The following is a 113559-nucleotide window of genomic DNA, read 5'->3' as shown; positions in this document are numbered from 1 at the left end:
AGCATTTTCATGGCGGTGTCCTTGTTGGCGTGCTGGGAACGTTCGTTCTGACACGCCACCACGGTGTTGGTCGGCACGTGGGTGATACGTACCGCCGAGTCGGTGGTGTTGACGTGCTGACCACCGGCACCGGAGGAGCGGTAGGTATCGATGCGCAGGTCGGACGGATTGATGTCGATCTCGACCTTGTCGTCGATCTCGGGCGACACGAATACCGCCGAGAACGAGGTATGGCGACGGGCGCCAGAGTCGAACGGGCTTTTGCGTACCAGGCGGTGCACGCCGATTTCGGTGCGCAGCCAGCCAAAGGCGTACTCGCCCTTGATGTGTACGGTGGCGCCCTTGATGCCAGCGACTTCACCCTCGGACAGCTCGACGATCTCGGCACTGAAACCGCGCTTGTCAGCCCAGCGCAGGTACATGCGCAGCAGGATGTTGGCCCAGTCCTGCGCCTCGGTACCACCCGAGCCGGCCTGAATATCCAGGTAGGCGTTGTTGGGATCCATCTCGTGGCTGAACATGCGGCGGAATTCCAGCTTTTCGAGGATGCCGCGCAGGCGCTCAATCTCGCTGGCGACATCGTCGGCCGCGCTCTGATCGTCTTCTTCAACGGCCATGTCGAGCAGGTCGCGCGAATCGGCCAGGCTGCCGGTCAGGTCGTCGATAGTGTCGACGATCAACGCCAGCGTGGCGCGCTCACGGCCCAGGTTCTGGGCGTATTCCGGCTTGTTCCAGACGTTCGGGTCTTCGAGTTCGCGGTTTACTTCAACAAGACGATCATGCTTGTGATCGTAGTCAAAGATACCCCCGAATAGTCTGGGTGCGCTCGGACAGGTCCTTGATGCTGTTCAGGATCGGGTTGATTTCCATGGCTGTCGGCACTCGCAGGTAAAACTTCGGAAAAGCCGACGAGTATACTCGACTCACTGTTCTCTGGCAGCATGCCGAGCTGTATCAATCGACCTGCGACAGACCAATGGCCATCTATAGTTAAGAGGCTGCCCGCTCAGCCGTTGAAGGATCATCGCGCACCATGTTTCGTGCCCAAAGCCTGCGTAGCCGTCTCGCCCTGTCGATCGCCCTGCTGGTGAGCCTGTTGAGCTGGCTGCTGGGCAGTCTGATCAGCCAGGATTCCGCCCAGCGCATTCGCGAGGACGTGGGCCGCGACCTGGCTGAAGCGTCGTACATGATGATCGACCGCCTCGACCGCGACATGCAGAGCCGCGCCAGCATGCTGCAGGTCATCGGTAGCCTGCGCGTGCTGCGCCAGCCGGATGACATCGATGACGTACGCCGCCTGCTCGATCACCTGCAAGGCGAATTCCCCAGCATCGCCTGGATCGGTTTTACCGACCCCCAGGGCACGGTACTGGCCTCCAGCAACCGTATTCTGGAAGGCGCCAGCGTTGCTCAGCGCCCGGTATTCCTGGAGGGCAGCAGGGGCCTGTTCATAGGGGACGTACACGAGGCTGTACTGCTGGCCAAGCTGCTGCCCAACCCGACGGGCGAGGCGATGAAGTTCGTCGATATCAGCCTGCCGGTATACGCCCCGGACGGCAGTCTGGTCGGCGTGCTGGCCTCGCACCTGTCATGGTCATGGGCAGACGAGGTACGCCAGGCGATTCTCAAACCCATCGAGGATCGTCGGCAGATCGAGTTCTTCGTGGTCGGTCGCGACCGTACCTTGCTGCTGGCCCCCACGGAAATGATCGGCCAACGCCTGCACCTTCCCGCCATGCAGGATCTGCCGGGCAAAAACACCGACTGGGCCGTGCAGCAGTGGCCAGACGGTGACCAGTACCTGACCGGCCTGGCGCTCAGCCAGGGTTACCTCGACTATCAGGGCCTGGGCTGGATGGTCGTAGCCCGTCAGGCCGTGGCGCTGGCCGACGCACCGGTACGGGCGATCCACACCACCATCGTACTCTGGGGCAGCGTTCTGGCGCTGCTGTTCGCAGCCTGTGGCTGGCTGCTGTCGGCGTACATCACCCGGCCGCTACGAACCATCGCCAATGCTGCGGATCGCCTCGCCAATGGCGAGATCACCGTAATTCCGGAAGTCGACAGCCCGCGGGAAATCGCCCAGCTCAGCCACTCCATCCGCCATCTGGTGGAAAGCCTGACGCACCAGCACGCCGAGCTCGGTGCCTTGGACAACCTTGTCCATCATGATCCTTTGACCGGCCTGCCAAACCGCGCGGCCCTGGCCAGGTACCTGCTGCACGCTCAGCAGCGCAGCCAGGGCACGACATTCGGACTGGCGGTGCTGTATCTGGATCTGGACGGTTTCAAGCCGGTCAACGATCGCCATGGCCATGCCGTGGGTGATCAGGTGCTGCGTGAATCGGCATCACGCATGCGCGGCTGCCTGCGTGCAGGGGATCTGGTGGTACGCCTGGGCGGCGACGAGTTTCTGATGATCCTGCAGGTACCGCTCGATGAAGCGGCCGGGCAGGCCCGCCAAGTGGCAGAGCGGGCGATTCAGACGCTGGGCGCCGTGATCGAATGGGAGGGTCGCGAACTGCGGGTCGGCTGTAGCATCGGTGGCGCACTATGGCCGCAGGATGATGCCGATCTGGAGCAGGTCGTGGAACTGGCTGACCAGGCCCTGTACAGAGCCAAACAGAACGGCCGAGGCCGTGCGGTGTTTCATGGCGAGCCGCAGAACAGCTCGCCTGTGTGATTCAAGTCAGGGAGCTGGTGTCGTTCACCAGACCGACCTGATCGCGGCCCGCCTGCTTGGCCATGTAAAGGCCGCGATCCGCCAGACTGACCAGCTGCAGAGAGGTCTGGCCAGCAAGTGGCACCAGCGTCGCGACACCCAGGCTGGTGGTCAACACCGAGCCCGGCTCAGGCTTGTCGTGGGCAATTCCCAGATCGGTGACCGCACGACGAACCTTCTCGGCCAGCAATCTAGCACCACCCGCCGACGTGCTAGGCAGCACCATGGCGAACTCTTCACCGCCGTAGCGGGCCGGCATATCGGTGGAGCGGCTGCAGCAGCTGCGCAGCGCCTCGGCAACACGGCGCAAGGCATCATCACCGGCGACATGGCCGTAGTTGTCGTTGAAGCTCTTGAAGAAGTCGACATCGATCATCAGCAACGACATCGGCGTCTGCTCGCGTAGGGCGCGGCGCCACTCCATTTCCAGGTACTCGTCGAAGTGCCGGCGGTTGGACAGCCCAGTCAGGCCATCGGAGTTCATAAGGCGCTGCAACACCAGATTGGTTTCCAGTAGCTGCTGCTGGCTTTCACGCAGGGCGCGGTAGGCTTCGTCGCGCTGCTGCAGCGCGGTGTAGGAGCGCGAGTGGTAGCGAATGCGCGCCACCAGTTCGATGGTGTCCGGCAGCTTGACCAGATAATCATTGGCACCCGATGCGAAAGCGGTGCTCTTGACGGTCGCATCGTCCTTGGTCGACAGCACGATGATCGGCACATCACGCAGAGAGGGCCGCGCCCGGTAGGCGCCCAGCAGGGTCAGGCCATCGACGCCGGGCATCACCAGATCTTGCAGGATCACCGTCGGGCGCAACTGTTCGGCCACAGCGACTGCCTGAGTGGGGTCGGCGCAATAATGAAAGTCGATACCCTCCTCCCCCAGCAGTTCACGGCGCACCGCCTCGCCGATCATCGCCTGATCGTCGACCAGCAGCACCATGACCGCACCTTCCTTGGGTGAGCCGAGTTCTTCCGTAGAGTGAGAGGGGGATTGCATGTTGGTCTCCAGACCCCACCCAGATCGAAGGCGAGTCTCTAAAAATTTAAACGCAGGGTAAATCTATCAGCCAAATAGCTCAACGATGCGGGGCGCAATGCGCTCCAGCGCGAGTATTTCCTTCGCGGCATCGAGCTCCGCAGCAGCCTTGGGCATGCCATACACGGCGCAACTGGCCTGGTTCTGGGCGATGGTGAGAAACCCTCGAGCGCGCATGTTCTTCAGGCCCAGCGCGCCATCCCGGCCCATGCCGGTGAGCAAGACGCCAATGGCTTCACCCGTCCAGTGCTCGACCACGCTGTCGAAGAACACGTCTATGGAGGGCCGATAAACGTGGCTGCGCGGCTCTTCGGTATAGGTCAGTTCGCCATTGCGCTGCAGACGCATATGGTTGTTGGTACCCGCCAACAGCACCACGCCTGGCTGCGGCTGCTCGCCATCGCGGGCCAGGCGCACCGGCATGGCCGACTCACTGGCCAGCCAGTCGGCCATGCCGGCAGCGAACACTTCATCGACATGCTGCACCAGCATCACCGCAGCGCTGAAGTCGCCTGGTAGCTGTTTGAGCAGCAACGCCAACGCTGCCGGGCCACCTGCCGAGGCACCGATGGCTACCAGCCGACGGGCCGCAGACCTGCCTGGCATCTGCGCTGGAACACTGCGCTTACGGATGGTGTTCTGGCCGATCAGCCAGCCAATGTTCTGGATCTTGCGCAACAAGGTAGCTGCATCCGCTGCTCTATCACCACTCAGCGAGGGCGTATTGACCGCGTCCAAGGCGCCGTAGCCCATGGCTTCAAACACGCGGTTGACGTGCTGTTCGATATCCACCGAGACGATCAGGATCGCGCAGGGACTCTGCGCCATGATTCGCCGAGTGGCCTCGACACCGTCCATGACCGGCATCAGCAGATCCATCAGTAATAGATCCGGCAGATCGACTTCGCAGTGCTGCAGCGCCTCAGCGCCGTTGCCCGCGATCCAGGCGATACGATGCTCCGGTTCCAGAGCCAGAGCCCGGCGCAAGGCCTCCACCGCCAGCGGCATATCGTTGACGATCCCTATCCTCATTCGTGCGGCTCTCCAACCAGATCGACCACGGCGTCGAGCAACGCCTCGTCATGGAAACTGGCCTTGGCAAGATAATAGTCGGCTCCGGCATCCAGGCCACGCCGGCGGTCTTCTTCGCGATCCTTGTAGGACACCACCATCACCGGCAGCGACTGCAAACGGCTGTCGCGGCGCACCAGGGTGACCAATTCGATACCGTCCATGCGCGGCATGTCGATATCGGTGATCAGCAGGTCAAAGTGCTCGGCGCGCAGGGCGTTCCAGCCATCCATGCCGTCGACCGCCACGGCCACGTCATAACCCCGTCCGAGCAGCAGCTTGCGCTCCAGCTCGCGCACGGTCAGTGAATCGTCGACCACCAGCACACGCTTGCGCTGCACACCGGCAAGCTGGCGAACGCTGCGGTCGACCCGCTCCAGGCGACCGCTGCCGAGCAGTTTGGCTACCGACATCAGCATATCCTCGACGTCGAGAATCAGCACCGGCGTACCGTCGTCCAGCAACGCGCCTGCCGACACGTCCTGCACCTTGCCCAACCGTGGATCCAGCGGCATCACCACCAGCGTGCGCTCACCGACGAAACGCTCCACCACCAGCCCGAACAAATTGTCGCGGTCGCGAATCAGCACCACCGGAATGCCGTTGTCGCTAGGCTTGCCTTCCGGGCGCTGAAGAATCTGGCTGGCCGCGATCAGACCGACATGTTGCCCCTCGCTCCAGAAATGCTGACGCCCTTCCAGCTGAACGATGTCCTCGGCCTGCAGGCGGGTCATCCGTTCGATATGGGCCAACGGCAAGGCATAGGCTTCGCCACCAACCTCGACGACCAGGCTGCGCACCACCGACAAGGTCAGCGGCACTTCCAGGTGGAAGGTCGAACCCTGTCCCTGGCGCTGCTGCATGCGTACGCCGCCGCGCAGTTGCCGCACCATGTGTTGAACCGCATCCAGGCCAACACCGCGGCCGGACACCTCGGTGACCTGATCACGCATGCTGAAACCGGGCAGGAACAGGAAGGCCAGCAGCTCCTCTTCGGTGAGTTGCTCGCCGGTCTGCTCGGTGGCGAAACCACGGCTGATCACCGCACTGCGCAGCTTGTGCAGATCGACGCCGCCACCATCGTCACTGAGCTCCAGCAGCAGCATGCCAGCGTGGTGGCGGGCGCGAATCAGTATCTGGCCTTCGGCGGTTTTGCCGCGCGCCAGGCGCACTTCGGGCAGCTCGAGGCCATGATCCAGAGCGTTGCGCAGCAAATGCGTCAGCGGTGCTTCCAAACGTTCCAGCACGTCGCGGTCGACCTGAGTGCTTTCGCCCTCGATCACCAACCGTACCTGCTTGCCGAGCGCCCGGGCCAGATCACGCAGCATGCGCTCATGGCCGGCCAGCACATCGGCGAACGGCCGCATGCGCGACGACAGCGCGGCGTCGTACAGAGACTGGGCGCGCTGGCCGCCCTGCCAGCCGAAATCGTCCAGATCGGTCATGTGCTGGGCCAGCACCTGCTGGCACTCGGTGAGCGCCTGGCGGGTTTCCACCAGCATGGCTTCGGCCTGCGCATCGATGCTGCCTTCCGGTAGCGCTTCACGGGCTACGTCGAGAGCACGGCGCGCTACGGTTTGCAGACGTTTGAGGCGCTGCAGGCCATCGCCGAGAGGCTTGATGCGCTGGAACTCGACCAGCGACTTGCTGGAGATGTCCAGCAGATGGTCGAGTCGCTCGGCACTGACTCGCAGGATGCGACTACGCCCCTCGCCCGATGCTTCGCTATTTTCGGGTCTGGTCTGCCTGGTAAGCGTGGCTGGCGGCTCCAGCGATACCTGAACAATGGGCTCCGGCTCTGGAGTAGCCGCGAACTGCGGCGGCACCACCGAGCGCGCGCTCGGCACATAACCGCCGCGCGCCAGCGTGCCAAGGCGCTCGACCAATGCGTCGACTTCGCCGCTCACACCGCTCGACTCCACTGATGGTGAGCCCAGGCTCAACAGAATGTCGGCCCCCTGCAACAGCGCATCGATATGTTCGGACTGCAGCAGCAAGCGCCCTTCCTGGGCCTCGACCAGGCAATCCTCCATTACATGGGCGACTTTCACCCCAGCGTCGAGACCGACGATGCGCGCTGCGCCCTTGAGGGAATGGGCCGCACGCATGCAGGCCTCGAGGGAATCCGCGTGACGCGGATCGCGTTCGAGCACCAGCAAACCGTTGTTGAGTACCTGGGTCTGGGCCTCGGCTTCGAGCTTGAACAGCTCCAGCAGCGAAGCGTCGCGCATCTGATCGGGCGTCATCCAAGGCTCCTGGCGATGGTTTGCTGCAATATCTGCTCATCGAGCAGAGTCACGCTGCGACCTTTCCACTGCAGAACCCCGGAGGCGAAACGCCGTGCCATCGGCACACTGCCGTTGCCTGCCTCGACCACTTGGCTGACGGCAATGGCCTCGATGCCTTCGACCTCGTCGACCGGCATGACCACCGGGCCATCCGCGAGGCTGAAGATCAGCATGCGCGGCACCACGCGGCGCTCGGTAGCCACCTCGGCGCTGTCCAGCCCGAGCATTTCCGCCAACGAAACGCAGGCCACCAGAGCGCCACGCACGTTGGTCACCCCCATCAACCCCAGTGAGCGCTGGTGCGGCAGTGAGTGGATCGCCGTACGCGTCGCCACTTCGCTCAATGCGCGGCTCGCCAGCGCCAACCAGGCCTCGCCAACGCGGAAAATCAGAATCGAGCGGCGCTCGCAGCTGTCCTCTTCTGCCCACTCATGTTCAGGCTCATCCTCATTGCGCTGCAGAGCGAACCGATCCAGCAGGCGAGTAGCCAGGGACGCGTGAACCTCGCAGTTGCGGCAGTGGATATGTTGGACCAGGCGCTCACAGGACTTGTCGCCCTGCACGCCAATGCGGTTCCAGCAATCGTCGATATCTGCCCGTTCGATATCGCTCAACGGCAGAAGACTATCGGTCATCGCGGCTCACTCCACGCCCGGCACGCTGCTGCAGGCGCTTGGCGCCGGCCAGATCTCCACGGGCCGCGAGCAGCGCCGACAGGTGAGCCAAGGCCTCGGCGTGCTTGGGCGCCAGATACAGGGTTTTGCGGTAATAGTCCTGGGCCTCATTGCTGCGCCCGGCCACATCACTGAGCAGGCCCAGCCAGTAGAACGCCTGGGCCGTTGGCCCATGAGCAGCGAGATAACGTTCGCAGGCCGCGCGGGCTTCGTCACTGCGCCCGGCGTTGGCAAGCGTGGCGATTTCGATCAAGGCAGCATCCACGGCGTCAACAGTTGGTTGCGGAGCGGCGGCAGGTATTCGGCGCACTGGCACCTTGCTGGGGCTGGCTGGGGCAACGGCTTTAGTCCGTACAGGGGTTACTGACGGAGCCCAGCTCGCCGTGGCGGTAATACGCGGTGCAGTGTCGCTGGCTCGGCGAAAGACGAAGGCCAGCGGGATGTTCAAGGCCTGCATGCCGACCTGGCTGAACAGGCTGGCCTCGGCCGGCCCGATAAACAGCGCACCGTCGTCACGCATCAGCCGTTGCAGCACGGCCGCCACGGATTGCTGGGTCGGGCGGTCGAAGTAGATCAGCAGGTTGCGACAGAACACGAAATCGTAGGGTGCTTCGCCGGCCAGCAGACCGGGGGCCAACAGGTTGCCGGCGAGCAGACGCACCTTGCGGCGCACCTCGTCCTTGAGCTGAAAGCCTTCCGGGGTCTCGACGAAGTGCCGATCACGAAAGCTCAGGTTGTCGCCACGGAATGAATTGCGCCCGTACAGCGCTCGCTGTGCACGAACCAGTATCAGCTCGCTGATGTCCATGGCGTCGATGCGAAACGTGTCGCCCGGCAGCCCGGCATCGAGCAGCGCCATGGCAATGGAATACGGCTCTTCGCCACTCGAACAGGGCAGGCTGAGTATGCGCAGTGGGCGAACACCCATGATCTGCGAGACCCGCTCACGGGCCAGTTGCGCGAGCGCGACGAAGGATTCCGGGTAGCGAAAGAACCAGGTCTCTGGCACCACCACGGCTTCGACCAGTGCTTGCTGCTCGATGGCGGAGGCCTGCAGTTGCAGCCAATAGGCCTCTTCGTCGGCACAGCCCAGGGCGGCAACCCGCTGGCGAACCGCACGTTCGATTACCACCTGGCCGACCGACTCGGCATCGAGACCGATCAGGCCATGCAACAGGCGCTCGAAACGGCCGCTCATGCGCTGGCCTCCAGGGTTGCCGCGAACAGCAGCTCTCGCACCGGCTCATCGAGCAGATCGGCCACGCGAACCCATTGCACCAGACCGTGTTCGGCCTTGAGCACCGGCCCCAGGTAGCGAGCGTTGGGCAAGCTCACTCCGGAGTCGACGAACGCCTCGGCGGGGCTGCGCAAGGTATCGCTGGCCTGTTCCAGAATCAGCCCCAGCATGCGCGCAGGCTGGCTCGCCTGCGGTTGGTAGTTGACGATCACCAGGCGCGTGCTGGTGCGAACAGTGGCTGGCTGACCGAGCGCCTGGAAAGACAGGTCGAGCACCGGCACCGGCTTGCCGCGATAGGCGAACAGCCCGGCGACCCAATCGGGCGCAGCCGGAATCTGCTTGAAGCTGCGCAGCGGCATCACCTCGACGACCTCGCGAACGTCTAGTGCGTAGCGATCCGTGCCCATGCTGAACAACAGGAACAGCTGACCAGGGCTACGCCGCCCCGGCGATGACCTGCCCGCTTCGCTCACCGGCTCAGACCTTGAAGCGGCTGACGCCGCTACGCAAACCGTTCGCCACCAGATTGAGGTCGTCGATCGATGCACTGGCCTGGCGCAGCGACTCGACGGTCTGCGACGAGGCTTCGCTGAGCTGCACCAGTGCCTGATTGATCTGCTCGGCACCGGTGGACTGCGCCTGCATGCCTTCATTGACCATCAGCACACGCGGCGCCAAGGCCTGCACTTGATGAATGATCTGCGCGAGCTGCTCGCCGACCTGGCCGACTTCGCCGATGCCGCGGCGCACTTCCTCGGAGAACTTGTCCATGCCCATCACCCCGGCGGAAACCGCCGACTGGATTTCGCGCACCATCTGCTCGATATCGTAAGTGGCGACGGCAGTCTGGTCGGCCAGGCGACGCACTTCGGTGGCGACCACCGCGAAGCCACGGCCGTACTCGCCGGCCTTCTCCGCTTCGATGGCGGCGTTGAGCGACAGCAGGTTGGTCTGGTCGGCGACTTTGACGATGGTGGTGACCACATGATTGATGTTGCCGGCCTTCTCGTTGAGGATCGCCAGCTTGGCGTTGACCAGTTCAGCGGCGCTCATCACGTGATGCATGGTGTCTTCCATGCGGGCCAGGCCCAACTGCCCTGCCCCGGCCAGGGTCGAGGTCTGTTCGGCGGCGCCGGACACCTCGGTCATGGTGCGCACCAGATCGCGAGACGTGGCGGCAATCTCCCGGGACGTGGCACCGATCTCCGTGGTGGTGGCGGCGGTTTCCGTAGCGGTGGCCTGCTGTTGCTTGGAGGTGGCGGCGATCTCGGTCACCGAGGTGGTGACCTGTACCGACGAGCGCTGCGCCTGCGCGACAAGGGTCTTGATCTCTTCGGCCATGCCGTTGAAACCGGTTTCGATGGCGCCGAATTCGTCGCGGCGCCCGAGGTTCAGGCGCGCGGTCAGGTCGCCACTGGCCAGCGCTTGCAGAGTGTGCACCACCTGCTGCACCGGACGGGTAATCGCCTGCATCAGGAAGTAGCCGCAGACGAAGGCAACAATGATCGCCAGCAGTACCGAAATAGCCATGCTCAATTCGGCACGGTCGACTGCAGAAACAATGCCTTCAGCCGAGGAGTAGGCAACGTCGCGGTTGAGTTCGATCATCGAGGTGAGCTGGGTACGCCCCACATTCCAGGTATCGGTCAGTTGCCCGGCCAACTGGGCCCTGGCTTCGACGGAACGCCCCTCGTCATATACAGCCAGCACGCTGGCCTGCTGCTGGCCGAACAATTCGCGGGTCTGCTCGAAGGCCTCGAGCGCACTACGGTCGCTGTTATCGCGGATAGTGGCCCGGTAATCGGCAAGAGACGCGACCAGCTTGTCGCTGGCGCCCTTGATCAGCTGACGGTCGGCGTCGCTGAGGGTGTGCTGCTCCCTGATGCTTACCTGCACGATGGTCTGGTGGAACAGATCCGTCCAGGCACTGCGCACTTGGGTGATGTGGAACATGCCGGGCATGGCATCGTCCAGCAGGCGCTTCGCCCCGCCATCGACCTTGAGCAGACGCTCGAAGGATGCCGCGGCCATCAACAGCATGATCGCGATGATGATCGCAAAACTTGCCTGGATACGCTGGCGAACAGTCCAGTTCTTCACATTCAACCCCATCTGCCGAGACTCTAAATGAAGCCTGCGAGCAGCGCCCACAGGTCATGCGCCGGACTCTATGGGCGTTGCGCTTACAGCGCAAGCAAGACAGGCCTATTTACTGTAGCAACAGGCGCTTGAGTGTCAGGGGGAGGAAGAAATATGCTGCCGGACGGCGTGGAACCGTCGGCAGCACGATGCGGCGGGGTTACTGCAGATCCTGGCGAACCTGGGCTTCGAGTTCGGCCTTGAGTGCGGGGTCGAGCTTCAACTGGCGGGCCAGCTCTTCCAGATAGGCGCGCTCCATGAAGTGCTCTTCGTCGACCATCAGCACGCTGGCGACGTACATTTCCGCGGCCATTTCCGGCGTGGTGGCCGAACGTGCCACATCGGCGGGATCCAGCGGTTTGTTCAGCTCCGCCTGCAGCCAGCGCTGGGTTTCGCTGTCGCTGGCCAGTTTGCTGAACTCGCCCTCGATCAGTTCGCGCTCGCGTTCGTCGACATGGCCGTCGGCCTTGGCCGCTGCCACCAGCGCCTTGAGAATACCCTGGCTATGCAGTTCCACCTGAGGAGCAGGCAGACGGTCGAGGGTCTGCGGCTCGCCCTGTGGCGCACCGGCCTGCTTGGCCTGCCAGTTGCCATAGGCCTTGTAGGCGATCACGCCCAGCGCGGCGAGGCCACCATAAGTGATCACCTTGCCACCAATCTTGCGGGCGCTCTTGTTGCCCAGCAACATGGCCAGGGCCGCACCGCCACCGGCGCCCTTGAGCATCGAGCCGATACCACCGTTGTCGCCTTTGCCGGCGCCGCCACTGCTGCCGCCCAGCAATCCACCCAGCGCTCCGCCCAGCCCCGAAGAGGACTTGCCGCCGGTTTTCTGTTGCAGCAATTCCTGCCCGGACTTCAGCAGTTGATCGAGCAAGCCGCGCGTATTCATGGAGATCTCCAATGGTTCAGGAACAGACGAATCTACTGCGAAGCCTGGCCGCCGTTGGTTACAGATTGCGTCAAGATATTGCGCGTACGGCCGCGTCGCACAGGCAGATAGACAATCGGCCTGTGGGCAACGTTCAAGATGGCGTCGGGGCTCGGTGACTGACCGTCAACGCGGAGCCAGGTGAGAGATCAACAACTGCACCGATTCCTGACCGCGGAATTCGTTAACGTCCAGCTTGTAGGCCAGCTCGACCCAGCGCACGGTCGGGTTGGGCCAGACCTCACGGTCGACGCCAAAAGCGATGCCGTCCAGTTGCAGGCTGCCGCACTCGCTCTTCAGCACCACCTTGAGGTGGCGCTCACCAACGATGCGCTGCTGCACCAATTGGAACGCACCGTGGAACAGCGGCTCGGGAAAATGCTGGCCCCAGGGCCCGGCATTACGCAGCTCGCGGGCCAGCGGCAGATTGAATTCGTCGATGCTCAGCACCCCGTCGGACAGCAGCCGCCCAGTCAGGTCGTCCTCGCAGAGCTGACGACGAACTTCTTCATCGAACGCCTTGGCGAAGGTCTCGAAGTGCTCGGCCGGCAGTGACAGGCCGGCGGCCATGGCATGCCCACCGAACTTGCTGATCAGCCCCGGATGGCGCGAGGCCACGGCATCCAGCGCGTCACGAATATGAAAGCCCGGCACCGAGCGCGCGGAGCCCTTGAACAGGCCCTCCCCGGCATCGGCGAAAGCGATGGTCGGGCGGTGATAGCGCTCTTTCAGGCGCGAGGCGAGGATGCCGATCACCCCCTGGTGCCAGTCGGCCTCGAACAGGCACAGCCCGAACGGCAGATTTTCCAGGGGCAGATCCTTGAGCTGAGCCAGCGCTTCACGCTGCATGCCCTGCTCGATGGCCTTGCGGTCCTGGTTGAACTGATCGAGCTGCACGGCCATGTCACGGGCAAGGCCTTCGTCCTCGCAGAGCAGGCATTCGATACCCAGGCTCATGTCGTCGAGACGCCCGGCTGCATTCAGGCGCGGGCCGAGAATGAAACCCAGGTCAGTCGAGGTGATGCGCCCATGTTGCTTGCCGGCGACTTCCAACAACGCGCGCAACCCAGGCCGCGCGCGGCCGGCACGGATACGAGCCAGGCCCTGGTGCACCAGAATGCGGTTGTTGGCATCCAGAGGCACCACGTCGGCCACGCTGCCCAGGGCCACCAGATCGAGCAGCTCGCCCAGGTTGGGCTCGGGACGTTCGGCGGTGAACCAGCCCAGTTCGCGCAGCCGCGCACGCAGCGCCAGCAGCACGTAGAAAATCACCCCGACGCCGGCCAGCGACTTGCTCGGGAAGGTGCAGCCGGGCTGGTTGGGATTGACGATGGCATCGGCGTCGGGCAATTCGTGGCCCGGCAGGTGATGGTCGGTGACCAGTACTTTCAGCCCGGCCGCCTTGGCCGCCGCCACACCTTCGATGCTGGAGATGCCGTTGTCCACGGTGATCAGCAGCTCTGGCTGGCGGGTCAGCGCCACGGCAACGATTTCCGGGGTCAGGCCATAGCCGTACTCGAAGCGGTTGGGCACCAGGTAATCGACATGGGCGGCGCCCAGCATGCGCAACCCGAGCATGCCGACGGTGCTCGCGGTGGCGCCATCGGCATCGAAATCGCCGACGATCAGCAAGCGCTGACGCTGGCGCAGCCCTTCGACCAGCAACGCCACCGCCGCATCGATGCCCTTGAGCTGGGTGAAGGGAATCAGCCGTGCCAGGCCTTTTTCCAGCTCCACCGCCGAGAGCACCCCACGGGCCGCGTAAAGGCGGGTCAACAACGGCGGCAGATTACCCAGGTCGGGCAGAGAAGCGGGAAGCGGGCGGGACTCGATACGCATGGACGTCGGATTCTACTCTTGCAGTGAAACAGGGGGCGCGCCAGGCCCGCAGGCGTGGCGCAGCTCGGATCAGTTGCCCAGCGTTCGCTCGCCGGCCAGCCATTCCATAGGGATTTCGTGTTGGCCGCGCTCGTCGGTCACGAACAACTCGCCATCGCTGATCATCACGCTCCAGCTCAGCGAACGGGGCAGATCCAGGGACAGATCGGCCAGCGCTTCCTGCCCCAGGGCGACAACATTGATGTTTTTCAGGGTACGCACCGGGTCGAGGCACTTGGTCTGCCACACGCGCAGGTTGCCGTACGCCACCAGGCTGAACTTCTCGGTACGGCGCGAGCACCAGGTGATGCGGTCGCTGTCCGGTTGGCCGACTTCGATCCAGTGCAGCACGCGACCGTCCAGGCTCTTTTCCCACAGCGCCGGCTCGTCGACGTCGGACAGGCCGCGCCCGAAGGCCAGATGCTCTTGATAGAACAGCGCATAGGCGATCAGCCGCGCCGCCAGACGCTCCTCGGTTTCCGAGGGATGGCGGGCCACGGTGAAGCGCAGGCTTTCATAGATGCTGCGATCGATATCGGTGAGGTTGAGATCGATCTTGTAGGTCGTGGACGGCTGGGCCATTGCGCACTTCTTGGAATTCGGGAAAGTGCGCCAGTCTATCAGGCCAGCTGGAAGCGTGGGCAGAGCGCCGCCCAAAGGGGCGCCTGCCCTGCCTCGTTAGGACTCGGCTTTCCAGTCCGGATAGCGACGCTCTGCTGGCGCCGGCGGGAAGTACTGGTACAGCCAGGTTTCGCTGAGCACCTCCTTGTTGTCGACGCGGCGCAGGTAGGCACGCATGTTCACCGGCTCGACGCTGTCGCTGGTCGGGAACCAGTCGAACTGCGCGCGGAAGCCTTCGACGTCCGGGTAAAGGGCAAGAATGCTGTAATCCTTGACCTCGCCGTGAGAGGCCTCGACGACCACCTCGACCTGGGCCTTGGCGTCCATCTTGGCCAGCGGGCCGCCACCAAAATCGATGGCAAAACGACGTGCCCACTCTTTCGGCCAATGCTCGCCCGGCGCCCAACCGAGGGTGAACCCCCCCATGCCGGAGCGGGTTGCATGTACCTGTGCCAGGGTCGGCTTGACCGGTGGCAGCGCAGCCCAGTGCAGCTTGTAGCCGAAGTTGAGTGAGGTGCCGGGCTCGATGGCCTGCTTGGGATTCCAGAAACAGACGATGTTGTCCATGGTCTCGCCAGTGGTGGGGATCTCCAGCAGATCGATGCTGCCTTCGCCCCACGGGGTGGTCGGCTCGACCCACAGGCTCGGCCGGCGGCTGTACCAGACCACAGTGTCCTGGTAGGACTTGAAGTCATGGTCGAACTGCACCAGGCCAAAGCCTTTCGGGTTGGTATCGGAAAAAGCGTTGAATTGCAGTTTTTCCGGGTTGTTCAACGGACGGCAGACCCACTCGCCGTTGCCGCGCCACATGGACAGGCGGTCGCTGTCGTGAATCGCTGTGGCGACGAAATCACACATGCGGCGCTCGTGTCCGCCGCAGGAGAACATGCTGGTCATCGGCGAGATGCCCAGTTGTTTGATGGTCTTGCGGGCATTGATGTGCGCGTCGATGTCCATCACCACGCGGTCTTCCAGGCAGTCGATATCGAAGCGGAAGGCACCGGTGGCGCTCGGCGAGTCGAGCAGCGCATAGAGGACGAAACGGGTGGCGTTCTTGTCCGGTGTTTCGAACCAGAACTCGGTGAAATCGGGGAATTCTTCCGGCGTGTCGGTGAAGGTGTCGATTGCCAGGCCACGGGCCGACAGGCCGTACTGGCCGGTATTGTCCACCGCGCGGAAATAGCTGGCGCCGAGGAAGGAGACGATATCGTACTTGGCGATGTTCGGCTGCTTGAACACCTTGAGGCCGGCGAAGCCCAGGTCACCCTTGAGCTGCGCCACGTCCACTTCGCTCTTGCCGTATTCGAACAGCTCGGGACGGAAATGCACTTCGCGGGCGAGCCGGGTCTTGGCGTCGACGGCGTGCATGCGCACCGGCTGGCGGAAGCCCATGCCGACATGGAAGAACTGCACATCCAGTTGCCCGTCCAGTTCGTTCCACAGCGAATGCGCCGGGTCGTACTGAATGGCGTTGAACTGCTGCGGCGTCAGCTCGGCGAGGGTCTTGGGCAACACCTCGGCGGTGCTCTTGTAGGCACGGCCAGCCATGCTCTTGGCGCGAGACTGCAGCTGTTTGAAATCGAAGGGCTCGGCCTTGCCGTCAGCGGTTTCGGCGAAGCTGCGCAGGCTGAACAGTCCGGCAGGAAGACCGGCACAAGCTGCCATCAACATGGAAGCTTTCAGGAGGTTACGTCTTTGCATGGGCGTACCTGATGGGTTGGGGATCTGCCCGAAGGCGATAAAAAAGACCTACAACAGATAGCCCTAGCCGCCACATGGTTCCACGGAGAATTTGCAACCGACGGTGTTTTCCACAAAGGCACAGGCGAAACGCCTAGCGCTTGGCCTCCAGCAACGCCTTGATGACCTTGCGATCACGCTTGCCATCGCGTTTGCCAAGCATGTCGAGAAAGGCGAAGGAGTCGAGGCCGTTGAGGGTGGTCTTCGGGCTGATAATCTTGCGGCGCGGATCGGCACCACGCTCAAGCAGCAGGGCCACCAACTCCGGTTCGCCGTACAGGATGGCGCCATTAAGTGCCGAGAGGCCCACCTGGTCAGGCTCATCGACCGGACAGCCGGCATCCAGGGCCTTTTTCATCTGCGACAGCGCCATCTCCTTACGGGCCTCGGCTTCGCCGTAGGCAGCGGCCATCAGCGTCAGGGTCGGCGCCTGCATGCTCGCGTTGCCGAGCACGCAACCGCGCTCGTCCATCACCTGCAAGCCATGATCCTTCTGTGCATCCTCGGCGTGGGCAAGGCCCGCCATGGCACATAGAAGCAAGACACTAAAGCGCATAACGTTTCTCCAGACTGCTGTAGCCCATCCCGACACCCTTGCTGACCTTGAGCTGCACCGCGACACGCTCCTTGAGCGCTTCGACGTGGCTGATCACACCGATCATCTTGCCGCTGGCGTTGAGGTTATCCAGCGCATCGAGGGCGACTTCCAGGGTTTCCCCGTCCAGGGTACCGAAGCCTTCATCGAGAAACAGCGAATCGATGCGCGTCTTGTGACTGACCAGATCGGACAGCGCCAGAGCCAGGGCCAGGCTGACCAGAAAGCTCTCGCCGCCAGACAAGGTGCGCGTGTCCCTGGCCACATCGCCCTGCCAGGTGTCGATCACCTCCAGCTCCAGCTCGCCCAAGGATTTGCGCGCCAGTTGGTAACGCCCGTGCAGGCGCTGCAGTTGACCGTTTGCCAGGTGCACCAGATGGCCGAGGGTCAGCCCCTGGGCGAAACGCCGGTACTTGGCGCCGTCGGCCGAGCCGATCAGGCTGTTGAGCTGCTGCCAGCTGTCGTACTCACGGCGCTGTCCCTCGATGGCCTCGAACAACGCCTGCTGATTGAGGCGGCGCTGTTCGTCGCCCTGCAACTGCCCGCGAATTTCACCCTGGCGCTGGCCGAGCTGTCTCAATGTCGCCTGCAAGGCGTGTAGTTGTTCGTCCAGATGCTCGGCACTGTGTTCGGTCTGCGGCTCCGTACGCAGCGCGGCCAGTTGCGCCTCGGCGGAAGCATGCAACGCTCGAGCTTCGGTCTGGGCTTTCTCCAGACGCTGCTTGAGCGCCTGCAGTTGTTCGCGTTGGCTTTCATCGAGCAAGGCACCCAGAAACTCGCCTTCATCGCTGAACGGGCTGCCTTCCAGTGCGGTCTGCCAATGAGCCGCAGCGCTCTGCTCGGCTTCGTTCAAGGCGAGCTGCCGCTGAGCGAAACCGTCCAGGGTGATGCGCAACTCCAGGCAGCGTCGCTCTGCACTCTGCCAGCCCGCCTGGGCCGACTCGAAGCGTGCAGCGGCCTGATTCAGCAACCCGGCAACCAGCGGTTCGCCGCCCGCTTCCTGCCAGCGTGCCTGCCACTGTTGCGCCTGTTTATCCGCATCAGCGACCTGATGCTGCAAGCCTGGCTGCTGCTGTGCCAGCGCCTGACGCCGCTGCTGTGCCTCCTGCCAGCGCCCGGCATCGGCTTTGCGATCGGCCAGCCAGGCCGCACCGTCATCGGGTAGCGCATGACTGAAGGCTGCCAATTGTGCCGTCAGCTCGGCTTCGACCTGGCCGTGCTGCTCCCGCTGCGCCCGAAGCTGTTCGTCCAGTGCCTGCGCAGCCGCCTGGGCCAGATCACGGTCACGCTCGACAGACCCCAACTGCTGCTGGGCCGCCACGTGTTTCTGGGTACTGATGTTGACATCCTGACGGGCGCGCTCGAGCTCCTGTTTGAGGCCATCGAGTTGCTTAAGGGTAGCCTCGACCTCGACGCGCTCAGCGATCTGCCGGGTTTGCGCGGCGGCGAGCGCAGGCTCGTCATCGGGCAATGGATCGAGCACCTCGCCCTGACGCTGCCAGGCAGCGGCCAGCGCATCGAGCTGACGCTGCAGCTCCTGTTCCTGTTCCCTGCTTTGCGCCACCTGGGCCTGCAACGTAGCAACCTGATTGCCCAGACTCTGCCCCTGCTCGGTCAGTGCCTCGAGCGTCTGCCGCGCCTCATCGCGCTCGCGCTGGGTCGCCGATACGTCTAGTGCCTGATAGGCGGCGATGGCCGGATGCTCGGTTGAGCCGCACAACGGGCAAGCCTCGCCAGCCTGGAGCTGAGTGCGGTAGGCCTCCAGCGCCTGGATACGCTGCTCCTGCTCAAGCAACTTGTCCTGATCGGTCAGCCGCTGTTTCACCTCGCGGTAGCGCTCGCGCAGCGCCAATAGCTCGGCCTCGCGCTCGCTCAGGCCTTGCTGCTGGCGGGCAAGACCGGTCGCAACACGCTGCTGTTGCTGCCGGAGTTGGCTACGTCGCTCGGCCAGTTGGCCAAGCTGCTCCAGTGCGCTGCCGCGGGCGTGCACCTGCTGCCAGTGATTGCGCCAGTCGGTTTCACTGCGCCCGGCCAGAGCCTTCTGCCAACGCTCGTCCACCTCGGCCACACGCTGCTCGGCATCGGCCTTGGCCTGAGAGGCAACTTGCACCGACCGGGAAAGATCGCCCAGGCTGAGTTGAAACCGCTGCAATTGATCGGCGCCAACCTGCTGCTTGACCTGCAGAGCGGCAATGGCCTGCTGTGCCTGATCGCGCGCTTCGAAGGCGTGTTGCCAGCCGCTGAGCTGGGCGCTCAGTCGTTCATGGTCGGCAGAGGCCTGCAACTGCACATCGAGGGCCCGGCATTCATCGCCCAGCCGCTGCAACGCCTCGTACTTTTCCAGGGCAATCGCAGCACTGGCCTGCGCTGCCAGCTTCAGGTTGGCGTGCAGGCCTGCACTGGCCTCGGCAAGTTCCTGACGATGCGCTCGCTGTTGATCTTCACTGGCCGCCAACGCTTGGGCAGCCTCGCGCCGGGCCTGATACGCCGGCTGCAGCCGCTGCGCGGGTTCGCTCTTGTGCAAGCGCGTGAGCTCGCTGGCCGCCTCGTGTTCGGCCTGGGTCGCGGCCTCGACCTGACTGGCGGCTGTCGTGACCTGCGCCTCGGCGCGCGCCAGATCGGTCAGCCACTGCCGCTGTCGGCTCGCTTCGGCGAACGCGCTCTGCGTCTCGCCCTCCGCGACCACCAGTTGCGCCGCCTCGTCACCAAGGGCTTGGCGCTGCTCGTCGCCAAGCAGCTCGACGCCCTCGGCACGCGCGCGCAATTGATCGAGATGGGTTTTCACATCGCGGGTCTGCTCGAACACCCGCTGGGAAATCAGCCCGTAGATGTCGGTACCGGTCAGCTCTTCCAGCAGCTCGGCGCGCTGGTTGGCGGAGGCTTCCAGAAAAGCGGCGAATCCGCCCTGGGCCAGCAGCATCGATTTGGTGAAACGGCCGAAGTCGAGGCCAGTCAGGCGCTCCACTTCGCGAGGCTTCTCGCTGAGCTTGTCGGTGATGATCTCTCCATCCAGCCGCGCCAGCTCGGCCTTGGCACCCTGCAACGCGCCATCGGATTTATCCCGCGCGCGCCGCTGACTCCAGAACGCGCGATAGCCCTGCCCCTTCACCTCGAACTCGACCTCGGCCAGGCACTCGGCCGTGTGCCGGGTCATCAGCTCATTCTCGCCACCGACCCGTTCCATGCGCGGCGTACGGTGATACAGCGCCAGGCAGATGGCATCGAGCAAGGTGGTCTTGCCCGCGCCAGTCGGCCCGGTGATGGCGAACAGGCCATTGCTGGCGAAGGGCTCGGCGGTGAAATCGATCTTCCACTCGCCCTTGAGCGAGTTGAGGTTCTTCAGACGCAGGCTGAGGATTTTCATGAACGGGGGACTGGGCTCGGGTCACGGCAGAACGGCTATTGTGGCACCGTTGCCGCAGGGGTGCAGCCAGCCCCTAGGGTCAGTTGACGTTTCAGCACGACCGCGCCTAACTCTGCGACTTTTCCCGTTTCATCTGCATGACCAGGGTGAAGCGATCAGCCGGGTGCACGGTCTCCGAGACCACCACCAGTTCGCCCTGCTCGTCGCGGTAATGACGAACGATCTTCAGCCCCGGCGCACCGACTTCGGCATTCAGGCTGCTCGCCAGCTCGGCATCGAGTAGCACGGCCTTGACCTGCTGATCGACGATCTCGATATGCCGCCCATAGCGCTTTTCGATCAATGCGGAGATCAGTTCGTCCGGGTGCTCACGGGCCAGTTCGATGGCCTCCTCGTAGCACTGCTCGGCGTACACGTCGGTCCAGCACAGCGGGGCATGGGCGTGACCCTCCTCGATGCGGATGCTCGACACGCAGAAATAGCGGCCGCCTGGCTGCAGGCCGAGGCGCTTGGCTTCGGCGATATCGGCGACGAAATGATTCACGCGCTGGATGCTGCGGATCTGGGTTTCCGCCAGGTGCACCAGGTCGGCGACCGACGCCAGCGATTGCGAGTAACCGCCGCTGGGCGAGGCCGATTCGACCCGGGTACCGACGCGCTTGCGGCGTGATACCAGGCCCTGATTGAGGAGCTGAGTGATGGCTGCTCGCACCGTGTGCCGGCTGACCCCGTAGATCTCGCACAGCTCCAGTTCCGTGGGCAGCAGAGACCCCACCGGGTAGCGCCCATTGACGATGCTTTCCGTCAGATCCCTTGCCACGACCGCATAAAGCGCCTGATTCACCGTTCACCTGCTCCCGATCCGTTGCGGTTGACAGTGTATCAGCGCAGGCGTATTTATTATGTCCGTACATATTTTAATGTACGATCAATAATAACAGTCAGGATCCTTTCCCATGTCCACCACCGTCTTCGACTCCGCCCTGTTCCGCGACATGTTCGGCACCGCCGAAATGCGCAACGTGTTTTCCGACAAAGCGCTGATCGAGCGCTATATCGAGGTAGAGGTCGCACTTGCCCGCGCCGAAGCCCGCTGCGGCGTGATCCCTGCCGAGGCCGCCGAGGTCATTGCCGCCAAGGCCAGCTACGAATCCCTCGACCTGGCATTGATGCAGCACGAAACGGAAATCGTCGGCTACCCGATCCTGCCGCTGGTCGAGCAATTGTCGAAGACCTGTGGTGACGCCGGTCGTTACGTGCACTGGGGCGCCACCACCCAAGACATCATGGACACCGCCGTGGTGCTACAGGTGCGCGCCGCCCTGGCCATCGTCGAGCGTGACATCCAGGCCGTGCGCGGCCTGCTCGCCGACCTGGCGCAGCGCTTCCGCGACACGCCAATGGCAGGCCGCACCCACCTGCAGCACGCCCTGCCGATCACCTTCGGCTACAAGTGCGCGGTATGGTTGAGCATGTTCGACCGCCATGCCGAGCGCCTGGTGGAACTGCGCCCGCGGGTCGAGATCGGCCAGTTCGCCGGTGCTGCCGGCACCCTGGCGTCGCTGGGCGACAAGGGCCTGGAGGTGCAGGAAGCGCTGATGGCGGAACTGGGGCTGGGCGTGCCGCAGGCCACCTGGCACGTCGCCCGCGACGGCCTGGCCGAGACCCTCAACTTTCTCGGGCTGGTGACCGGTTCCCTGGGCAAGGTGGCCCTGGACGTCATGATGATGATGACCAGCGAGCTGGGCGAGGTGTACGAACCCTTCGTGAAGGGTCGCGGCGCCAGCAGCACCATGCCGCAGAAGCGCAACCCGATTTCCTGTGAGCTGATGTACGCCGCCGCCAAGGGCGTGCGCCAGCAGGCCGGGCTGATGCTCGATGCCATGATCCAGGACTTCGAGCGCTCCACCGGCCCCTGGCAGGCGGAGTGGATCGCCATTCCCGAAGCCTTCGCCCTCAGTGCGGCCTCACTGGGCCAGGCCAAGTTCATGCTCGCCGGGCTGGACGTGCGCACCGAGCGCATGCGTCAGAACCTGGACATGACCCGCGGCCTGATCGTCGCCGAGGCGGTGATGATGGGGCTGGCACCGGAGCTCGGTCGCCAGGTCGCCCATGACGTGGTGTACGCCGCCTGCCGCGTGGCCAATGACGAGAACGTCAGCCTGCTCGAGGCCCTGCTGCGCGATCCAGACGTCGCCGACCACCTGCCCCGCGCCGAACTGGAACGCCTGACCGATCCCGCCAACTACCTCGGCCTGGCCGGGCCAATGGTCGACCGCGCCCTGCAGCGCCAGGGGCGCGTCGCCCGCTGATCGCCGTCCCGGGCCTGGCGACAGGCCCAAACCTCTCAAGACCATAAAGACAACAATTGAGAATTCCGACATGTCATCCACAGCCAAAAAACCGTTTTATCGCGACCTGACCTTCCAGGTCATCGCGGCCATGGTGCTCGGTATCGCCTTCGGCTTCATCGCCCCAGAGCTCGCGGCCAAGTTCAAGATTCTCGGCGACATCTTCCTCAAGTTGATCAAAACCGCCGTGGCGCCGCTGGTGTTCTTCACCGTGGTACACGGCATCGCCTCAGCGGGCGACATCAAGCGCGTGGGCAAAGTAGGCATACGCGCGCTGATCTACTTCGAGGTGGTGTCCACCCTAGCACTGGCCATCGGCCTGCTCTGGGGCAACCTGATCGAGATCGGTTCCGGCATGCACGATGCCCACCCCAGCGGTGCCACCTCGGCGGCTGCCGCGGCGGCGGTCGCCAAAGGTCACGCCCCGCAATCGACCATGGACTTCATCTATGGCATCTTCCCCGACAACTTCGTCGGCGCCTTCGCCGGTGGCCAGTTGCTGCAGGTGCTGGTGATCTCGGTACTGTTCGGCTTCGCCCTGCTGGCGCTCAATGCCGAGAAACGTGAAGTGATCGAGGACGGCCTGAACCGCATTTCCGAATGCTTCTTCGAGTTCATCAACCTGATCATGAAACTGGCCCCGCTGGGCGCCTTCGGCTCGGTGGCCTACGCGGTAGGCAGCAATGGCACCGCGGTGCTGATGTCGCTGGCTAACCTGGTGCTGATGTTCTACGCGGCGGTGTTTTTCTTCATCTTCGTAGTACTGGGAACCATCTGCCGACTTTCCGGCTTCAGCCTGTGGCGCTTCCTCAAGTACATCAAGGACGAGATCTTCATCGTCATTGGTACCGCCTCCTCGGAAAGCGCCCTGCCACGCCTGCTGCAGAAACTCGAGAAGTTCGGCTGTTCCAAGCAGAGCGTCGGCCTGGTGCTGCCCACCGGCTATGCCTTCAACCTGGACGGCACGTCGATCTACATGTCGCTGTGCGTGCTGTTCATCGCCAATGCTTATGGCGTACCGCTGAGCTGGGAGCAGCAACTGGGGATTCTCGCCATCATGTTGGTGACCTCGAAAGGCGCGGCAGCGGTTTCCGGCGGCAGCTTCGTGGTATTCGCAGCCACGGTGACGGCGATCGGTTCACTACCGGTCGAAGGCCTGGCACTGCTGTTCGGCGTGTACCGCTTCATGTCGATGGCCATCGCCACCTGCAACACCATCGGCAACAGCGTCGCCACCGTGGTGGTGTCCAAGTGGTCGGGTGAGTTCTCCGAGCAGGAAGCCAGAGAGGAATATCAGCGCGTGCTGGGCCGTAGCCCACAGGCGGCGCTTTGATACTCGCTCGCTGAAACCTGGCGGTCTCAGGGCCCCGGCTATGCGCTTCATGCGCGTAGCCGGGGCTTTTCGTTTGAACGGAGCGACGCTGACGTGCGTCGTAACAAAAACGTCCGGCTGCCCCCGCAAGGCGCGGGTAACGTGTGAGATCCGTCCTTAAGGAGAGAGATTCGCCATGATCCGTCCCGTCCACCACCTGCTCGGTGGTATCGCACTCAGTCTCGCCACCCTCAGCGCCCAGGCTGCCGACGCCCTGCCCCAGGCGCAATGGCCGTTCACCGCCGAACCCCGTGCCACCCTCGACGAGCCCTGGGCCATGACCTTCCTGCCCGACGGCACGTTGCTGGTCACCGAAAAGCGCGGCGCGCTCAAGCATGTCGACCCGAAAAGCGGCGCGACCCACGATATTGCCGGTGTGCCGGAGGTCGCCTATGGCGGCCAGGGCGGCTTCGGGGACGTGATCCTGCACCCGGATTTCGCCAATAACGGCTGGGTCTATATCAGCTACGCCGAGGCCGGTGATGGCGATACCCGTGGCGCCGCCGTGGCCCGCGCCAAGCTGCAGCTCAACGACGACGGCAGCGGTGCGCTGACCGAGCTGAGCGTGATCTGGCAGCAAACGCCGAAAGTCAGCGGCAGCGGCCACTACGGCCATCGCCTGGCCTTCGGCCCGGACGGCAAGCTGTGGATCACCTCCAGCGAGCGGCAGAAATTCACCCCGGCCCAGGACATGAAAGCCAATCTCGGCAAATTGGTGCGCCTGAACGATGACGGCAGCCTGCCTGGCGACAACCCGTTCGCCGATCAGGGCGGCGTCGCTGCCCAGGTCTGGTCGCTGGGCCATCGCAACATGCTCGGCATCGCCTTCGACGCCCAGGACAAACTATGGGTACACGAAATGGGCCCGGCTGGCGGCGATGAACTGAACCTGATCGTGCGTGGCGAAAACTACGGCTACCCGGAGGTTTCCAACGGCGATCACTACGGCGGCAAGCCAATCCCCGATCACGACACCCGCCCCGAATTCGAAGCGCCGAAGATCACCTGGAACCCGGTCATCTCGCCGGCTGGATTCGTCATCTATCAGGGCGAGAAATTTCCAGGCTGGGACGGCGCCGGGTTGATCGGCGGCCTTTCTTCCCAGGCGCTGGTACGCGTCGCCTTCGACGGCGACAACGCCCGCGAGGCCGAGCGTTACGACATGGGCGCGCGCATCCGCGAAGTGGAGCAAGGCCCGGATGGCAGTATCTGGCTGCTGGAAGATGGCAGCGGCGGTCGTCTGCTGGAGTTGCAGCCCAAGTAGCTAAACGGCGCGGCCCGCCTCCTGGGTATCGCTGCGCTCAACACCAGGCTACATGATGGTGTTCACCCATAAAAAACCGCAGCCAGGCTGCGGTTTTTTTTACCTGCCGTAGGCCTCAGTAGACGAACGTCAGCAGCACGTTGAATACCAGGGCGGCGACGAAGCCGATGGGCGCAGCCTTGAACAGCAACTGCGGGAACAGCGTTGAACGGCTTTGCTCCGAGGTGCAGGAACCGAGGATCAAGCTGCCGCCAGAAGCGAATGGCGAGATCGACGTGGCCTGGGCGCCCACCACGATGGCGATGAAGATCACCATCGGCTCGATGCCCATGGCCGAGGCAATCGGCAGCACGATGGGAAACAGCGCCGGCGTGACCACACCCAGGGTGCTGGCGAAGATCGACATGATCGCCGCGATTATGCCGAATGCCACGGGCACCAAAACCGGGGGGATGGTGCTGCCGATCCACGAGGCGAGGATATCGATGGTGCCCGCCTTGATCGCCACGGAAATCAGCATGCCCACGCCGCAGATCATGATCAGCGTGCTCCACGGCACCGAGGCCATGGCTTTGCGTTCATCACCCAGTTTCAACAGCAGGGCGATGACCGAGAAGATGCTGGCGATCAGGCCGATATCCATCTTCGAGTTGATGAAGGCAATCGTCTGGTTATCCGGCATCGCGATATTGGCGATGGGCGCGGCCAGCACGATGGCCATCATCGCCAGGGTCAGCCAGAGGGTGATGCGCTGTTCGCGATTGAGTGGGGTCGGCGCTGTCGCGACGAACGTGGACGCTTTCATTGCCTGGCCATTTTTCGACAGGAACACGAAGGCGCTGATCACCACAATCGGAATGATCAGGGTGCTGACAAAGATGCCGAAGGCGTTGATGAAGGCATCACTTTCGGACAGCCCGGCGTTGGTCATCAGGCCACGGAAGATGATGCCGCTCTGGCTGGAGACGAAGTTGGCACCACTCAGCGCACCATAGTTCACCGCCATGCCGCCGATGATCAGGCTCATACCGGTTCGTTCGCACAACAGCAGGGTGATCGGCGCCATGAACGCCAGGACCGTGTAGTAACCCGCGCCCATCGCGGCGATCACCCCGGCGGTGGCGAATACCGCGAAAGGCATCAGTTGCGGCACCGCGCGGCAGGTATAGATTAGGTGTTCGGCCAGTTTCTCAAGGGTGCCGTTGACCGTCGCGAAGCTGTAGAACAGGCACACCGAGAAGATGATGAAAAAGATCTTCAGCGGCCACATGCCGATGATTTCGGACGGGCTCAGGCCCATGCCGAAACAGCCGATCAGGTAGGAAAAGGCAATGGCGAACAGACCGATATTGATCTTGGTCTTGTAGCCGAGGGCCACGGCGATAATGATCGCCGCGACGACGAGCAGGCTCATCATGATGGAAGCTTCCTGATTGTTGTTCGAGGTTGATCAGCGGGGGATGAAGCCGAAGAGCCTGGCGGGATTATCCACCAGCACCCGTTTGCGCTCGGCCGCATCCGGCAACAGCGCTTCGATCAACGCGAACTGCTCGGCGTAGTCTGTCTGATCTTCGAACTGGGTGTTGGGCCAATCGCTGCCCCACAGGAAACGCTCGACACTCCCTGCGGCCTCACGCACCTGCGCCAGAACGGTAGCCGCCTGGGCCTGATCGGACTGGCTGCGGTAAGCAGCGGACAGCTTCAGCCATACGCGCGAATCACCCAGCAGACGCAGGAAAGCCTGATGACCGGGGTTGTGCGGGTCGATGCCACCAGTCGGCAGGCCGAAGTGGTCAATCACCACGTCCACGCCGGTGGCAACGATGGCCGGTACGATCTGCGCCAGGTCATCGATACCGCGCTGGATTTCCACCTGCCAGCCGCGGCTCGCCAAGCGCAGGAAAAGCGCCGTCCACTCGGGCCCGGTGTAATCCTCCAGCGCCTTGCCGATCAGGTTCAGGCGAATGCCTACCACGCCAGATACGGCGAGCGCGTCCAGCTGCGCTTCGCTGGCCGACGCGTCGACCACCGCCACGCCGCGCAGACGCTCGGGGTAGCGGCGCAGCGCCTCGACCATGAACGTATTGTCGGTGCCGAGAAAGCTCGGCTGGATCAGCACGCCGTGGGACAGGCCCTGACGATCCAGATGCTCGAGGTACTGTTCGACCAAGGCATCGTAATGCGGGCTATAACGGCGATTGGCGACCATCGGCAGATCTTGGCGAAAGATGTGCGCATGGGTGTCGACGCCAGTGATGGCAGGGCTGGGAGTGCTCATGAAGGAGATACCTGATCGATTGTTGTAGAGGCCGGCATCGGGGCTGGCCGTTCTTATAACGACATCCAGTCATATATATGAATAGTTGACCATATATCTGACTTGGACATTCTGTCAATCGACCCGCCGGTGGTAGAGTGGCGCCAGCCTGTGGCAACCGGACAACAACACGCTATGAACGCCTCGACCCTCGGATACGACGAACGCCTGCCGCTGTACCAGCGGCTGCGCGAGGAAATGCTGGCCAAGATCGCCGCCGGCGAATGGTCGCCCGGCGCACCGATTCCTACCGAAGCGGAACTGACCAAACTGTATGGCGTTGCCATCGGCACGGTGCGCAAGGCAGTGGACACGCTGGTCAGCGAAGGGCTGCTGCTGCGCAGCCAGGGCCGCGGCACCTTCGTGCGCCGGCCGAATTTCGACGCGTCGTTGGCGCGTTTCTTTCGTCAGGTGAATGCCAGCGGCGGTAGGGAGATTCCCAGTAGCCAGATCCTTTCGAAAGCACTGCAAAAGCCATCCAAGGAGGTTGCCAAGGCGCTCGCCCTGAAAAGCGGCGAGCAGGTGCTGCGCATGGAACGTCTGCGGGTAATCGAAGACCGCACCCTGTTTCACGAGGAAATCTGGCTGCCTGCCTCGCGCTTCATCGTGCTGCTGGACATCGACTCGAATACCTTCGGCGACCTGCTCTACCCCTTCTACGAGAAGCAATGTGGCCAGTGCATCGCCTCGGCTCGGGAAACCCTCACGGTCAGTTCGGCAAACGCCGAGATCGCCCGTACGTTATCCATCGGCCAGGGTGACGCCATCGTGGTCATCGAGCGCACCGCCCTGGGCTACGACCGTAGCCCGCTGGAATATCGCCTGTCGCGGGCGGCGGCGGATAACTTCCGTTATCAGATCGATATCTGCTGAGTACCCGCGGCGCCGCGTATGAGCAGGTGCCTCGCGAACCGTTCGTCGCCCCGAAACGCCCTTCCGACAACAGCCTGCCTGGGCCTGATCGCCGCGATATTTTCGCAGCAAAACCGGCAATTTCCGCCCCATCAAGCACTTGCCTGAGTCGCCAGCAGAGCCTCTGCCATGGGGCCTCGGGCATTTTTCGAGGGGAAAATCCGGCCCGCCCATTATTTAGATTTACGCCGTGCTGCCGAAGTGCTATCAGGTGCTGAAAGAAAGGGCGCGCAGCAGACGCGTCACTTACAACAAAAACAAATCAGGAATACGCCCATGAACAGCTTACGTCGCTTGCCGATAAACCGTCGTCTGTGGCTCATCATGGTGCTGCCGATCCTGATGCTGGTGCTGCTCGGCGCCTACATGCTCAACCAGATCAGCATCGGCCTGTACGCCGGCAAGTCGGAAAAAACCCAGCACGTGGTACAGAGTGCGGTCGGTCTGCTCAAGTACTATCAAGGGCTGGAAGCCAGCGGCAGCCTGAGCCGCGAACAGGCGCAGAAGCAGGCGATGGAAGTGATTCGCGGGTTGCGCTACGGCGGCCAGGAGTACTTCTGGATCAACGACCAGACGCCGACCATGATCATGCACCCGACCAACCCCAAGCTCGAAGGGCAGAACCTCTCCGGGCTCAAGGATCCGGACGGCAAGGCGCTGTTCAACGACATGGTCGCCATCACCAGAGCCCAGGGCGCAGGTGCGGTCAACTACCGGTGGCCCAAGCCAGGCAGCAGCGAACCGGTGCCGAAGATTTCCTACGTCGAGCTGTTCCAGCCCTGGGGCTGGATCATCGGCTCCGGCGTCTACGTCGATGATGTGCAGGCCGAATTCAAATCCCAGGCCTTGCGCGCCCTGGCCATCGGCGTACCCGCCACCCTGCTGCTGATCGCCCTGGTGGTGATGATTTCGCGCAGCATCGCCGTGCCCCTGCAGCAGGCAGTGACCGCGATGGCCAACATCGCCAGCGGTGACGGCGACCTGACCCACACCCTCGACGACCAGGGCCGCGACGAACTGGCCGCTTTGGCCGGACACTTCAACGCGTTCACCGGCAAGATGCGCCAGGTGATCCGCCAGTTACTCGACTCCGCAGGTTCCCTGGATCAGGCCGCACGCTCGCTGGGCGATATTTCCAGTGCAGCCCAGCAACACAGCCAGCAGCAGGCCCAGCAGATGGAACTGGTCGCCACCGCGGTCAACGAAGTGACCTACGGCGTCCAGGACGTGGCCAAGAACGCCGAACACGCCTCCAGCGAAGTGCATACCGCCGAGGAGCAGGCCAAGCAGGGCCAGCGCAATATCGACGCCAGCCTGAAACAGATCGACCAGTTGTCCGGCACCATCGACAAAGCCGTGACGGTGATCCAGTCCCTGGCCACGGAAAGCACGCAGATCGGTGGCGTGCTGGAAGTCATCCGCTCGATTGCCGAGCAGACCAACCTGCTGGCGCTCAACGCCGCCATCGAAGCCGCGCGTGCCGGCGAACAGGGCCGCGGATTCGCCGTGGTCGCCGACGAGGTTCGCCTGCTGGCCCAGCGCACGCAAAAATCCACCGCGGAAATCCAGGGCATGATCGAGCGTCTGCAGGGCAACTCCGAGGCCGCAGTGAAAGCCATCAGCGACAGCAGCCGGGCGTCGCAGTTGACGGTCGAACAGGCCAGCCAGGCTGGCGAAAGCCTGGTGCTGATCGCCCAATCGCTGCGCAACCTGACCGGGCTCAATGCCTCCATCGCCAGCGCCACCCTGCAGCAGTCCCATGTTGTCGACGACATCAACCAGAACGTCACCCACACCGCCGGGCTGGCCCACAGCGCCGCCGAGTCGGCCGAGCAGTCGAGCGCCGCCAGCCAGCATCTCAAGCAACTGGCCGAGCAGCTCAGCCGCTTGCTGGGGCAATTCCGCGTCTGATTAGGAGCTGAATGATCGCGCGTGTATTCGGCCCGGCAGCGGGCCGAATACCTCACGCAGCGAAACCGCCTAAGAAGCTCGTACCCCTCACCAACGCAAATGCCGCCCCTTCGTTTGCAAACGTCGGCGCCATGCACGATAGACGCCCGCTATAGCATCAATTAGCCATCATTAAACGCTTGCTTTCCCGTACAGAAACAATAGCCTCAGCGTCCTCAGGCCGCCCTTCAGCGCATGCACCTCACTCCGCTCGACGGGGGTGGCCACACCCCTCCTAAAGGTACGCTGCACATGTCTCAACCGTTAACGATCGCCCAGCGTTTGGCAATGGGATTCGGTCTGGTGCTTTCGCTGATGATTCTGATCGCGCTGGTGGGCATTCAGCGTGTTCAAGTCATCGACAGCAGCCTTAGCGAGGTCAGCGAAGGTGCCAGCCTCAAGCAACGCTACGCCATCAATTTCCGGGGCAGTGTGCACGACCGCGCGATTGCCATTCGCGATCTGGTACTGGCCCGCGACTCCGCAGCGCTGGACAGCCAATTGCGGAACATCGAGCGGCTGAATGCCTTCTACCAGGAATCCGCCGCGCCCCTCGACAGGCTGGTTGCGGCCAGCAACTCGAGCGCGGAAGAACAACGCCAGCTCACCCAGATCAAGGCCATCGAGGGCAGTACTCGCGAGCTTACCCAGCGCCTGATCAGCCTGCGCCAAACCGGTGATATCGAAGGTGCGCAAACGCTGCTATCCCGAGAGGTGGCAGCCGCTTACCTGGAATGGCTGAAGCGCATCAATACCTTCATCGACTTGCAGGAACGGGAAGTCACCACCAGCCTGGATGGCGTGCGCGAAACGGCCGGCAGTTTCGCCCTGCTGATCGTGGCGGTGACCACCGTGGCGATTCTGCTCAGCGTGATCGTTTCGATGCTGATCATCCGCCAGATGCGCTCGACCCTCGGTGCCGAGCCCTACGAAGTAGCCCAGGTCATCCAGCGCCTGGCAGGCGGCGCTCTCGACCAGAAGATCGAGACCCACTACTCGAACAGCGTGATGGGCGCGGTCAAGGACATGAGTGCGCGTCTGAGCGATACCATCAGCCAGGTGCGTAGCGCTGCCAACGAGTTGAATCAGTCGTCGGATCAGTTACGAGCCACCTCGGCCAGCAACAACCGGCAGTTGCAGGCCCAGTCCGAAGAGGCTGAACAGATGGCAGCGGCCATCAACCAGATGGCTGCAACGGTCAACGAAGTTGCCGGGTACGCCGGCACTGCTGCAGCGGCAACACGCGCCGCCGACACGGAAGTGGAGAATGGCAGCCACCTGGTGATGCAAGGTGGCCAGGCGATTCAGGAGCTGGCCAGCGTGCTCGATTCGGCCGCGGACAGGGTCGAGCAACTCGCCCACGACAGCAGCAACATCGAAACCATCATCGCGGTGATCACCGCCATTGCCGACCAGACCAACCTGCTCGCACTGAACGCCGCCATCGAAGCGGCGCGTGCCGGCGAACATGGCCGCGGCTTTGCCGTGGTGGCCGACGAAGTGCGCTCCCTGGCCAACCGCACCCAGGCCTCGACCCGAGAAATCAGCGCAATGATCGAAAAACTCCAGGCCGGCGCCAGCGGCGCCGCGCAGATCATGCAGACCAGCAGTCAGATGGCGCGCAAGACCGTCGAACAGACCGCCGCGACCGAGCAGGCGCTAGAGCGCATTCGCCAGGAGGTCGGCGCGATCAAGGACATGAGCGCGCAGATCGCCAGCGCCGCACAGCAGCAAAGCCTGGTGGCCGAGGACGTCAACCAGAACATCAGTCGCATCCACGCCAGTACGGTGGAAACCACTGCCGGCTCCACTCAGGTGTCTGCGGCCAGCCAGGAGTTGTCTTCTCTGGCACGCCGCCTGATGGAGCGGGTGAGTTTCTTCAAGGCCTGAGAGTCTGTTCATGACCTTTATGAGCATGAAGCGGCAGCTACAATTTGACGGCGGACTTTGAGCGAATTCGTAGGAGGGGCTTTAGCCCCGAGCTCTTTACGCCTAGGCAGGCACAATCGCGGCTAAAGCCCCTCCCACTAAAACACGATCGCGACCGACTGCTCTCGCCACCTAGCTGCCAAAATCGACGAACCTGGGCTAAAAGATCATAAACAGGTCTGAATCAGGCCGACTCGTCGCGCAGGTCAGCCAGCACCTGGTTGTAGAGGCCATGCAGCCGCTGCGCCTGATCCGGCTCGAAGGTCTCGCCAAGCAGACGCTGCTCGAACACCTGCTCCGGCGTCAGCTCATCAAGGGTGCTCTGCTCAGCCTGCAGGCTGGCCACCGCGGTGCCGCGAGCGCGACGAATGCGCAGCACTTCCACCGGCAAGCCTTCGCATAACGCGGCGATGCGCACCTGCAGGTCGCTGAGGTAGTCGTCGCCTTCGACCTGCACTTCCAGCCACACCGGGTGCTCGGGCGTGCCGTCGATAGCAGCATCGGCAAGCGCAGCAGGTAGCGTTTTCAGGGAACCGCGTATCGATTGCAGGGCCTGAAAGCGCGGCACGGGCAGCGCGCGCACTTCACGCAAGCCGCCCTCGCCCACGTCCACCAAGAGCACTTCCTTCTGCTGGCGGGCTTCGTCGAAACTCAGGGGAATTGGCGAGCCGCTGTAGCGGATGTGCTCGAGGCCGCCGACTTTCTGCGGCCGATGAATATGGCCGAGCGCGATGTAATCGGCGGCAGGAAAGGAAGAGGTCGGGAAGGCTTCCAGTGCGCCGACGTAGATTTCCCGCACCGACTCGCTGGCACTGGCGCCAACGGTGGTCAGGTGCCCGGTGGCAATGATCGGCAAGGCCGCGCCCAGTTCCGTACGCCGCGCCAGGGCCAGCTCATGGAGCGCCTGATAATGACCATGGATGGCTTGTTGCAGCGACAGCTGCTTGTCCACCGCGCTCTGCCCCGCCTCGCTGCGCAACACATCACGCGGGCGGATGAAGGGAATGGCACAGAGCAGCGCCGCCGGCTGGCCATCGGCGCCAGCGAGCAACAGCAACTGATCCTGCAGGTGAACGCCGACACCGGGAATCACCCGGGTGCCGAGCTGGGCCAGCAAGGTGCGGCTCTCGCCGAGCATCGCCACCGAATCATGATTGCCGCCGAGCACCACCAGTTGGCAGCCGGTGTCACGCAGGGCGACGACGAAATGGTTGTACTGCTCACGGGCATAACTGGGCGGCGAGCCGGTGTCGAAAATGTCCCCGGCGACCAGCACCACCTGCACGTCGTGCTCGCGCACCTGCTCGATCAGCCAGGTGCAGAACGCCTGGTGCTCGGCCTGGCGCGTCTTGCCCATGAAGTGCTGGCCCAGGTGCCAGTCGGAGGTGTGCAGAAGGCGCATGAATGGCCCGATCCCGTGACTGAAAAATCTGGCCACCATGCCTTTTCGGCGCTGCCAAGGCAATGGTTTCACATCAGGTAACACTCGCCGCAGGCGCCGTGCTGCCTGCGCTCAGGGGGAATTTGCGGCGAATCCACCGGCACGGGTCATTTCACGGGTCGAACCCTGGCGCAAAGACCTCGGTCGGAAAATCGTTCCCCCTCCCCTTACCGATCCCGCTGAGGAGTATCCGCCGATGAGCACCGCGTCCGCCCGCCCCCTCTCTCTGTGCGCCACTGCGCTGGCCCTGTTTGGCCTGCTGCACAGCGCCTCCACTCACGCCCAGACAATCGCCCTCGACGTGCCCTACGTGCCCACCCCCGAACCGGTGGTGGCGCGCATGCTGGAAATGGCCAATGTCGGCCCGGATGACTACGTGGTGGATCTCGGATCGGGTGACGGCCGCATCGCCATCTCGGCGGTGAAGGATCGTGGCGCCAAGGCCGCCTACGGTATCGACCTCAACCCGCAGCGCATCGAGGAAGCCGAAGCCAACGCGCAGCAGGCCGGCGTCACGGACAAAGTGGTGTTCGAGCAGGGCGACCTGTTCAAGAAGGACATTGCCGACGCAGACGTGCTGACCATGTACCTGCTGAACTCCGTCAACATGCGCTTGCGGCCGGTGATCCTCGACACCCTGGAGCCCGGCACCCGCGTGGTTTCCCACGCCTTCAGCATGGAGGACTGGGAGCCGGATCGCAGCGATATCGTCGAAGGGGCACGCATCTACCTGTGGATAGTTCCGGCCAAGATCGCCGGCAACTGGCAAATCGAGAGTGAAGGCGAAACCTTCAATGTCGACCTGCAGCAGCGCTTCCAGGAAGTCAGCGGCACCACCCAGCATCAGGAAAACCTGCGCGGCCGCCTGAATGGCACCGAGTTGCGCTTCGAGGTCGACGGCAAGCTGTACGTCGGTCAGGTCGAAGGTGATCGCATCGAACCGATTTCCGCCGAAGGCGCGGTGACCGGCTGGAGCGCACGACGGAGCTAAGTCATGAACGCACGCACAGCGACACGACAACCCGGCCTGTCGGTCATCGACGGCGTCGCCATGCTGGTCGGCGTGGTGATCGGTGTGGGCATCTTCGGCTTCCCGCCGCTAGTGGCCCAGCACGCCGACAATGCCTTCGTGTACATCGGCCTGTGGCTGGCCGGTGGCCTGGTGATGCTGGTCGGCGCGCTGTGCTATGCGGAGCTTGGCGCCAGCTACCCGGATCGCGGTGGTGAATACCACTACCTCAACCTGGCCTGGGGCCGGCAGGTCAGCCTGCTGTTCGCCTGGGCCAGGGGCACGGTGATCCAGACCGGCGCAATCGCCGTGGTGGCGTTCATCTACGGCGATTACGCCCAGCGCCTGCTGCCGCTGGGTGAATATGGCAGCGCCTGGCACGCCACGCTGGTGGTGCTGGCGCTGACCGCGCTGAATATCCTCGGCACCCACGAATCCAAACGCCTGCAGGTGCTGTTCACCGGCATCACGCTGGTGGCGCTGGTCACGGTGATTCTCGCCGGTCTGCTACTGGCCGAGCCGGTTGCGGCCGTGCCTGCGCTAGAAACACACGCCAGCGGCAACCTGGCGGGCATGCTCGGCATGGGCATGGTCTTCGTGCTGCTCACCTACGGTGGCTGGAACGAGGCGGCCTATCTCTCCGGCGAGCTGCGCAACCCGGGGCGCAACATGAGCCGCGTGCTGCTGTTCGGCACGCTGGTGGTGACCGCCGTGTACCTGCTGGCCAATCTGGTGTTCATCAACATCTTCGGCCTCGAGGGCCTGCGCCAGTCGACCGCCATCGGTGCCGACCTGATGACTATCGTCGCTGGCCCCTGGGGCGGCGTGCTGCTCAGCGTACTGATCTGCATCACCGCGATCAGCACGCTGAACGCCACCATCCTCACCGGCTCGCGGGTGTATTACGCGCTGGGGCGGGACGTGCCACAGCTGTCGATGCTCGGCGCCTGGAACGACCGCGCAGCAACCCCGGTACGGGCACTGCTGGTGCAATGCCTGATCACGCTGCCGCTGATCCTCTTCGGCGCCTTGAGCGAGAACGGCGTGCAGAGCATGGTGGCTTACACCGCGCCAGTGTTCTGGCTGTTCATGTGCCTGACCGCCCTCTCGCTGCTGCGTCTGCGCCGCCTGCAGCCGAATCGCGCACGGCCGTTCAGCGTGCCGCTGTATCCATTGATGCCGGTGTTGTTCGCCGGTAGCTGCCTGGCGCTGTTCTTCTCCAGCGCACTGTATGCAGGCGCTGGAGCGCTGCTGGGCCTAGTAGTGCTTGCTGCCGGATTGCCGCTGCTGCTGTTGCAAAGACCTGCTGAGGTGGTGCCCAGTGGTTCGAACTGAGGTGGGATCTGTGTTACACAATCCTCCCGCCTTTTAGGAGACTGCTTGCCATGCAGCCGAAACCGCCCATCGAACTGCTGATCTGTGACTGCGACGGCGTACTGATCGACAGCGAGATCATCGCCGAGCGCCACCTGCACGCAGCATTGGCCGAACACTATCCAGCCCATGAACTGGACGTAGTGCTGGCCGGCACCTTCGGGCTGCAGAGCCGTGACATTCTGGCTCGGGTCGAGGCGCACTTCGGCAAACGCCTGCCCGAGGGTTTTCTGGAAGAGCACCGCGCCCGCATCAAGGCGCTGATACGCGCTGAAGTGCAGCCGATCGAAGGCGTGCGCGATGCCCTGCTGAAGATCGATCTACCGCTGGCCGTGGCCTCCAACAGCTATGGCGACTCGGTGGCCTTCGCCCTGCAACGCTGCGAGCTGGTCGAGCGAGTCAACCGTGGCGCCTTCAGCGCTGATCAGGTCGAGCGCCCCAAACCCGCTCCGGATCTCTACCTGCTGGCAGCAGAAAGCGCTGGCGTCGACCCACGTAACTGCCTGGTCGTTGAAGACAGCGTCACCGGCGCGACTGCCGCGCTGACGGCGGGTATGCAGGTAGTCGGCTTCCTGGGCGCCAGCCACATCCCACCGGAACACGGCGAAACCCTGCGCCAGTTGGGTGTGCAGCATCTGATCGGGCGCATGAGTGAACTGCCTGAGCTGGTGCAGCGCCTGCAGAACGGCGGCGCTTGAAGCGCTAACGGAGCGTGCGCCGCGTCTTATTGCAAGGCGCTCGCCCCGGCTTAGCCGTTAAGACGCTTCCACTCGTCCACCACATCACCCATGGTGCGTGGTGCCCCGCTGCGAATCCAGGCCATGAACGGCCGGTCGAAACGGAAGGCGGCTCCGCACTGCTCACACATGAAGCGACGCACTTTCTGGGTACTTCGATAATCATCGCCAATGGGCGTATCGCGGGTAATGGTGCCGCCATGCCAGTCGAAAGCCATTGCTGCATCTCTTCGGGAAAGTCGCCGTTACAGTACTAGCCAGCCGACAAGCGCGCCAGCCAGCACCACCAGCCAGGGCGCAAGCCTGCCGAGCATCAGGGCGCCCAGTGCGACGGCCGCCAGGGCGAGATCCAGGAAGCTGAAGATGGCGCTGGTGCCGACTGGTTGGTACAGCGTGGCCAATAGCAGACCGACCACACCAGCGTTGACACCGAGCATCGCCGCCTGCACCCGCGGGCGGCTGCGCAGCCGAGCCCAGAACGGCAGTACGCCGACCAGCAGCAAGAACGAAGGCGCGAAGATCGCCAGCAGACACAGCGGACCGCCACTCCAGCCCTGCATGGCGCTGCCGAGAAAAGCCGCGAAGGTAAACAAGGGGCCGGGCACGGCCTGGGTAGCGCCATAACCGGCTAGGAACAGGTCATTGCCGATCCAGCCGTTGGCAACCACCTCCGCCTGCAGCAAGGGCAGCATCACGTGCCCACCGCCGAACACCAGCGAGCCGGTTCGGTAGAAGGCGTCCAGCAGGTTCAGGGTCTGGCTCTCCAGCAGGTGCGCCAGCACAGGCAGGCCAAGCAGCAAGGCGACGAACATAGCCAGCCAGCGGATGCCAGCCTGCGGGCTGATGTCGATGGACAGCGAATCCTCCGCGCTCCTGCTCATAGGTGCGAGCAACAGGCAGCCGGCTGCCCCGGCGAGCAGAATTACCGCAAGCTGCCCCCACACGCCCGGCACCAGCAATGCGGTGCCGGCGGCGATCACCATCAACAAGCGCCTCGGCGTATCCGGGCACAGCGTACGCATCATGCCCCACACCGCCTGGGCGACAACGGCAGCGGCAACGATCTTCAAACCATGCAGAACCCCGGCCGTCATGGCCTCGCCATGGCTGGACAGCCCCTGAGCGAACACGATCAACAACACGGCCGACGGCAGCGTGAAGCCCACCCAGGCGGCCAGCGCACCGCGGTAGCCCGCCTGCGACAAGCCGATCGCCATACCAACCTGGCTGCTGGCAGCGCCCGGCAAGAACTGACAGAGCGCAATCAGCTCCGCATAGCTGGCCTCACTCAACCAGCGGCGGCGGCTGACGAACTCCTCTCGAAAATAACCCAGATGAGCGACCGGGCCACCAAAGGACGTCAGCCCAAGGCGCAGGAAAACCAGAAAGATCGACCACGGACAGCGGTCGTTTGCGGCGTGGCGCATGCAGGTATCTCGATAACGCGCGCAGCCACCTTGGTGTGACTGCAAGAAGGGCTGCAGCACGGGTCAGTCATCGGGCTCGCCCCACAGCCGGGCGCACCAATGTGCCCGGTGAGCATGACTTTTTAAAGACCATACCAGCACTCAGCTCTTCTTCAATGAGCGGCTCAGCGCCTTGGCCATGTCCTGATCGACCTGCCGGCGCCAGTCGCGATCCTCATCGCTGCCGGGTTGCAACTTGCGTTCGATTTCTGCGTTGGCGCTGGCCTGGCACTGGCGAAAGCCGTCATCCCAGCCGGTCGCATACTGGGCATCCTCAAGATACACCGGCACATTCTTGCGAAACGCACCGAGTGCCTTGGCTGCGCTGTTACCGCTGACGCAGCCGTCCTCGTAGCCCGTTGCGAATGCCGCTGGGTATCCTTGAGAAAGCATGTAGTCCCTGGTGCTCTGGCAGGCGCTTAACAGCGGCACGAGCAGCAGCGCCAGTGACAGTCGACGCACATTGATCATGGCCATGGCCGGGATCTCACCCATTGAAGGCATTCAGCACCTTTTCCTTCAGCGCACAGTACGCCCAGGGGCTGGTGCTGCACGCGCCGCTGTTCAAGGCGCTGAGAAAGCGCGCCAGGTCGACCTGCTGCAGGTAACGCTCGGCATCCTCGAAGCGCTCCCGCCCGCCGAAACCGCCCTCGCGCATTTCGTCGATGGCCTGCTGCTTGCTCCAGCCCTGATAGACGATGCGGTACATGGCCGCGATCATCCCGGTGCGGTTCTGCCCATGTTTGCAGTGGATCAGCACCGCCCCGTCGGCCTGCGCCGAGCGGATGCTGCGCAGTGCCTGCAACACATCGGCGTCATCCATCCGGTCGGCATGCAGCGGTTGATGGATCTGGCGGATATTTGGGTCGCTCAGCCACTCGGCATCGCTGCGCTGATAGAAGTTGATCACCGTGGCGATCCTCAGGCGCTGCAACTCGCCTTGCTGAACCGCGCCGGGCAAAGCACTGCGATACAGATCGGGCTGCATCCGATAAAGATTGAAGGTTTTGTCTACCGGCGTCGCCCAGCGTGGGTTGGTAGCGCTGGCGCTACCGGGGTAAACGGCGCTCCAGGCAGGTGCCAGCGGTACGCAGACTAGAATCACCATCATCCAGCAGACAAACGACAGGTAGCGTAGTGAGGTGTAGCGAAGCTGTGGCATCGTATGATCCTGGCTGGATGAACGAGCTACAGTGTTGCGATGCCCCTGTGAGGGCTTCGTCATGGCTTCGTGAAAAAAGCGTCAATCCCTGTGAAGAGAACGTTGCATGCGCATTCTGGTGATCGAAGACAACCGTGACATCCTCGCCAATATCCTGGATTACCTGCAGCTCAAAGGCTACGCGGCTGATTGTGCCCAGGACGGATTATCTGGTTTGCACTTGGCCACTCAGGGCCATTACGACCTGATCGTATTGGACATCATGCTGCCCGGTCTGGATGGCTATCAGCTGTGCCGGCGCTTGCGCGAAGAAGCGCGCAGCAGCATCCCGATCCTGATGCTCACCGCGCGCGATGCCCTGGAAGATCGCCTGCAGGGGCTGAGCGCCGGGGCCGATGATTACCTGGTCAAGCCCTTCGCACTCTCCGAATTGGTCGCCCGCATCGAAGCCATCCTGCGGCGCTCACAGGGCAATCGCCAGCGGATGCTGGTGGTCGCCGACCTGAGCTATGACCTCGACACGCTGAACGTGACCCGTGCCGGTACATCGATAAAACTCAACCCGCTGGGCATGAAACTGCTGGCAGTGCTGATGCAGCGCTCGCCCGCCGTGGTGCGCCGCGAGGCCCTTGAAGAAGCCTTGTGGGGCGACGATTGCCCGGACAGCGACAGCTTGCGCAGCCACATCCACCAACTCCGTCAGGCGATCGACAAACCCTTTGCCACGCCGCTGCTACACACGCTGCATGGCGTGGGTTACCGCCTGGCGGCGAATCGCGATGGACACTAAACAGCCGTTCCGCCGGCGCATTCTGATCGCCTTCGTGACCATGACCATACTGGTCAGCGGCATCTTTTCCCTGAGCATCGTGGCCATCGTCCACCTGATCGAAGAACATCTGGTTTCCGAGGAGCTCGCCCTCGAACTGGGCGCCGTTCTCGAACAGGACTTGAAGAATGGCCAAGCCCCGCGCCTTGACGCGAAAACTCGCTTCTATGCCTCCGGCTATCCGCAATACGCGATCCCGAGCCGCTATGCAGACCTGCCGGAAGGCTTCAGCGAGCAGTTCGAGGGCGAGCGAGCGTTCTACATCTTCACCCAGTTCATCGGCGGTGGGCGTTATCTGCTGGTACAGGAACAGAGCGAGTTCGAAAAGCGCGAGCAGGTGCTGTTCAACGTCGTGCTGGCCGGTTTTCTGCTCTCCGTGCTCGGCGCGCTGGCGCTGGGCTGGTTCATGTCCGAACGGGTGATGAGGCCGGTGAGCAAGCTGGCCAATCAGGTACGTCACCGCGACCAGTTATTGCCGCTGGCGCCAGCCCTGGCACCAGAATACCCCGACGATGAAGTCGGCCAACTGGCGGCGGCCTTCGACAGCACCCTGGGCCGCCTGCGCCAGTCCCTGGAGCGCGAGCGTTTGTTCACCAGCGACGTCAGCCATGAGCTGCGCACGCCGCTGATGGTCATCGCCAGCTCGTGCGAGCTGCTCTCCCAAGTCGCTCTGCAGCCAGCGCAACGCAAGCAGCTGGAACGTATCGAAAGAGCCAGCGCCGAGATGCAGGATCTGGTGCAGACCTTTCTGCAACTGGCTCGGGTCAAGGGCAACGAAAGCCTCTTCGCGGGCAGCGCCAGCCTGCGCCAGATCGCCGATGAGCAGGTCGATACCTGGTCACCGCTGATGCGCGAAAAAGGCCTCGATTTTCGCCTGGACGTGGAGGCTCAGAACGATGCCGTCTACAACCCGACCTTGCTGCGTACGGTGATGGCCAATCTGCTGCGCAATGCCCTGCACTACACCGAAACAGGCTTTGTGACGTTGACCCTGCACGCCAACGGCTTTCGCGTCGAGGACAGCGGCGTGGGCATTCCAGAGCAGCACCATGAACAGATTTTCGATCCCTTCGTGCGCGGCGAACAGGCCCGTGGCGAAGGGTTGGGCCTGGGTCTCTCGCTGGTCAAACGCATCTGCGCTCACCAGGGTTGGCAGATATCGCTACATAGCCTGCCCATTGCGGGCAGCTGTTTCCAGGTGACGTTCAAGGCGCCGCTCTAACAGTTTTTTCACATCCTTTTAACGGGTTCATCAGAAGCCGCTTCATAAGATCGGGGCACAACCACCCAGGTGCCTCGCCATGTCCAAACCCAGCCCCATCGATCTCGCCTTTTCCGGCAAATACGATCAGAAACATGCTCAGGGTTATCTGCACAAACATCAGGATGGGCTGGCCCGGCGCCTCTCTAACTGGCGCGATGTTCAGGTAGGCCGCAGTGCCCTGCGCCTGGCCGGCGACCCCAACCTGATGCTGGATCTGCCCTGTGGCGCGGGCCGCTTCTGGCCAATGCTCGCCGAGCACCCGAACCGGGTGATCCTGGCAGCCGACAACTCTGCCGACATGCTCGCCACCGCCCTCGCCGCCCAGCCGCCTGAAGTGCTCGCACGGGTGAAAACCTTCAAAACCTCAGCCTTCGATATTGGCCTGGGCGACAACTCGGTCGACTGCGTGTTCTGCATTCGTCTGCTGCATCACGTCCAATCGGCCGAGCATCGCATTGCCGCCCTGCGCGAATTTCACCGGGTCACCCGGGATACCGTAATCCTCTCCTTGTGGGTCGACGGTAACTACAAGGCCTGGCGTCGCCGCCGCCTGGAACAGCGCCGTGGCGTTGGCGAGAATCGCTTCGTGGTGCGCCGCGACGAAATCGAATTCGAGTTTCTCAAAGCCGGCTTCCAAGTGCTCGGTCACCGAGACTTTCTGCCTGGCTATGCCATGTGGCGCACCTACGTACTGCGCAAGCATGAGGTGCTGTGATGGCCACGCTACTCGGCTATCAGTCAGCCGTTCAGGCCAGCTCCACCTTCGAGCGCTGGTGGCAATGCAGCGGCGCCTGGGTGGAACCCCTAAACCAGCGCCGCGATGGCGAAAGCGGCGTGCAACTGCTGCAACCACGCAACCCATCATCCCCAGCGCTGTACAGCAAACGCCAGACCGGCCATCTGTATCGCAGCCTGCTGCATCCCTGGGGTCGCCCGACCATCGTCCGTGAGCTACTGGCCTACCAGGCATTTGCTCGACTCGGAATCACCGTGCCCACGCTGGTGTATGGCTCAGCAAGAAAACAAGCCGGGCACTGGCAGGCGCTGTTGATCACCCAGGCGCTGCCGGGCTTTATCAGCCTCGATCAGTGGTACGCAGAGGAGCGAAGCGCCGAGGAGTCGATATGCGTACTGACGGCATTGGCCAACACCCTGAAGCGCATGCATCAGGGCCGTTGGCAACATGGCTGCTGTTATGCCAAGCATATTTTCGTCAAGGTCAGCGATCTTGAGGACAACTCACCCAGCGCAGAGATCGCCCTACTCGACCTGGAAAAAAGCCGTCGCCGCTGGCGCAAAGCCGATGCCTCACGCCACGACATGCGCCAGCTACAACGCCACCGTGGGGCGATGCCCGACGAAGATTGGGATTTCCTGATGGAAGCCTATGCATCGCTGATGCAGCGCTAAAATGGGCTGCAGTACCAAGGCGTAGGGCGTATTAGCCGAAAGCGTAATCCGCCGAGTGAATCGAAAAACGCCTCGCTGTATTTGCTTTGCCATCTACAAATAAAGCTAAGGGGCGGGCTTTAGCCCGCTCCAGTGAGCGGAGCGAAAGGTTTGAACCAATTGCTATGCATTTACACACGGGTCATGATTTTACTCTTGGCTGTGTAAATAATGGTGCAAATAGCTGCCGCTAGAAATAAATACGGTTCTATTAATGATGAGAAGCTTAGGATTTGCTGGTTGAGTTCAGCTGGGTTACAACTGCCATTAGGGCATTGCATTGGAATGAACGCCATTATTGAGAACTTTGTGAGCTTTGTAATGGCGCAGAGCACAAGAGACACGAATGATAAAAAGGCAATAGCTGAGCGCTGCCTAATTGAAAATATCAACGATGCAATGCCAAACAAAGAAAATCCAGCAGCTAGAACTAACAGCTCAGGTGAAAGGATTGTCATTGTGGTGGTGTATTCATTCATATGCATAACGGCTTGAACCGCTAGTTAGGCTTTGGGATAGACACGAACTGTGGGCCAATCTAACCTTAGAAAACCAAGAGATATTGCACTGAAATTTGTTGGCAGAACACAATATTCTGCACCGCCTGGTGCGTAGCCAAGAGCTGTCCAGTTTAGAGAAACCAGCTTCCCCCACGAATACTCGAGTGAGCTGACGGCGTTAAGTAAGATTTCCTGTGGAAACTTCGAAATTTCAGCTTTCTTTAAAAAATATGCCAGCAACTCGTGCTCTGTTTTTATTGGGGGCTCTATGACGTGAATAACGTGTTGGCCTTTTTCGGCGCCGAAACCAGTGAGCCCCGTGATCGTGGCTGATCTTTCACCCTGATGTATTTTTAGTTCTTGAGACGTATCCCTCCAATCTTCGCTCAACCAGTCGTGGTTGATTCCAGAGTACGGAGCAGATACGAGAGCTGCGGCAAAGGAAATTCTGAGTGAACCTAAGTCAATAGAATACATAAGCCTAACGTTTGGTTAAGGGGCGGGCTTTAGCCGGTTCCCGTGAGCAAAGCGAACGATTTGAACCTCTAGTTAGGTGCCGGATTAACCGATAACACTGCTTCATACACTCCGCTCTCGGGGCTAAAGGGCATAAAGCTGTTTACGCCTTTTTGAACCCACAACTTGCCGCACGACTGACACTCGTAGGCCATAATAGAGCTGTTCAATAATGCGCTTCCGATAATGTCGTAGCAGGCTTCAGCCGCTTTTGGCCGCCAGGGCGTATTTCCGTATCGTTTGTCTAAATGAGCCTCTAGATTTCCAGCTTTTGCTGCAATTAATAGAGAGTTCATTTCTTGCGCCAAATCTTCAATGAAATTCTCTTCCTGCTGATCTTTTATAATCGAGGCTTTGTGGGGCAGTGAATCCGTTTGATCACGGATTATATTGCCACATGTGCATGCAAGCTTACTCATGAAGCACCTAACGTTTGGTTAAGGGGCGGGCTTTAGCCCGTCCCAGTGGGCGAGGCGAACGATTTGAACCACTTGTTAGCCGTACTGATGGACTTCGCCAAAATACCAATGCTCACAGATATATGGATTTCCATCATCATCTTCGTCGATACGCAAAACTCCAAGCTCATTAAAATCCTCCGGTAGTTCTAGCCCAAATTCTTGAGCAAGACTTTTTCCTTGAATTCTTTCAATTTTCCCGAAGCGTCCAGTTTGTTCGGCTGTGTGCTCTTTGAAATATTCTTCACTTGTATAAATGCACAACTCACTTGAGAACATGCAGGGAAATGAAATAACGCATGTGACTCTAGAGTACTCAGCGTCTTGGGGTTTGGCTTTGTATATATGGTGTGCGGCATCTATAAGTTGCTGTGCACAAAATGCTTGTATGCTCTTGGTGGTTTGCTTGCCCTCAACAAGATTTCGATACACAGGGATCTTATAGTTCCAGTACTTTTCCTCTGGTGTTAGCTGGCTTGGAAAATATCCTGAAAACGATTTTTTCCAGCGCGCCAGTGCACGTAAACGACGTGGTATGCCACGAAGTTTTTTATTGCTAAACGAAAATCTGCGAGCTGTCATAAGTATGGCTAACGTTTGGTTAAGGGGCGGGCTTTAGCCCGTCCCGAGTGAGCGAAGCGAGCGACTTGAACCAGTTGTTAGCATTGTCACTGCACAATGTACTTTGAGCAATAGAGTTTCATAGATTCTAAAGCGCTAATTACATCTTGAGCACAGTATGGTTCTGCATTGCCTTCGAATGAGTAGCGCCAGCTTACAAAGTGTGCTTTGTTTTTATTGAAAAAATCGGACATTGAGTATTTGCCACTTAGCTCTTTATTTATTTTTTCTATACCTGCTCGTGCTTCTTCAGAAAGTTGCTGGTACAGATTGTTGAGGTCATGACCTATGCCGGCATGCTCGCTTTTCGAAAATACGCGGTTATATGACGTATATCCTTCTTCGTGCGTCTCTGACCCTTCAAAAACGGTTTTTGAAAGAAGAGACTTAAGGTAAAGCTCAAGTGCGAACGTTGCATTGACGATAAATGGTGCTCCGCGATGCTTAAGCTCTTCTCTGTCAAAGAGTATGTTCGCCGCGAAATGAAACCCCTCAGCTTTATAATAAACGCTCGGCTCTATCGTACGGCGAATTTCAGCCATTGGGGGATTTCCTTGCAGATGCTAACGTTTGGTTAAGGCGCGGGCTTTAGCCCGTCGCAGTGAGCGAAGCAAACAATTTGAACCACTTATTATATGTGCGAGAACACCTGATCAATGTGAGCTCTATCATAGTTCAGAAGCAACTTGTTATGAATTTTGTATAAAGCTTGTAGTGTTTCTTTTTTTAAAGCTACCACATCCATGCCTCGATCATCATAAAGACTCAATACAAGACCTTTGGTGTGATTTATAAAATAACATTCACCGGCAATTACTGGTTGCCTTGATCCAAAGTCCGTATTTATCAAGGCTAACAATATTTTTTTGATGTTTATATCTGCGACGGTTAAACCGGATACTGTAGCCCGATGCCAGAACTCGCACTTATAACCTAAGCTTTCTGAATATAGCTCTCTGTGATCAGAGAATGCAATCTCTTTTGTGGAGCCGGTATTTATTTGGCGGAGGATATAGCACTTTTTCTTGATTCTACGCCTGCCATCAGAAAACATCTGATAGACAATTGATATTTCATCTGTGAGCGTGAAAGCTGTATCAAATATGTTCTGCGCTCTTTCTAGGGCAGCATTAAAATATTTCTCATTAAGTTGGCGCCTTTCTCGGCTGACCCAAACCCCAATTTCAGCTGGGCCAATCTCAAACCTTAACCCGAAGGGGTTATTATAGAACAAAGGCCTTTCTAGTTTGATTTCGTTTTGGCTCACGCGCACTAATTCCCTTTAGCGAATATAACGTTTGGTTAAGGGGCGGGCTTTAGCCCGTCCCAGTGAGCGAAGCGAACGGTTTGAACCGCTTGTTAGGCGCGACGCAGAGCTTCAGCGAACTCATGTTCGCATTCGGCGCCCCACCACGGAGTGACAAGCGTACCACCTAGCCCGCATAGCTTTTTCAACAGTATGAGCAGAGCGTTGACCTCGGCCGTTCCCCAAGCGCTGCCCATTCGGTAGTCGATGGTTAAGCTAGAGGGCATTACGAGAACTCCTAAATCGGGAAGCGTGCAGTTTGCAATGGTTATGCCTGCTAACACTACATGGAATGGTTCTGCTGACTCACAAATAACCAATGCTGCATCACCGCTACCTGTGAATGGTTTCTCTTTTTGCGAAGATTTGATCCAAAGGTAGCCTCCGCCAGCATTTACATTCCGGGCATTGCTTGCGAAGAGAAATTCGAAAGCTATGGATACCTTATCTGGATTTGAATATCTCACTTCCAACTCCGGAAGTGAGCCGTCATCGGTATCGAAGTATCGGAGCATTTTCATACAACGCCTAACGTATGGTTAAGGGGCGGGCTTTAGCCCGTCCCGAGCGAGCGACTTGAACCACTAGTTAGAGGCTGCGCAAGTAGTTCTGCTGTTTAACGTACCAAGACTCAGGATATGGCTGATGATCTTGTTGCTCTGACGTTGTGTATTCACCAAAATCGCTGAACTGATAGTAAATTTGCATCGCTTCGAAATGAGAGTTTGCAAAGAATAGCCAGATGCAAAAGCTGCCAGGTTCATTTAGCTCGCGCGCAGCATTGCCGGCGGGATCAAAGGCAATACAAGAGGGCAGTAATTCCCCGTGGCCACTTGGGCATAGCCAGACTTCATGGATGTAGCCGCGTAAGCTCATTGAGGCCTCTAACGTTTGGTTAAGGGGCGGGCTTTAGCCCGTCCCAGTGAGCGAAGCGAACGATTTGAACCAATTGTTATGTTTCTATGCAGCCGTATCGCACCAATGTACCGAATAACACTCATCACTCCAGCATTCTATTCTGATGGTTCCGAATTCTTTGCCAGTGCCTATTTCTTTTGAGACTACAACGCGCTCAGAGACAAGGAAATAGCTGACACATTCTGCGAGTTCATCGAAGCCGGATAAGTTTAGATTCTTTTCTTGTCCGTTAGATTCGACCTGAAGGTTTACCTGCAACACTCCCTGCTCTTCGATTCTTTTTACAGAAATACTGCTTACGAACTCAGGGCGAGAAAATTCAAATATTTCTTCGTATGTGGTCATGGCGGCTATATCAGAAGGAACATAACGTTTGGTTAAGGGGCGGGCTTTAGCCCGTCCCAGAGAGCGAAGCGAACGATTTGAACCACTTGTTATGAGGCGTACCTGCGAGTGCTTCGATGCTCTTTTGTGGGGTCATGTTTCCCGCACCACCCTTCATATTGATAGCTCCAGGATTTACCTAAGTCGTCTGTGATGCTAACAGTGCAGAGAAAAGCCTCGCCCCACGCTCGCTTGAAAATTAAGTTTAGCTTGGATGGGATGGTGTTGAATTCAATTTCTATGACTGCCTTGCATATCTGCCAAGCGTGAAACCCTTTTTTCTCTGTCTGTACCTTCAAGTACTCAAGATAAGGAGCGGCTACTTTTTTTGAGTGTTTGAAGTATGGAAGTGATTCGCCGCTGATTAGGTCTAGTTGAAATTTACTTAGACCTGCCTCTGCTGCGCAGAGATAAATAACTCCTAGTCCCCAGTAGCCATCAATGTCGTTGTATCTTGACGAGAAGCTGGAGGATATCCCGGCGGCAATTCCCTTTAGTTGTCTACGCCTGCTCACAAGCATCAAGCCTCATAACGTTTGGTTAAGGGGCGGGCTTTAGCCCGTCCCAGTGAGCGAAGCGAACGATTTGAACCAATTGTTATGTTTCTATGCAGCCGTATCGCACCAATGTACCGAATAACACTCATCACTCCAGCATTCTATTCTGATGGTTCCGAATTCTTTGCCAGTGCCTATTTCTTTTGAGACTACAACGCGCTCAGAGACAAGGAAATAGCTGACACATTCTGCGAGTTCATCGAAGCCGGATAAGTTTAGATTCTTTTCTTGTCCGTTAGATTCGACCTGAAGGTTTACCTGCAACACTCCCTGCTCTTCGATTCTTTTTACAGAAATACTGCTTACGAACTCAGGGCGAGAAAATTCAAATATTTCTTCGTATGTGGTCATGGCGGCTATATCAGAAGGAACATAACAGTGATTAGATGGAATTCTTCATTAAAGCAATAGTAGAGAATTCCGCATAATGCCGCACCACCCAACGCCAGCATAATTAAAATACTTATTTATCAGCAGCTTAAGCCCACACACCTCCCCACACTCCGTACTCGCTTGACTTGTGTATTCCCCCTGCCGCCACTACTGTATATAAAACCAGCAACACCACAGTGGAGTCGACATGGATCGTTCACCCTCCAAGCCTCGCCTACGTGAGCAGGTCAGCGCAGTGATGCGGGTGCATCACTACAGCATTCGCACCGAGCAATCTTACTGGTACTGGATTCGCTATTTCATCCGTTTCCATCGGTTGCGCCATCCGATGGAGATGGGGGCTGTGGAGGTCAGTGCTTTTCTTACGTGGCTGGCGGTAGATCGCAAGGTGGCTGCCGCGACCCAGAACCTGGCGCTGAACGCGCTGGTGTTTCTTTACAGCAAAGTGCTTGAAGTTCCACTGGGCCAACTAGGCGAGGTGGTGCGTGCCAAACGCTCGACACGTATTCCCTGTGTATTGACGCATGCTGAGGCAACGGCACTGATTGCCCAGCTTGGCCAGCCGTATCAGTTACTGGCCTCACTTATGTACGGTGCCGGTTTGCGCGTGGTGGAGGCCGCTCGCCTGCGTATCAAGGATGTGGATTTTGATCGGCAGGTGATCACCGTACATGACGGCAAGGGCGCCAAGGATCGGACGACCTTGTTACCTACCTCGCTTATCACGGTGCTGCAGGAGCGCCGGGCACGCATGCTCGCCGCCTGGGAGCGGCAAGACATTTTTTACCAGGTTCCGGTCAGCCTGCCTTTCGCCTTGCACCGCAAATATCCCAACGCAGGGCGCTCACTGGAATGGCAATGGCTGTTTCCGTCCCGAGGTGTGTGCGTGGATGAACATGGCAACGTGGTGCGCCATCACATCCACGTCAGCTCGATTCAGAAAGCGGTCAGGCAGGTTGTGCGCCGCTCCGGGCTGCACAAGCCCGCGGGCTGCCACACATTTCGGCATACCTTTGCCACCGAGCTTTTACGCCGGGGCAGCGACATTCGTACCGTGCAGACTTTGCTCGGGCATGCCGATGTGCGAACCACGCAGATTTATACCCATGTATTGGGCCAGGGCTTTGTCGGGGTGGTCAGCCCGCTCGGTTGAACCTTGTTCAGATCTGCTTACTCGGCATAGCCGCTGAGTAGCTTGGTCGCTCATGGCATGCATGTTCGTCACAGTCCCGACTCACATCACCCAATCCTTCACCACCATATGCGTCTTCACCTTGAAGACGCCCGGCAGGTTTTCGATTACCCCGCGCACTTCGGCCAGCCGCTCCATGGAGGCGGCCTCAAGGTAGATCAGCATGTCGGTTTCGCCGCTGATGCCAGAGCAGCGGCGCACTTCCGGGAATACGCGCATGCGCTCGACGTATTGTTCGCAGCGCCCGCCCGTATAGAACAGCTCCAGATAGGCCTGCACCACGACGTGGGTGGGCTCGGCAATGCGGGCGTGGTAACCCTGAATCACGCCGCCCGCTTCCAGTTGGCGGATGCGCTCGCTCACGGCGGTGCGTGACAGGTTGACCTGTCGGGCGACCTCGGTGACGGTCAGGCGCGCATCGGCGCGTAGCAAAGCGATGATGCCTTGGTCGAACTTATCCACTCGCGCTCTCTGCACCAATCTGCATAACAGGATGACGGGCATTGCCGCCGTTTCGTCGGTCGTCGCCGACGCTTCGCCAGCAGCGATCGAGGCCGCGCGGCTTTACCATAACTGCCTGGCGAATCAGCGCACCACAACTGGACGCAGCCGCCACTTCAGGACGAGCGAGAGCATACAACATGAGTCGATTGAACAAGGAATTGGGGCTGCTGCAAGGGATCGGCCTGCTGTCGACGTCACTGCTGGGCACCGGGGTTTTCGTGGTTCCCGCGTTGGCCGCCACGGCAGCCGGCGAAGTTTCCCTGTGGGCCTGGCTGCTGCTGATCGTGCTGATTCTGCCGATGGCGTTCACCTTCGCCCAGCTCGGCCGTCACTATCCCCATGCCGGCGGTGCGCCGCACTTGATCGGCCGTGCGTTCGGCGCGCGCATGGAGCGCTTGAGCGCGTTTCTGTTCCTGGCGGTGTTACCCGTGGGCTTACCGGCCGCGCTGAACATTGCCAGTGGGTTCTGGCACGCGCTGTTCGCGCTCAGCGACCTGGCGGTTCTGGCCATTCAACTGGTCACCCTGGGCATCATCTTGCTGCTCGGCCAACGCCCGGCGCGTACCTCGGGTAGCGTGCAAATAGCTATCGCCCTGGCCATCGTCGCCACCATCGCACTGATCTGGTGGAAAGCCGACTTGCCCCACGCAGAACAACCGTTGCTGCCGCCCCTGGCGGGCAATTGGCAACTGATGCCAGTGGCGTTGGGGGTGATGTTCTGGTGCTTCGTCGGCATCGAGGCCTTCACCCATCTGGGTGAGGAGTTCAAGAACCCGCAACGGGACTTTCCCTTGGCACTGTTGCTCGGCGTGGTGCTTGCCGGCCTGGTGTACTGGGCTTGCTCGGTGGCGGTGCTGAGTTTGCATGCCTACGGCGATGCCCGCACCGACGCCGCGTCCATGCCGCGCATGCTCGCTGTGCTGTTCGGTGACCAGGCTCGCTGGCTCAGCGCGAGCATCGGCTACCTGGCGTGCTTCGCGTCCATGAACGTGTATATCCAGGGTTTCGCGCGGCTGATCTGGAGCCTGGCCGACGAAGGTAAGCTGCCACGCCTACTGGCTGCCCGTAATGCCAATGGTGTGCCGGCCAGGGCGCTGCTGCTGGTGGTGCTCAGTTGCGCACTGAGCACCACGGTGATCTGGTGCCTGGGACTGTCGCTGGATCAACTGATCCGCTATGCCAACGGCAACTTCATCGTCATCTACCTACTCAGCATGGCCGCCGGCTGGATACTGCTCAAAGGCCTGTGGCGCTGGCTGGCCGGCCTCAGCGCCCTGCTCTGCAGCGGCATCTTGCTAATGCTCGGCATCGATGCGCTGTATGCCATTGGCCTGCTGGGTGTGCTGATGCTGCTCGACCGCAGGCGCCAGGCGCGTCGTAACGCCATTGCCCTGAGTTGACCGAGCGACGGACGCCAAGCTGCCAACAGTCGGGTAAACTCTCTGCAACCTCGGCCGCCCTCGCGCGGCCCTTTTGCGCCATGCCCGAAGAGATTTCCCATGCCGATCCGTCACTGTATCGTCCACCTGATCGACAAGAAGCCCGATGGCAGCCCTGCCGTGCTGCACGCCCGCGACAGCGAGCTGGGCACCTCCCAGGCCATCGAGAATATGCTGGCCGACCTCAACGAAAGCTATAACGCCAAACAGGGTAAAGCCTGGGGTTTCTTTCACGAGGAATCCGGCGCCTACCCGTTCAGTGGCTGGCTGAAAACCTACCTCGAAGAGGGTCAGGATTTCGCTGCGTTCAGCCGCCAGGCCGTGGAACATCTGCAGAAGCTGATGGAGGAATCCAACCTGTCCACCGGCGGCCATGTGCTGTTCGCTCACTATCAGCAAGGCATGACCGACTACCTGGCCATCGCCCTGCTGCACCACAACGACGGCGTGGCAGTGAACGACGCGCTGGACGTGACCGCCGCCAAGCACCTGGATCTGAGCCAGTTGCACCTGGCCGCCCGGATCAATATTTCCGAATGGCGCAACAACGCCAACTCCAAGCAGTACATCTCCTTTATCAAGGGCAAGAACGGCAAGAAGGTCTCGGAATACTTCCGTGACTTCATCGGCTGCCAGGAGGGCGTCGACGGCCCTGGCGAAACCCGCACGCTGCTCAAGGCCTTCAGCGATTTCGTCGAAAGCGAAGACCTGCCCGAAGAACAGGCCCGCGAAAAGACCAAGACACTGGTCGGCTATGCCTCCAGCCAGGCCAAGATGGGCGAGCCGATCACCCTGACTGAATTATCAGGGCTGATCGACGAAGAACGCCCCAAAGCGTTCTACGACCATATCCGCAACAAGGACTACGGCCTGTCGCCGGAAATCCCGGCAGACAAACGCACCCTCAGCCAATTCCAGCGCTTTACCGGGCGTGCCGAAGGCCTGTCGATCAGCTTCGAAGCCCACCTGCTCGGCTCGAAAGTCGAATACGACGAAACGCAAGGCACCCTGATCATCCGCAACCTGCCGACCCAACTGACCGACCAGTTGAAACGTCGCAAGGACTGAGCGGCTGCATTAGCCGACCTGACAAAACAAAGGACTGCACGATGAAAAGGATTTTGCTGATTCTCGCGGCACTGGCGACCTGGCAACAGTGGGATCGCATCGAGCCGATGCTGTTTGGCAACAGCCAGCAGGTCGCCGGCCAGGGTGAGGTAATCCTCTACGCCACCAGTTGGTGTGGTTACTGCGCCAAGACCCGGGAGTTTCTCGGTGAACGTGGCATCGCCTACACCGAGCTGGACATCGAGAAATCATCCGACGCGCGCCGCGCCTACGACGCACTCGGTGGCCGGGGCGTGCCGGTGCTCAAGGTCAATGGCACGGTGATCCACGGCTATAACCCGCAGGGGATTTTGGCGGCGTATTGAATTCAGGTGAGGAACAGGCAGCTCAAGGTGAGCTATGGTCGATCCGCTCTGCTGCGGGTCATATGGATGAGTGCTGATCTACGGCTATCCAGAGAGGCTCTCTCTTCGACAGCAAAGGGCAAGAAACCTAGTTTCGGATAAAGTAGCAAGCCTGCTGTATTTTCATTGAAGCACGAGATCTGTACCTCTGTGGCGTCATAACGGTCGAACGCCAGAGCTGTCATCGTCTCTACGATAAAGGTAGCCACGCCGTTACCTCTTGCCTCTCGGGCAACGACGACATTGCCAATACAGCAAACCCCACCCGTTTCAGCCCGATAAAAGTTAGCGAAGCCGACTACACCATTCTCGGTCTCGACAACCGTCGAATCGAATCGTTGAGCAATCGCGTTAGACAGCTGAGCTTCAGTCAAAGGGTATTGAGCTTTCGGGAACATATAGAACAGTTCCTGAGCGTTAAGGGGAAAGCTACAAATCGTTTTGATGTCATCAGCCTTCACAGGCCTGTGTTGCAATATCATTGCGCGTCCTTGAGGTCTTTGCTTTCGGCACTCTAGCTCATCAATATCTGATCAAACACTTTGCCTAGCTATCGGGACACACATCGATGCGATTGCAGCCGTTCTGCGACCGGTAGCTATCGGCAAAAAGCAGTCATCAGCCTGCCTACTAACAAATCTGTCACCTTTTCCTAGAACGACTAATCCGTCCAAGCAACAAACCTATCAAGACACCGGCATTACCCTGCCAAAAGGGCTGTTTTGATCATCATGATCTCCAGTAGTGAATGGAGCGCCCTCAATATGGTAGACCTTCGGTTCTTCCGAAAAGTATTGCTCTAAACCCATCATGAACACCCGATGGTCTTCACTCGCTTCGAAGCCCGGGGTGTGATCCTCGAGGGATTGCCAATGCACTATCAAGTTGAATAGCTGGGGTGTTTCGATACCTTGCGCAAGCATGTGACCGCCGTAACCTTTTGCGCGGCTGAGCAAAGGCGCAACTTCGGCGAATGCACGTTTGAACTGTTCAATCTGTTCTTTGTGAACGGGCAGCAAAGCGATTTCATAAATCATGGGGCACTCCCTTCGAGCTAGTTCAGCGGTTACACATTGGCACTGACGAGATGAGTCTGTGGCTCGACTGCAATGGCGATTTTCCCCCGGAGACCGTTGTTTGGGCTCTCCAGCAGGGCGTGGGCGAGAGGAATGTCAGCAAGCGAGTAGACCGCGCCAACATGTGGCCGCAGCTGCCCGCGCTCTACCAGTGCGCTCAACTCATCAAGCTTGCCGCGGTTCTGTCGGGTGAAAACGAAGTGATAACTGGCGTTTTTGCCCCACGCCTGGACAACGTTTTGTGGCTGTGCGATGTCGACGATCGAGACCAGGCGGCCAAGTTGGGCGAGCGCGTCGGGGCTACGCGACAAGGTGTTGCCGCCGATGGTGTCGAACACCACATCGACGCCGTGACCACCGGTTTCCCGCAGGATGGCGTCGACGTAATCCTCCTTTTCGTAGTCGATGACCACATCGGCACCCAAGCTGCGTGCGAACTCAAAGTTTGCTTCGCGCACGGTGGTGAACACCCTGGCGCCCACTGCTTTTGCCAGCTGGATCGCGACATGACCGACGCCGCCCGCACCGCCGTGCACCAGGATGCTCTCCCCCACTCTGAGCGCCGCACGCACGACCAATGCTTCCCACGCAGTTCCGCCGACCAGGGTCAGGCTGGCCGCCTCGAGATGGCTCAGCGCAGAAGGTTTCTTGCCGATGATGCTTTCAGCGGCAACGTGATACTCGGCATAACTTCCAGGGCCGTCAAAAATTTGCGGGGTGTACCAGACTTCGTCGCCAGGCACGAAGCTCGTTACACCTGTCCCGACGGCTTCGACAACGCCAGATACGTCATGCCCGGTAATAGTCGGCAGCGGCACCAGGTCGGAATAATCACCACGCCGGACCTGGAAATCCAACGGATTGATGGAGGTTGCGTGTACCCGCACCAGTACTTGTCCGGCGTGCGGAACAGGCTTGGGCGCCTCGCAAAGCTCGAACGATTCCGGGCCGCCAAATGATTTAAGTATCAACGCTTTCATTGTAGATCCTCACTTCGATAAAAAGGGATATCGAGATTTTTCGATATGATGTGGTAAAAATTTACACGCTTTCGACCCTGATCCCAGCCGATGGCGATTCAGCGTTTATTGAAAAGATATATCGCGAATTATCGATATATACAGTTAAATAATCAGAGCTCTTTTCCTATGAGCTCGGCAAGCGCACTGATGGTTTCTTCATTGCGCTTGTAGTAGGTCCACTGCCCGACTCGCCTGACTTTGACCAAGCCCGCTCGTTGCAGAGTTGCAAGGTAATCAGACACCGTTGACTGCGACAGCCCTACGCCCTCTTGAATGCTGCTGACGCAGACACCCACTGTATGCACGTCCCCTTCATCCTGTGGAGGGAAATTCTTCACCGGCCCTTCAACCCTTTGAGGATTTCAAGGCGCGTGCGGTTTGAGAGAGCTTTGAATACATCGATCAATTCCATAAACCGATAATATCGAGATTTACCGATATGTCAATACAGCTCAACCGGCGCGATAGTCGAACGCCTTAGTGGCCCCCAAATGCAAGGCGCCACCACCGGCCAAAAGCGGGCGCTCAGAGTACGCAAAATAAATCTGCACTCCCTACGCATGTCGATGGCCGAAGGCGAGCGCCCATTCGACCGCGACACGTTCTAAGAATGATCCAGCCTATGCGGTGCCTGATTGATCTTGCCCCTCAGCGCAACAGGTAGCGCGAGCGACAGCGCCCAAATCACCAAAGCTCAAGGCAAGAAGTATTCGGCACCCAATTCAGTTGCCAGACGCTCCTTCAAAGCTGCAGAAAGCTTGTTCACCGCGTCCACAGGGCCGTGGTGAATACCTACTTCGAATATCTCGCCCGCCCTGTTCATGCTGAGCGTTAAAACGCCGTGGAGGTCAATGCCACCGAACGCCTGCGCGTCGTATTCGAGTAATTGCCTGTCCCCAAAAGCGCCACGAAACACCACCGAATGTGATTCGTACAACCCGCCTGCAGCCTGGACGACCTTGATGATCGCATCCCTACCCTGCAGGGAGCGGTTGAGCACTGACGAAATCAGAATCGCGTCTGGTGCCAATTGATTCAGCCATGACGGCGATAGCGCCGGTGCCGACTGCACGCTCACGACGCAATCCTCAATACCACCTTACCCGTGGTACTTCCCTGCTCCACCAGCGCATGCGCCTGTGCGCCCTCACTTAGCGGAAACTCATGACTGACATGCGGTGTTAATTGACCCGACTCAACCCACGCAGCCAGTTGCTGGAGGCCGGCGCTATCAGGCTCAACGGCAATGCTGGAGAAGCGTCGTCCAGCGTCGGCGGCCAGCGCTGGCATGTGGCCGTGACTGAGTCCCATGGACGTAACGACGATGCCGTCTGGTTTGAGCACTGGCAAAGAACGCTCAGCGTATCCATGGCCAACCGTATCGAACACCACATCGATATCACTTAGCACGGTGGTGAAATCGGTGGTCTGGTAATCAATCACCTCATCGGCTCCGAGACTGCGCACGAAGTCGTGTTTGCCGGCACTGGCTGTAGTGATGACGTGCGCCCCTAGCGCCTTGGCAATCTGCACCGCGATGTGACCTAACCCACCGCCGCCACCATGGATAAGCACCCGCTGGCCTGGTTCGACCTGCGCGATTTCACCCAACGCTTGAAAGGCTGTAAGCCCGACCAATGGCAGCGCTGCGGCCTGCGTGTGGCTCAGGCGAGCCGGTTTCAACCAAAGGTGACGAGATGGCGCGGCAACGTAATCTGCGTAAGCATTGGCGGCACGCGGGAACAGCGGCATGCCAAATACCTCGTCACCCACTTTGAAGCGCGTAGAGCCAATATCGACTTCTTCAACAACACCGGAGACGTCCCAGCCCGGTACAAATGGTGCTGCGCCCAAAAGTGGGAATGCACCCGACCGCACAAGCAAATCGACCGGATTGATGGAGGCGGCGTGCACACGCAGCAGCACCTCGGTGAAGTTTCGAACGGGCTTGGGGGCATCGATCAACTCCAGGACTTCAGGGCCACCAACGCGGTATTGAATCAAGCTCTTCATGGTTCTAGCTTCTCAGATAAAAGCTCTGAAATAGAGCTAGCGGAGCTATACTCAGCGACATGATCTCCTTTGTAAATTAGGCACCTTTTAGTGCTATAGGTACCCAATGGATACTACCTTCAATCATATTCCTCGAGCCAAGATCGGCAAACTACGGGCAGGTGATGTTTACGATGTCACTTGCCCGTCGCGTAGCGTGATTCAAATGCTCGCGGATAAATGGACCATGCTGGTTATCTATTCACTGTCGTCGGGGCCGATGCGTTTCGGCGAACTGCGCAGGCAAGTGGACGGCGTGACGCAAAAGATGCTCACGCAAACTCTGCGTTTACTTGAGCGCGACGGTTTGGTCTTGCGCGTGGTCTATCCGAGTGCGCCGCCCAGCGTGGAGTATTCGCTGACGCAGCTGGGTGAGAGCATCACCGCAATTACCGAACAGATGTGTCTCTGGGCTCAGGACAATATGAAGCCGGTGTTGGTTGCCCGACTAAATTACGACACCCGCGTGGCACGCGTAGAGCAACCGCTCCCAAGCACCGCGCCGGGGCGCCGCGCAAGAAACCAACCCACGTGATAGCCATGCCGATCAGCAAGCTGCTGCGTGGTAAAGCCGTTGTTGCCACGCACTGAGCCTGTCGCTCAATGAGCGCGCCCGCCGACGCCGTCGCTGTCATGCCGCCACTGCCGTGGGCTGACGCCGAACCAACGGCGGAAGGCGCGTGAGAAGGCGCTGACCTCCGAGTAACCGAGCAGCGGTGCCAGGTTGGAGATGGGCAACTGGTGCTGGCGCAGGTAGTGAGTGGCCAGCTCGCAGCGCAGCTTGTCCACCATCGTCGAGAAGTTCAGGCCCTGGTCGCGCAGCCGACGCTGCAGTGACCAACTGCTCATGCCGAGCTGTTCGGCAGCCAACTCCAATACGGGTTCGCCGGTCAGCAACTGCTGACGAATCTGCTCGCGAACGTCATCGGCTATATCGCGTTCCCCTCGCCCGCTCAGGTTGCTGAGCTGGTTCAATGAGTCCTGCATCACCAGCAAAAGTACCGGGTCGCTCTGCGGCATGGCGCGGTCAAGGCCGCGCTTGGGAATGAGCAGCGAGTTGAAAGGCTGCTCGAAGTACACCGGCGCATCGAAGACTTTGCAGTGCTCATGCCATTGCTCGGGGCGTGGGTGCTCGAAATGCACCGCCCGCGGCGCCCACTGGTGACCGAGCACGTGACGCACCAGATTGAGCACCATGCCCAGGGTCAGCTCGGCATCCTGACGGCGGCAGAGAATGGCACCGTGGCGCACCTGATAGTCGAAGCGGTAGCACTCCCCCTCATCCACCAGGCGAATCAGGCTGTTGCGCTGGTGCAGGGGAAAGGCACGGGAGAAATTGATCAGCGCCTGCTCGACCGTCGCTGAACAGAGCCCGATATAGCCAAGCAAGCCCAGCGCCTGAGGCTTGAACTGCTGCCCGTAGTACAGGCCGAAGTTGTCGCAACCGGATTGCCGTGAGGCCTCTTCCAGAACCTGGCAGTAATTGGGCAGGGCCAGGCTTAGCGTCGGGTGGCGCAGCGATTCCGGGTCGATACCGGAGACGCCAAGAATGCGATCCGCATCGCCACCATGCTTTGCGATAAAACCGCACAGACCGCTGGCAGCGGCCGCCAAGACGCCGCTATTGGTTTGCCCACCGGATAACAGGGAAAAACCAGCAGACAGACCGGGCTGGGCGAGAACGGAGCTCATGGCGCCTCCTTCGTGACAATTTATGTCTGGAAGCAAGAAGCACGCCGCCCTTCGTAAGATCGACTGGACAGGCTCTGCACGGAGGGTCCGCGGACAGAAGGTCAAATCGCGCCCGACTGCAAAAGCCCCAAAACGAGTCATTCGGAAACACCCGCACCAAAACGAGGCGCACCATTTGACTCATCACGACATGGCCCCGACTGCTCGCGAAATTTGACTTTGCAGAACAGCCAGCCTCGCCTAGCGTCAAGTCGGCCACATGAATTCGCCTCATAGTTCGAGCGAGCTCCGGTCGAACCGTCGACTCCTTTACAACTACAAGAAACCGTCCTTGGGAGAACTGTCATGATCTACGCCAAACCCGGTACCGCAGGCGCCGTCGTCACCCTCAAGCCGCGCTACGGCAACTACATCGGTGGCGAATTCGTCGCCCCGGTCGCTGGCCAGTACTTCACCAACACCAGCCCGGTGGATGCCTCGGTGATCGGTGAATTCCCTCGCTCCGACGCCAAGGACATCGACAAAGCCCTGGACGCCGCCCATGCCGCCGCCGATGCCTGGGGCAAAACCTCGGTGCAGGATCGCGCGCTGGTTCTGCTGAAGATTGCCGACCGCATCGAAGCCAACCTCGAACTGCTCGCCGTCGCGGAAACCTGGGACAACGGCAAGGCCGTGCGCGAAACGCTGAACGCCGACGTGCCGCTAGCCGCCGATCACTTCCGTTACTTCGCTGGCTGCATCCGCGCCCAGGAAGGCAGCGCGGCAGAGATCAACGAACACACCGCCTCCTATCACTTCCACGAACCGCTGGGTGTGGTCGGGCAGATCATCCCCTGGAACTTCCCGCTGTTGATGGCCGCGTGGAAGCTGGCTCCGGCGCTGGCTGCCGGCAACTGCGTGGTACTCAAGCCCGCCGAGCAGACGCCGCTGTCGATCACCTTGTTCGCCGAAGTGGTCGGCGATCTGCTGCCGTCGGGCGTGCTCAACATCGTTCAGGGTTATGGTCGTGAAGCCGGCGAAGCGCTGGCTACCAGCACACGCATCGCCAAGATCGCCTTTACCGGCTCCACCCCGGTCGGCTCGCACATCATGAAATGCGCCGCCGCCAACATCATCCCAAGCACCGTGGAGCTGGGCGGCAAGTCACCGAACGTGTTCTTCGAAGACATCATGCAGGCCGAGCCGACGTTCATCGAGAAAGCCGCTGAAGGCCTGGTGCTGGCTTTCTTCAATCAGGGCGAGGTGTGTACCTGCCCGTCCCGCGCGCTGGTGCAGGAGTCGATCTTCGAGCCGTTCATGGTCGAGGTGATGAAGAAGATCAAGGCCATCAAGCGCGGCAACCCGCTGGATACCGAGACCATGGTTGGCGCTCAGGCTTCGCAGCAACAGTACGACAAGATCCTCAGCTACCTGGAGATCGCCCAGCAGGAAGGTGCCGAACTGCTCACCGGCGGTGCCACCGAGAAGCTCGAGGGTGACCTGGCGGGCGGTTATTACATCCAGCCGACCCTGCTCAAGGGCACCAACAAGATGCGCGTGTTCCAGGAAGAGATCTTCGGCCCGGTGGTCGGCGTGACCACCTTCAAGGACGAAGCCGAGGCCCTGGCCATCGCCAACGACACCGAGTTCGGCCTGGGCGCCGGCGTGTGGACGCGCGACATCAACCGCGCCTACCGCATGGGCCGTGGCATCAAGGCCGGCCGCGTATGGACCAACTGCTACCACCTGTACCCGGCGCACGCTGCCTTTGGCGGCTACAAAAAGTCCGGGGTCGGGCGTGAAACCCACAAGATGATGCTTGACCACTACCAGCAGACCAAGAACCTGCTGATCAGCTACGACATCAATCCGCTGGGCTTCTTCTGATCTGCCGATTTGCCATAGATAGCCAACCCATAAAGCAGCGCTCGCCGCACCGCGGCGGGCGTGAAGGAGTCCTAAAATGTCCAAAGAGACACTGTCCACACCCTCACAGAGTGGTGTGGAAACCGAAGCCGTTGGCGCCGAGTACTTCGCCAACCGGCAATTGAAGCAAGGCGCTGCCGGCTGGATCCTGTTGATCGGCCTCGGCGTTGCCTACGTGATTTCCGGCGACTACGCCGGCTGGAACTTCGGCCTGGCGCAAGGCGGCTGGGGCGGCATGTTCATCGCCACGCTGCTGATGGCGACCATGTACTTGTGCATGTGCTTCTCGCTGGCCGAACTGTCCTCGATGATCCCTACCGCAGGCGGCGGCTACGGTTTCACGCGTACCGCCTTCGGCCCGTGGGGCGGCTTCCTCACCGGCACGGCGATCCTCATCGAATACGCCATCGCTCCCGCCGCCATCGCCTGCTTCATCGGCGCCTACTGCGAGTCGCTGTTCGGCGTTGGCGGCTGGATCATCTACCTGGTGTTCTACGTGGTGTTCATCGGCATTCACATCCTCGGTGCCGGTGAGGCGCTGAAGCTGATGTTCGTCATCACCGCCGTCGCAGCCATCGCCCTGGGCGTGTACATCGTGGCCATGGTGCCGCACTTCCAGGTCGCCAATCTGTTCGATATTCCCGCTACCGAAGCCACTGGGGCCAGCAGCTTCTTGCCGTTCGGCTACCTGGGCATCTGGGCCGCCCTGCCCTACGGCATCTGGTTCTTCCTGGCGGTAGAAGGCGTGCCGCTGGCCGCCGAGGAAACCAAGGATCCCAAGCGCGACCTGCCACGCGGCTTGATCGGCGCCGTACTGGTACTGCTGGTGTTTGCCGGGCTGATTCTGCTGGTCGGCCCTGGCGCTGCCGGTGCACAGTCGCTGGTGGCTTCGGGCAACCCGCTGGTCGAATCGCTAGTCAAGGTCTACGGCGGTTCCACCTGGATGAGCCAGTTCGTCAACCTAGTGGGTCTGGCCGGCCTGATCGCCAGCTTCTTCTCGATCATCTACGCCTATTCGCGGCAGATCTTCGCCCTGTCGCGCGCCGGCTATCTGCCACGTAGCCTGTCGCTGACCAACCGCAACAAGGCACCGGTGATGGCGCTGATCGTACCGGGCATCATCGGCTTCGGCCTGTCGCTGACCGGCCAGGGCGACCTGCTGATTCTGGTCGCGGTATTCGGGGCCACAGTGTCCTATGTGCTAATGATGGCGGCGCACATCACCCTGCGCACCCGTCGTCCTGACATGCCGCGCCCGTACCGTACGCCTGGTGGCGTGGTGACGTCTTCGGTGGCTCTGGTGCTGGCAGCGGTCGCGCTGGTGGCCTGCTTCCTGGTCGACCTGCGCGTCGTGATCGGCGCTGCCATCATCTACGCTCTGTTCATTGCCTACTTCGCCTTGTACAGCCGCCACCACCTGGTGTCCGGTACGCCGGAGGAAGAGTTCGCCGCCATCCAGGCAGCCGAACGCTCCCTGCGCTGATTTGCCCAAGTGGCCGCTCCGGCGGCCACGACAATGAGGGCACTTCTAAAAACGTAGGCGAGGCAGTCAGCGCAAGGCGAAAACAGGCGAGGAAGCGGAGTTTACGAGTTGTAAATGAGCATTCCGATCGGACTCGCGCACGAGCCTGTTTTCAACGCAGCGATGACAACGCAGGTAGTTTTTAGAGGTGCCCGGGAGAAAGGATATGGCTCGCTTCACTCATACCATCGGCAACATGACCTGGAGCTTCGACAGCCTGCGCGAGCTGATGGCCAAGGCCAGCCCGGCGCGCTCCGGCGACTATCTGGCAGAGGTCGCCGCGCAAAGCGATGCCGAACGCGCCGCGGCACAGATGGCCCTGGCCAACGTACCGCTCAAGCATTTCCTGCAGGAAGCGCTGATCCCCTACGAAAAGGACGAAGTCACCCGGCTGATCATCGACACCCACGATGCAGCCGCCTTCGCCCCGGTTAGCCACCTCACGGTTGGCGGCCTGCGCGACTGGCTGCTCGGTGAAGCCGCCGACGAAAACAGCCTGAGCGCCCTGGCGCCGGGGCTGACGCCGGAGATGGCGGCTGCCGTCTCGAAAATCATGCGTGTGCAGGATCTGATTCTGGTCGCGCAAAAAATCCGTGTCGTGACGCGTTTTCGCAACACGGTGGGCCTGCGCGGGCGGATGTCCACCCGGCTGCAGCCCAACCACCCCACCGACGATCCGGCCGGCATCGCCGCCAGCATTCTCGACGGCCTGCTCTACGGCAATGGCGATGCGATGATCGGCATCAACCCGGCCACCGACAGCGCGAGTTCGATCCGCGCGCTGCTGGACATGCTCGATGCGATCATCCAGCGCTATGAAATCCCCACCCAGTCCTGCGTTCTGACCCACGTCACCAGCTCCATCGCCGCCATCGAGCGCGGCGCACCGCTGGATCTGGTGTTCCAGTCGATCGCCGGTACCGAAGCGGCCAACGCCAGTTTCGGGGTCACCCTCAAGGTGCTGCAGGAAGGTTACGACGCCGGCCTGAGCCTCAAGCGCGGCACGCTGGGCAACAACCTCATGTACTTCGAAACCGGCCAGGGCAGCGCCCTGTCGGCCAACGCCAACCACGACGTCGACCAACAGACCTGCGAAACCCGCGCCTATGCCGTGGCCCGGCACTTCAACCCGTTTCTGGTCAATACAGTGGTCGGCTTCATCGGCCCCGAGTACCTGTACAACGGCAAGCAGATCATCCGCGCCGGCTTGGAAGATCACTTCTGCGGCAAGCTGCTCGGCGTGCCCATGGGCTGCGACATCTGCTACACCAACCATGCCGAAGCCGATCAGGACGACATGGACACACTGCTGACCCTGCTCGGCACCGCTGGCATCAACTTCATCATGGGCATTCCCGGCTCTGACGACGTGATGCTCAATTACCAGACCACCTCGTTCCACGATGCCCTCTACGCGCGCAAAGTGCTCGGCCTGCATGTCGCGCCGGAATTCGAACAGTGGCTGGCGCGCATGGGCATCTTCCAGCAGCAAGGCGGTCAACTACGCATGGGCGACGAGCTGCCGCCGGTGTTCCGCCAGGCCCTGGCGCAACTGGCTTAAGAGGACGTCATGTCAGACAAATCCCCCGCTACCGAAAACCCCTGGCAGCAGTTGCGGCAACTGACCCCAGCCCGTATCGCCCTCGGGCGGGCGGGCACCAGCCTGCCAACTGCCGCGCAGCTGGATTTCCAGTTCGCCCATGCCCAGGCCCGTGACGCCGTGCACCTGCCGTTCGACCATGAGGGCCTGCGTGAGGAGCTGCAGGGCCGTGGCCTCGACACCCTGCTGGTGCACAGTGCTGCAGCGGATCGGCATATCTACCTGCAACGCCCGGATCTGGGACGACGCCTCGACGAGGAGTCCGCCAACGCGCTGGATGAGTACGCCGCAGAAAACGGCCGCGGTTACGACCTGGCTATCGTCATCGCCGATGGCCTGTCGTCACTGGCCGTGCGCCGCCACAGCCTGCCGTTTCTGGAACGGCTGCTCGATCAGCTCGGCGAAGAAGGCTGGAAACTGGCGCCCATCACCCTGGTCGAGCAGGGCCGGGTCGCCGTGGCGGACGAAGTGGGCGAACGGTTGGGGGCGAAGATGACGGTGATCCTCATCGGCGAACGCCCTGGCCTCAGCTCCCCCGACAGCCTGGGCCTGTACTTCACTTTCGCGCCGCGGGTAGGCCTCAATGACGCCTACCGCAACTGCATTTCCAACGTGCGCCTGGAAGGCCTGAGTTACGGCATGGCGACCTTCCGCCTGATGTACCTGATGCGTGAGGCCTGCCGACGCCAGCTATCGGGCGTCGACCTCAAGGACGAAGCTGAAGTGCCGACCCTGGAAAACGCCGGGCCGGGCAACTTTCTGCTCCCGGATCAGCGTTGAAGCAGTAGACCGATGGGTCAGGCCGACTGCCAAACCTCTCGCGGCTAAAGCCGCTCCCACGGTTGATGCTGCTTGTGGGAGGGGCTTTAGCCGCGATCTTTATCGAATTCTCTACCGATCAACGCGCCCTGGTGAGGAAGCCCAGGATGGCAATGGGTTGCACCTACGCGGCCCGGCCCATCCTCCGCCCTGAAAGCTAAATGCGACCATTGCACAGTACCTGTGGGAGCGGGCCATGCCCGCGAAAAAAATCACGGGCATGGACTAGGCGTCCCCGCACGTTCCCATAGGAGAAAGTGGGTTACCGTCCCGCCCTTCAGCAACCGCAACTACTAACGCCCTTCAATATGAAACCCGAGTCGCGGGAAGTGCACATGCACGACACCAGCGCGGTCATCTTCACGGCGCAGGATCAATTCCTCGGCGCCAGCGAACAGCAGCTCGCCTTCCACGGCATCCACGCCGTAATCAATCGCCGAGATGGCAACGGCCTGCCCGCTGACAAAACCATTCGGGTCAGTGAACGCCTCGTCCGGCAGCGGCGCCGGCGTGGCCTCGCGCGCCACCGTGATGGCATCCTCGCTGCTCAACGGCTCAGGCTTGCCGTGCCCCCGCGCCAGCACCCGATCCAGCCAGGCCGCGACAGCCGGGTAGCCATCGACCAGCGGCGAAGTCACCGACGTTGCACGCATGAACCACAACGGGTGAGCCATTGCGATATCGGCCAGGCTCGCCTCACCGAACAGGAACTCACCACCACCCTCCTCAAGTTGCGCCTGCAGGCGGGCCATGAAGACCGGCCACTGGTGCTTGGCTTGCTCGGCGGGCAAGCGGCTGGCCTGGCCACCAGAGAACAGCTTGGTGCGGTCGGCGATAAAGGCCTGAACGAACTCCGGAGGTGCCTTGGCAAAGCGCACGGCGATAGACTCGGGCTGGAACACCAGGCTGACCGCATGCTGGAACACCACCGAGTCGGCCCATTGGGCAAAGGCGGCAATAGCGAACGCCCGGTTGTCCGGCAACAGCGCCGGCTGCGGCTGAAAGGCTTCCAAGCGGCGCGCGATCAATGCGGTGTCGCAGTAGATATCGGCACCGATCTGCAGCACCGGCGTCTTGCGGTAGCCGCCGGTAAGGGCGGTGAGGTCTGGCTTGGGCATTACCGGTGGAATCTGCACCGAGCGCCAGGCCAGGTCTTTGAAGCCGAGCAACAGACGCGCCTTTTCGGCGAAGGGCGACGTGGGGTAATGGTGCAGGATCAGCTCAGACATTGGAGACCTCCGGGAACGGATGAGGCCTGCAGCTTAACTCAGCTTGCTGCTGGTACTAGGCAGAACCCATTGGGGCTGATGAGTGCTCATCAAGGACATGCATCAGGCTACCGGTGGCCACCAGCGCCTCCTTGGCGCCTTTGCCCAGCCGCTTGATCGACCGCTCGCGGCGCAGGGCATCGCCCTTGCCGATACAGCTTTCGCTGTAGACCAGGGCCACTGCCGGGCTGGAAAAGAAGAAGCGTGCGCCCTTGCCACTCTGGTGCTGGGCGAAGCGGCGCAGTGGATCATCACTGATGCCGCAGTAGAGCGCGCCATTGGCGGCGCGCACCAGGTAAACGAACCAGACCTTATCCGGCGTAACGCTCATTGTCGGTGATCAGGCTAACCATTCGCGGGCAGAGCGCCATACGCACATACCGACGAAGTACGCCGAAGACAGGCCCCACAGTGCCAGCAGCCACAGTGGCTGGGTCGGGAACTGGATGATCAACCCGGCACAGGCGAACATCCAGATCATCGTCACCGCGATGTTCAGCGCCATAAACTGCTTGACCCGGAACGGGTGCAGGAACTTCATGCGGGTCAGCGTCAGGCCTGCCAGGATCATGATGACCAGGAAGGTCACCCACGGCTGGAAGTCGAGCAGATAGAGATACACCACCACCACGTTCCATGCCGCCGGGAAGCCAACGAAGTAGTTGTCCTTGCTCTTCATGTTGACGTTGCAGAAGCAGAACAGCGACGACAGCAGAATGATGCCCACCGACAGCAGCAGCGTGTACTCGGGCAGCGGGATAAAGCGATAGACGAAAATCGCCGGAATGAACACGTAGGTGAGGTAATCGATCACCAGATCGAGGGTCGAACCGTCGAAATGTGGCAGCACCACCTTGACGTCGTACTTACGCGCCAGGGTGCCGTCCAGGCCATCGACCAGCAGCGCCAGCCCCAGCCACAGCAGGCAGCTTTCTGCCCTCCCCTCGATCAGCGCGAGCAGCGCCAACATGCCAAGGATTACCCCACTGGCGGTTACCGCGTGAACGCTCCATGCCTTGGCTTTACTGGGTGATAGCGACATAACACTCATGATCGAAATACTCTGGTAGACGGACTTTCACGCAACGAATGAAGCCTTTACATGCACTCGGCCATTCATCGATGAAGATTCAGACCGGAAAGCCTACCACTCCGTTCAGCTGCGCGCCTCTACACCTTGCTGCTCGTCTGACGCACGGGAGGCCTGAAACTGCCGCAGACCGTTCCTGGCCTGCCTGCGCACGGTGTTTTTCAGCAGTGGCGTCCAGCCGATGAGCATGCCCTGAAAACCCAACGCCTGAGCGGACCAGCGCCACATATCGAAGTGATCGCGGTGCTCGACGATCAATCCGTCACGAATCACGAACGATGCCTGGATGCGGTTGACCACCGTGCGGCCGGTCTGGCTGAACAGGTAAGTGGCCACCCATTTAGCGCTACCGCCATTGGCATCGGCCTGCACATCACTGAAGGTCAGGGAGAACTTCTTGGCGCGGGTGGTCAGCATGCGCCACATGTCTGCGGCGTCGTCACCGGTCAGGGTGCCAAATGCCGGATCGCTGAAACGAACATCAGGCGCGTAGCAACTCACCATGCGCTCGGCATCCAGCTGCTGGAAGGCCTGGTAGAAACGGGTGATCAAATCGGCGTTCGGGTGGGACATAGCTGAAGCTCCTTGGCAATGCGCAGAGTATCGCCGCAAAACGCCAATCCGACGATGGGCATATCGGCCATTGATACGCCCTCATCAGAACGCAAAAGGGAGCCCTGAGGCTCCCTTCCGTTCAAAGAACGCTTACCAGTCTCAGTGCAGGATCTGCCCGAGGAACAGCTTGGTACGCTCGTTCTGCGGGTTGTCGAAGAAGGCGTTGGGTTCGGCCTGTTCGACAATCTCGCCTTTGTCCATGAAGATAACCCGATCCGCCACGGTACGGGCGAAGCCCATTTCGTGAGTCACGCAGAGCATGGTCATGCCGTCCTGGGCCAGGCCGATCATGGTGTCGAGTACTTCTTTGACCATTTCCGGATCGAGTGCCGAGGTCGGCTCATCGAACAGCATGATCTTCGGCTTCATGCACAGGGCACGGGCGATGGCCACACGCTGTTGCTGCCCACCGGACAGTTGCCCCGGATACTTGTGAGCCTGCTCGGGAATACGCACGCGCTCGAGGAAGTGCATGGCGATTTCTTCGGCTTTGCGCTTGGGCATCTTGCGAACCCACATCGGTGCCAGCGTGCAGTTCTGCAGCACGGTAAGGTGCGGGAACAGGTTGAAGTGCTGGAACACCATACCCACTTCGCGGCGCACGGTTTCAATGTGCTTGAGGTCGCGAGTCAGTTCAGTGCCATCGACCACGATGCGACCGGCCTGGTGTTCTTCCAGACGGTTGATGCAACGGATGGTCGTGGATTTGCCCGAGCCCGACGGCCCGCAGAGCACGATGCGCTCGCCCTGACGCACATCCAGGTTGATGTCCTTGAGTACGTGGAACTGCCCGTACCACTTGTTCACGCCTTGCAACTGAATGATCGGCTCGGCGCTGGGTTGCTTGTTTGCTTCGCTCATCTAAGTGACTCCTAACGCTTGTGGCCAGTGTCCAGTTTCCTCTCCAGATGGAGGGAATAACGGGACATGCCGAAACAGAAAATCCAGAAAATCAGGGCGGCGAACACATAGCCCTCGGTCGCCATGCCCAGCCACGTCGGGTCGGCTGCTGCCTGTTTGACGCTGTTGAGCAAGTCGAACAGACCGATGATGATCACCAGACTGGTGTCCTTGAACAGGGCGATGAAGGTGTTGACGATGCCCGGGATCACCAGCTTGAGCGCTTGCGGCAGAATCACCAGACCCATCATCCGCCAGTAGCCCAGGCCCATGGCGCCAGCAGCTTCGTATTGCCCCTTGGGAATCGCCTGCAGACCACCACGTACCACTTCGGCGATGTAGGCCGACTGGAACAGGATCACCCCGATCAGCGCCCGCATCAGCTTGTCGAAGCTCATGCCTTCAGGCAGGAACAGCGGCAGCATCACCGAGGACATGAACAGGACGGTGATCAGTGGAACGCCACGCCAGAACTCAATGAACGTCACGCAAACCACTTTTACCGCGGGCAGATTGGAGCGACGCCCCAGGGCCAGCAGAATGCCCAGCGGCAGCGCACCGGCGATACCGACGGCGGCGATCACCAGCGTCAGCATAAGGCCGCCCCAACGGCTGGTCGGTACGGTTTCCAGACCAAACACACCACCGTGCAGCAGGCACCAGGCGACGACCGGATAGATCACCAGAAAACCGATGCCGTAGAAGGCCTTGCGCGGGAACTTGGAAATGAACAGCGGCGCAGCGCCAACGATTGCCAGCACCGCGGTCAGATCCACACGCCAGCGCAGCTCGCTAGGGTAGAAGCCGTACATGAACTGGCTGAAGCGCGCCTGGATGAACACCCAGCAAGCGCCTTCCTTGGTGCAGTCGGCGCGGGTGGTGCCCACCCAGTTGGCGTCGATGAACGCCCACTTGAGCAGCGGTGGCACCATCAGCCAGATGAGGTAGATGGCGAAGAAGGTCAGCAGCGTATTAAGCCAGCTGGAGAACAGGTTGCTACGCATCCAGGCCACCACACCAACGCTGGCGCTGGGTGGTGGCTGATCCGGTTTGAAAGTATGGGTCGTGCTCATTGCGCTAGGTCCTCACCGCTCGATCAGCGCGATGCGCTTGTTGTACCAGTTCATCAGCAGGGAAATGCTGATACTGATCGCCAGGTACACGCTCATGGTGATAGCAATCACCTCGATGGCCTGCCCCGTCTGGTTGAGTACCGTACCGGCAAACAGCGACACCATATCCGGATAGCCGATGCCGGCCGCCAGAGAGGAGTTCTTCGCCAGGTTCAGGTATTGGCTGGTCAGCGGCGGAATGATCACCCGCATGGCCTGGGGAATGATCACCTTGCGCAGGGTCGGGCCCGGGCGCAGGCCCAGAGAGCGAGCCGCTTCGGTCTGCCCGTGGCTGACCGCGTTGATCCCGGAGCGTACGTTCTCGGCGATGAAGGCCGCGGTGTAGACGGTCAGCGCGATGGTCAGCGCCAGCAGTTCCGGGATCATCACCCAGCCGCCAACGAAGTTGAAGCCCTTGAGCTCAGGTAGCGACCAGTGCAGCGGGCTGCCGAAGATCAAGGCAAACAGCGTCGGGATGACAATCGCCAATCCCAAACCAACCCAGAACTTGTGGAACGGCACGCCTGTGGCTTCAAAGCGTTTGTTGGCCCAACGGGTCATCAGCACGATGGCGACAATAGTGATCAGCACGCCAACCATGAACGGCCAAAAGGCGCCAGTCGCTTCAGCGGCGGGCATGTTCAAACCACGGTTACTGAGGAAGAAGCTGTCGCCCAAGCTGATACTGGCGCGCGGATCAGGCAGCGGCAGCAGCACAGCGAAGTACCAGAAGAGAATCTGCAGCAACGGCGGAATGTTGCGGAAGATCTCGATGTAGACGGTCGCCAGCTTGCTGATCATCCAGTTCGGCGAAAGCCGCGCGATACCGATAAGGAAGCCGAGGAAGGTGGCCAGCACGATACCGATGATGGAAACCAGCAGCGTGTTGAGCAGCCCGATAACGAAAACGCGGGCATAGCTGTCCGCTTCGGTGTAGCTGATCAGGTGTTGGGCGATGCCGAAGCCGGCACTGCGCTCAAGGAAATCGAAGCCGGAGGTAATGCCCCGGTGTTGCAGGTTGGTCTGTGTATTACTGAACAGGAACCAGCCCATTGCGACCACGGCCACAACGGTAATGATCTGGAATAGCCAGGCACGCACACGTGGATCGCTGAGGGAGAACCCCTGCGGTGCGCCGATGTTTTTCTGCATGGGAATGCCCCAGGTATAACGGAACGAAAATCGCCCGGCAGTGCACTGCCGGGCGACAGGTCAATCAACGCACTGGAGGAGCGTAGTGCAGACCGCCTTTGTTCCACAGAGCGTTGAGGCCACGCTCGATTTTCAGCTCGCTGCCTTTGCCGATGTTACGGTCGAAGACTTCACCGTAGTTACCGACCTGCTTGACGATCTGGACAACCCAGTCTTTCGGCAGTTTGAGATCTTTGCCGTACTCACCATCGGCACCCAGCATACGGGCGACATCAGGGTTCTTGGTTTCCTTGGCCAGGGCTTCAACGTTCTTCGAGTCGACACCCAGCTCTTCGGAGTTGAGCATGGCGAACAGAGTCCACTTGACGATAGCCATCCAGTCTTCGTCGCCACGACGAACCAGCGGGCCCAGCGGCTCCTTGGAGATCACTTCCGGCAGTACAACCCAATCACCCGGTGCGCCCAGCTTGATGCGCTGTGCGTAGAGTTGCGATTGGTCGGAGGTCAGCACGTCGCAACGGCCAGCTTCAAGAGACTTGGCGCTCTCGTCGGAGGTGTCGAAAGTGATGGGGGTGTATTTCAGGCCGTTCGAGCGGAAGTAGTCGGAGACGTTCAGCTCGGTAGTGGTGCCTGCCTGGATACAGATGGTCGCGCCATCCAGTTCCTTGGCGCTGGCAACGCCCAGCTTCTTGTTAACCAGGAAGCCGATGCCGTCGTAGTAAGTCACGCCGGTGAAAACCAGGCCCATGCCGCCGTCGCGGGAGCTGGTCCAGGTGGTGTTACGCGAGAGCATGTCGACTTCACCGGACTGAATCGCGGTGAAACGCTCTTTGGCGGTCAGGGGGCTGTACTTGACCTTGGTCGCGTCACCGAATACTGCTGCGGCTACACCGCGGCAGATATCGACGTCGATACCCTGATAGTTGCCCTTCTCATCTGGTACCGAGAAGCCCGGCAGGCCATCGCTGACGCCGCACTGTACGAAACCTTTCTTTACCACAGCATCAAGGGTGGCACCGGCGTGGGCCATGCCTGCAGCGCCCAGAACGGCGGCGGCGGTCAACATCGCCAGGGTGGTTTTAACCATCTTCATTGAACATTCTCCGGTTGCTTTTGTTGTGTTGGAGTCTCAGTCGGATCGCCGTACCCTTTTGGGGCATGTCGACACTGTTGGCAGCAACGGTGTCGACCAGTGACCAGACCTCGGCGCGAGTGTAGGGCCTGTTCGAGTGTGGGTCATCAACTCTCGCACCGGCCCATTGGTGAACGGGCCTGAGACGGATAGCAAATTTGCAAATCGCCTGGCATGCAGCGCCCTGCGAACCTTTTGGAAACCCCATCAAATCGGCTTTCCCGTCTGCTCCGTAACCGTAGGCGGTGTTACCGCATAAGGCCAACGACATCAGTCTTCAGGTTTATAGCAAAGCCCATACCATCCCTTGTTTTTTGCCGTGGCATGGGCAGGTCAAGAGCGAAACTTGTAATCTTGCGACATCTTGTTCACGGATTAGCGTAGTGCCCAAAAAGCACGCCGCACCAAAAAAGAGCAAAGGCCCCACAATGGAGCAACACATGAACACCACTTTGGTACTGCAGTCCACACTTCCCGCCGACGCCTGCGTCATCTGGCTACATGGCCTGGGAGCAGACCGCTTTGACTTCCAGCCGGTAGCCGAAGCCTTGCAGCAGTCGCTGCGCAGCACCCGCTTCGTATTGCCCCAGGCGCCTACGCGTGCAGTGACCATCAATGGCGGCTGGGAGATGCCAAGTTGGTACGACATTCTGGCCATGAGCCCCGCCAGGGCGATCAATCGCGACCAACTCGAGCAATCTGCACAACAGGTCATCGACCTTATCGAAGCACAGCGCGATGACGGCATCGATCCATCACGCATCTTCCTGGCCGGATTTTCGCAGGGCGGTGCAGTGGTGCTACATACCGCTTTTTTGCGCTGGCAGGGCCCGCTGGGTGGCGTATTGGCACTTTCCACCTATGCGCCGACCTTTTCCGATCAGGTGCAGTTGAGCGACCTGCAGCGCAGCATACCGGTGCACTGCCTGCACGGTAATCAGGATGGGGTGGTGCTACCTGGCATGGGCCGCACCGCCTACGATTGGCTTCGCGCACATGATGTCTGCGTGACGTGGCAGGAATATTCCATGGACCATGAGGTGCTACAGGAAGAAATACGCGATATCGGTGACTGGCTGGCAGCGCGTCTATAAGCGGTAGTTCCTGCAGAATGCTAGAGATGTGACGAATATCACAGTCCGCACACTGACCGAAGTCACATGACGCAAGTGCATTGTCAACCCCTAAGCCGGGAGATACTGTCGCAGAGATGAGACTCCTACCTTCGTCATGAATGGGGTCATCGACCCAGGGAGCGTTAGCGGTGCCAATCGTTAATCGTTGTCGAGCAAGGATGCTGATGCCATGAAGGCCGCCCACTGGCAGACCGATCTCCAGCAGATTCGTCATTTGCGACTGTTCAACAACGTCGCACTCGGCAGCTTGACGCGGCTGCTCGACTCCTTCCGCCCCTGCGACTTGGATACCGGCGAAGTTTTGCTCTCGCCGTTCGACCGCAACCAGTACCTCTATATAGTGATCAGCGGCAGCCTCAAGGTTTACCTGGGCTCTCTGGACAACCAGCCGGTCAACACCCTGCGCCCAGGCGATTGCGCAGGCGAGATCAGTTTTATCGACAACGGACACCCCAGCGCTTATGTCGTGGCCACTGAGCCGAGCAGCGTGCTACGCCTGCACCGTGACGCTCTGAATACGCTGTTCCAACAGTCACCGCAGATGATGCAGAACCTGCTGGAAGTGCTTTGCAGCCGCATGCGCCAGGGCAACCGGCAACTGATCGACAGCGAGCAGAACGCCAACGTCGACAAACTCACCGGCGCCTTCAATAGGCGCTGGCTGGAGCACGTGTTCGAGCGCGAACGCACCCGCTGCCTGTTCAGCGGCCAACCACTGTGCCTGCTGATGCTCGATGTCGATCACTTCAAGGATTACAACGATCAGCACGGCCACCTGGCCGGCGACTATGCCCTGTGCCTGGTCGCCCATACCCTGCGCCGGCAGTTGCGCCCCCGTGACAGCCTGGTGCGCTTCGGTGGCGAGGAATTTGTGGTGCTGCTGCCTGAACTGCACCTGAAACAGGCGGCCGACATCGCCGAACGCCTGCGCGAGAGCCTGGAGCAGATCGGTGCCTTCTACTCGCCACTGGGCGCCCAGCCCGGTGTGACCATTTCCCTGGGGCTGACCCAAATGGTGCAGAAGGACAGCCTGATCAGCCTGATCGCCCGTGCGGACAAGGCCCTGTACCGGGCGAAAGACGAAGGCCGCAACCGCCTCTGTCACTGAAATGCCGTCACCGCGTGGCATGCTGCTGGGGCCCATACCTTTCTGCGAATACTCCCGATGCGTAAACGCCTGCTGATCGTCCCTGTTGCCCTGATCGTTGCCGCAGGCGTGTTCTTCACCTTGCCCAGTGTCCTCGACCGACGCATGAATAGCGTCGAATCCCCTGCGCCCTACCCCGCCGGCGAGGCAGCCACCCGCCTGCACGACACCCTGTTTATCGCCGACCTGCACGATGACGCCTTGCTCTGGGAGCGCGACCTGCTCAAACGCTACGATTACGGCCACTCCGATCTGCCACGCATGCTGGATGGCCGCGTCGGCCTGCAAGTATTTTCCACCGTCACCCAATCGCCGCGCGGGCTGAACTACGAGAGCAACGGCGCCGACAGCGACACCATCACCCTGCTCGCCATGGCCCAACGCTGGCCGCGAGCAACCTGGAACAGCCTGCTGCAGCGCGCCCTGTATCAAGCCGAAAAGCTGCATGAAGCGGCGGCTGGCAGCGATGGTCGCCTGGTACTGATAAGGACACGGGGTGATTTGACCGCCTTCCTCCACGCTTGGAACCATGATCCTCGCCGTGTTGCGACCTTGCTGGCCACCGAAGGCCTGCACCCTCTCGAGGGCCAGCTGAATAACGTCGACCGCCTCTACGACGCAGGCTTTCGCATGGCTGGCTTGACCCACTTTTTCGACAACGAGGTCGGCGGTTCGGCCCATGGCCTGACCAAGGGTGGCTTGACGCCGCTGGGCCGCCAGGTGATCGCCCGCCTCGAAGAAAAATCCATGCTGATCGACCTCGCTCACGCCTCGCGCCCGTTGATGGACGATGTGCTGGGCATCGCCACGCGCCCGCTGCTGGTCTCTCACGGCGGCGTCGAAGGCACCTGCCCTGGGGCCCGTAATTTGAGCGACAAACACCTGCGCGCAATTGCCGCCACAGACGGCGTGATTGGCATCGGCTATTGGGATACAGCGGTCTGCGCGACCTCGGTAGCGGCTATCGTCAAAGCGATTCGCTACACCGCTGATCTGGTCGGCATTCGGCATGTAGCGCTCGGCTCCGACTTCAACGGCACCATCCATGCGCCTTTCGATGTGACGGGCCTCGCCCAACTGACAGAATGCCTACTCAGCGCCGGTTTCAGTCAGGAAGAAATTGCCGCAATCATGGGCGGCAACGTCCAGCGTCTGCTGCTTGCCAGCCTGCCTGCGGATTGATCAGTGGCCTTGAAACGGCGCTATCGGTAGGGTACTTCGCCATGCACGCGTCTTGCTTTACACTGACTGCCGTTCATTCCTTAATCAACCGACGAGATGACCGTGCTCAAAGCACTCAAAAAAATATTCGGCAAAGCCGAAAATGAGCCACACAGCTCAGTCTCCACGGCCCCCGAGCTCTCCTCGCCGCCCGCCAGCCCTCCTCGCGAGGAACGCCAACCGCGGCAACCAAAAGACTCGGCCCCCGCTGCGCAGAGACCGCAGAGCAAGCCAGAAAAACCTCGCCGCGAACGCGTAGTCAAGCCCGTCGATACCTGGAAGCTCGAAGACTTCAAAGCCGAGCCTGCACCCGGCAAGACTCGCTTCCACGACTTCAAACTGTCACCGGAGCTGATGCACGCCATCCACGACCTCGGTTTCCCTTACTGCACGCCAATCCAGGCTGGCGTACTGGGCTATACCCTCAAGGGCCAGGACGCCATCGGCCGCGCCCAGACCGGTACAGGCAAAACAGCTGCCTTCCTGATCTCGATCATCACGCAGCTGCAGCAGACCCCGCCGCCAAAAGACCGCTACATGGGTGAACCACGCGCGCTGATCATCGCGCCGACCCGCGAGCTGGTTGTGCAAATCGCCAAAGACGCCGCCGACCTGACCAAGTACAGCAACCTGAATGTCATGAGCTTCGTTGGCGGCATGGACTTCGACAAGCAGCTCAAGCTGCTCGAATCACGCTTCTGCGACATCTTGGTCGCCACCCCGGGCCGCCTGCTGGACTTCAACCAGCGCGGTGAAGTCCACCTAGACATGGTCGAGGTCATGGTGCTCGATGAAGCCGACCGCATGCTCGACATGGGCTTCATCCCCCAGGTGCGCCAGATCATCCGCCAGACCCCCATGAAGGGCGAACGCCAGACCCTGCTGTTCTCCGCCACCTTCACCGAAGACGTGATGAACCTGGCCAAGCAATGGACCACCGACCCTGCCATCGTCGAGATCGAACCGGAAAACGTCGCCAGCGACACGGTCGAGCAACACGTCTATGCCGTGGCCGGCAGTGATAAATACAAGCTGCTGTACAACCTGATAACCCAGAACGACTGGATTCGCGTGATGGTCTTTGCCAACCGCAAGGACGAAGTACGACGTATCGAAGAACGCCTGACTCGCGACGGCATCAGTGCGGTGCAAATGTCTGGCGATGTACCGCAACATAAGCGTATCCGCGCCTTGGAAGGCTTCCGCGAAGGCAAGATCCGCGTGATGGTTGCGACCGACGTAGCCGGCCGCGGCATCCACGTTGATGCCATCAGCCACGTGATCAACTTCACCCTGCCGGAAACGCCGGATGACTACGTGCACCGCATCGGTCGTACCGGTCGTGCGGGCACCAGCGGCACCTCGATCAGCTTCGCCGGCGAAGACGATGCTTACGCGCTGCCAGCCATCGAAGCGCTGATGGGCCGCAAGATCGCCTGTGAAATGCCGCCCGACGAGCTGCTCAAGCCAGTACCGCGTCAACACTCATAGCTAGCACCAGGCTTCGCCGTCCGGCAGCCTACTGGCCAGAGTGGCCCACCACTCTGGCCCATACCACTACAGCGTCATCGCGTAGCGCCCTGCGCCTGTAACGGGCGACAAGGTTTTGCGCCATTACAGGGACTCGTGCATGACACTCAAGATCGACAGCAGTGACCTGAACCGCGCCGTCCAGGCCGGCGTTCTTCAGCCCGGCCAGGATCAGGCCCTGCTGGACTTTCTTCAGCACGACCCACACAGCCGCCCCAGCTTTCAGTTGTCCCATGTGGCCTATTACTTCGGTGCGCTGCTGATCATCGGTGCCATGGGCTGGCTGATGACCGAAGCCTGGATGAGCATCGGCGACACAGCCCTGTTGCTGATCAGTGGCACCTACCTGCTGTTGTTCCTTCTAGCGGGTCGAAGCCTATGGCAACGCGGTCAGCCGATTCCCGGCGGTCTGCTGGCGGCGGTGGCGGTAAGCATGACACCCCTGGTGGTGTTTGCAGGCCAGCGGGTATTCGGCTTCTGGCCGCTAGGCGACACGCAAACCGACTACGTCGATTACTACCGCTATGTGCAAGGTGGCTGGCTGTTCATGGAGGTTGCCACGATCGTGGTCGGCCTGCTGGTACTACGCGTGATGCCCTTTCCGTTCATCGTCATGCCAATTGCCGTTGCCCTCTGGTTCATGTCGATGGATCTCAGCGAGCTGCTGCACGGCGAGTACTTCAGCTGGGAGCAACGCCGTGATGTCTCCCTCTGGTTCGGCCTGCTGATTCTGCTCGTTAGCCTGCTGGTAGACGGGCGCAGCAAACAGGACTTCGCCTTCTGGGGCTACCTGGCGGGGCTCACCGCGTTCTGGGGCGGCCTGAGCCTGATGGACAGCGGCAGCGAGTTTGGCAAGTTGATCTATTGCCTGATCAATCTGGGCCTGATCGGCCTCGCCGTGCTACTGCGTCGCCCGCTGTTCATGGTCTTCGGCGCTCTGGGCGTGGCGGGCTATCTCGGTTACCTGGCGCATGACGTGTTCGAGGATTCGCTGCTATTCCCGGTGGTGGTCAGCCTGATCGGCCTGGGCGTCATCGGCCTGGGTCTGCTCTATCAGAAACGCCGTGAAGCGATGACCAGCGCCCTGCGCCGACACCTGCCAACCAGCTGGCAGGCGCTTCTACCGGCGCTGCGTCGCTGATTTCGAAGCGCCTCAGATGATCGCTTGATGTCCTCAATCTGACAGCCGGCGTGCTCACGCCAGCGCTGTTCCTGCAGATGCTCCGTCCACTCGATGAGAATTGTTGATAGCCAGCAGGCTTATCTACTGCTGGCGTTCGCGCAGTGAGTCCACCTTCACGACTCCAGAAACAATAATTCTTTTCGAACAAAAACTTACGTTACCGTAAACAGCCAGCGTCAAAATAATCGCGCTATCAGATCGCTAGCCTTGGCATCTGCAAATGAACCGGTATGATTCGCCCCTTTTTCGGAAAGCCGCATGCCGTCCCGCAGCCTCCTCGCTTTACTCTGCATCACCCTCTCCACATCAATCCTCGCCGTACCGCCGCAAACCTTCAGCCAGGCTAAAAAGATCGGCTGGAAACTCTACGAACGTCAGTCGGTGGAGTTCTACTGTGGCTGCAGCTTCAGTGGCAATCGCGTCGACCTGAAAAGCTGCGGCTACACCCCACGCAAGAATGCCAACCGCGCGTCTCGGATCGAGTGGGAGCATATCGTCTCAGCCTGGGAAATCGGCCATCAGCGCCAGTGCTGGCAAAACGGCGGCCGCAAGAACTGCAGCAAGAACGACAACGTATTCCGCCGCGCCGAAGCCGACCTGCACAATCTGGTGCCGGCGATTGGCGAAGTGAATGGCGATCGCAGCAACTACGATTTCGGCTGGTTACCGCAACAACCCAGCCAGTACGGCGCCTGTCCGACAGTGGTCGACTTCAGGGCGCGCAAGGTCATGCCCCGCAAGGAAGTACGCGGCATGATCGCCCGCACCTACCTGTACATGAGCGACCGCTACAAACTCAGGCTGTCGAAACAGAACCGCCAGCTGTTCAGCGCCTGGAACAAGACCTACCCGGCACAACCTTGGGAACGCCAACGCAATCAACTGATGGGCTGCGTGATGGGCTGGGCCAACCCCTATGTCGGGCAACTCGACAAACGCGCCTGCCAAAAGGCGCCGATCGCCGCAATCAACCGGCACTGAACGGCGTACCTGTAGCCTGGCGTAGAGCGAAGCGAAACCCGGGATCGGTCTAAATTTCAAGCACCCTCCTGGGTATCGCTTCGCTCAACCGCAGGCTACGAGAGCGTGCGCGCCATCGCCTACAAGCAGCGAAAACCAAGCACAAAAAAAGGCCGGCACCCTACGGTGGCCGGCCTTTCGAGCTGAGACGCTATCGTTTAAAGCGGCTTGCCGCGATTACCGTGGGCAGCCACGAATTGCTGCACGGTCGCTAGGTCGTTGGCCAGCACGGTACAACGCTCATCACGCTCGAACAGATCGGTCAGGTGCGGCGGCAGCTCCGGCGACTGATCGACGGCGGCCTTCTCCACCGCCTCCGGAAACTTGACCGGATGCGCCGTGCCCAGCACCACCATCGGCACAGCCAGGCTGCGACGGCATTCGCGAGCCGCACGCACGCCAATGGCGGTGTGCGGGTCGAGCAGCTCGCCAGTGGCGGCGTACACCTCGGCAATGGTTTCGCAGGTCTGCTCGTCGCTCACGGCGAGGGAGTCGAACAGCTTGCGGGCCTCGGTCCAGCGATCGTCCTCGACGGCAAAGCTGCCAGTCTGGCGGAACTCGGTCATCAGTGCGGCGATCGACGAACCATTGCGACCATGCAGGTCGAACAACAGGCGCTCGAAGTTCGACGACACCATGATGTCCATCGACGGCGACAAGGTCGGATACAGCTCACCCTTGGCGTACTGGTTGCCGCTCATGAAGCGGTGCAGGATGTCGTTGCGGTTGGTGGCGACGATCAGCTGGCTGATCGGCAAGCCCATGTTGCGCGCCAGGTAACCGGCGAAGATGTCGCCGAAGTTGCCGGTCGGCACCGAGAAGGCCACTGAACGCGCCGGGCCACCGAGCTGCAGGGCCGCATGGAAGTAGTAGACGATCTGGGCCATGATCCGCGCCCAGTTGATCGAGTTGACCGCAACCAGGCGAGTGCCTTTAAGGAAGCCTTGATCGGCGAAGCTGGCCTTGACCATCTCCTGGCAGTCATCGAAGTTGCCCTCGATGGCGATGTTGTGAATGTTATCGCCCAGGATGGTGGTCATCTGCCGACGCTGCACCTCGGACACCCGGTTGTGCGGGTGCATGATGAAGATGTCGACGTTGTCGCAGGCCTTGCAGCCCTCGATGGCCGCCGAGCCGGTGTCACCCGAGGTGGCACCCATGATCACCACGCGCTCGTTGCGCTTGGCGAGCACGTAATCGAGCAGGCGACCGAGCAGTTGCAGAGCGAAATCCTTGAACGCCAGGGTCGGGCCATGGAACAGCTCGAGCACCCACTCGTTGCCATTCAACTGGCGCAGCGGCGCCACGGCGGAATGCTCGAACACGCCATAGGTGTCTTCGAGGATCTTCTTGAAATCGGCATCCGGAATGCTGCCGGTGACGAACGGGCGCATCACCCGGAACGCCAGCTCGTGGTACGGCAGGCCAACCCAGGAAGCTATTTCCTCCTGAGTGAAGCGCGGCAGGTTTTCCGGCACATAAAGGCCGCCGTCAGTGGCCAGACCGGCCAGCAGGACATCTTCGAAATTCAGGGCCGGTGCCTGGCCGCGAGTGCTGATATAACGCATTGTCTGCAAACCTTCGGTTGAGCGTCACGCCGCGAGCAAAGCGCGGCGTGCGGCTGAATTAGCTGAGTTGTTCGACGCGGATGCGCACGACGTTGCCGACCACATCGGTCAGCGCCTCCAGTGCCGAAATGGCGTCGTTCATGCGCTGCTCGGCAACGCGATGAGTGACCAGGATCATAGGCACCAGGCCATCCTGTTCTTCGACTTCTTTCTGCATGATCGATTCGATATTGATGCCGCGCTCCGACAGAATGCTCGCCACCTGAGCCAGAACGCCAGGGCGATCCTTGGCCTGAATGCGCAGGTAATAGGCGCTTTCACATTCAGCGATGGGCAGGATCGGATGGTCGGACAGCGAATCCGGCTGGAAGGCCAGATGCGGTACGCGATTGGTCGGATCAGTGGTCAGGGCACGCACCACATCGACCAGATCCGCCACCACCGCCGAAGCGGTCGCCTCCATGCCAGCGCCAGCACCGTAGAACAGCGTGCTGCCAGCAGCGTCGCCATTGACCATTACCGCATTCATCACGCCATTGACGTTGGCGATCAGACGGTCGGCCGGAATCAGCGTCGGGTGCACGCGCAGCTCGATACCGGCCTCGGTACGGCGTGCAACGCCCAAATGCTTGATGCGGTAGCCCAGCGCTTCGGCATAGTTGACGTCAGCGGTGGTCAGTTTGGTGATGCCTTCGGTGTAGGCCTTGTCGAACTGCAGCGGAATACCGAAAGCGATGGACGCCAGAATGGTCAGTTTGTGAGCCGCATCGATACCCTCGACGTCGAAGGTCGGATCAGCTTCGGCATAACCCAGCGCCTGCGCCTCGGCCAGCACGTCTTCGAAGGTACGACCCTTCTCGCGCATTTCACTGAGGATGAAGTTGCCGGTGCCATTGATGATTCCGGCCAGCCAGTTGATGCGGTTGGCCGCCAGGCCTTCACGGATCGCCTTGATCACCGGGATGCCGCCAGCCACCGCCGCTTCGAAGGCGACGATCACGCCCTTCTCGCGAGCGCGGGCGAATATCTCGTTGCCGTGCACGGCGATCAGCGCCTTGTTGGCGGTCACCACGTGCTTGCCATTGTCGATGGCCTTGAGCACCAGCTCACGAGCGATGCTGTAGCCGCCGATCAGTTCTACGACGATGTCGATCTCGGGGTTGCTGGCCACCGCGAAGACATCGTCAGTAATGGTAATGCCGGTCGTTTGGTACTGAGGCTTGGGTGTACGGGTAGCGATCTGCGCCACCTCGATGCCACGCCCGGCACGACGCGCGATTTCCTCGGCGTTGCGCTTGAGCACATTAACGGTACCGCCACCGACGGTACCCAGCCCACAGATGCCTACTTTGACCGGATTCACACTAGACTCCCCAACTGCACTGCATAGAACGCCCGGAGCGTGCTCCAGGCGTGGAAAAAGAGCCGCACATTACGAAGCGGCCAATGGATAGTCAATCGACTACCCCTTCAAATCACTTGGCTTCCAGCGCCAGTTTTGCCAACTGCGCTGCGGGCTGATAGCCCGGAATCATTTTGCCGTTTTCCAGGATGATCGCTGGCGTGCCATTGATGCCGATCATCTGCCCGAGCTGATACTGCTCGGCCACCGGATTGTCGCAAGTGGCCTCAGCCACCGACTGACGCGATTTGGCCTGATTCATCGCCGCCTGACGATCCTTCGAGCACCAGACGCTGGCAAGATCCTTGGCGCCCTTGCTACCAAGCCCCTGACGCGGGAAGGCCAGATAACGTACTTCGATACCCTGCTTGTTGAGCTCAGCCACTTCGCTGTGCAGCTTCTGGCAATAACCGCAGTCGGTGTCGGTGAACACGGTGATATGTGCTTTCGGCTCCTTGGGCGCGAACACCACCATGTCCTTGGCAGGAATGGCATTGATCTGCTTGGCGATGGCGCGGCTCTCTTCAGCCTCGGTCAGGTTGATGGCTTGCCCGTCCTTGAACTGGAACAGGTAACCCTGCATGACGAATTGCCCGTCGGCGCTGGCATACAGCTGGCGACCGCCCTTGAGCTGTACCTGATAGACACCGGGCATCGGGCTTTCGGCAATGGCTTCAATCGGCAGATCAGGCTGGATCGACAACAGGTTCTTGCGGATCGTCTGATCCGGATCGGCGGCATGGCCGAGGGTGCTGACCAGACCAAGGGCCATGGCCGCGAAAATGCGGGTCACACGCATGAATACTCCTATCGAGCGACGGGGTGACGAGGGAAGAACGAAGATTATCACAACCGCAGCTGCAGGCCGCAGAGCCAGGATGCAAAGCGCGAACTACCGCAACCGATTCATCCCCGCGGATGGTGCTGCGCATGCAACGCCTGCAAGCGAGCCCGCGCCACGTGGGTGTAGATTTGCGTGGTGGACAGATCACTGTGCCCCAGAAGCATCTGCACCACACGCAGATCCGCGCCATGGTTGAGCAGATGGGTCGCGAAAGCGTGGCGCAAGGTATGCGGCGACAGCGACTTGGCGATACCGGCCACCTTGGCCTGATGCTTGATGCGGTGCCAGAAGGTCTGCCGAGTCATCTGCTCGCCGCGCAAACTGGGGAACAGCACATCGCCTGGTCGCCCGCCGAGCAGAACCGGCCGCGCCTCGCGACAATAACGCTCGACCCAGCGGATCGCTTCCTCACCCATGGGTACCAGGCGCTCTTTACTGCCCTTGCCGAACACACGCACCACACCCTGACGCAGATTGACCTGCTCCAGGGTCAGGCCAATCAGCTCACTGACCCGCAGCCCGCAGGCATACAGCACCTCGAGCATGGCGCGATCACGCAGCCCGATGGGATCACCCAGATCGGGCGCCGCCAGCAGTGCCTCGACATCTGCCTCGGACAGAGACTTGGGCAACGGCCGACCGAGCTGCGGCATATCCACCTGCAAGGTCGGGTCGGTTTCGATCACTCCCTCACGCAGCAGAAATCGATAAAAACCGCGCATCCCGGAAATCAGCCGCGCCGTGGAGCGCGCCTTGTAGCCCTCATTCATGCGCCAGGCAAGATGATCGAGCAACACGTCGCGCCCCACTGCCTGCAGCTCGACGTCGCGACCTTGCAGCCAACCGTTGAGCAAAGCCAGATCACTGCGGTACGCCGACCGGGTGTGCACGGAAAGGCCTTTCTCCAGCCACAACGTCTCGATGAAACGCTCGATCAGCGGATGGTCGACTGCAGACATCGGTTACCCCTGAAACAGCAAAGGTTTGGCGGCGCCAGTGGCACGCGCACGATCAGAAACCAGGCAGCACCGGCACCGGCTTGCCGTCCTCGCCCATGGCCACGAAACTGAAGGCCCCGCGAATGGCAAGTTCACGGCGGGCGCCATACATGTCCTCGACGAACACGTCGACCTGCACCTTCATGCTGGTGTTGCCGACCGCACTCACCCGACCGACCAGTTCGACGATGGTACCGGCAGGAATCGGATGGCTGAAGTCGATACGATCGGAGGACACCGTGACCAGCGGCAGTCGGCAGAAACGGGTGGCAGCAATAAACGACACCTCATCCATCCATGCCATGGCAGTGCCGCCAAACAGGGTGTTGTGATGATTGGTGGTCGGCGGAAACACCGCCTTGGCCACGCGCGTTTCGGAAAGTTCGGTACGCCGCTGGATTTCCTGCTCTCTGGGAGTCATCACTCAGAACCTGCTCACAACGTTGGTGTGCGTATTGGATACGAAAATCGCACCTACACCTAATAGGAAAGGCCTCTACAAGGCGGAAGCGGGCGGTGGATGCAGAGCTTTCTTTTTGTAGGAGGGGCTTTAGCCGCGAGCTCTTTACGCCTAGCTAGGAAAAATCGAGGCTAAAGCCTCTCCCACAAAAGCTCTGCTCACCGTCCGCTCCCGCCACGCTGCTGCCACTTCAACAAACGCCAGAAACGAAAAAAGCAGCACAAGGCTGCTTTTTTCGTGAGGGAAGCGTGGCTTAAGCCAGCTTCTCCTTGATGCGTGCTGCCTTGCCGGACAGGTCGCGGAGGTAGTACAGCTTGGCCTTGCGAACATCACCACGACGCTTGACAGACAGGCTGTCAACCAGCGGGCTGTAAGTCTGGAAAGTACGCTCAACGCCTACGCCGCTGGAGATCTTGCGCACGGTGAAGGCGCTGTTCAGACCACGGTTACGCTTGGCGATTACTACACCTTCGAACGCCTGCAGACGCTGACGGTCACCTTCCTTTACTTTTACCTGGACGACTACGGTATCGCCCGGGGCAAAGGTAGGGATCTCTTTACCCATCTGCTCAGCTTCGAGTTGCTGAATGATTTTGTTGGTCATGCTGCGCTCCTAAGACGGGCCGTCAGGCCGGCCATCGATACATTAGTTATCGTCCTGCTGGCGGATGTATTCCTCCAGCAGCTTTTTCTCTTCCCCAGAAAGCGAGCGGCTATCCAGAAGATCGACACGACGTTCCCAGGTACGCCCCAGGGACTGCTGCAAACGCCAGCGCCGGATGTGTTCGTGGTTGCCGCCAAGCAGCACCTCAGGAACACGTTTATCCGCATACACCTCCGGACGGGTGTAATGCGGGCAGTCGAGCAAGCCATCCGTGAAGGAGTCTTCCTCGGCCGAATCTGCATGACCCAATGCACCAGGCAAAAGGCGCGTTACCGCATCGATCAGCACCATGGCCGGCAGCTCACCGCCGGACAGGACGTAGTCGCCAATCGACCATTCCTCGTCGACATGCGTTTCGATGAAACGCTCGTCGACGCCTTCGTAGCGGCCAGCGATAAGGATCAAACGCTCCTCCTTCGCCAGCTCGCGTACCGCCGCCTGCGTCAGCGGGCGGCCTTGTGGCGAAAGGTAGATCACCTTCGCCTGACCGCCGCTGGCCTGCCTGGCATCAGCCAAGGCATCTTCGAGCGGCTTGATCTTCATCACCATGCCAGGACCACCACCGAAGGGGCGGTCGTCAACGGTGTGATGACGATCCGTGGTGTAACTGCGTGGGTTCCAGCAGGTCAGCTGCAACAGCTCCTGCTTGACCGCACGGCTGGTAATGCCGTAATCGCCGATGGCGGCGAACATTTCCGGGAACAGCGTAATGACATCGACGCGCAAGCTAGGCATGGCGTCAGAAATCCGCATCCCAGTCGACCCGCATCTCGCCAGCCTCGAGGCTGATCGACAACACACACTGCTGCGTATAAGGCAACAGGCGCTCGCGATCATCGAGGCTGCCGATGCACGGCTTGACCGCCATCACATCATTGGCACCGGTCTCGAACAGATGATCGATCTTGCCGAGCAATTGCCCTTCTTGATCGATGACGCTAAGACCTTCCAGCTGATACCAGTAGAACTCGCCGTCTTCCAGTTCCGGTAGCTGGCTGCGGGGAACGCAGATCTCGAAGCCGGCGTATGTACGCGCAACCTCACGATCATCGAGCCCTTTCAGCCTGGCGACCAGAACCTTGCCCTGCAAACGTCCACCAGCCAGTTCAACCTGTTTCACCTCGCCATCGCGCCGCAGCGTCCAGCGAGGGTAGTCGAGCACGTTATCCAGAGGATCGGTAAAGGAAAACACCTTCACCTCACCCTTGACGCCATGCACCGAGACAATCTTGCCAAGAACCATCAGATCCTCGGCGGGAGCCGGCGTCGTGCTCATAAAGTGCTTAGGCAGCAGCCTTGGCAGCTTCTTTCAGCAGCTGAGCAACACGCTCAGACGGCTGCGCGCCCTGGCCCAGCCAGTAGGTAGCGCGTTCTTGATTTACGGACAGCTTGATTTCAGCACCCGAAGCGACCGGATTGAAGAAGCCAATACGCTCTACGAAGCGACCGTCGCGCGCATTGCGGCTGTTGGTCACGGTCAGGTGGTAGAAGGGGCGCTTTTTGGAGCCGCCACGAGCGAGACGAATAGTTACCATGTGAACATCGTTCCTGTAGTCGGTGCTAACTTGAGGCACACATCAAAATGGGCCTAGGCCCGAAAGGCCGCATATTCTAAGGATTATGCGGCTGTTTGCAAATCTCTTTTTCCGCCGGCCGTCGATAGACCGGCACAGAAGCTTCAGAACTTCGGCATACCGCCGCCCGGCATCATACTGCCCATGCCGCGCATCATCTTGGCCATGCCGCCTTTGGCGGTGAATTTCTTCATCATTTTCTGCATTTGCTTGTGCTGCTTGATCAGCCGACCAATGTCCTGCACCTGAGTGCCAGAACCTTGGGCAATGCGGCGCTTGCGCGAACCGCTGATGATCTCGGGATCACGGCGCTCGGCAGGCGTCATGGAGTTGATGATCGACTCCATCTGCTTGAATTGCTTTTCCGCCGCACCCTGGGCACCGCCCATCTGCGACAGGTTGACGCCCCCCATCTGCGGCAGCTTGTCCATCAGGCCGCCAAGGCCGCCCATGTTCTTCATCTGCTGTAGCTGGTCACGAAAATCTTCGAGATCGAAGCCCTTGCCTTTCTTCAGCTTCTTGCTGAGCTTCTCGGCCTTGTCACGATCGAGGGTCTGTTCGGCCTGTTCGATCAGGCTGAGCACGTCACCCATGCCAAGGATACGCGAGGCAATCCGCTCGGGATGGAACGGCTCAAGCGCGTCGCTTTTCTCGCCCATACCGATGAACTTGATCGGCTTGCCGGTAATCGCACGAACCGACAGCGCGGCACCACCCCGCGCATCGCCGTCGACCTTGGTCAGCACGACGCCAGTGAGCGGCAGGGCGTCATTAAAGGCTTTGGCCGTATTGGCAGCATCCTGACCGGTCATGGCGTCGACCACGAACAGGGTTTCCACCGGCTTGACCGCTGCGTGAAGGGCCTGAATCTCGGCCATCATCTCGGCATCGATGGCCAGACGACCGGCGGTATCCACCAGCACTACATCTATGTACTTGAGCTTGGCCTCGCGGATCGCCGCTTCAGCGATAGCGACCGGCTTCTGAGTGATATCAGATGGGAAGAACGTCACCCCGATATCGCTGGCCAGAGTTTCCAGCTGCTTGATCGCGGCGGGGCGGTAAACGTCCGCGGACACCACCATCACGCTCTTTTTCTTACGTTCCTTGAGGAACCGTGCCAGCTTGCCAACGGTGGTGGTCTTACCTGCACCCTGCAGACCGGCCATCAGTACAACCGCCGGCGGCGTAGTGCTCAGGTCAAGGTCTTCGTTGGCCGCACCCATGAGGCTTTCCAGCTCCAGGCGCACGATCTTCACGAACGCCTGGCCAGGCGTCAGACTCTTCGATACCTCAGTGCCGACTGCGCGATCCTTGACCCGGGCGACAAAATCCTTGACCACAGGCAGGGCCACGTCGGCCTCGAGCAGCGCCATGCGCACTTCGCGCAGGGTGTCCTTAATATTGTCCTCGGTCAGCTTGGCCTTGCCAGTGACGCTGCGCAGGGTCTGCGAGAGGCGATCTGTTAAATTTTCGAACATGCGCGTTCCTATCGGGCCGGATGTGCTGGCAACAAACGTCGGATTATAACGGAGACTGCCCTGCTGTTGAGGCTTCTTTATCGGAGCCCTTGCGACATATGAGACCTGATAGCGCTTGCGGTCTTTTGGCGACAACCGTTGTGTGCCACACTCAGCGCCTTTCAGGCCTAGTCATTCAGGATCTATGCACCCTCTGTTGCCCAGCCTCGCCGCAGCCATTTTCTATTTTGGCGCCGCCAGCTACCAAGGCCTGCACCTGACCCGTCGCAGTACACCCAGCAAACGCGTGCTGGCGCTTCTCGGCGTCATTGCCCTGTTCTTCCATGGTGGCAGCCTGTTCATGCAGATGCATAACAGCACCGGCCTGACCCTGGACTTCTTCAACGCTGCCAGCCTGATCGCCTATACGGTGATCGTGCTCATTCTGCTGGCCAGCCAGCGCATGCCGGTGGAAAACCTGCTGCTGTTCCTCTTCCCCCTCGGTGGCCTCACGGTACTGTGCGCCCAGTTCATGCCCAGCGGCACCACTCAGCCGCTCGAAGAAGGTCCGGGTATCCTCGCCCATATCCTGCTGTCGATCATGGCGTACGGCATGCTGACCATCGCCATGTTCCAGTCGCTGCTGCTACTGGTGCAGGATCACCAGCTCAAACACAAGCATCCGTCCGGGCTGATCCGCAACTTCCCACCCTTGCAGACCATGGAGAGCCTTTTGTTCGGCTTCCTGTGGTGCGGCTGGGCGCTGCTCTCGCTGTCGCTGCTGTCCGGGGCAATCTTCATCGATAACCTGTTCACCCAGCACCTGGTGCACAAGACCATTCTGTCCTGCTTCGCCTGGGTGGTGTTCGCTGTGCTGCTGTGGGGCCGTCACCAGCTTGGCTGGCGTGGGCACAAGGCGATCCGCTGGACGCTGGCCGGGTTCTGCCTGCTGATGCTGGCATTCTTCGGCAGCAAGCTGGTTCGCGAATTCATCCTCCACATCTGATCGTGGACACACCCTCTCCCCTACCCCAGCTAGCGCTGCTACTTGTGCTGCTGGGCTGCGCCGCGTTCTTTATCTGCGCGCGTACCGTGCTGTTCAGCCTCAATCGCTATCGCCTGCGCCACCGAGCCCGCCAAGGCCATCGTGCCGCTGCTCGGCTGATCCGCCTACTGGATCAACCACAGCGCCTCTCGGCCACCCTGCGTATCGGCACCATCTGCAGCACCATGGCCGCCTCGGTGGCCGCCACTCTGCTCGCGCTGAACCAGGGCGGCACCGCGACTCTGGCCATTTCACCGTTCCTGCTGACCCTGGCCGCCCTGATGCTGGCCCATCCGCTCGGGCGCGTACTGGCCATTCTGCCGGCGCCGCTGTTCGCCTACCCGGCAAGCCGCCCGCTGACGCTCTTCAGCACACTGCTGTCACCGCTGACCCGCCTGCTGCTGAGCATCAGCCAGGCGCTACGCAGCAGGATCGGCAAACCCGCGCCAGGCCAGCACGATGACCTCAGTCTCGAAGAGCTGCGCAGCGCACTGCAGGCCGACGACCTGCCACTGCCCAGCGAAAGACGCGCCATGCTGCTCGGTGTGCTCGAACTGGATCGGGTCAACGTCGACGACATCATGATTCCCCGCCACGAAGTCACCGGCATCGACCTGCACGGCAGCACGCCATTGGCCGAGCAGATCCGCAACGCCTCGCACACCCGCCTGCCGGTGTATCGCGACAGCCTCAACCAGACCGAAGGCATCCTGCACATGCGGCGCCTGGCGGGCCGTGGCGAGCTGAACGAAAGCAGCCTGCTGCAGGCCTGCGATGCGCCCTATTTCGTGCCGGAGGGGACGACGCTGGCCACCCAGCTGGTGAATTTCCAGCAGCACAAGTACCGCACCGGTATCGTCGTCGACGAGTACGGCGAAGCCATGGGCATCGTCACCGTGGAAGACATTTTGGAAGAGATCGTCGGCGACCTGAGCACCGTGGAAACCGCGCACCCGAGCGAATTTCATGCGCTAGGCGATGGTACCTGGTCGATCAAGGGCAGCGCCTACATACGCGAAGTGAACCGCGGCCTGGGCTGGAGCCTGCCGGTCGACGAGATCGAAGACCGTCAATGGCCTGGTGACGGAAATATTGGAGAACATCCCGGACAGCGCCGTATGCCTGCAGGTCGGCCGCTACCGCCTGGAAATCCTCAAGGCCAGCGGCAGCCGGGTACTCGAGGTACGGGCCTGGGAGGCCCTGCAGAGGTGAAGCAGCCAGCAGGAGCAGTACTCCCGCTGACTCTAAGTTTTAGAACCTTTTGAAAGTCTCGCGAGCTAGAGCAATGCAAGGCAAAAACAGGCGAGGAAGCAGAGTGTACTTTTGTACATGAGCATTCCGAGCCTGTTTTTAACGCAGCAGTGCCGACTCGCAGCAGACTTGAACAGGTTCTTACAGCTCGACGTTCACCGCCTGCGCCGAACGCAGCGCCTTGGCGCGTGCAGCCTCCAGCGACTCATCACGGGCCAGCGCCACGCCCATGCGGCGCTGACCGCTGACTTCCGGCTTGCCGAACAGACGCAGTGCGGTATCCGGCTCGGTGAGCGCGGCGCCGAGGTTGCCGAAGCTGACCTGCTGCGACTCGCCTTCGACCAGAATCACCGCCGAGGCCGACGGGCCGAACTGGCGGATCGCCGGGATCGGCAAGCCGAGAATGGCCCGTGCATGCAGAGCGAACTCGGACAGATCCTGAGAAATCAGGGTCACCAGACCGGTGTCATGGGGGCGCGGGGAAATTTCGCAGAACCACACCTGATCACCCTTGACGAACAGCTCGACGCCGAACAGGCCACGGCCACCGAGAGAACCGGTCACGGCCAGGGCGATGCGCTCAGCCTCGGCGCGTGCGGCCGGGCTCATCGCCTGAGGCTGCCAGGACTCCTGATAGTCGCCCTTCTCCTGACGGTGACCGACCGGTGCACAGAAGGTGGTGCCGCCGACGTGGCGCACGGTCAGCAGGGTGATTTCGTAATCGAAGTCGATGAACCCTTCGACGATCACCCGGCCTTTGCCAGCACGACCGCCAGCCTGAGCGTAATCCCAGGCCTTCTGCACGTCATCGGCGCCCTTGAGCACCGACTGGCCCTTGCCCGACGAACTCATGATCGGCTTGACCACGCAGGGGAAACCGATGGCGCTGACCGCAGCCTGGAACTCCTCGAGGGAGTCGGCGAACTGATACGGCGAGGTCGGCACGCCCAGTTCTTCGGCGGCCAGGCGGCGGATGCCTTCACGGTTCATGGTCAATTGCGCGGCACGTGCGCTAGGGATCACCGTGTAGCCTTCGTTTTCCAGCTCGACCAGCGTAGCGGTGGCGATCGCCTCGATCTCCGGCACGATGTAATGCGGCTTCTCCAGCTCGATCACCGCGCGCAACGCCGCGCCATCGAGCATGCTGATCACGTGGCTGCGATGCGCCACCTGCATGGCCGGAGCGTTGGCATAACGGTCGACGGCGATGACTTCGACGCCGAGGCGCTGCAGCTCGATCACCACTTCCTTGCCGAGCTCACCCGAGCCACACAGCAACACACGGGTCGCGCTAGGCGACAGGGGGGTTCCGATACGGGGCATAACAGGATCCTTGGGTAGCAGGAGAATTCACAGGCTGTGTGAAAACTACTGCGCTCGGTCATGCGGCGTTAAAAACCAGCTCAAAATGCTCATTTACAACTCGTAAACTGCGCTTTTTCGCCGGTTTTTGCCTTGCCTGACCTTCGCTCGCTACGTTTTCACACGGCCTGTTCAGGCGGCGATTTTAATCACGGCAGGCGCCGACCGCGAACTAAATCGCTGCACCGTCAATCGGCAAGGCAGCGCAACGGCTCTGAATCGAGGTGTTTCGCCGGCGGCAGGCGGATGCTTGCCAGGGGCATTATTGATCTCGCGAATTGCCATGGATCAACGCGGCAAGATCACGCGTCAGCTACGCTCAAAGTGGATGCCGCCGCTGCGTCAGTAACACACGCAGCGGCGCAGCTCCTGGCAGGCAAGACTTCCAGAGGAGGCATCGCCATGGACGCGTTCCACATCATGATCGTGCTTTTGGTCAGCGGCTTTCTGCTGCTGGGAATCGGCTTCAACAACCGCGAGCAGGAATGGGGCATCTGGCTAACCGGCCTGGGCGCGCTGTCGATGTTTGCGCCACTGTTCTTCAAGGTGTTCATCGAGTTCGGCTGAGGCGTGCAGTTTCGAGCCTGCTCGAAAACCTGATCAGTCGCCGCTCTGCCAGCGTCGGGCGGATGCCTGGTCGCTCTCCCGTCCTTCGACCCAGCGCGGGCCGTCGGCGGTGTCCTCTTTCTTCCAGAACGGTGCCTGGGTCTTCAGGTAGTCCATGATGAACTCACAGGCCTCGAACGCCGCCTGTCGGTGCGCACTGGCTACGCCAACGAAGACGATTGGCTCGCCCGGCTCCAGCCGGCCGACACGGTGAATCACTTCGACGCCCAGCAGCGGCCAGCGCTCGCGCGCCTGGGACTCGATACCGGCCAGAGCCTTTTCCGTCATGCCGGGGAAGTGCTCGAGATACATCCCCGCCACATCGCGGCCATCGTTGAAATCACGCACGTAGCCAACGAAACAGGCCACCGCACCGACACCGGTATTGGCCGCATGCACGGCATTGGTCTCCAGCCCCGGATCGAAAACCGCCTGCTGTACACGAATGCCCATCTCAGCCTCCGGTAACCGTGGGGAAGAACGCCACCGCGTCGCCATCGACCAGCGGTTCGCTCAGCGCGCAGAGCTCTTCATTGCGTGCGCACATCAAGCCGCGCTCGGCGAGCACTTCCCACACCCCGCCGCGCGCCAGCAGGTGCAGACGCAGCTCGTCGAGGGTGGCAAAGCCGGGTTGCAGTTGTTCGGCATCCAGACCGAGGGTTTCGCGGTAACGGGCGAAGTACTGCACGCTGATCATCGCTCGCCCTCGTCTGCCAGGAAGTGGCCGCTCTTGCCGCCGACCTTTTCCAGCAAACGCACCTGCTCGATGACCATGCCGCGATCCACCGCCTTGCACATGTCGTAGATGGTCAGCGCGGCGACGCTGGCAGCGGTGAGCGCTTCCATTTCCACCCCGGTCTGCCCGGTGAGTTTGCAGCGGGCGCGAATCAGCACGGCGTCATTACCGTCGGCCTGCAGCTCGACCTTGACGCTGGTCAGCATCAGCGGGTGGCACAGCGGAATCAGATCCGAGGTTTTCTTCGCGGCCTGAATGCCGGCAATGCGTGCTACGGCGAAAACGTCGCCCTTGGGATGCTCGCCGTCGACGATCATCTGCAGCGTCTCGGTACGCATGCGTACGCGAGCCTCGGCCACGGCCTCGCGTATGGTCTGCGCCTTGTCGCTGACGTCGACCATATTGGCGCGCCCCTGGGAGTCGAGATGGGTGAGCACGGGCAATCTCCGAATGAATGATGCGGAGATTGTAAGCCTCAACCCTCAGGCTTCAAGCCAAAAGAGCGTGACGAGGTTGCAGCTCTCGTCACGCTTGCCACTCGAGACAGGTTGCCTGCCGCTACATATGGCTTTCCGCGTACTCGGCGAGTATCGAGCGTGGAACGCCCTGCAGGGTGATGTGCACGCCGTGCTCGAAGCCTTTGAACCGCTCAGTGAGGTAGGTCAGGCCTGAGCTGGGTGCCGACAGATAGGGCGTGTCGATCTGCGCCAGGTTGCCCAGGCAGATCACCTTGGAACCACTGCCGGCGCGGGTGATGATGGTCTTCATCTGGTGCGGGGTGAGGTTCTGACACTCGTCGATAAGGATCAGGCTCTGCTGGAAGCTGCGTCCGCGGATGTAGTTCAGGGATTTGAACTGCAACGGCACCTTCTGCAGGATGTAGTCGACGCTGCCGTGGGTGTTCTCGTCGTCCATGTGCAGGGCTTCGAGGTTATCGGTGATAGCGCCCAGCCAGGGCTCCATCTTCTCGGCCTCGGTACCGGGCAGGAAACCGATCTCCTGATCCAGCCCCTGTACCGAACGGGTGGCGATGATGCGCCGGTAGCGCTTGTTGACCATGGTCTGCTCGATGGCCGCCGCCAGGGCCAGGATGGTCTTGCCGGAACCGGCGGCGCCGGTCAGGTTGACCAGGTGGATATCGGGGTCGAGCAATGCGTAGAGCGCCAGCGCCTGATAGATGTCCCGCGGCTTGAGGCCCCAAGCCTCCTGGTGCATCAGCGGCTCCTGATGCAGATCGAGAATCAGCAGTTCGCCGCCTTCAGCCTCTTTGACCCAGCCGACGAAACCCTGCTCGTCGATGATGAATTCGTTGACGTTGACCCCCGGCAGTTCCTCGCTCAACTGCACGCGATGCCAGGTGCGGCCATGGCCCTGACGGGTATCGACCTTGGCGACACGGTCCCAGAAGGCGCCTTCGACGTTGTGATAGCCCTTGGAGAGCAGCGAGATGTCGTCGACCAGTTGGTCGGTGTGATAGTCCTCGGAATCCAGACCGCAGCCACGCGCCTTCAGGCGCATGTTGATGTCCTTGGTCACCAGCACCACCGAGGTGCCCGGCCGGCGTGATTTCAGTTCGACCAGCTGGTTGATAATCTTGTTGTCGTTGAGGTCTTCCGGCAGCCAGGTAACCGGCGCCGCACTCTTGCTCATGAGAATCGATAGAAAACCGCGGGGATCGTTCTTGCCACGCTGAATCGGTACACCGTGCTCGACTTCCTCGGGGCTGGCGCCATCGAGGATCTTGTCGATCAGACGAATCGCCTGGCGACACTCGGCGGCGACCCCCTGCTTGCCGGTTTTCAGCTTGTCGAGTTCCTCCAGCACGGTCATCGGAATGGCGACGTGGTGTTCTTGGAAATTGAGTAGCGCGTTGGGATCGTGAATCAGGACATTGGTGTCGAGGGCATACAAGGTTGGGGCGGTGGGCTTGATGCGTCCGTGGTCATCCATACTCGTCACCTCTTGTCGGATCCAGCGACGGAATGCCAGGACGGCGCTCCGCCACACAGGGCCACCGACTCCCCGATAAGCGGGGAGGTACAAACGGATGAGGGCCAAGGGCCGCCACCTGTCTGCAGGGTTCGGCGGTCTTTCAAGGCGTGGCCTGCGACGGTGGATCATCATGATCGGTTCGCGGCAAACCACAGTTCGTTGATACTCCAAAAAATGTGACAGGAAAATGATCTTTTCAGATTTTTGAAGTTTATTTTTCGGTTAGACGAATGACGCTTGGCGCTCGCGCAGCTCGCCGCTAAAGTCCTAAGTCCTGCTGCAGCGCGCCGTCAGGCAAATCGCCCCACCATCTTCCCCGCTCAGTCACTGCACGTGCCACCGAATCGGCTAGAATCGGCGCTCCGCTGAAGGAGACGCCCCAATGCTGATGGTGATTTCACCCGCCAAGACCCTGGATTACGACACCGCGCCGGTGACGTCACGCTTCACCCAACCCGAGTTCCTCGACCACTCCCAGGAACTCGTCGCCCAGCTGCGCGAATTCTCCCCCGCGCAAGTCGCCGAGCTGATGCACCTGTCGGACAAGCTCGCCGGCCTTAATGCCGCACGCTTCGGCAGCTGGACACCGGCCTTCGACACGCAGAACGCCAAACAGGCACTGCTGGCGTTCAAGGGCGACGTGTACACAGGTCTTGATGCCGAAAGCTTCGCTGAGGCGGATTTCGACTTCGCCCAGCAACACCTGCGCATGCTTTCCGGCCTGTACGGTCTGCTGCGCCCGCTGGATCTGATGATGCCCTACCGCCTGGAAATGGGTACCAAGCTGGCCAATGCCCGCGGCAAGGATCTCTACGCCTTCTGGGGCGAGCACATCAGCGAGTGGCTGAACGAAGCCTTGCAGGCCCAGGGCGACGACGTGCTGCTCAATCTGGCGTCCAACGAGTACTTCGGCGCGGTCAAGCGCAAGGTACTCAAGGCGCGCATCATCGATACCGAGTTCAAGGACCTGAAGAACGGTCAGTACAAGATCATCAGCTTCTACGCCAAGAAGGCCCGCGGCCTGATGGCTCGCCACGTGATCCGGGAGCGCCTGAAGAACCCGCAGGATCTCAAGGACTTCGACGACCAGGGTTACCGCTTCTCGGCCAAGGACTCCAGCGCCGACAAGCTGGTATTCCTGCGCGATCACGCCCCGGACTGATCTCGCCAGAAACATCCGCCAACCCCTGCGCACGTGCCGAGGCAACCGGGCTTGTGTAGGATTGGCCTACATTCGACGTTCAAGGTCCAGCGATGATTTTCGGCGCGATTCTGGTACTCAGCTGGTTCATCCTGCTGATCCGCTACCCGGCCAAAGCCCTGCCCATTTCCCTCGCCGCACTGGTCGGCCTGGGGCTGGTGTCGAGCTGGGTGCTGTGGCAGGAGAGCCGCGAGAATCGCCACCTGGCTCACCTCGAGCTGCGCCTGAGCCATGCGCCGCAAAGCTGCCCGGCAGATCGCCCGCTGAGCGTGCACCTGCACAACGGTAGCCAAGCCGCACTGCTGGAGCTGCGTTGGCAGGTAGCCGCCTACCGCCCTGGCGACAGCGTCAACCTGGCGCAGCGGCTTTACGAAACCCCGCGTTACAGCGGCCCTGGCGAATTGCTGCCGGGGGCCGACTGGCAAACCTGCCTGCCCCTGCCTACCCTGCGTAGCGGCTATCGCGCCAGCACCCTGGAGTTTCGTGCCGAACAGCTGCAAGGTACGTTCAGCCGCTGACCGGCACCTGAAAATATCCAGATAACAACAAGCACAAGGATTGCCCATGAGCCACCCCACGGTTCTGATCACCGGCTGTTCCAGTGGCATCGGCCGCGCACTGGCGGACACCTTTCTGCAGCAGGGCTACCAAGTCTGGGCCAGCGCCCGTAAAGAGGAAGACGTGGCACGCCTGAGCGCAGCCGGCTTCAACGCCGTGCAACTGGACGTGAACGACGCCGACGCTGTCGAGCGACTGGCCGTGACGCTCAAGGAACGCATCGGCGGCCTGGACGTACTGATCAACAATGCCGGCTATGGCGCCATGGGCCCGCTGCTCGATGGCGGTGCCGCAGCGATGCGCCGGCAGTTCGAAACCAATGTGTTCTCCATCGTCAGCGTGACTCGGGCGTTGTTCCCGTTGCTGCGCCAGAACAAAGGGCTGGTGGTGAACATCGGCAGTGTATCCGCCTTATTGGCCACCCCGTTCGCAGGCGCCTACTGCGCCTCCAAGGCTGCCGTCCACGCTCTTAGCGACGCCCTGCGCCTTGAGCTCGCGCCTTTCGGCGTCGGCGTGCTGGAAGTGCAGCCGGGCGCCATCGAATCAAGCTTCGGCACTCAGGCCAGCCGCCAGGCCGAGCAGTTGATCAGCGAGCATTCGCCCTGGTGGCCCATGCGTGACGGCATCCGTGCCCGCGCCATGGCGTCACAGGACAACCCGACGCCGGCCAGCCATGTCGCTCGTAATGTGTTCGCCGCCGTGAACAGCGGCAAGCGACCACGGATCATACGCCTGGGCAATGGCTGCCGCGCACTGCCGCTGCTCGCCGCCCTGCTACCGGGCGCACTGCTGGATCGCATATTGAGCCGCCGCTTCGGTCTGGATCGCGCCTTGTAGAACCCGGCGCCAGCGGCGAGACTCAAAGCTCCACCTTTGCACCGAGCCGTGCCGCCATGCCCCCATCCCATTCTTCCGTCGCCATGACTCGCTACGCCGTCATCGGCGTGGTCGCAGCCGTGCTGCTCAACCTGCTGCTGCGCAGCTTCGTCAAACTCGGCGGCGTGCTGGCAACACTGGTGATCGCCGCCAGCGTGGCGGCGATCATGGCCCTGCTGTTCGCCTGGCAGCAGCGTCGCCCACCAACCCGCGGTGAACGGCGCCGCCTGGTGTGGCTGTACGGCGGCATGCTGGCGCTGCTGTATGTCGGCCTGTTGACCATGATGACGCTGCAGGACGAGCCCAGCCCGATGGGCGTGGTGATCTTCGCGCTGCACTACCTGAGCTATCCGCTGCTCGCGCAAATGCTCTTTTCGGAACGAATATTCAAAAGAATGCCCTGATCAAGCGGCACTTGCGGGACGATCGCGGCTCTACACTCGTTACCAATAAGCCTGATCGGAACGTCGATGAGAACCAGCCGGCACCTCAAAACCCAGGAGCAACGCATCATGTTTGCGCTGCTCGCTGCGCTGTTGATCGTGCAGATCGTCATTTATCTGGTCAGTGTGCGTACCAATCGCGGCATCGTTGAAGACACCACTGCCACGCAATTGGCAACCACCGCTCAAGTGGTCGACCAGTTGTTTGAACTACGCCACCGTCAGCTGACTCAGGGTGCAGCCGTGCTAGCGGCGGACTACGGCCTCAAGGAGGCCATTGCCATTGGCGAGCGAGCGACTATCGAATCCATGCTGCAGAATCATGGCCGCCGCCTGCAGGCCGATATCGCCGTGCTCAATACCCTCGACCGGCAACTGATCGCCAGTGTCCCCAGCGAGCTGCAACAGGCCGATATCGTTCCCCTGCTCAAGGCCGCCGCACAATCCGGCAGCGCTGACGGGCAGATGCCTATCGCCATGCTGCGCAGCCAGAGCGGCGTGCTCTACCAATTGATTCATAGCGTGGTGAGCATGCCTACGCCGCAGGCCGAACTCACCCTGGGTTTCGCCGTCGACGACAAACTGGCCGGTGAGCTGAAGCGGGTCACCGACACCGAATTCGCCCTCCTCTCGCGCGGCGAGAATGGCGCCTGGCAATTGCATGGCAACACCCTGAGCAGCACGTTCGACCGCTTGCTAGGCAATCCATCCGCGCTGATCGATGGTGCCACCTGGCGGCTGCAAGACGAGGGCAATGAATACCTGATGCGCTCGGTCTCACTCGCCAACATCAATGCCCAGGGTGCCAGCGAAGTACTGTTGATCATGGGTAAGTCTCTGGGCCAGACCATGGCCGCCCACGAGCGCATCGAGACCTTCCAGCTTTATCTGCTACTCGCCAGCCTGCTGCTTTCGGCGTTGGTGGTGCTGCTGGTCAACCGGCACTTGCTGCGCCCGCTCAACACTTTGGCCTACCTGGATGCGCTGACCGACCTACCGAACCGTCGCCTCTTCGACCACAGCGTCGCCAACGCCTTGGGCGCCAAAGGGCGGCGCACCTCCTTCGCGCTGATGATGATCGACCTCGATCATTTCAAACAGATCAACGATCGTTACGGTCACGCCGCCGGAGACGAGGTACTCAAGGTCAGTGCCAAGCGGCTGCGTGGCCTGCTAAGACGTGTCGACATGCCGGCGCGCCTCGGTGGCGACGAGTTTGCAGCGCTGCTGCCGGGCCTCGATCGCGCGGCGGCGATTCGCTTGGGGCAGCGCATTGAGGAGGCCCTCAGCGAGCCAATCGTCTTCAATCAGCAGACCCTGCAAATCGGTATCAGCATCGGTATCGCCATCGCGCCCCAGGACGGTGAAACCGCCAGCGATCTGCTGCGCATGGCCGATGACGAGATGTACGCCGACAAGGCGCAGCGCGAGAGCGAGTCGGTCTGAAAAGTCGAACACCCACTCGATAGCCCGGTCGCACCTGAAGTCCTTCTCGGTAAACAGGCACATTCATGGAGTACATCGACTGGCTGCAATGGCCGGCTATGTTGGTCACCGTCGTGGCGGCCTGGCTGATCGCTTCGAAACAGCGCCAGCGGCGCAACCTGGGCTTCTGGGTATTCATGGCCAGCAATCTGCTGTGGATCATCTGGGGTCTCTACAGCCACGCGTATGCGTTGATCGTGCTGCAATTGTGCCTGGCAGCCATGAACATTCGCGGCGCCATCAAGACCGAAGACAAATAAACGCGGCACCGCGATGACAACGCAGGTCAGTGTTAGACGTGCCTTGGTGCGGACACGTCAGCCGCATCTGATCTGCCAATCCCGCTCAGGCTGTGAGACCATCGACGGCTTGCCATCGTATTCATCGCCCCATGCCGAAGCTTGCTTTTGACCTCCGAGACGTAGCCTGATGCCAGACATCCTGCACCTGCAGCAGGCCGACTGGCGCGGCGATTTCGATGACGGTGCGCTGCGCCGCGGCCAGGACTACGCCACCCGCGGGCTCAGCCGCCTGCTCAGCCTCAAGGATCACAGCCTGCTCGCCAGTTGCCTGGGCAGCGGCGAACGGCCGTACCAGCAACGCATCACCCTGCATCCCTACGGACAGGGCTGGGGAGTGACGGGTAACTGCAGTTGCCCAGTGGGTTTCAACTGCAAACATGTCGCCGCCGCCCTGCTCACCCTCGAGGCGCGCCAGCGCTCCGGTGAGGATCTGGGCTCGTTGATCGTCGTCGAAAAGCCCATGGAAGAAACTCGCATCGACAATGTGCCGCCGATCCCCGTGCTGACCTTGGGCAGCCATGTACGCGTGCACTTCGATGCGCGCAAGGGCCGCATGCTGGAACAGACCCAGCACCGCGCAGCACTGGCCTTCGACTATCAGGGCCACAGCGCAGCGGGCAAGCCGGCCAAGGATCTGCTGTATCGCCTCGGCCCGACCCATCAGTTGCGCATCGTACGTGATGGGGCCCGCGAAGCCGAGCTGCGTCATCGCCTGGAAGAAGGCGGCCTGCGCACGGCCCTGCGGCAGAGCGAGGCGCTCGCCCAGCATCCCGGCGAACACTTCGAACTGCAGGGCGACGCAGCCTGGCTGGCCTTCATGCAGCAGCAGGTACCGGCCCTGCGCGAAGAAGGCTGGCGGGTCGAGGTGCAACCTGATTTTCAGTACAACCTGGCACAGATCGACGACTGGTACGCCGATGTCGATGAGGTTCCCGAACAGGGCTGGTTCGATCTGGAACTGGGGATCGAAGTGGAAGGTCAGCGCATCAGCCTGCTGCCTATCCTGCTCCAGGCCATCCGGCGCACGCCCTGGCTACTTTCCGGTGAAGCCCTGGCTCAGCGCCAGGACGGCGAAATGCTGCTGGTCACCCTGCCCCACAGCCAGCGCCGCGTAGCCCTGCCCTATGCACGGCTCAAGCCGCTGCTGGCAGCGCTCGGTGAACTGTTCATCGGTGATGGTGAAGACATCGGCACCCGGGTGCGCCTGCCACGCGCCGATGCAACGCGCCTCAACGTGCTGCAGCAGGGCCCCGAGCTGAACTGGCAGGGTGGCGCCGATCTGCGCGATTTCGCCCAGCGTCTGCAGCACACCACGCTGCAGCCGGTCAGCGCGCCGGACGGCCTGGCGGCACAACTGCGCCCCTATCAGTTGCAGGGGCTGGGCTGGATGCAGGCCCTGGCCGAACTCAAGGTAGGCGGCGTGCTGGCCGACGACATGGGCCTCGGCAAGACACTGCAGACCCTGGCGCATATCCTCCTGGAAAAACAGAACGGCCGCCTGCAGCAACCGGCCCTGATCGTCATGCCCACCAGCCTGATCCCCAACTGGGAGGATGAAGCCGCAAGATTCGCCCCGAGCCTCAAGGTGTTGGCCTTGCACGGTGCCAAGCGCCGCAGCCAGTTCAAGCTGATCGCCGAACACGACATCGTGCTCACCACCTATGCCCTGCTGCCGCGCGACCTCAAGACGCTGACCGCGCAACGCTTCCACCTGCTGATCCTCGACGAAGCCCAGAGCATCAAGAACCCGCGCAGCAAGGCCGCTCTCGCCGCCGGGCAGATCAACGCGCAACAGCGCCTGTGCCTGAGCGGTACGCCGCTGGAAAACCACCTGGGCGAGCTCTGGTCGCTGTTCAACTTCCTGATGCCGGGCTGGCTCGGCGACAGTAAGAGCTTCACCCGCGACTACCGCACGCCCATCGAGAAGCATGGCAACGAGCAGCGCCTGGCGCATCTGCGTGGGCGTATCAAACCCTTCGTGCTGCGCCGCAAGAAGGAACAGGTCGCCCGCGAGCTGCCGCCGAAAACCGAGATCACCCAATGGGTGGAACTGACACCGGCGCAGCGCGATCGCTATGAAATTCTGCGCCTGGCCATGGATCGCAAGGTGCGTGAGGAAATCACCCGGCAGGGCCTGGCCCGCAGCCAGATCGTCATCCTCGAAGCGTTGCTGCGTCTGCGCCAGGTGTGCTGCGACCTGCGCCTGCTGGATGAAGCCCCGGAAGAACTGAGCAGCAGCGACTCCGGCAAGCTCGGCAGCCTGCTGGAAATGCTCGAAGCGCTGATCGGCGAAGGCCGTCGGGTGCTGTTGTTCTCCCAGTTCACCTCGATGCTGGCGCTGATCGAAGCCGAGTTGCAAACCCGCGGTATTGCCTATGCCAAGCTCACCGGCAGCACCCGTGATCGCCGCACGCCGGTACAGCAGTTCCAGGCTGGGCAGTTTCCGGTTTTCCTGATCAGCCTCAAGGCGGGCGGCTCGGGCCTAAACCTCACCGCCGCCGACACCGTGATCCACTTCGACCCCTGGTGGAACCCCGCAGCGGAAGCCCAGGCCAGCGATCGCGCCTACCGGATCGGCCAGGACAAGCCGGTGTTCGTCTACAAGCTGATCGCCCGGGGCAGCGTCGAGGAGAAGATCCAGCAACTGCAGCACGCCAAGGCCAGCCTGGCGCGCGGCCTGTTGGAAGAAGGCGGCAGCCAGGCGCAATGGCAGCTCAGCGAAGACGACCTGCAGGCGCTGTTCGCCCCGCTGAGTGACTGAAGGGCGTAACTACTTCTCCGAGTAGTTATCGCCGACCACGTCGCCTGTCGAATCGATGGCCTTGCTGGACGGAAACTTGTACGAGGCAAAGCGTACCGCCAGCACCGACAGGGCCAGGAAGAAGATACCGCCACACAGGTACAGCAGGCCGATATCCGGCGCCTTGTGGTGCGATACATCGCCGATCAGGTAACGGGTCAACGCAGTGATGGCGATGTACAGCAGAAAGCGGATCGGCAGGTGGTTGGTCTTGAAGTAGATGCCGACCATCGCTCCCAGCTCCAGGTAGATGAACAGCAGCAGAATGTCGTCCACGCTGGCACTGCCCTTCTCAAGCATGCCCAGGAAGGCCGCGACGGAGGCCCAGGCAGTTGCCCCGCCGATCACGAACAGGCCCAGGTAGTGGAAGCCCTCGACGAACAGGTTGCCGATCGAATTCGCGCCCTTGTGCATCCGCTTGCGGCTGTTATCTACCCACTTCATACGCTTCCCCTTGATGATTGATGCAGCCGAAACGCAAACGCGGCCATCATCAGGCTGTGTGGAAACTACTGCGCTCGGTCATGCGGCGTTAAAAACCAGCTGGAATGCCAGCCCAGTCAAAATGCTCATTTACAACTCGTAAACTGCGCTTTTGACTCACTACGTTCGCCCTACGGGCCAGCCTTCGGCTGTTACTCCGCTGCGCTACGTTTCGCCGGTTTGCGGGGGCGCCCAGCCCTTGCCTGACCTTCGCTCGCTACGTTTTCACACGGCCTGATCATGGCGTGCTTGCGTGACATTCCCATGCAGGAACAAGACCAGCGAAGCTGGCCCGGAGCGACTGCCTTGGCACAGAGAAGCCCGCCGTCGCCAAAAAGGCACGGATGCGGCAACCTGCAGCGCGTGACAAGATGCCGCGCACAGCAAGAATCACGTTTACCTGTTCAAATGCAGCGCGGTTCATTATGCTTGCCACAACTGTATGCATGAACAGTGTATTTTCAACCATTAGCGTGAAGGCGTAGAGGTGATGAATGGCCGTCGAAGTGGTGTACCGCAGCAGTCGCGATCCGGAGCGTTTATTTATGGATAAAGCCGAAGCCGACCGTCACGACAAGATGCTGGAGCTGGCTGAACTGCTCAGCGAAGTGCTGCAAAAGGCGGTGCCGTCTCTCAGCGATGAGCAGGGCGAAGAGCTGGGCATCTACATGGCCAGAAACCGCGATGTGTTCGCCAAAGCTTTCAAGAACCAGCCCGATGCCCTTGCCGAGCTGGGCAGTGAGGCACAGGCAGAGTGATCGCCTGCCGGCGGCGCACAAATCGCCGGCAACATATCCTCGGCCTTCAGCTCTAGACGTCAGGCGCGCGCACGGTTAAAACAGAGGTCACCCACGGGAGGTGACCATGAGAGCGCGCGACCACTGCCTTGCCTGTCTGAACACCGAGCAACCGGCGCTCTTCGAGGCGGCCCTGTGGGTCGCTGCCGAACATGACATCGCCGTACAGCCCAAACTGATCGTCAGCGAGCTCGACGGCCTGAAGCATCAGGTCGATGCCGGCCTCCCCAACCTCCCCGCGCAGGAACTAGCGCAGCCCTTGTTGCGGCGCCTCAACGACCTGAATTTTCACGAAGACGACGACAACCCGGTGCGCCCCCAGGCAGCGTTGCTGCACAAGGTGTTGCTGCGCCGTCGCGGCCAGCCACTGAGCATCGCGTTGATCGCTCTGGAGCTGGCAAGGCGCCTGAACATTCCTCTGCAGGGCGTCAACTTCCCCGGTTACTTCCTGTTGCGCGTACCCGGTGCTGACCACCTGCTCGATCCCTGTGGTGGGCGACGGCTCTATACCCGCGACTGCCGTGAACTGCTGCTGCGCTATATGGGCCCACAGGCACAGCTGAGCGCAGAACACATGCTGGGCTGCGATGCGCGGAGCATGATCGTGCGCCTGTCACGCAACCTGCGCTATCTGCATGGGCAGGACGACGATTACCTGTCCGCCCTGAAAGACGCCGAACGCGTATTGCAGTTCGCGCCTCCCAACGTCAGTGATCACCTGGCCAGAGCCGACCTTTATCAGCGCCTCGACTGCCCACAGGCGGAGCGTTTCGATGTCCAGCGTGCCCTGCTGCTGTGCGACGACCCGGCACTGCATGTACGCCTGGGCGATCGCCTGCGCCAGCTGAGCGCGGCCACTGCCCTGCACTGACCCCTGCCGCCCTCTGATTGCGGGCGCCCCGCCCATCGTATCGATTTAAATACAATGTATTGAATACGACACATGACTTGCCAACTGCGACATCCGGGGGCTTGGCTTGGGCTTGTGCTGAAAGACGAGATGCTGCGTATAGAAATCGATACAGAGCACCGAGCCTAATTCAGAATAAATATACAAGCCATTGATTTATATACAAAAAATAAACTGGCACTTAGTTTGCTAATGGCTTTACCCATTAGCCGCGCCCGCACAGACGGGCCGAAAATCACCAAGGAGTCCCCATGAGCGAATTGCGTTTTACCGTCGAGCACGAATGGCTGCGTCAGGAGGCCGATGGGCTGGTCACCGTAGGTATCACCGCCTACGCTCAAGACGCACTGGGTGACGTGGTGTTCGTGCAGTTGCCCGAGCTGCAGGCCTACACCGCCGGCGAAGAAGTGGCCGTGCTGGAGTCGGTGAAGGCAGCGAGCAACATCGGCATGCCGCTCGACGGTGAAGTGGTCGAAGTGAACGCCGATCTCGAAGCCAGCCCCGAGCTGGTCAACGCCGAACCGCTGGGACAGGGCTGGTTCTTCCGCTTCCGCCCAAGCAACGCCGAAGCGCTGGCTGGCCTGCTCGATCAGGACGCCTACGAGCGCCTGCTCAACGCCAAAGCCGACGCCTGAGAGAAAACCATGACTGACTTGACCACCCGCAACGAATTCATCGCACGCCACATCGGCCCCCGCGAGCAAGACACCGCTGCCATGCTTGAAACCCTCGGTTTCAGCGACCTCGACGCCCTGACCGCCAGCGTCATCCCGGGCAGCATCAAGGGCACCAGCGTATTGCCGGCCGGCGACGGCCAGAGCGAAGCCGATGCGTTGGCAGCCATCAAGGCCATCGCCGCCAAGAACCAGCTGTTCCGCAACTACATCGGCCAGGGTTACTACGGCACTCATACGCCTTCCCCGATCCTGCGCAACCTGCTGGAAAACCCGGCCTGGTACACCGCCTACACGCCTTATCAGCCAGAGATTTCCCAGGGCCGCCTGGAGTCGCTGCTGAACTTCCAGACCCTGATCAGTGACCTCACCGGCTTGCCGATCGCCAACGCCTCGTTGCTCGACGAAGGCACCGCCGCCGCCGAAGCCATGACCTTCTGCAAGCGCCTGTCGAAGAACAAGGCCGCCAACGCCTTCTTCGCCTCCCAGCACTGCCACCCGCAGACCCTAGACGTGCTGCGTACCCGCGCCGAGCCGCTGGGCATCGAAGTGGTGGTCGGTGACGAAGCCGCCATCGACGACGCCAGCGCCTTCTTCGGCGCCCTGCTGCAGTACCCGGCGAGCAATGGCGACATCTTCGACTACCGCGATGTGGTCGAGCGCTTCCATAGCGCCAACGCCCTGGTAGCCGTCGCGGCCGATCTGCTGGCCCTGACCCTGCTGCAGGCACCTGGCGAGTTCGGTGCCGACGTGGCGCTGGGCAGCGCTCAACGCTTTGGCGTGCCACTGGGTTTCGGTGGTCCGCATGCCGCCTATTTCGCCACCCGTGACGCGTTCAAGCGCGACATGCCGGGCCGCCTGGTCGGCCTTTCGGTGGATCGCTTCGGCAACCCGGCCCTGCGCCTGGCCATGCAGACCCGCGAACAACACATCCGCCGCGAGAAGGCCACCAGCAACATTTGCACCGCTCAGGTGCTGCTGGCCAATATCGCCGCCATGTACGCCGTCTACCACGGCCCGCAGGGGCTCACCCGGATCGCCCAGCGCGTCCACCAGCTGGCGCTGATCTTCGCCCGCGGCCTGCAGGCGCTCGGTCTGCAGATCGAACAACAGGCGTTCTTCGACACGCTGACCCTGCGCAGCGGCGAGCAGACCGCCGCGCTGCACCAGAATGCCCGTGCAGCCGGCATCAACCTGCGGGAAGTGGATGCCGAGCGTATCGGCCTGTCGTTCGACGAAACCACCACTCAGGCGGATATCGAGCAACTCTGGGCACTGTTCGCAAGCGGCAAGGCCCTGCCGGACTTCGCCGCCCTGGCCCAGGCGGCAGACAGCGGGCTGCCTGCCGCGCAACTGCGCCAGTCGGCGATCCTCGAGCACCCGGTATTCAATCGCTACCACTCGGAAACCGAGCTGATGCGCTACCTGCGCAAGCTCGCCGACAAAGATTTGGCCCTGGACCGCAGCATGATCCCGCTGGGCTCCTGCACCATGAAGCTGAACGCGGCCAGCGAGATGATCCCCGTCACCTGGGCGGAATTCGGCAACCTGCATCCCTTCGCCCCTGCCGAGCAGAGCGCCGGGTATCAGGAGCTGACCGACGAGCTGGAAGCCATGCTTTGCGCTGCCACCGGCTATGACGCCGTGTCGCTGCAGCCTAACGCTGGCTCCCAGGGCGAATACGCCGGCCTGCTGGCGATCCGCGCCTACCACCACAGCCGCGGCGACGATAAGCGCGACATCTGCCTGATCCCGCAATCGGCCCACGGCACCAACCCGGCGACCGCCCACATGGCAGGCATGCGCGTAGTAGTCACCGCCTGCGACACCCGCGGCAACGTCGACATCGACGATCTGCGCGCCAAGGCCGAGCAGCACCGCGATCAGCTGGCAGCGATCATGATCACCTACCCGTCCACCCACGGGGTGTTCGAGGAAGGCATTCGCGAGATCTGCGCCATCGTCCACGACAACGGCGGCCAGGTGTACATCGACGGCGCCAACATGAACGCCATGGTCGGCCTCTGTGCGCCAGGCAAGTTCGGCGGTGACGTCTCCCACCTCAACCTGCACAAGACCTTCTGCATTCCCCATGGTGGTGGCGGCCCGGGCGTCGGCCCGATCGGCGTGAAATCACACCTGGCGCCGTTCCTCCCAGGCCACGCTCACATGCAGCGCAAGATCGGCGCGGTCAGCGCTGCGCCATTCGGCAGCGCCAGCATCCTGCCGATCACTTGGATGTACATCCGCATGATGGGCGGCACCGGCCTGCGCCTGGCGTCGCAGATGGCGATCCTCAATGCCAACTACATCGCCCGTCGCCTGGAAGAGCACTACCCGGTGCTCTACAGCGGTGAAGGCGGCCTGGTGGCCCATGAGTGCATCCTCGATCTGCGTCCGCTCAAAGACAGCAGCGGCATCAGCGTCGACGACGTGGCCAAGCGCCTGATCGACTTTGGTTTCCATGCCCCCACCATGTCCTTCCCGGTGGCTGGCACGCTGATGATCGAGCCGACCGAAAGTGAGTCCAAGCAAGAGCTGGATCGCTTCTGCGACGCCATGATCGCCATCCGCGAGGAAATTCGTGCGGTTGAACGCGGCGAGCTGAATGTCGACGACAACCCGCTGAAGAATGCTCCGCACACCGCCGCCGAACTGGTGGGTGAGTGGACGCATCCGTACAGCCGCGAACAGGCGGTCTTCCCGACCCGCAGCCTGATCGACGGCAAGTACTGGCCGCCAGTAGGCCGGGTCGACAACGTGTTCGGCGACCGCAATCTGGTCTGTGCCTGCCCGCCCATCGAGGCTTATCAGGACGCCTGATAGCGCCTGGGCTGCCGAGCGCTTCGGCAGCCCGATCCTCTCTATGCCCGCACGCTGTTGCGGGCCGCTCACGACCTATACAGGAGAGCGCAATGAGCTCTGAAATTCTGGCGAAGACTCCCCTCCACGCACTGCATCTGGAGCTGGGCGCACGCATGGTGCCATTCGCCGGCTACGAGATGCCGGTGCAATATCCGCTCGGCGTGATGAAGGAACACCAGCACACCCGCGAAGCCGCCGGCCTGTTCGACGTCTCGCACATGGGCCAGATCATCCTGCGTGGCACTGGCGCCGCCAAGGCCCTGGAAAGCCTGGTACCGGTGGACATCATCGACCTGCCGGTAGGCATGCAGCGCTACGCCATGTTCACCGATGCGAACGGCGGCATCCTCGACGACCTGATGGTCGCCAACCTGGGCGACGACACGCTGTTTCTAGTGGTCAATGCGGCCTGCAAGCATCAGGACCTGATGCACCTGCAGCAGCACATCGCCAACCAGTGCCAGATCGAATCGCGCTTCGAACGCGCCCTGCTTGCCCTGCAGGGCCCCAAGGCGGTCGACGTACTTACCCGCCTGGCACCGGAAGTCGCGAAAATGACTTTCATGCAATTCGCAGCGGTGCGCCTGCTCGGGGTCGATTGCTACGTCAGCCGCTCCGGCTATACCGGTGAAGACGGTTACGAGATCTCGGTACCTGCCGCCCATGCAGAAGCGCTGGCGCGCAGCCTGCTGGCCGAACCGGAAGTTCAGGCGATCGGCCTGGGCGCCCGCGATTCGCTGCGCCTGGAAGCCGGCCTGTGCCTGTATGGCCATGACATGAGTGCCGACACCACGCCGATCGAAGCGAGCCTGCTCTGGGCAGTATCCAAGGCGCGGCGAGCCGATGGCACTCGCCCCGGCGGGTTCCCCGGTGCCGAGCGCATTTTCGCGCAACAGCGCGAAGGGGTCGCCCGCAAACGTGTCGGCCTGCTGCCTCAGGAGCGCACGCCGGTACGTGAGGGTGCGGAGCTGGTGAATGCCGATGGCGAGATCATCGGTCAGGTGTGCAGTGGCGGCTTCGGCCCAAGCCTGGGTGCGCCGCTGGCCATGGGTTACGTGCAGAGCAGTCACGTCGCCATGGACAGCGATGTGTGGGCCTTGGTACGCGGCAAACGCGTTGCCATGAAGGTCGCCAAGACGCCGTTCGTGGCGCAGCGCTACTACCGCGGTTAAGTACCGCTGGGGCGGCAGCCTCTGCCGCCCTGTCTACTCAATTAGCCTGCGTCCAGGCAACTGCGCCGGTTGCTGAAGGCTTCGCGGCGCATGTCCCGCACATCCAGAGAAATGCTTTCGACCTCCGGCAGGCGCTCCACCAGTGAGCGCACGATAGCCATCGACAGGGCTTTCTTCTGCTCGTCCGTACGACCGGCCAGCAGATAGAAGATCACGTGCAGGAAATCGCTCTGGCTGCCGCCGACACTGAAGTGGTCATAGAGGCTAAGGCGCACTTTCACCTCGCCCTCCTTAAACAACCCGGTGCCCATTGCAGCATCGTGAACTAGCGCTACCAGCTCACCAGCACCGAGTGTTTTTTCCAGCGAACGCGCACCCTCGATAAGACAATGTGGCATGGGACTCTCTTCACTGATAAAGATCGTCATACGTTATCACACAACATTTCTTATCAGTCTGTCTGCGGCCAAGGTCGTATACTCAAGCTCACACAGATACCCAAGAATAAGGTGTTGCGATAACTGCAAAGCCACGGCCCATGCGGAATTTCTAACATTTAGGAATTGCTGCCTGCGTAAAAAACGCCCCAAAGGGAACTTTTTATCAGAGTGCGTTGACAAGCCGATTCAGAGCTGCAAATAATCAGCGACAATGTTGTATGACAACACAGCCTTATAAAAACAAAAAAGGTCGCACCATGAAGACTGAAGCATTCACGCTCTTCGCACGTCCAGTCGACTCGGGTTTCCTCACCAGTCCGTCGCATTCATCTCAATACCTGCGCGCCACTTATTCGCCGACGGCTAGGGCCTGAGGCAGAGTCCTGCGTGTCCGCACGCGGGTCTGTCGCCCTGCACAGGGCTATCCACACCCTCCTCACGGCATGTTGATCACTGATCGACAGAGGATGGTTTGTTCAGAAAACGGGAGCACAACAACAATGAAAATCATCGCCGCACTACCACCTAGCCTCATCGCACTGGCCATCGCAGCAAGCGCCCTACCAGTGGCAGCCCAGGCCGAAGGCTTCGTTGAAGATGCCAAGGTCACACTCGGCCTGCGCAACTACTACTTCAACCGCAACTACCTCAACGGCACCGATCCGGTGATCCGCGGCGAGCGTCAAGGCCAGGCCGAAGGCTGGACCCAGAGTTTCATTCTCGATGCGCGCTCCGGCTACACCGCCGGCACCATCGGCGTTGGTCTCGACGTACTGGGCCTGTACAGCATCAAGCTGGACGGCAACCGCGGCGCAGCCAACACCCAACTGCTGCCGATCCACGGCGATGGCCAGGCCGCTGACAACTTCGGTCGTACCGCCGTAGCTGCCAAAGCTCGCCTGTCGAAGACCGAGCTGAAGGTCGGTGAATGGTTCGCCGTGCTGCCGATCCTGCGTGCAGACGACGGTCGCTCCCTGCCGCAAACCTTCCAGGGTGCGCAGCTCACTTCCAACGAAATCGATGGCCTGACCCTGTACGGCGGCCAGTTCTGGAAGAACAGCCAGCGTAACGACGCCAGCCGTGAGGACATGTCCTATAACGGTATCGCCGGCGATGACTTCAACTTCGGTGGCGGTGAATTCAAATTCAACGGCAACAACACCATGGTCGGCGTCTGGCACGCACGCCTGGAAGACATCTACCAGCAGAGCTACCTGCAGTTGACCCACAGCCAACCGGTGGGTGACTGGGTACTGGGTGCCAACCTCGGTTATGTGGACGGCAAGGACGAAGGCGCAGCCAAAGCTGGCAAGCTGGACAACAAGGTCTACCAGGGCAGCTTCTCGGCCAAGACCGGCAGCAACACCTTCACCGTGGCGTACCAGAAGCTCAACGGTTCCACCAAGTTCATGCGCGTCGACGGCGCCAGCGGCGGCACCCTGGTCAACGACGGCTTCACCAACAGCTACGACGCGCCGAACGAGCGCTCTTGGCAGGTGCGTCATGACTTCAACTTCGCCGGTGTCGGCATCCCGGGCCTGACCCTGATGAACCGCTACGTCAGCGGCGACAGCATCCACGCAGCCGATGGCCGCAAGGATGGCGAAGAGTGGGGCCGCGAATCCGAACTGGCCTACACCATCCAGGACGGCACCCTGAAGAACCTCAGCGTGCGCTGGCGTAACTCCGACGTCCGTCGTGACGTCGGCCAGGATCTCCACGAGAACCGCCTGATCTTCAACTATCCGTTGTCGATCCTGTAAGGCTCGTATCGCATCGCTTTACTCCAGTGTCATGGCATATTTGGCCCGTCCTCGTGACGGGCTTTTTTATGCCTGCAACAACGCGGGAGCCATGAGCGAACGGCCGCTTTGCTTTAAACTGCCGCGCCCTGCCGACCGATAGCGCACCATGAACCCGGCCAACCTGACGTTTCTGCACCAGCATCTCAGCCACGCGCTCAGCGAGACACTCAAGGAAACTCGCCGCCTGTTCCACGGACGCGGCCGCTGCTGGGAAGGGCTCGAACACATCACCGTCGACTGGCTGCAGGGTATCGTACTGGTGTGCCTGTTCAGGGAGCCGCCGGCAGATGAACTTGAGGCCTTGCAGGTGATGTTGCTGCAGTTGAGCCAGTCCGGCGAATGGCAGCACAGCCAGGCCCACAGCCTGCTGCTGCAGCATCGCTATCAGACCGACAGCCCGATGCAGTGCCTGGTGGGTGAGTTGCCCGAAGAGTGGATCATCGAGGAAGACGGCCTGCGCTATCTTCTCGATCTGGGTCGCAAGCAGAACACCGGGCTGTTTCTCGACATGCGCCTGGGCCGGCGCTGGGTGCGCGAGAATGCCAGCGGCCAGCGGATACTCAACCTGTTCGCCTACACCTGCGGATTCTCCATCTCGGCGCTAGCCGGTGGCGCCGAGCATGTAGTCAATCTGGATATGGCCAAGGCTGCGCTGAGCCGCGGTCGCGACAATCATCGCCTCAACGGCCACGATCTGAGCCGGGTCAGTTTTCTGGGCCACGAACTGTTCAAGTCATGGGGCAAGGTGAAACGCTATGGCCCCTATGACTTGATCATCATCGACCCACCGTCCTTCCAGAAGGGCAGCTTCGCCCTCACCCGCGACTACCAGAAAATCCTCCGTAAGCTCCCCGAGCTGCTCAGTGCCGAAGGCCGCGTGCTGGCCTGCGTCAACGACCCCAATATAGGTAGCGACTTCCTGATCACCGGTATGGCCGCCGAGGCCCCCGAGCTGCGCTTCGATCAGCGCCTGGAAAACCCACCGGAATTTCCGGATGCCGAGCCCGAGGGCGGGCTGAAGGCACTGCTGTTCAGCCGCTCTTGAACCAGTCCCACAGGCCCAGCGAAAACCCGGAAAACAGGTTGATGCCCAGGGCTGACTTGAGCAGGTAGAGAAACAGCAGACCAAGCGCCAGCGACACCAGCAGGAACACGCTGACGCCTATCGCCTTCGCGGTCAGCGACAGATCCTGCTGGGCTCGACTGAGGTCGCGCT

General features: G+C 61.0%; 111 protein-coding genes and 2 pseudogenes (2 of these 113 running past the window's edge). 48 read left to right on the top strand and 65 right to left on the bottom strand.

Annotation, left to right across the window (positions count from 1 at the left end; genetic code table 11):
- A protein-coding gene (gene prfB, locus K5Q02_RS10775) for a peptide chain release factor 2 (RefSeq protein WP_225839083.1) occupies positions 1-870 on the bottom strand; the annotation gives its coding sequence in 2 pieces (ribosomal slippage) (positions 1-797 and positions 799-870; 1095 coding nt in all) (it extends 226 nt beyond the left edge of the window).
- A 163-nt stretch (positions 871-1033) separates the two neighbouring features.
- On the opposite strand from prfB, the gene K5Q02_RS10770 reads away from it, so the two are divergent.
- On the top strand, positions 1034-2683 hold the full coding sequence (locus K5Q02_RS10770) for a GGDEF domain-containing protein (protein ID WP_225839081.1): 1650 nt from the start codon (positions 1034-1036) through the stop codon (positions 2681-2683).
- A 1-nt stretch (position 2684) separates the two neighbouring features.
- Here the strand turns inward: K5Q02_RS10770 and K5Q02_RS10765 are convergent, their stop codons facing one another.
- The 14 genes from K5Q02_RS10765 to K5Q02_RS10700 form a co-directional block, all read right to left on the bottom strand.
- Positions 2685-3716, bottom strand: coding sequence for a diguanylate cyclase (locus K5Q02_RS10765; protein WP_225839071.1), 1032 nt, complete (start codon positions 3714-3716; stop codon positions 2685-2687).
- Positions 3717-3782: 66 nt separating this feature from the next.
- Complete coding sequence (locus K5Q02_RS10760) at positions 3783-4787, bottom strand: chemotaxis response regulator protein-glutamate methylesterase (protein WP_225839069.1); 1005 nt, start codon at positions 4785-4787, stop codon at positions 3783-3785.
- Positions 4784-7072, bottom strand: coding sequence for a hybrid sensor histidine kinase/response regulator (locus tag K5Q02_RS10755; RefSeq protein WP_225839067.1), 2289 nt, complete (start codon positions 7070-7072; stop codon positions 4784-4786). The genes K5Q02_RS10760 and K5Q02_RS10755 overlap by 4 nt, the downstream gene beginning before the upstream one ends.
- A complete protein-coding gene (locus K5Q02_RS10750; RefSeq protein WP_225839065.1) occupies positions 7069-7749 on the bottom strand; it encodes a chemotaxis protein CheW in 681 nt (226 codons plus the stop codon). The genes K5Q02_RS10755 and K5Q02_RS10750 overlap by 4 nt, the downstream gene beginning before the upstream one ends.
- Complete coding sequence (locus tag K5Q02_RS10745) at positions 7739-8986, bottom strand: CheR family methyltransferase (protein ID WP_225839063.1); 1248 nt, start codon at positions 8984-8986, stop codon at positions 7739-7741. Before K5Q02_RS10745 ends, K5Q02_RS10750 begins: the two co-directional genes overlap by 11 nt.
- Positions 8983-9498: a chemotaxis protein CheW gene (locus K5Q02_RS10740; RefSeq protein WP_442963982.1), complete on the bottom strand. Its 516-nt coding sequence runs from the start codon at positions 9496-9498 to the stop codon at positions 8983-8985. The genes K5Q02_RS10745 and K5Q02_RS10740 overlap by 4 nt, the downstream gene beginning before the upstream one ends.
- Positions 9499-9502: 4 nt before the next feature.
- Positions 9503-11125, bottom strand: coding sequence for a methyl-accepting chemotaxis protein (locus tag K5Q02_RS10735; protein ID WP_225839060.1), 1623 nt, complete (start codon positions 11123-11125; stop codon positions 9503-9505).
- A gap of 199 nt (positions 11126-11324) precedes the next feature.
- Positions 11325-12053 (bottom strand): tellurite resistance TerB family protein, encoded by a 729-nt coding sequence (locus tag K5Q02_RS10730; protein WP_225839058.1) that lies wholly within the window; start codon positions 12051-12053, stop codon positions 11325-11327.
- A 165-nt stretch (positions 12054-12218) separates the two neighbouring features.
- Positions 12219-13931, bottom strand: coding sequence for a single-stranded-DNA-specific exonuclease RecJ (recJ, locus tag K5Q02_RS10725; RefSeq protein WP_225839055.1), 1713 nt, complete (start codon positions 13929-13931; stop codon positions 12219-12221).
- A gap of 69 nt (positions 13932-14000) precedes the next feature.
- Positions 14001-14552, bottom strand: coding sequence for a YaeQ family protein (locus tag K5Q02_RS10720; RefSeq protein ID WP_225839054.1), 552 nt, complete (start codon positions 14550-14552; stop codon positions 14001-14003).
- Positions 14553-14648: 96 nt separating this feature from the next.
- On the bottom strand, positions 14649-16292 hold the full coding sequence (locus K5Q02_RS10715) for a glucan biosynthesis protein (RefSeq protein ID WP_225839052.1): 1644 nt from the start codon (positions 16290-16292) through the stop codon (positions 14649-14651).
- A gap of 133 nt (positions 16293-16425) precedes the next feature.
- On the bottom strand, positions 16426-16887 hold the full coding sequence (locus tag K5Q02_RS10710) for a hypothetical protein (protein ID WP_225839051.1): 462 nt from the start codon (positions 16885-16887) through the stop codon (positions 16426-16428).
- Positions 16877-20290: an AAA family ATPase gene (locus tag K5Q02_RS10705; protein ID WP_225839041.1), complete on the bottom strand. Its 3414-nt coding sequence runs from the start codon at positions 20288-20290 to the stop codon at positions 16877-16879. The genes K5Q02_RS10710 and K5Q02_RS10705 overlap by 11 nt, the downstream gene beginning before the upstream one ends.
- Positions 20291-20396: 106 nt before the next feature.
- Positions 20397-21134: a GntR family transcriptional regulator gene (locus tag K5Q02_RS10700; protein ID WP_225839039.1), complete on the bottom strand. Its 738-nt coding sequence runs from the start codon at positions 21132-21134 to the stop codon at positions 20397-20399.
- A gap of 112 nt (positions 21135-21246) precedes the next feature.
- Here K5Q02_RS10700 and pcaB point away from each other — a divergent pair, with 112 nt between their 5' ends.
- The 3 genes from pcaB (at position 21247) to K5Q02_RS10685 (ending at position 25277) form a co-directional block, all read left to right on the top strand.
- Positions 21247-22602, top strand: coding sequence for a 3-carboxy-cis,cis-muconate cycloisomerase (gene pcaB / locus K5Q02_RS10695; protein WP_225839037.1), 1356 nt, complete (start codon positions 21247-21249; stop codon positions 22600-22602).
- A 70-nt stretch (positions 22603-22672) separates the two neighbouring features.
- Positions 22673-23974, top strand: coding sequence for a C4-dicarboxylate transporter DctA (gene dctA, locus K5Q02_RS10690; RefSeq protein WP_225839035.1), 1302 nt, complete (start codon positions 22673-22675; stop codon positions 23972-23974).
- A gap of 175 nt (positions 23975-24149) precedes the next feature.
- Positions 24150-25277 (top strand): PQQ-dependent sugar dehydrogenase, encoded by a 1128-nt coding sequence (locus K5Q02_RS10685; RefSeq protein ID WP_225839033.1) that lies wholly within the window; start codon positions 24150-24152, stop codon positions 25275-25277.
- A 115-nt stretch (positions 25278-25392) separates the two neighbouring features.
- Here the strand turns inward: K5Q02_RS10685 and K5Q02_RS10680 are convergent, their stop codons facing one another.
- The gene (locus K5Q02_RS10680) at positions 25393-26694 is read right to left on the bottom strand and encodes an SLC13 family permease (protein ID WP_228747504.1); all 1302 of its coding nucleotides are present in this window, start codon (positions 26692-26694) and stop codon (positions 25393-25395) included.
- Positions 26695-26727: 33 nt separating this feature from the next.
- On the bottom strand, positions 26728-27555 hold the full coding sequence (locus K5Q02_RS10675; protein WP_225839031.1) for an amidohydrolase family protein: 828 nt from the start codon (positions 27553-27555) through the stop codon (positions 26728-26730).
- Between the two features lie 174 nt (positions 27556-27729).
- Here K5Q02_RS10675 and K5Q02_RS10670 point away from each other — a divergent pair, with 174 nt between their 5' ends.
- The 4 genes and pseudogenes from K5Q02_RS10670 to K5Q02_RS10660 all read left to right on the top strand — a co-directional run bounded on the left by K5Q02_RS10670 (position 27730) and on the right by K5Q02_RS10660 (position 32346).
- The gene (locus K5Q02_RS10670) at positions 27730-28467 is read left to right on the top strand and encodes a GntR family transcriptional regulator (protein ID WP_225839029.1); all 738 of its coding nucleotides are present in this window, start codon (positions 27730-27732) and stop codon (positions 28465-28467) included.
- Between the two features lie 168 nt (positions 28468-28635).
- Positions 28636-29511, top strand: a pseudogene (locus K5Q02_RS24560) (cache domain-containing protein); the annotation flags it as partial.
- A 54-nt stretch (positions 29512-29565) separates the two neighbouring features.
- The gene (locus K5Q02_RS24555) at positions 29566-30417 is read left to right on the top strand and encodes a methyl-accepting chemotaxis protein (RefSeq protein ID WP_442963997.1); all 852 of its coding nucleotides are present in this window, start codon (positions 29566-29568) and stop codon (positions 30415-30417) included.
- 291 nt (positions 30418-30708) lie between these two features.
- A complete protein-coding gene (locus K5Q02_RS10660; protein WP_225839025.1) occupies positions 30709-32346 on the top strand; it encodes a methyl-accepting chemotaxis protein in 1638 nt (545 codons plus the stop codon).
- Positions 32347-32569: 223 nt separating this feature from the next.
- Here the strand turns inward: K5Q02_RS10660 and sbcD are convergent, their stop codons facing one another.
- Positions 32570-33787 carry an exonuclease subunit SbcD gene (gene sbcD / locus K5Q02_RS10655; RefSeq protein ID WP_225839023.1) on the bottom strand — a complete coding sequence of 406 codons (1218 nt, stop codon included), beginning with the start codon at positions 33785-33787 and terminating at the stop codon, positions 32570-32572.
- 235 nt (positions 33788-34022) lie between these two features.
- On the opposite strand from sbcD, the gene K5Q02_RS10650 reads away from it, so the two are divergent.
- From K5Q02_RS10650 to K5Q02_RS10640, 3 genes are read left to right on the top strand one after another with little or no spacing between them, the layout of a single operon-like run.
- Entirely contained in the window at positions 34023-34817 is a 795-nt protein-coding gene (locus K5Q02_RS10650) for a methyltransferase domain-containing protein (RefSeq protein WP_225839021.1), read from the top strand.
- 3 nt (positions 34818-34820) lie between these two features.
- A complete protein-coding gene (locus K5Q02_RS10645; RefSeq protein WP_225839019.1) occupies positions 34821-36170 on the top strand; it encodes an APC family permease in 1350 nt (449 codons plus the stop codon).
- A 50-nt stretch (positions 36171-36220) separates the two neighbouring features.
- The gene (locus K5Q02_RS10640; RefSeq protein WP_225839017.1) at positions 36221-36907 is read left to right on the top strand and encodes an HAD family hydrolase; all 687 of its coding nucleotides are present in this window, start codon (positions 36221-36223) and stop codon (positions 36905-36907) included.
- 50 nt (positions 36908-36957) lie between these two features.
- Here the strand turns inward: K5Q02_RS10640 and K5Q02_RS10635 are convergent, their stop codons facing one another.
- The 4 genes from K5Q02_RS10635 to K5Q02_RS10620 form a co-directional block, all read right to left on the bottom strand.
- Positions 36958-37164 carry a DUF6434 domain-containing protein gene (locus K5Q02_RS10635; RefSeq protein ID WP_225839014.1) on the bottom strand — a complete coding sequence of 69 codons (207 nt, stop codon included), beginning with the start codon at positions 37162-37164 and terminating at the stop codon, positions 36958-36960.
- Positions 37165-37191: 27 nt separating this feature from the next.
- Positions 37192-38373 carry a chromate efflux transporter gene (gene chrA / locus K5Q02_RS10630; protein ID WP_225839012.1) on the bottom strand — a complete coding sequence of 394 codons (1182 nt, stop codon included), beginning with the start codon at positions 38371-38373 and terminating at the stop codon, positions 37192-37194.
- A gap of 141 nt (positions 38374-38514) precedes the next feature.
- Positions 38515-38916: a hypothetical protein gene (locus K5Q02_RS10625; protein WP_442963981.1), complete on the bottom strand. Its 402-nt coding sequence runs from the start codon at positions 38914-38916 to the stop codon at positions 38515-38517.
- Entirely contained in the window at positions 38900-39574 is a 675-nt protein-coding gene (locus K5Q02_RS10620; RefSeq protein WP_225839011.1) for a dual specificity protein phosphatase family protein, read from the bottom strand. The genes K5Q02_RS10625 and K5Q02_RS10620 overlap by 17 nt, the downstream gene beginning before the upstream one ends.
- Before the next feature lie 106 nt (positions 39575-39680).
- On the opposite strand from K5Q02_RS10620, the gene K5Q02_RS10615 reads away from it, so the two are divergent.
- The 5 genes from K5Q02_RS10615 to K5Q02_RS10595 all read left to right on the top strand — a co-directional run bounded on the left by K5Q02_RS10615 (position 39681) and on the right by K5Q02_RS10595 (position 43611).
- Positions 39681-40364, top strand: a complete 684-nt coding sequence (locus tag K5Q02_RS10615) for a response regulator transcription factor (RefSeq protein WP_225839009.1) — start codon at positions 39681-39683, stop codon at positions 40362-40364.
- Positions 40354-41625: a sensor histidine kinase gene (locus K5Q02_RS10610; protein ID WP_225839007.1), complete on the top strand. Its 1272-nt coding sequence runs from the start codon at positions 40354-40356 to the stop codon at positions 41623-41625. The genes K5Q02_RS10615 and K5Q02_RS10610 overlap by 11 nt, the downstream gene beginning before the upstream one ends.
- Positions 41626-41704: 79 nt before the next feature.
- On the top strand, positions 41705-42382 hold the full coding sequence (locus tag K5Q02_RS10605; RefSeq protein ID WP_225839005.1) for a class I SAM-dependent methyltransferase: 678 nt from the start codon (positions 41705-41707) through the stop codon (positions 42380-42382).
- Entirely contained in the window at positions 42382-43077 is a 696-nt protein-coding gene (locus K5Q02_RS10600; RefSeq protein WP_225839003.1) for a lipopolysaccharide kinase InaA family protein, read from the top strand. The genes K5Q02_RS10605 and K5Q02_RS10600 overlap by 1 nt, the downstream gene beginning before the upstream one ends.
- 210 nt (positions 43078-43287) lie before the next feature.
- Positions 43288-43611: a hypothetical protein gene (locus tag K5Q02_RS10595; protein ID WP_225839001.1), complete on the top strand. Its 324-nt coding sequence runs from the start codon at positions 43288-43290 to the stop codon at positions 43609-43611.
- An 8-nt stretch (positions 43612-43619) separates the two neighbouring features.
- Here the strand turns inward: K5Q02_RS10595 and K5Q02_RS10590 are convergent, their stop codons facing one another.
- The 9 genes from K5Q02_RS10590 to K5Q02_RS10550 form a co-directional block, all read right to left on the bottom strand.
- Complete coding sequence (locus tag K5Q02_RS10590) at positions 43620-44093, bottom strand: hypothetical protein (protein WP_225839000.1); 474 nt, start codon at positions 44091-44093, stop codon at positions 43620-43622.
- 68 nt (positions 44094-44161) lie between these two features.
- Positions 44162-44551: a hypothetical protein gene (locus tag K5Q02_RS10585; protein ID WP_225838998.1), complete on the bottom strand. Its 390-nt coding sequence runs from the start codon at positions 44549-44551 to the stop codon at positions 44162-44164.
- A 75-nt stretch (positions 44552-44626) separates the two neighbouring features.
- On the bottom strand, positions 44627-45172 hold the full coding sequence (locus K5Q02_RS10580) for a DUF3916 domain-containing protein (RefSeq protein WP_225838996.1): 546 nt from the start codon (positions 45170-45172) through the stop codon (positions 44627-44629).
- Positions 45173-45258: 86 nt separating this feature from the next.
- Positions 45259-45753 (bottom strand): hypothetical protein, encoded by a 495-nt coding sequence (locus K5Q02_RS10575; RefSeq protein ID WP_225838994.1) that lies wholly within the window; start codon positions 45751-45753, stop codon positions 45259-45261.
- Between the two features lie 89 nt (positions 45754-45842).
- Positions 45843-46478 (bottom strand): DUF3885 domain-containing protein, encoded by a 636-nt coding sequence (locus K5Q02_RS10570; RefSeq protein ID WP_225838993.1) that lies wholly within the window; start codon positions 46476-46478, stop codon positions 45843-45845.
- A 92-nt stretch (positions 46479-46570) separates the two neighbouring features.
- Positions 46571-47038, bottom strand: coding sequence for a hypothetical protein (locus K5Q02_RS10565; RefSeq protein WP_225838991.1), 468 nt, complete (start codon positions 47036-47038; stop codon positions 46571-46573).
- Between the two features lie 67 nt (positions 47039-47105).
- A complete protein-coding gene (locus K5Q02_RS10560) occupies positions 47106-47393 on the bottom strand; it encodes a hypothetical protein (protein WP_225838989.1) in 288 nt (95 codons plus the stop codon).
- A gap of 84 nt (positions 47394-47477) precedes the next feature.
- On the bottom strand, positions 47478-47780 hold the full coding sequence (locus K5Q02_RS10555) for a hypothetical protein (RefSeq protein WP_225838987.1): 303 nt from the start codon (positions 47778-47780) through the stop codon (positions 47478-47480).
- 644 nt (positions 47781-48424) lie between these two features.
- Positions 48425-48727 (bottom strand): hypothetical protein, encoded by a 303-nt coding sequence (locus tag K5Q02_RS10550; RefSeq protein WP_225838987.1) that lies wholly within the window; start codon positions 48725-48727, stop codon positions 48425-48427.
- Positions 48728-48956: 229 nt separating this feature from the next.
- On the opposite strand from K5Q02_RS10550, the gene K5Q02_RS10545 reads away from it, so the two are divergent.
- Positions 48957-49922 carry an integron integrase gene (locus K5Q02_RS10545; RefSeq protein WP_225838986.1) on the top strand — a complete coding sequence of 322 codons (966 nt, stop codon included), beginning with the start codon at positions 48957-48959 and terminating at the stop codon, positions 49920-49922.
- Between the two features lie 81 nt (positions 49923-50003).
- On the opposite strand, the gene K5Q02_RS10540 is transcribed toward K5Q02_RS10545, so the two are convergent.
- Positions 50004-50423 carry an Lrp/AsnC family transcriptional regulator gene (locus K5Q02_RS10540; RefSeq protein WP_225838984.1) on the bottom strand — a complete coding sequence of 140 codons (420 nt, stop codon included), beginning with the start codon at positions 50421-50423 and terminating at the stop codon, positions 50004-50006.
- A gap of 179 nt (positions 50424-50602) precedes the next feature.
- On the opposite strand from K5Q02_RS10540, the gene yjeH reads away from it, so the two are divergent.
- From yjeH to K5Q02_RS10525, 3 genes are all read left to right on the top strand, one after another.
- Positions 50603-51865 carry an L-methionine/branched-chain amino acid transporter gene (gene yjeH / locus K5Q02_RS10535; protein WP_225838983.1) on the top strand — a complete coding sequence of 421 codons (1263 nt, stop codon included), beginning with the start codon at positions 50603-50605 and terminating at the stop codon, positions 51863-51865.
- 99 nt (positions 51866-51964) lie between these two features.
- Positions 51965-52972, top strand: a complete 1008-nt coding sequence (gene yejK / locus K5Q02_RS10530; protein WP_225838981.1) for a nucleoid-associated protein YejK — start codon at positions 51965-51967, stop codon at positions 52970-52972.
- A 41-nt stretch (positions 52973-53013) separates the two neighbouring features.
- Positions 53014-53337, top strand: a complete 324-nt coding sequence (locus K5Q02_RS10525; RefSeq protein ID WP_225838979.1) for a glutaredoxin family protein — start codon at positions 53014-53016, stop codon at positions 53335-53337.
- Between the two features lie 32 nt (positions 53338-53369).
- Here K5Q02_RS10525 and K5Q02_RS10520 read toward each other — a convergent pair whose 3' ends face one another.
- The 6 genes and pseudogenes from K5Q02_RS10520 to K5Q02_RS10495 form a co-directional block, all read right to left on the bottom strand.
- Positions 53370-53858: a GNAT family N-acetyltransferase gene (locus tag K5Q02_RS10520; protein WP_225838977.1), complete on the bottom strand. Its 489-nt coding sequence runs from the start codon at positions 53856-53858 to the stop codon at positions 53370-53372.
- A gap of 204 nt (positions 53859-54062) precedes the next feature.
- Entirely contained in the window at positions 54063-54413 is a 351-nt protein-coding gene (locus tag K5Q02_RS10515; protein ID WP_225838974.1) for an antibiotic biosynthesis monooxygenase family protein, read from the bottom strand.
- 29 nt (positions 54414-54442) lie between these two features.
- Positions 54443-55432 carry a zinc-dependent alcohol dehydrogenase family protein gene (locus K5Q02_RS10510; protein WP_225838972.1) on the bottom strand — a complete coding sequence of 330 codons (990 nt, stop codon included), beginning with the start codon at positions 55430-55432 and terminating at the stop codon, positions 54443-54445.
- Positions 55433-55584: 152 nt separating this feature from the next.
- A pseudogene (locus K5Q02_RS10505) lies at positions 55585-55886 on the bottom strand (ArsR/SmtB family transcription factor).
- Between the two features lie 282 nt (positions 55887-56168).
- The gene (locus tag K5Q02_RS10500) at positions 56169-56552 is read right to left on the bottom strand and encodes a hypothetical protein (RefSeq protein WP_225838971.1); all 384 of its coding nucleotides are present in this window, start codon (positions 56550-56552) and stop codon (positions 56169-56171) included.
- Positions 56549-57487 (bottom strand): NADP-dependent oxidoreductase, encoded by a 939-nt coding sequence (locus K5Q02_RS10495; protein ID WP_225838969.1) that lies wholly within the window; start codon positions 57485-57487, stop codon positions 56549-56551. The genes K5Q02_RS10500 and K5Q02_RS10495 overlap by 4 nt, the downstream gene beginning before the upstream one ends.
- A gap of 106 nt (positions 57488-57593) precedes the next feature.
- Here K5Q02_RS10495 and K5Q02_RS10490 point away from each other — a divergent pair, with 106 nt between their 5' ends.
- Positions 57594-58061 carry a winged helix-turn-helix transcriptional regulator gene (locus K5Q02_RS10490; RefSeq protein WP_225838967.1) on the top strand — a complete coding sequence of 156 codons (468 nt, stop codon included), beginning with the start codon at positions 57594-57596 and terminating at the stop codon, positions 58059-58061.
- A gap of 65 nt (positions 58062-58126) precedes the next feature.
- Here the strand turns inward: K5Q02_RS10490 and qhpR are convergent, their stop codons facing one another.
- Entirely contained in the window at positions 58127-59218 is a 1092-nt protein-coding gene (gene qhpR / locus K5Q02_RS10485; protein ID WP_225838965.1) for an AraC-like transcriptional regulator QhpR, read from the bottom strand.
- A gap of 345 nt (positions 59219-59563) precedes the next feature.
- Between qhpR and exaC the strand changes: the two genes are divergently transcribed.
- The 4 genes from exaC to eutC all read left to right on the top strand — a co-directional run bounded on the left by exaC (position 59564) and on the right by eutC (position 65025).
- On the top strand, positions 59564-61084 hold the full coding sequence (gene exaC, locus K5Q02_RS10480; RefSeq protein ID WP_225838963.1) for an acetaldehyde dehydrogenase ExaC: 1521 nt from the start codon (positions 59564-59566) through the stop codon (positions 61082-61084).
- Positions 61085-61160: 76 nt separating this feature from the next.
- The gene (eat, locus tag K5Q02_RS10475) at positions 61161-62606 is read left to right on the top strand and encodes an ethanolamine permease (RefSeq protein ID WP_225838960.1); all 1446 of its coding nucleotides are present in this window, start codon (positions 61161-61163) and stop codon (positions 62604-62606) included.
- A 205-nt stretch (positions 62607-62811) separates the two neighbouring features.
- Entirely contained in the window at positions 62812-64206 is a 1395-nt protein-coding gene (locus K5Q02_RS10470) for an ethanolamine ammonia-lyase subunit EutB (RefSeq protein WP_225838958.1), read from the top strand.
- Positions 64207-64215: 9 nt separating this feature from the next.
- Positions 64216-65025, top strand: coding sequence for an ethanolamine ammonia-lyase subunit EutC (eutC, locus tag K5Q02_RS10465; RefSeq protein ID WP_225838956.1), 810 nt, complete (start codon positions 64216-64218; stop codon positions 65023-65025).
- 332 nt (positions 65026-65357) lie between these two features.
- On the opposite strand, the gene K5Q02_RS10460 is transcribed toward eutC, so the two are convergent.
- The 8 genes from K5Q02_RS10460 to K5Q02_RS10425 all read right to left on the bottom strand — a co-directional run bounded on the left by K5Q02_RS10460 (position 65358) and on the right by K5Q02_RS10425 (position 72294).
- Positions 65358-66293 (bottom strand): glutathione S-transferase family protein, encoded by a 936-nt coding sequence (locus K5Q02_RS10460; protein ID WP_225838954.1) that lies wholly within the window; start codon positions 66291-66293, stop codon positions 65358-65360.
- Positions 66294-66348: 55 nt separating this feature from the next.
- Complete coding sequence (locus tag K5Q02_RS10455; protein ID WP_225838952.1) at positions 66349-66663, bottom strand: GIY-YIG nuclease family protein; 315 nt, start codon at positions 66661-66663, stop codon at positions 66349-66351.
- A gap of 9 nt (positions 66664-66672) precedes the next feature.
- Entirely contained in the window at positions 66673-67383 is a 711-nt protein-coding gene (gene pcsA / locus K5Q02_RS10450) for a phosphatidylcholine synthase (protein WP_225838949.1), read from the bottom strand.
- A gap of 105 nt (positions 67384-67488) precedes the next feature.
- Positions 67489-67995 carry a nuclear transport factor 2 family protein gene (locus K5Q02_RS10445; protein WP_225838946.1) on the bottom strand — a complete coding sequence of 169 codons (507 nt, stop codon included), beginning with the start codon at positions 67993-67995 and terminating at the stop codon, positions 67489-67491.
- A 141-nt stretch (positions 67996-68136) separates the two neighbouring features.
- A complete protein-coding gene (locus K5Q02_RS10440; RefSeq protein ID WP_225838944.1) occupies positions 68137-68898 on the bottom strand; it encodes an amino acid ABC transporter ATP-binding protein in 762 nt (253 codons plus the stop codon).
- An 11-nt stretch (positions 68899-68909) separates the two neighbouring features.
- Positions 68910-70010, bottom strand: a complete 1101-nt coding sequence (locus tag K5Q02_RS10435) for an amino acid ABC transporter permease (RefSeq protein WP_225838941.1) — start codon at positions 70008-70010, stop codon at positions 68910-68912.
- Between the two features lie 12 nt (positions 70011-70022).
- Positions 70023-71201, bottom strand: coding sequence for an amino acid ABC transporter permease (locus tag K5Q02_RS10430; protein WP_225838939.1), 1179 nt, complete (start codon positions 71199-71201; stop codon positions 70023-70025).
- 64 nt (positions 71202-71265) lie between these two features.
- The gene (locus K5Q02_RS10425) at positions 71266-72294 is read right to left on the bottom strand and encodes an amino acid ABC transporter substrate-binding protein (protein ID WP_225838937.1); all 1029 of its coding nucleotides are present in this window, start codon (positions 72292-72294) and stop codon (positions 71266-71268) included.
- 479 nt (positions 72295-72773) lie between these two features.
- Between K5Q02_RS10425 and K5Q02_RS10420 the strand changes: the two genes are divergently transcribed.
- The 6 genes from K5Q02_RS10420 (at position 72774) to K5Q02_RS10395 (ending at position 79531) form a co-directional block, all read left to right on the top strand.
- The gene (locus tag K5Q02_RS10420; RefSeq protein WP_225838934.1) at positions 72774-73427 is read left to right on the top strand and encodes an alpha/beta hydrolase; all 654 of its coding nucleotides are present in this window, start codon (positions 72774-72776) and stop codon (positions 73425-73427) included.
- Positions 73428-73638: 211 nt separating this feature from the next.
- Positions 73639-74577 carry a GGDEF domain-containing protein gene (locus K5Q02_RS10415; protein WP_225838932.1) on the top strand — a complete coding sequence of 313 codons (939 nt, stop codon included), beginning with the start codon at positions 73639-73641 and terminating at the stop codon, positions 74575-74577.
- A gap of 57 nt (positions 74578-74634) precedes the next feature.
- Entirely contained in the window at positions 74635-75798 is a 1164-nt protein-coding gene (locus K5Q02_RS10410; protein ID WP_225838930.1) for a dipeptidase, read from the top strand.
- 102 nt (positions 75799-75900) lie between these two features.
- Positions 75901-77328, top strand: coding sequence for an ATP-dependent RNA helicase RhlB (gene rhlB, locus K5Q02_RS10405; RefSeq protein ID WP_225838928.1), 1428 nt, complete (start codon positions 75901-75903; stop codon positions 77326-77328).
- Between the two features lie 139 nt (positions 77329-77467).
- Positions 77468-78508, top strand: coding sequence for a DUF2157 domain-containing protein (locus K5Q02_RS10400; protein WP_225838926.1), 1041 nt, complete (start codon positions 77468-77470; stop codon positions 78506-78508).
- Positions 78509-78808: 300 nt separating this feature from the next.
- The gene (locus tag K5Q02_RS10395) at positions 78809-79531 is read left to right on the top strand and encodes an endonuclease (RefSeq protein ID WP_225838924.1); all 723 of its coding nucleotides are present in this window, start codon (positions 78809-78811) and stop codon (positions 79529-79531) included.
- A gap of 197 nt (positions 79532-79728) precedes the next feature.
- Here K5Q02_RS10395 and thrC read toward each other — a convergent pair whose 3' ends face one another.
- The 10 genes from thrC to ffh form a co-directional block, all read right to left on the bottom strand.
- The gene (gene thrC, locus K5Q02_RS10390) at positions 79729-81138 is read right to left on the bottom strand and encodes a threonine synthase (protein ID WP_225838922.1); all 1410 of its coding nucleotides are present in this window, start codon (positions 81136-81138) and stop codon (positions 79729-79731) included.
- Positions 81139-81196: 58 nt separating this feature from the next.
- Entirely contained in the window at positions 81197-82501 is a 1305-nt protein-coding gene (locus tag K5Q02_RS10385; RefSeq protein ID WP_225838920.1) for a homoserine dehydrogenase, read from the bottom strand.
- 112 nt (positions 82502-82613) lie between these two features.
- A complete protein-coding gene (locus K5Q02_RS10380) occupies positions 82614-83339 on the bottom strand; it encodes a DsbC family protein (protein ID WP_225838918.1) in 726 nt (241 codons plus the stop codon).
- Positions 83340-83446: 107 nt separating this feature from the next.
- Entirely contained in the window at positions 83447-84343 is an 897-nt protein-coding gene (xerD, locus tag K5Q02_RS10375; RefSeq protein ID WP_225838916.1) for a site-specific tyrosine recombinase XerD, read from the bottom strand.
- Between the two features lie 52 nt (positions 84344-84395).
- A complete protein-coding gene (locus K5Q02_RS10370; protein WP_225838915.1) occupies positions 84396-84803 on the bottom strand; it encodes an acyl-CoA thioesterase in 408 nt (135 codons plus the stop codon).
- 292 nt (positions 84804-85095) lie between these two features.
- Entirely contained in the window at positions 85096-85446 is a 351-nt protein-coding gene (gene rplS, locus K5Q02_RS10365) for a 50S ribosomal protein L19 (protein WP_225838913.1), read from the bottom strand.
- A 42-nt stretch (positions 85447-85488) separates the two neighbouring features.
- Positions 85489-86241 carry a tRNA (guanosine(37)-N1)-methyltransferase TrmD gene (gene trmD, locus K5Q02_RS10360; protein ID WP_225838911.1) on the bottom strand — a complete coding sequence of 251 codons (753 nt, stop codon included), beginning with the start codon at positions 86239-86241 and terminating at the stop codon, positions 85489-85491.
- 4 nt (positions 86242-86245) lie between these two features.
- Entirely contained in the window at positions 86246-86782 is a 537-nt protein-coding gene (rimM, locus tag K5Q02_RS10355) for a ribosome maturation factor RimM (RefSeq protein ID WP_225838904.1), read from the bottom strand.
- Between the two features lie 7 nt (positions 86783-86789).
- Positions 86790-87041, bottom strand: a complete 252-nt coding sequence (rpsP, locus tag K5Q02_RS10350) for a 30S ribosomal protein S16 (protein ID WP_042555419.1) — start codon at positions 87039-87041, stop codon at positions 86790-86792.
- A gap of 143 nt (positions 87042-87184) precedes the next feature.
- Positions 87185-88561, bottom strand: coding sequence for a signal recognition particle protein (ffh, locus tag K5Q02_RS10345; protein WP_225838903.1), 1377 nt, complete (start codon positions 88559-88561; stop codon positions 87185-87187).
- A gap of 184 nt (positions 88562-88745) precedes the next feature.
- Between ffh and K5Q02_RS10340 the strand changes: the two genes are divergently transcribed.
- Positions 88746-89546 (top strand): cytochrome C assembly family protein, encoded by an 801-nt coding sequence (locus K5Q02_RS10340; protein WP_225838901.1) that lies wholly within the window; start codon positions 88746-88748, stop codon positions 89544-89546.
- 2 nt (positions 89547-89548) lie between these two features.
- Positions 89549-90850: a CNNM domain-containing protein gene (locus tag K5Q02_RS10335; protein WP_442963980.1), complete on the top strand. Its 1302-nt coding sequence runs from the start codon at positions 89549-89551 to the stop codon at positions 90848-90850.
- A 127-nt stretch (positions 90851-90977) separates the two neighbouring features.
- On the opposite strand, the gene purT is transcribed toward K5Q02_RS10335, so the two are convergent.
- Positions 90978-92159: a formate-dependent phosphoribosylglycinamide formyltransferase gene (gene purT, locus K5Q02_RS10330; RefSeq protein ID WP_225838899.1), complete on the bottom strand. Its 1182-nt coding sequence runs from the start codon at positions 92157-92159 to the stop codon at positions 90978-90980.
- A gap of 441 nt (positions 92160-92600) precedes the next feature.
- Between purT and K5Q02_RS10325 the strand changes: the two genes are divergently transcribed.
- Entirely contained in the window at positions 92601-92765 is a 165-nt protein-coding gene (locus tag K5Q02_RS10325; RefSeq protein ID WP_225838897.1) for a hypothetical protein, read from the top strand.
- Between the two features lie 33 nt (positions 92766-92798).
- Here the strand turns inward: K5Q02_RS10325 and moaE are convergent, their stop codons facing one another.
- The 4 genes from moaE to K5Q02_RS10305 form a co-directional block, all read right to left on the bottom strand.
- Positions 92799-93257, bottom strand: coding sequence for a molybdopterin synthase catalytic subunit MoaE (gene moaE, locus K5Q02_RS10320; RefSeq protein ID WP_225838896.1), 459 nt, complete (start codon positions 93255-93257; stop codon positions 92799-92801).
- Position 93258: 1 nt separating this feature from the next.
- Complete coding sequence (locus K5Q02_RS10315) at positions 93259-93501, bottom strand: MoaD/ThiS family protein (protein WP_225838894.1); 243 nt, start codon at positions 93499-93501, stop codon at positions 93259-93261.
- The gene (gene moaC, locus K5Q02_RS10310; RefSeq protein ID WP_225838892.1) at positions 93498-93977 is read right to left on the bottom strand and encodes a cyclic pyranopterin monophosphate synthase MoaC; all 480 of its coding nucleotides are present in this window, start codon (positions 93975-93977) and stop codon (positions 93498-93500) included. Before moaC ends, K5Q02_RS10315 begins: the two co-directional genes overlap by 4 nt.
- 121 nt (positions 93978-94098) lie before the next feature.
- The gene (locus tag K5Q02_RS10305) at positions 94099-95490 is read right to left on the bottom strand and encodes a PhoH family protein (RefSeq protein WP_225838890.1); all 1392 of its coding nucleotides are present in this window, start codon (positions 95488-95490) and stop codon (positions 94099-94101) included.
- Between the two features lie 424 nt (positions 95491-95914).
- Here K5Q02_RS10305 and yaaA point away from each other — a divergent pair, with 424 nt between their 5' ends.
- From yaaA to K5Q02_RS10270, 7 genes are all read left to right on the top strand, one after another.
- On the top strand, positions 95915-96694 hold the full coding sequence (gene yaaA, locus K5Q02_RS10300) for a peroxide stress protein YaaA (RefSeq protein WP_225838888.1): 780 nt from the start codon (positions 95915-95917) through the stop codon (positions 96692-96694).
- Between the two features lie 92 nt (positions 96695-96786).
- Positions 96787-97251, top strand: coding sequence for a multidrug transporter (locus tag K5Q02_RS10295; protein ID WP_225838886.1), 465 nt, complete (start codon positions 96787-96789; stop codon positions 97249-97251).
- 46 nt (positions 97252-97297) lie between these two features.
- Positions 97298-98128 carry an SDR family oxidoreductase gene (locus K5Q02_RS10290; protein ID WP_225838884.1) on the top strand — a complete coding sequence of 277 codons (831 nt, stop codon included), beginning with the start codon at positions 97298-97300 and terminating at the stop codon, positions 98126-98128.
- 56 nt (positions 98129-98184) lie between these two features.
- Complete coding sequence (locus K5Q02_RS10285) at positions 98185-98571, top strand: hypothetical protein (protein WP_225838881.1); 387 nt, start codon at positions 98185-98187, stop codon at positions 98569-98571.
- A 108-nt stretch (positions 98572-98679) separates the two neighbouring features.
- Complete coding sequence (locus K5Q02_RS10280) at positions 98680-100056, top strand: GGDEF domain-containing protein (protein ID WP_225838879.1); 1377 nt, start codon at positions 98680-98682, stop codon at positions 100054-100056.
- A gap of 65 nt (positions 100057-100121) precedes the next feature.
- Positions 100122-100355, top strand: a complete 234-nt coding sequence (locus K5Q02_RS10275; RefSeq protein ID WP_225838866.1) for a hypothetical protein — start codon at positions 100122-100124, stop codon at positions 100353-100355.
- Between the two features lie 169 nt (positions 100356-100524).
- The gene (locus K5Q02_RS10270) at positions 100525-103158 is read left to right on the top strand and encodes a DEAD/DEAH box helicase (RefSeq protein WP_225838864.1); all 2634 of its coding nucleotides are present in this window, start codon (positions 100525-100527) and stop codon (positions 103156-103158) included.
- Between the two features lie 9 nt (positions 103159-103167).
- Here K5Q02_RS10270 and K5Q02_RS10265 read toward each other — a convergent pair whose 3' ends face one another.
- Positions 103168-103641: a phosphate-starvation-inducible protein PsiE gene (locus K5Q02_RS10265; protein WP_225838863.1), complete on the bottom strand. Its 474-nt coding sequence runs from the start codon at positions 103639-103641 to the stop codon at positions 103168-103170.
- A gap of 533 nt (positions 103642-104174) precedes the next feature.
- On the opposite strand from K5Q02_RS10265, the gene K5Q02_RS10260 reads away from it, so the two are divergent.
- The 5 genes from K5Q02_RS10260 to gcvT all read left to right on the top strand — a co-directional run bounded on the left by K5Q02_RS10260 (position 104175) and on the right by gcvT (position 110098).
- A complete protein-coding gene (locus K5Q02_RS10260) occupies positions 104175-104438 on the top strand; it encodes a YebG family protein (protein WP_225838861.1) in 264 nt (87 codons plus the stop codon).
- 106 nt (positions 104439-104544) lie between these two features.
- Positions 104545-105348 carry a SirB1 family protein gene (locus tag K5Q02_RS10255; RefSeq protein ID WP_225838859.1) on the top strand — a complete coding sequence of 268 codons (804 nt, stop codon included), beginning with the start codon at positions 104545-104547 and terminating at the stop codon, positions 105346-105348.
- A 290-nt stretch (positions 105349-105638) separates the two neighbouring features.
- Positions 105639-106022: a glycine cleavage system protein GcvH gene (gcvH, locus tag K5Q02_RS10250; protein ID WP_225838857.1), complete on the top strand. Its 384-nt coding sequence runs from the start codon at positions 105639-105641 to the stop codon at positions 106020-106022.
- Positions 106023-106031: 9 nt separating this feature from the next.
- Positions 106032-108884: an aminomethyl-transferring glycine dehydrogenase gene (gene gcvP / locus K5Q02_RS10245; RefSeq protein ID WP_225838855.1), complete on the top strand. Its 2853-nt coding sequence runs from the start codon at positions 106032-106034 to the stop codon at positions 108882-108884.
- Between the two features lie 92 nt (positions 108885-108976).
- Positions 108977-110098, top strand: a complete 1122-nt coding sequence (gene gcvT, locus K5Q02_RS10240) for a glycine cleavage system aminomethyltransferase GcvT (RefSeq protein WP_225838854.1) — start codon at positions 108977-108979, stop codon at positions 110096-110098.
- Between the two features lie 41 nt (positions 110099-110139).
- On the opposite strand, the gene K5Q02_RS10235 is transcribed toward gcvT, so the two are convergent.
- Positions 110140-110496 carry a 5-carboxymethyl-2-hydroxymuconate Delta-isomerase gene (locus tag K5Q02_RS10235; protein ID WP_225838852.1) on the bottom strand — a complete coding sequence of 119 codons (357 nt, stop codon included), beginning with the start codon at positions 110494-110496 and terminating at the stop codon, positions 110140-110142.
- A 542-nt stretch (positions 110497-111038) separates the two neighbouring features.
- Here K5Q02_RS10235 and K5Q02_RS10230 point away from each other — a divergent pair.
- Positions 111039-112301 (top strand): OprD family porin, encoded by a 1263-nt coding sequence (locus K5Q02_RS10230; RefSeq protein ID WP_225838850.1) that lies wholly within the window; start codon positions 111039-111041, stop codon positions 112299-112301.
- Between the two features lie 148 nt (positions 112302-112449).
- Entirely contained in the window at positions 112450-113388 is a 939-nt protein-coding gene (locus tag K5Q02_RS10225) for a class I SAM-dependent methyltransferase (RefSeq protein ID WP_225838849.1), read from the top strand.
- Here K5Q02_RS10225 and K5Q02_RS10220 read toward each other — a convergent pair.
- Positions 113375-113559 carry the end of a 3-phosphoshikimate 1-carboxyvinyltransferase gene (locus K5Q02_RS10220; RefSeq protein ID WP_225838847.1) on the bottom strand. The gene runs 232 nt beyond the window's last position, so only the last 185 of its 417 coding nucleotides appear in the window; the start codon falls outside the window, past its right edge; the stop codon is at positions 113375-113377. The two genes, K5Q02_RS10225 and K5Q02_RS10220, sit on opposite strands and share 14 nt — an antisense overlap.

Origin of the sequence: Pseudomonas sp. MM211 (assembly GCF_020386635.1) — a bacterium.
GTDB lineage: Bacteria > Pseudomonadota > Gammaproteobacteria > Pseudomonadales > Pseudomonadaceae > Aquipseudomonas.
The sequence above is the reverse complement of the archived record's forward strand: the minus strand, read 5'-3'. Positions and strand labels throughout refer to the sequence as shown.

Excerpts from the sequence above, each read along its gene's own strand:
- K5Q02_RS10770 (WP_225839081.1), top strand. The coding sequence starts at position 1,034 with ATGTTTCGTGCCCAAAGCCTGCGTAGCCGTCTCGCCCTGTCGATCGCC.
- K5Q02_RS10765 (WP_225839071.1), bottom strand. The coding sequence starts at position 3,716 with ATGCAATCCCCCTCTCACTCTACGGAAGAACTCGGCTCACCCAAGGAA.
- K5Q02_RS10760 (WP_225839069.1), bottom strand. The coding sequence starts at position 4,787 with ATGAGGATAGGGATCGTCAACGATATGCCGCTGGCGGTGGAGGCCTTG.
- K5Q02_RS10755 (WP_225839067.1), bottom strand. The coding sequence starts at position 7,072 with ATGACGCCCGATCAGATGCGCGACGCTTCGCTGCTGGAGCTGTTCAAG.
- K5Q02_RS10750 (WP_225839065.1), bottom strand. The coding sequence starts at position 7,749 with ATGACCGATAGTCTTCTGCCGTTGAGCGATATCGAACGGGCAGATATC.
- K5Q02_RS10745 (WP_225839063.1), bottom strand. The coding sequence starts at position 8,986 with ATGAGCGGCCGTTTCGAGCGCCTGTTGCATGGCCTGATCGGTCTCGAT.
- K5Q02_RS10730 (WP_225839058.1), bottom strand. The coding sequence starts at position 12,053 with ATGAATACGCGCGGCTTGCTCGATCAACTGCTGAAGTCCGGGCAGGAA.
- recJ (WP_225839055.1), bottom strand. The coding sequence starts at position 13,931 with ATGCGTATCGAGTCCCGCCCGCTTCCCGCTTCTCTGCCCGACCTGGGT.
- K5Q02_RS10720 (WP_225839054.1), bottom strand. The coding sequence starts at position 14,552 with ATGGCCCAGCCGTCCACGACCTACAAGATCGATCTCAACCTCACCGAT.
- K5Q02_RS10715 (WP_225839052.1), bottom strand. The coding sequence starts at position 16,292 with ATGCAAAGACGTAACCTCCTGAAAGCTTCCATGTTGATGGCAGCTTGT.
- K5Q02_RS10710 (WP_225839051.1), bottom strand. The coding sequence starts at position 16,887 with ATGCGCTTTAGTGTCTTGCTTCTATGTGCCATGGCGGGCCTTGCCCAC.
- K5Q02_RS10705 (WP_225839041.1), bottom strand. The coding sequence starts at position 20,290 with ATGAAAATCCTCAGCCTGCGTCTGAAGAACCTCAACTCGCTCAAGGGC.
- pcaB (WP_225839037.1), top strand. The coding sequence starts at position 21,247 with ATGTCCACCACCGTCTTCGACTCCGCCCTGTTCCGCGACATGTTCGGC.
- dctA (WP_225839035.1), top strand. The coding sequence starts at position 22,673 with ATGTCATCCACAGCCAAAAAACCGTTTTATCGCGACCTGACCTTCCAG.
- K5Q02_RS10685 (WP_225839033.1), top strand. The coding sequence starts at position 24,150 with ATGATCCGTCCCGTCCACCACCTGCTCGGTGGTATCGCACTCAGTCTC.
- K5Q02_RS10680 (WP_228747504.1), bottom strand. The coding sequence starts at position 26,694 with ATGATGAGCCTGCTCGTCGTCGCGGCGATCATTATCGCCGTGGCCCTC.
- K5Q02_RS10675 (WP_225839031.1), bottom strand. The coding sequence starts at position 27,555 with ATGAGCACTCCCAGCCCTGCCATCACTGGCGTCGACACCCATGCGCAC.
- K5Q02_RS10670 (WP_225839029.1), top strand. The coding sequence starts at position 27,730 with ATGAACGCCTCGACCCTCGGATACGACGAACGCCTGCCGCTGTACCAG.
- K5Q02_RS24555 (WP_442963997.1), top strand. The coding sequence starts at position 29,566 with ATGCGCCAGGTGATCCGCCAGTTACTCGACTCCGCAGGTTCCCTGGAT.
- K5Q02_RS10660 (WP_225839025.1), top strand. The coding sequence starts at position 30,709 with ATGTCTCAACCGTTAACGATCGCCCAGCGTTTGGCAATGGGATTCGGT.
- sbcD (WP_225839023.1), bottom strand. The coding sequence starts at position 33,787 with ATGCGCCTTCTGCACACCTCCGACTGGCACCTGGGCCAGCACTTCATG.
- K5Q02_RS10650 (WP_225839021.1), top strand. The coding sequence starts at position 34,023 with ATGAGCACCGCGTCCGCCCGCCCCCTCTCTCTGTGCGCCACTGCGCTG.
- K5Q02_RS10645 (WP_225839019.1), top strand. The coding sequence starts at position 34,821 with ATGAACGCACGCACAGCGACACGACAACCCGGCCTGTCGGTCATCGAC.
- K5Q02_RS10640 (WP_225839017.1), top strand. The coding sequence starts at position 36,221 with ATGCAGCCGAAACCGCCCATCGAACTGCTGATCTGTGACTGCGACGGC.
- K5Q02_RS10635 (WP_225839014.1), bottom strand. The coding sequence starts at position 37,164 with ATGGCTTTCGACTGGCATGGCGGCACCATTACCCGCGATACGCCCATT.
- chrA (WP_225839012.1), bottom strand. The coding sequence starts at position 38,373 with ATGCGCCACGCCGCAAACGACCGCTGTCCGTGGTCGATCTTTCTGGTT.
- K5Q02_RS10625 (WP_442963981.1), bottom strand. The coding sequence starts at position 38,916 with ATGCCTTCAATGGGTGAGATCCCGGCCATGGCCATGATCAATGTGCGT.
- K5Q02_RS10620 (WP_225839011.1), bottom strand. The coding sequence starts at position 39,574 with ATGCCACAGCTTCGCTACACCTCACTACGCTACCTGTCGTTTGTCTGC.
- K5Q02_RS10615 (WP_225839009.1), top strand. The coding sequence starts at position 39,681 with ATGCGCATTCTGGTGATCGAAGACAACCGTGACATCCTCGCCAATATC.
- K5Q02_RS10610 (WP_225839007.1), top strand. The coding sequence starts at position 40,354 with ATGGACACTAAACAGCCGTTCCGCCGGCGCATTCTGATCGCCTTCGTG.
- K5Q02_RS10605 (WP_225839005.1), top strand. The coding sequence starts at position 41,705 with ATGTCCAAACCCAGCCCCATCGATCTCGCCTTTTCCGGCAAATACGAT.
- K5Q02_RS10600 (WP_225839003.1), top strand. The coding sequence starts at position 42,382 with ATGGCCACGCTACTCGGCTATCAGTCAGCCGTTCAGGCCAGCTCCACC.
- K5Q02_RS10595 (WP_225839001.1), top strand. The coding sequence starts at position 43,288 with ATGGTGCAAATAGCTGCCGCTAGAAATAAATACGGTTCTATTAATGAT.
- K5Q02_RS10590 (WP_225839000.1), bottom strand. The coding sequence starts at position 44,093 with ATGTATTCTATTGACTTAGGTTCACTCAGAATTTCCTTTGCCGCAGCT.
- K5Q02_RS10585 (WP_225838998.1), bottom strand. The coding sequence starts at position 44,551 with ATGAGTAAGCTTGCATGCACATGTGGCAATATAATCCGTGATCAAACG.
- K5Q02_RS10580 (WP_225838996.1), bottom strand. The coding sequence starts at position 45,172 with ATGACAGCTCGCAGATTTTCGTTTAGCAATAAAAAACTTCGTGGCATA.
- K5Q02_RS10575 (WP_225838994.1), bottom strand. The coding sequence starts at position 45,753 with ATGGCTGAAATTCGCCGTACGATAGAGCCGAGCGTTTATTATAAAGCT.
- K5Q02_RS10565 (WP_225838991.1), bottom strand. The coding sequence starts at position 47,038 with ATGAAAATGCTCCGATACTTCGATACCGATGACGGCTCACTTCCGGAG.
- K5Q02_RS10560 (WP_225838989.1), bottom strand. The coding sequence starts at position 47,393 with ATGAGCTTACGCGGCTACATCCATGAAGTCTGGCTATGCCCAAGTGGC.
- K5Q02_RS10555 (WP_225838987.1), bottom strand. The coding sequence starts at position 47,780 with ATGACCACATACGAAGAAATATTTGAATTTTCTCGCCCTGAGTTCGTA.
- K5Q02_RS10550 (WP_225838987.1), bottom strand. The coding sequence starts at position 48,727 with ATGACCACATACGAAGAAATATTTGAATTTTCTCGCCCTGAGTTCGTA.
- K5Q02_RS10545 (WP_225838986.1), top strand. The coding sequence starts at position 48,957 with ATGGATCGTTCACCCTCCAAGCCTCGCCTACGTGAGCAGGTCAGCGCA.
- yjeH (WP_225838983.1), top strand. The coding sequence starts at position 50,603 with ATGAGTCGATTGAACAAGGAATTGGGGCTGCTGCAAGGGATCGGCCTG.
- yejK (WP_225838981.1), top strand. The coding sequence starts at position 51,965 with ATGCCGATCCGTCACTGTATCGTCCACCTGATCGACAAGAAGCCCGAT.
- K5Q02_RS10525 (WP_225838979.1), top strand. The coding sequence starts at position 53,014 with ATGAAAAGGATTTTGCTGATTCTCGCGGCACTGGCGACCTGGCAACAG.
- K5Q02_RS10520 (WP_225838977.1), bottom strand. The coding sequence starts at position 53,858 with ATGATATTGCAACACAGGCCTGTGAAGGCTGATGACATCAAAACGATT.
- K5Q02_RS10515 (WP_225838974.1), bottom strand. The coding sequence starts at position 54,413 with ATGATTTATGAAATCGCTTTGCTGCCCGTTCACAAAGAACAGATTGAA.
- K5Q02_RS10510 (WP_225838972.1), bottom strand. The coding sequence starts at position 55,432 with ATGAAAGCGTTGATACTTAAATCATTTGGCGGCCCGGAATCGTTCGAG.
- K5Q02_RS10495 (WP_225838969.1), bottom strand. The coding sequence starts at position 57,487 with ATGAAGAGCTTGATTCAATACCGCGTTGGTGGCCCTGAAGTCCTGGAG.
- K5Q02_RS10490 (WP_225838967.1), top strand. The coding sequence starts at position 57,594 with ATGGATACTACCTTCAATCATATTCCTCGAGCCAAGATCGGCAAACTA.
- qhpR (WP_225838965.1), bottom strand. The coding sequence starts at position 59,218 with ATGAGCTCCGTTCTCGCCCAGCCCGGTCTGTCTGCTGGTTTTTCCCTG.
- exaC (WP_225838963.1), top strand. The coding sequence starts at position 59,564 with ATGATCTACGCCAAACCCGGTACCGCAGGCGCCGTCGTCACCCTCAAG.
- eat (WP_225838960.1), top strand. The coding sequence starts at position 61,161 with ATGTCCAAAGAGACACTGTCCACACCCTCACAGAGTGGTGTGGAAACC.
- K5Q02_RS10470 (WP_225838958.1), top strand. The coding sequence starts at position 62,812 with ATGGCTCGCTTCACTCATACCATCGGCAACATGACCTGGAGCTTCGAC.
- eutC (WP_225838956.1), top strand. The coding sequence starts at position 64,216 with ATGTCAGACAAATCCCCCGCTACCGAAAACCCCTGGCAGCAGTTGCGG.
- K5Q02_RS10460 (WP_225838954.1), bottom strand. The coding sequence starts at position 66,293 with ATGTCTGAGCTGATCCTGCACCATTACCCCACGTCGCCCTTCGCCGAA.
- K5Q02_RS10455 (WP_225838952.1), bottom strand. The coding sequence starts at position 66,663 with ATGAGCGTTACGCCGGATAAGGTCTGGTTCGTTTACCTGGTGCGCGCC.
- pcsA (WP_225838949.1), bottom strand. The coding sequence starts at position 67,383 with ATGAGTGTTATGTCGCTATCACCCAGTAAAGCCAAGGCATGGAGCGTT.
- K5Q02_RS10445 (WP_225838946.1), bottom strand. The coding sequence starts at position 67,995 with ATGTCCCACCCGAACGCCGATTTGATCACCCGTTTCTACCAGGCCTTC.
- K5Q02_RS10440 (WP_225838944.1), bottom strand. The coding sequence starts at position 68,898 with ATGAGCGAAGCAAACAAGCAACCCAGCGCCGAGCCGATCATTCAGTTG.
- K5Q02_RS10435 (WP_225838941.1), bottom strand. The coding sequence starts at position 70,010 with ATGAGCACGACCCATACTTTCAAACCGGATCAGCCACCACCCAGCGCC.
- K5Q02_RS10430 (WP_225838939.1), bottom strand. The coding sequence starts at position 71,201 with ATGCAGAAAAACATCGGCGCACCGCAGGGGTTCTCCCTCAGCGATCCA.
- K5Q02_RS10425 (WP_225838937.1), bottom strand. The coding sequence starts at position 72,294 with ATGAAGATGGTTAAAACCACCCTGGCGATGTTGACCGCCGCCGCCGTT.
- K5Q02_RS10420 (WP_225838934.1), top strand. The coding sequence starts at position 72,774 with ATGAACACCACTTTGGTACTGCAGTCCACACTTCCCGCCGACGCCTGC.
- K5Q02_RS10415 (WP_225838932.1), top strand. The coding sequence starts at position 73,639 with ATGAAGGCCGCCCACTGGCAGACCGATCTCCAGCAGATTCGTCATTTG.
- K5Q02_RS10410 (WP_225838930.1), top strand. The coding sequence starts at position 74,635 with ATGCGTAAACGCCTGCTGATCGTCCCTGTTGCCCTGATCGTTGCCGCA.
- K5Q02_RS10400 (WP_225838926.1), top strand. The coding sequence starts at position 77,468 with ATGACACTCAAGATCGACAGCAGTGACCTGAACCGCGCCGTCCAGGCC.
- K5Q02_RS10395 (WP_225838924.1), top strand. The coding sequence starts at position 78,809 with ATGCCGTCCCGCAGCCTCCTCGCTTTACTCTGCATCACCCTCTCCACA.
- thrC (WP_225838922.1), bottom strand. The coding sequence starts at position 81,138 with ATGCGTTATATCAGCACTCGCGGCCAGGCACCGGCCCTGAATTTCGAA.
- K5Q02_RS10380 (WP_225838918.1), bottom strand. The coding sequence starts at position 83,339 with ATGCGTGTGACCCGCATTTTCGCGGCCATGGCCCTTGGTCTGGTCAGC.
- xerD (WP_225838916.1), bottom strand. The coding sequence starts at position 84,343 with ATGTCTGCAGTCGACCATCCGCTGATCGAGCGTTTCATCGAGACGTTG.
- K5Q02_RS10370 (WP_225838915.1), bottom strand. The coding sequence starts at position 84,803 with ATGACTCCCAGAGAGCAGGAAATCCAGCGGCGTACCGAACTTTCCGAA.
- rplS (WP_225838913.1), bottom strand. The coding sequence starts at position 85,446 with ATGACCAACAAAATCATTCAGCAACTCGAAGCTGAGCAGATGGGTAAA.
- trmD (WP_225838911.1), bottom strand. The coding sequence starts at position 86,241 with ATGCCTAGCTTGCGCGTCGATGTCATTACGCTGTTCCCGGAAATGTTC.
- rimM (WP_225838904.1), bottom strand. The coding sequence starts at position 86,782 with ATGAGCACGACGCCGGCTCCCGCCGAGGATCTGATGGTTCTTGGCAAG.
- rpsP (WP_042555419.1), bottom strand. The coding sequence starts at position 87,041 with ATGGTAACTATTCGTCTCGCTCGTGGCGGCTCCAAAAAGCGCCCCTTC.
- ffh (WP_225838903.1), bottom strand. The coding sequence starts at position 88,561 with ATGTTCGAAAATTTAACAGATCGCCTCTCGCAGACCCTGCGCAGCGTC.
- K5Q02_RS10340 (WP_225838901.1), top strand. The coding sequence starts at position 88,746 with ATGCACCCTCTGTTGCCCAGCCTCGCCGCAGCCATTTTCTATTTTGGC.
- purT (WP_225838899.1), bottom strand. The coding sequence starts at position 92,159 with ATGCCCCGTATCGGAACCCCCCTGTCGCCTAGCGCGACCCGTGTGTTG.
- K5Q02_RS10325 (WP_225838897.1), top strand. The coding sequence starts at position 92,601 with ATGGACGCGTTCCACATCATGATCGTGCTTTTGGTCAGCGGCTTTCTG.
- moaE (WP_225838896.1), bottom strand. The coding sequence starts at position 93,257 with ATGGGCATTCGTGTACAGCAGGCGGTTTTCGATCCGGGGCTGGAGACC.
- K5Q02_RS10315 (WP_225838894.1), bottom strand. The coding sequence starts at position 93,501 with ATGATCAGCGTGCAGTACTTCGCCCGTTACCGCGAAACCCTCGGTCTG.
- K5Q02_RS10305 (WP_225838890.1), bottom strand. The coding sequence starts at position 95,490 with ATGGATGACCACGGACGCATCAAGCCCACCGCCCCAACCTTGTATGCC.
- yaaA (WP_225838888.1), top strand. The coding sequence starts at position 95,915 with ATGCTGATGGTGATTTCACCCGCCAAGACCCTGGATTACGACACCGCG.
- K5Q02_RS10295 (WP_225838886.1), top strand. The coding sequence starts at position 96,787 with ATGATTTTCGGCGCGATTCTGGTACTCAGCTGGTTCATCCTGCTGATC.
- K5Q02_RS10290 (WP_225838884.1), top strand. The coding sequence starts at position 97,298 with ATGAGCCACCCCACGGTTCTGATCACCGGCTGTTCCAGTGGCATCGGC.
- K5Q02_RS10285 (WP_225838881.1), top strand. The coding sequence starts at position 98,185 with ATGCCCCCATCCCATTCTTCCGTCGCCATGACTCGCTACGCCGTCATC.
- K5Q02_RS10280 (WP_225838879.1), top strand. The coding sequence starts at position 98,680 with ATGTTTGCGCTGCTCGCTGCGCTGTTGATCGTGCAGATCGTCATTTAT.
- K5Q02_RS10275 (WP_225838866.1), top strand. The coding sequence starts at position 100,122 with ATGGAGTACATCGACTGGCTGCAATGGCCGGCTATGTTGGTCACCGTC.
- K5Q02_RS10270 (WP_225838864.1), top strand. The coding sequence starts at position 100,525 with ATGCCAGACATCCTGCACCTGCAGCAGGCCGACTGGCGCGGCGATTTC.
- K5Q02_RS10265 (WP_225838863.1), bottom strand. The coding sequence starts at position 103,641 with ATGAAGTGGGTAGATAACAGCCGCAAGCGGATGCACAAGGGCGCGAAT.
- K5Q02_RS10260 (WP_225838861.1), top strand. The coding sequence starts at position 104,175 with ATGGCCGTCGAAGTGGTGTACCGCAGCAGTCGCGATCCGGAGCGTTTA.
- K5Q02_RS10255 (WP_225838859.1), top strand. The coding sequence starts at position 104,545 with ATGAGAGCGCGCGACCACTGCCTTGCCTGTCTGAACACCGAGCAACCG.
- gcvH (WP_225838857.1), top strand. The coding sequence starts at position 105,639 with ATGAGCGAATTGCGTTTTACCGTCGAGCACGAATGGCTGCGTCAGGAG.
- gcvP (WP_225838855.1), top strand. The coding sequence starts at position 106,032 with ATGACTGACTTGACCACCCGCAACGAATTCATCGCACGCCACATCGGC.
- gcvT (WP_225838854.1), top strand. The coding sequence starts at position 108,977 with ATGAGCTCTGAAATTCTGGCGAAGACTCCCCTCCACGCACTGCATCTG.
- K5Q02_RS10235 (WP_225838852.1), bottom strand. The coding sequence starts at position 110,496 with ATGCCACATTGTCTTATCGAGGGTGCGCGTTCGCTGGAAAAAACACTC.
- K5Q02_RS10230 (WP_225838850.1), top strand. The coding sequence starts at position 111,039 with ATGAAAATCATCGCCGCACTACCACCTAGCCTCATCGCACTGGCCATC.
- K5Q02_RS10225 (WP_225838849.1), top strand. The coding sequence starts at position 112,450 with ATGAACCCGGCCAACCTGACGTTTCTGCACCAGCATCTCAGCCACGCG.